118 protein-coding genes, 1 tRNA gene, 1 riboswitch and 1 other annotated feature (1 of these 121 only partly in view) are annotated in these 115,343 nt (G+C 37.4%); of the genes, 43 read left to right on the top strand and 76 right to left on the bottom strand.

The window, feature by feature from the left end:
- The 24 genes from BME96_RS05015 to BME96_RS04900 all read right to left on the bottom strand — a co-directional run.
- On the bottom strand, nt 1-981 hold the 5' portion of the coding sequence (locus tag BME96_RS05015) for a DUF6792 domain-containing protein (RefSeq protein ID WP_071648476.1). Its footprint begins 867 nt before the window's first position; the window shows 981 of its 1,848 coding nt (coding positions 1-981); the start codon lies at nt 979-981; its stop codon lies beyond the left edge, outside the window.
- Nucleotides 978-1,643 (bottom strand): hypothetical protein, encoded by a 666-nt coding sequence (locus tag BME96_RS05010; RefSeq protein WP_060680041.1) that lies wholly within the window; start codon nt 1,641-1,643, stop codon nt 978-980. The genes BME96_RS05015 and BME96_RS05010 overlap by 4 nt, the downstream gene beginning before the upstream one ends.
- Nucleotides 1,644-1,862: 219 nt before the next feature.
- Nucleotides 1,863-2,501, bottom strand: coding sequence for a hypothetical protein (locus BME96_RS05005; protein ID WP_071648475.1), 639 nt, complete (start codon nt 2,499-2,501; stop codon nt 1,863-1,865).
- A gap of 35 nt (nt 2,502-2,536) precedes the next feature.
- Nucleotides 2,537-3,181 carry a hypothetical protein gene (locus BME96_RS05000; protein WP_071648474.1) on the bottom strand — a complete coding sequence of 215 codons (645 nt, stop codon included), beginning with the start codon at nt 3,179-3,181 and terminating at the stop codon, nt 2,537-2,539.
- 170 nt (nt 3,182-3,351) lie between these two features.
- Entirely contained in the window at nt 3,352-3,606 is a 255-nt protein-coding gene (locus BME96_RS04995; protein ID WP_019376545.1) for a hypothetical protein, read from the bottom strand.
- Nucleotides 3,607-3,691: 85 nt separating this feature from the next.
- A complete protein-coding gene (locus BME96_RS04990; RefSeq protein WP_019376544.1) occupies nt 3,692-4,525 on the bottom strand; it encodes a nucleotidyltransferase domain-containing protein in 834 nt (277 codons plus the stop codon).
- A gap of 163 nt (nt 4,526-4,688) precedes the next feature.
- Nucleotides 4,689-6,503 (bottom strand): glycerophosphodiester phosphodiesterase, encoded by a 1,815-nt coding sequence (locus BME96_RS04985; protein WP_083547416.1) that lies wholly within the window; start codon nt 6,501-6,503, stop codon nt 4,689-4,691.
- Nucleotides 6,504-7,166: 663 nt separating this feature from the next.
- The gene (locus tag BME96_RS04980) at nt 7,167-7,424 is read right to left on the bottom strand and encodes a hypothetical protein (RefSeq protein WP_071648473.1); all 258 of its coding nucleotides are present in this window, start codon (nt 7,422-7,424) and stop codon (nt 7,167-7,169) included.
- 84 nt (nt 7,425-7,508) lie between these two features.
- The gene (locus BME96_RS04975; protein ID WP_071648472.1) at nt 7,509-9,191 is read right to left on the bottom strand and encodes a DUF2207 domain-containing protein; all 1,683 of its coding nucleotides are present in this window, start codon (nt 9,189-9,191) and stop codon (nt 7,509-7,511) included.
- A 70-nt stretch (nt 9,192-9,261) separates the two neighbouring features.
- On the bottom strand, nt 9,262-10,488 hold the full coding sequence (locus BME96_RS04970) for a TolB family protein (RefSeq protein ID WP_071648471.1): 1,227 nt from the start codon (nt 10,486-10,488) through the stop codon (nt 9,262-9,264).
- Nucleotides 10,489-10,822: 334 nt separating this feature from the next.
- Nucleotides 10,823-11,953, bottom strand: coding sequence for a TcaA second domain-containing protein (locus BME96_RS19345; RefSeq protein ID WP_083547415.1), 1,131 nt, complete (start codon nt 11,951-11,953; stop codon nt 10,823-10,825).
- 2 nt (nt 11,954-11,955) lie between these two features.
- Entirely contained in the window at nt 11,956-12,996 is a 1,041-nt protein-coding gene (locus tag BME96_RS04960) for a DUF5105 domain-containing protein (RefSeq protein WP_071648470.1), read from the bottom strand.
- Nucleotides 12,997-13,344: 348 nt separating this feature from the next.
- Nucleotides 13,345-14,166: a MetQ/NlpA family ABC transporter substrate-binding protein gene (locus BME96_RS04955; RefSeq protein WP_071648469.1), complete on the bottom strand. Its 822-nt coding sequence runs from the start codon at nt 14,164-14,166 to the stop codon at nt 13,345-13,347.
- A 58-nt stretch (nt 14,167-14,224) separates the two neighbouring features.
- Complete coding sequence (locus tag BME96_RS04950; protein WP_071648468.1) at nt 14,225-14,887, bottom strand: methionine ABC transporter permease; 663 nt, start codon at nt 14,885-14,887, stop codon at nt 14,225-14,227.
- Nucleotides 14,877-15,890, bottom strand: coding sequence for a methionine ABC transporter ATP-binding protein (locus tag BME96_RS04945; RefSeq protein ID WP_071648467.1), 1,014 nt, complete (start codon nt 15,888-15,890; stop codon nt 14,877-14,879). The genes BME96_RS04950 and BME96_RS04945 overlap by 11 nt, the downstream gene beginning before the upstream one ends.
- Nucleotides 15,891-15,998: 108 nt before the next feature.
- Nucleotides 15,999-16,103: riboswitch (SAM riboswitch) on the bottom strand.
- A 55-nt stretch (nt 16,104-16,158) separates the two neighbouring features.
- On the bottom strand, nt 16,159-17,343 hold the full coding sequence (locus BME96_RS04940) for a pyridoxal phosphate-dependent aminotransferase (RefSeq protein WP_071649955.1): 1,185 nt from the start codon (nt 17,341-17,343) through the stop codon (nt 16,159-16,161).
- A gap of 255 nt (nt 17,344-17,598) precedes the next feature.
- On the bottom strand, nt 17,599-18,627 hold the full coding sequence (locus BME96_RS04935) for a DUF2332 domain-containing protein (protein ID WP_071648466.1): 1,029 nt from the start codon (nt 18,625-18,627) through the stop codon (nt 17,599-17,601).
- 1 nt (nt 18,628) lies between these two features.
- Nucleotides 18,629-19,387 carry an aminoglycoside adenylyltransferase domain-containing protein gene (locus tag BME96_RS04930; RefSeq protein ID WP_071648465.1) on the bottom strand — a complete coding sequence of 253 codons (759 nt, stop codon included), beginning with the start codon at nt 19,385-19,387 and terminating at the stop codon, nt 18,629-18,631.
- Nucleotides 19,388-19,395: 8 nt separating this feature from the next.
- Complete coding sequence (locus BME96_RS04925; protein WP_019378885.1) at nt 19,396-19,866, bottom strand: GNAT family N-acetyltransferase; 471 nt, start codon at nt 19,864-19,866, stop codon at nt 19,396-19,398.
- A gap of 56 nt (nt 19,867-19,922) precedes the next feature.
- Nucleotides 19,923-20,663 (bottom strand): GNAT family N-acetyltransferase, encoded by a 741-nt coding sequence (locus tag BME96_RS04920; protein WP_071648464.1) that lies wholly within the window; start codon nt 20,661-20,663, stop codon nt 19,923-19,925.
- A 57-nt stretch (nt 20,664-20,720) separates the two neighbouring features.
- Nucleotides 20,721-21,077 carry a PH domain-containing protein gene (locus BME96_RS04915; protein WP_071648463.1) on the bottom strand — a complete coding sequence of 119 codons (357 nt, stop codon included), beginning with the start codon at nt 21,075-21,077 and terminating at the stop codon, nt 20,721-20,723.
- Nucleotides 21,078-21,197: 120 nt separating this feature from the next.
- On the bottom strand, nt 21,198-21,818 hold the full coding sequence (locus BME96_RS04910; RefSeq protein ID WP_071648462.1) for a hypothetical protein: 621 nt from the start codon (nt 21,816-21,818) through the stop codon (nt 21,198-21,200).
- A 385-nt stretch (nt 21,819-22,203) separates the two neighbouring features.
- On the bottom strand, nt 22,204-24,264 hold the full coding sequence (locus BME96_RS04905; protein WP_071648461.1) for a catalase: 2,061 nt from the start codon (nt 24,262-24,264) through the stop codon (nt 22,204-22,206).
- A gap of 213 nt (nt 24,265-24,477) precedes the next feature.
- Nucleotides 24,478-24,550, bottom strand: a tRNA-Val gene (locus tag BME96_RS04900).
- Between the two features lie 483 nt (nt 24,551-25,033).
- Between BME96_RS04900 and BME96_RS04895 the strand changes: the two genes are divergently transcribed.
- The 6 genes from BME96_RS04895 (at nt 25,034) to BME96_RS04870 (ending at nt 31,454) form a co-directional block, all read left to right on the top strand.
- Nucleotides 25,034-26,764 carry an ABC transporter ATP-binding protein gene (locus BME96_RS04895; protein ID WP_060680009.1) on the top strand — a complete coding sequence of 577 codons (1,731 nt, stop codon included), beginning with the start codon at nt 25,034-25,036 and terminating at the stop codon, nt 26,762-26,764.
- Nucleotides 26,754-28,574: an ABC transporter ATP-binding protein gene (locus BME96_RS04890; protein ID WP_071648460.1), complete on the top strand. Its 1,821-nt coding sequence runs from the start codon at nt 26,754-26,756 to the stop codon at nt 28,572-28,574. Before BME96_RS04895 ends, BME96_RS04890 begins: the two co-directional genes overlap by 11 nt.
- A gap of 66 nt (nt 28,575-28,640) precedes the next feature.
- A complete protein-coding gene (locus BME96_RS04885; RefSeq protein ID WP_019378874.1) occupies nt 28,641-29,369 on the top strand; it encodes an alpha/beta hydrolase in 729 nt (242 codons plus the stop codon).
- 157 nt (nt 29,370-29,526) lie between these two features.
- Nucleotides 29,527-30,045, top strand: a complete 519-nt coding sequence (locus BME96_RS04880) for a YjcG family protein (protein WP_060680005.1) — start codon at nt 29,527-29,529, stop codon at nt 30,043-30,045.
- The gene (locus BME96_RS04875) at nt 30,042-30,464 is read left to right on the top strand and encodes a GNAT family N-acetyltransferase (protein ID WP_071648459.1); all 423 of its coding nucleotides are present in this window, start codon (nt 30,042-30,044) and stop codon (nt 30,462-30,464) included. Before BME96_RS04880 ends, BME96_RS04875 begins: the two co-directional genes overlap by 4 nt.
- Nucleotides 30,465-30,746: 282 nt before the next feature.
- The gene (locus BME96_RS04870) at nt 30,747-31,454 is read left to right on the top strand and encodes a DUF421 domain-containing protein (protein WP_019378871.1); all 708 of its coding nucleotides are present in this window, start codon (nt 30,747-30,749) and stop codon (nt 31,452-31,454) included.
- A gap of 45 nt (nt 31,455-31,499) precedes the next feature.
- On the opposite strand, the gene BME96_RS04865 is transcribed toward BME96_RS04870, so the two are convergent.
- The 3 genes from BME96_RS04865 to BME96_RS04855 all read right to left on the bottom strand — a co-directional run bounded on the left by BME96_RS04865 (nt 31,500) and on the right by BME96_RS04855 (nt 32,354).
- Nucleotides 31,500-31,748, bottom strand: a complete 249-nt coding sequence (locus tag BME96_RS04865) for a hypothetical protein (RefSeq protein WP_060680000.1) — start codon at nt 31,746-31,748, stop codon at nt 31,500-31,502.
- A gap of 99 nt (nt 31,749-31,847) precedes the next feature.
- On the bottom strand, nt 31,848-32,072 hold the full coding sequence (locus BME96_RS04860) for a hypothetical protein (protein ID WP_060679998.1): 225 nt from the start codon (nt 32,070-32,072) through the stop codon (nt 31,848-31,850).
- Between the two features lie 45 nt (nt 32,073-32,117).
- Nucleotides 32,118-32,354 carry a hypothetical protein gene (locus BME96_RS04855; protein WP_019378868.1) on the bottom strand — a complete coding sequence of 79 codons (237 nt, stop codon included), beginning with the start codon at nt 32,352-32,354 and terminating at the stop codon, nt 32,118-32,120.
- Between the two features lie 203 nt (nt 32,355-32,557).
- On the opposite strand from BME96_RS04855, the gene BME96_RS04850 reads away from it, so the two are divergent.
- Nucleotides 32,558-33,013, top strand: a complete 456-nt coding sequence (locus tag BME96_RS04850) for a CotY/CotZ family spore coat protein (protein ID WP_019378867.1) — start codon at nt 32,558-32,560, stop codon at nt 33,011-33,013.
- Nucleotides 33,014-33,070: 57 nt separating this feature from the next.
- Here BME96_RS04850 and BME96_RS04845 read toward each other — a convergent pair whose 3' ends face one another.
- Together BME96_RS04845 and mgtE are read right to left on the bottom strand one after the other, a co-directional pair.
- Entirely contained in the window at nt 33,071-33,628 is a 558-nt protein-coding gene (locus BME96_RS04845) for a CotO family spore coat protein (protein WP_083547414.1), read from the bottom strand.
- A 787-nt stretch (nt 33,629-34,415) separates the two neighbouring features.
- Nucleotides 34,416-35,798, bottom strand: coding sequence for a magnesium transporter (mgtE, locus tag BME96_RS04840; protein ID WP_019378865.1), 1,383 nt, complete (start codon nt 35,796-35,798; stop codon nt 34,416-34,418).
- A gap of 179 nt (nt 35,799-35,977) precedes the next feature.
- Between mgtE and prpE the strand changes: the two genes are divergently transcribed.
- The gene (prpE, locus tag BME96_RS04835; protein WP_071648457.1) at nt 35,978-36,718 is read left to right on the top strand and encodes a bis(5'-nucleosyl)-tetraphosphatase PrpE; all 741 of its coding nucleotides are present in this window, start codon (nt 35,978-35,980) and stop codon (nt 36,716-36,718) included.
- Here prpE and BME96_RS04830 read toward each other — a convergent pair.
- From BME96_RS04830 to BME96_RS04820, 3 genes are read right to left on the bottom strand one after another with little or no spacing between them, the layout of a single operon-like run.
- The gene (locus BME96_RS04830; RefSeq protein WP_071648456.1) at nt 36,702-37,595 is read right to left on the bottom strand and encodes an RluA family pseudouridine synthase; all 894 of its coding nucleotides are present in this window, start codon (nt 37,593-37,595) and stop codon (nt 36,702-36,704) included. The genes prpE and BME96_RS04830 overlap by 17 nt on opposite strands.
- 22 nt (nt 37,596-37,617) lie before the next feature.
- Complete coding sequence (locus tag BME96_RS04825) at nt 37,618-38,421, bottom strand: NAD kinase (protein WP_019378862.1); 804 nt, start codon at nt 38,419-38,421, stop codon at nt 37,618-37,620.
- A 35-nt stretch (nt 38,422-38,456) separates the two neighbouring features.
- Nucleotides 38,457-39,065 (bottom strand): GTP diphosphokinase, encoded by a 609-nt coding sequence (locus BME96_RS04820; protein ID WP_019378861.1) that lies wholly within the window; start codon nt 39,063-39,065, stop codon nt 38,457-38,459.
- Nucleotides 39,066-39,377: 312 nt separating this feature from the next.
- Between BME96_RS04820 and BME96_RS04815 the strand changes: the two genes are divergently transcribed.
- The 3 genes from BME96_RS04815 (at nt 39,378) to BME96_RS04805 (ending at nt 41,384) form a co-directional block, all read left to right on the top strand.
- The gene (locus BME96_RS04815; protein ID WP_071648455.1) at nt 39,378-39,944 is read left to right on the top strand and encodes a CYTH domain-containing protein; all 567 of its coding nucleotides are present in this window, start codon (nt 39,378-39,380) and stop codon (nt 39,942-39,944) included.
- A 148-nt stretch (nt 39,945-40,092) separates the two neighbouring features.
- A complete protein-coding gene (locus BME96_RS04810; RefSeq protein ID WP_019378859.1) occupies nt 40,093-40,473 on the top strand; it encodes a globin domain-containing protein in 381 nt (126 codons plus the stop codon).
- Nucleotides 40,474-40,490: 17 nt separating this feature from the next.
- Nucleotides 40,491-41,384, top strand: a complete 894-nt coding sequence (locus tag BME96_RS04805) for a ClpXP adapter SpxH family protein (RefSeq protein ID WP_019378858.1) — start codon at nt 40,491-40,493, stop codon at nt 41,382-41,384.
- A 1,149-nt stretch (nt 41,385-42,533) separates the two neighbouring features.
- Here BME96_RS04805 and pepF (BME96_RS04795) read toward each other — a convergent pair.
- From pepF (BME96_RS04795) to spxA, 4 genes are all read right to left on the bottom strand, one after another.
- Nucleotides 42,534-44,348 (bottom strand): oligoendopeptidase F, encoded by a 1,815-nt coding sequence (pepF, locus tag BME96_RS04795; RefSeq protein WP_071648453.1) that lies wholly within the window; start codon nt 44,346-44,348, stop codon nt 42,534-42,536.
- A 105-nt stretch (nt 44,349-44,453) separates the two neighbouring features.
- Entirely contained in the window at nt 44,454-45,644 is a 1,191-nt protein-coding gene (locus BME96_RS04790) for a competence protein CoiA (RefSeq protein ID WP_071648452.1), read from the bottom strand.
- A gap of 666 nt (nt 45,645-46,310) precedes the next feature.
- A complete protein-coding gene (gene mecA, locus BME96_RS04785) occupies nt 46,311-47,006 on the bottom strand; it encodes an adaptor protein MecA (protein WP_026041500.1) in 696 nt (231 codons plus the stop codon).
- Between the two features lie 439 nt (nt 47,007-47,445).
- Complete coding sequence (spxA, locus tag BME96_RS04780; protein ID WP_019378978.1) at nt 47,446-47,841, bottom strand: transcriptional regulator SpxA; 396 nt, start codon at nt 47,839-47,841, stop codon at nt 47,446-47,448.
- Between the two features lie 367 nt (nt 47,842-48,208).
- Here spxA and BME96_RS04775 point away from each other — a divergent pair, with 367 nt between their 5' ends.
- Nucleotides 48,209-49,138 (top strand): c-type cytochrome, encoded by a 930-nt coding sequence (locus tag BME96_RS04775; RefSeq protein WP_071648451.1) that lies wholly within the window; start codon nt 48,209-48,211, stop codon nt 49,136-49,138.
- Nucleotides 49,139-49,187: 49 nt separating this feature from the next.
- On the opposite strand, the gene BME96_RS04770 is transcribed toward BME96_RS04775, so the two are convergent.
- The gene (locus BME96_RS04770) at nt 49,188-49,781 is read right to left on the bottom strand and encodes a GNAT family N-acetyltransferase (protein ID WP_019378976.1); all 594 of its coding nucleotides are present in this window, start codon (nt 49,779-49,781) and stop codon (nt 49,188-49,190) included.
- Between the two features lie 262 nt (nt 49,782-50,043).
- On the bottom strand, nt 50,044-51,252 hold the full coding sequence (locus BME96_RS04765; RefSeq protein ID WP_071648450.1) for a putative glycoside hydrolase: 1,209 nt from the start codon (nt 51,250-51,252) through the stop codon (nt 50,044-50,046).
- 219 nt (nt 51,253-51,471) lie between these two features.
- Here BME96_RS04765 and BME96_RS04760 point away from each other — a divergent pair, with 219 nt between their 5' ends.
- Complete coding sequence (locus tag BME96_RS04760) at nt 51,472-52,071, top strand: YdhK family protein (RefSeq protein ID WP_071648449.1); 600 nt, start codon at nt 51,472-51,474, stop codon at nt 52,069-52,071.
- Between the two features lie 253 nt (nt 52,072-52,324).
- Here BME96_RS04760 and BME96_RS04755 read toward each other — a convergent pair whose 3' ends face one another.
- Nucleotides 52,325-52,861, bottom strand: a complete 537-nt coding sequence (locus BME96_RS04755; RefSeq protein WP_071648448.1) for a DUF6944 family repetitive protein — start codon at nt 52,859-52,861, stop codon at nt 52,325-52,327.
- Nucleotides 52,862-53,077: 216 nt separating this feature from the next.
- Here BME96_RS04755 and BME96_RS04750 point away from each other — a divergent pair, with 216 nt between their 5' ends.
- Both BME96_RS04750 and trpS read left to right on the top strand, forming a co-directional pair.
- Nucleotides 53,078-53,401 (top strand): hypothetical protein, encoded by a 324-nt coding sequence (locus BME96_RS04750; RefSeq protein ID WP_071648447.1) that lies wholly within the window; start codon nt 53,078-53,080, stop codon nt 53,399-53,401.
- 173 nt (nt 53,402-53,574) lie between these two features.
- Nucleotides 53,575-53,753, top strand: a binding site (T-box leader).
- A gap of 55 nt (nt 53,754-53,808) precedes the next feature.
- Nucleotides 53,809-54,804: a tryptophan--tRNA ligase gene (trpS, locus tag BME96_RS04745; RefSeq protein ID WP_060681946.1), complete on the top strand. Its 996-nt coding sequence runs from the start codon at nt 53,809-53,811 to the stop codon at nt 54,802-54,804.
- A 40-nt stretch (nt 54,805-54,844) separates the two neighbouring features.
- Here the strand turns inward: trpS and BME96_RS04740 are convergent, their stop codons facing one another.
- The 6 genes from BME96_RS04740 to BME96_RS04715 form a co-directional block, all read right to left on the bottom strand.
- Nucleotides 54,845-55,606: a YjbA family protein gene (locus BME96_RS04740; RefSeq protein WP_071648446.1), complete on the bottom strand. Its 762-nt coding sequence runs from the start codon at nt 55,604-55,606 to the stop codon at nt 54,845-54,847.
- 80 nt (nt 55,607-55,686) lie between these two features.
- Nucleotides 55,687-55,893, bottom strand: coding sequence for a YuzI family membrane protein (locus BME96_RS04735; RefSeq protein ID WP_019378966.1), 207 nt, complete (start codon nt 55,891-55,893; stop codon nt 55,687-55,689).
- 527 nt (nt 55,894-56,420) lie between these two features.
- Nucleotides 56,421-57,659 carry a beta-ketoacyl-ACP synthase II gene (gene fabF / locus BME96_RS04730; protein WP_060680607.1) on the bottom strand — a complete coding sequence of 413 codons (1,239 nt, stop codon included), beginning with the start codon at nt 57,657-57,659 and terminating at the stop codon, nt 56,421-56,423.
- Nucleotides 57,660-57,695: 36 nt separating this feature from the next.
- A complete protein-coding gene (locus BME96_RS04725) occupies nt 57,696-58,634 on the bottom strand; it encodes a beta-ketoacyl-ACP synthase III (protein WP_071648445.1) in 939 nt (312 codons plus the stop codon).
- Nucleotides 58,635-58,785: 151 nt separating this feature from the next.
- Nucleotides 58,786-59,742 carry a BMP family ABC transporter substrate-binding protein gene (locus BME96_RS04720; protein WP_071648444.1) on the bottom strand — a complete coding sequence of 319 codons (957 nt, stop codon included), beginning with the start codon at nt 59,740-59,742 and terminating at the stop codon, nt 58,786-58,788.
- Nucleotides 59,743-59,765: 23 nt separating this feature from the next.
- Complete coding sequence (locus BME96_RS04715) at nt 59,766-60,380, bottom strand: hypothetical protein (protein WP_071648443.1); 615 nt, start codon at nt 60,378-60,380, stop codon at nt 59,766-59,768.
- Nucleotides 60,381-60,491: 111 nt separating this feature from the next.
- Here BME96_RS04715 and BME96_RS04710 point away from each other — a divergent pair, with 111 nt between their 5' ends.
- Nucleotides 60,492-60,671 carry a DUF2929 family protein gene (locus BME96_RS04710; protein WP_019376243.1) on the top strand — a complete coding sequence of 60 codons (180 nt, stop codon included), beginning with the start codon at nt 60,492-60,494 and terminating at the stop codon, nt 60,669-60,671.
- 71 nt (nt 60,672-60,742) lie between these two features.
- On the opposite strand, the gene BME96_RS04705 is transcribed toward BME96_RS04710, so the two are convergent.
- On the bottom strand, nt 60,743-61,087 hold the full coding sequence (locus tag BME96_RS04705; protein WP_071648442.1) for a hypothetical protein: 345 nt from the start codon (nt 61,085-61,087) through the stop codon (nt 60,743-60,745).
- A gap of 163 nt (nt 61,088-61,250) precedes the next feature.
- Between BME96_RS04705 and BME96_RS04700 the strand changes: the two genes are divergently transcribed.
- Together BME96_RS04700 and BME96_RS04695 are read left to right on the top strand one after the other, a co-directional pair.
- Nucleotides 61,251-62,063: an undecaprenyl-diphosphate phosphatase gene (locus BME96_RS04700; protein ID WP_408068410.1), complete on the top strand. Its 813-nt coding sequence runs from the start codon at nt 61,251-61,253 to the stop codon at nt 62,061-62,063.
- 77 nt (nt 62,064-62,140) lie between these two features.
- Nucleotides 62,141-62,842, top strand: a complete 702-nt coding sequence (locus BME96_RS04695) for a Crp/Fnr family transcriptional regulator (protein ID WP_060680595.1) — start codon at nt 62,141-62,143, stop codon at nt 62,840-62,842.
- Between the two features lie 465 nt (nt 62,843-63,307).
- Here BME96_RS04695 and BME96_RS04690 read toward each other — a convergent pair whose 3' ends face one another.
- Together BME96_RS04690 and BME96_RS04685 are read right to left on the bottom strand one after the other, a co-directional pair.
- Nucleotides 63,308-64,438 carry a TIGR04053 family radical SAM/SPASM domain-containing protein gene (locus BME96_RS04690; RefSeq protein ID WP_019376239.1) on the bottom strand — a complete coding sequence of 377 codons (1,131 nt, stop codon included), beginning with the start codon at nt 64,436-64,438 and terminating at the stop codon, nt 63,308-63,310.
- Nucleotides 64,439-64,653: 215 nt separating this feature from the next.
- On the bottom strand, nt 64,654-64,893 hold the full coding sequence (locus tag BME96_RS04685; protein WP_019376238.1) for a DUF2249 domain-containing protein: 240 nt from the start codon (nt 64,891-64,893) through the stop codon (nt 64,654-64,656).
- A gap of 196 nt (nt 64,894-65,089) precedes the next feature.
- On the opposite strand from BME96_RS04685, the gene BME96_RS04680 reads away from it, so the two are divergent.
- The 5 genes from BME96_RS04680 (at nt 65,090) to BME96_RS04660 (ending at nt 68,019) form a co-directional block, all read left to right on the top strand.
- Nucleotides 65,090-65,782: a Crp/Fnr family transcriptional regulator gene (locus tag BME96_RS04680; protein WP_019376237.1), complete on the top strand. Its 693-nt coding sequence runs from the start codon at nt 65,090-65,092 to the stop codon at nt 65,780-65,782.
- A 164-nt stretch (nt 65,783-65,946) separates the two neighbouring features.
- A complete protein-coding gene (locus tag BME96_RS04675; RefSeq protein ID WP_060680593.1) occupies nt 65,947-66,192 on the top strand; it encodes a DUF2249 domain-containing protein in 246 nt (81 codons plus the stop codon).
- Complete coding sequence (locus BME96_RS04670) at nt 66,189-66,404, top strand: DUF2249 domain-containing protein (RefSeq protein WP_019376235.1); 216 nt, start codon at nt 66,189-66,191, stop codon at nt 66,402-66,404. Before BME96_RS04675 ends, BME96_RS04670 begins: the two co-directional genes overlap by 4 nt.
- A gap of 1 nt (nt 66,405) precedes the next feature.
- Nucleotides 66,406-67,650: a hypothetical protein gene (locus BME96_RS04665; RefSeq protein ID WP_071648440.1), complete on the top strand. Its 1,245-nt coding sequence runs from the start codon at nt 66,406-66,408 to the stop codon at nt 67,648-67,650.
- 69 nt (nt 67,651-67,719) lie between these two features.
- On the top strand, nt 67,720-68,019 hold the full coding sequence (locus BME96_RS04660; protein WP_019376233.1) for a metal-sulfur cluster assembly factor: 300 nt from the start codon (nt 67,720-67,722) through the stop codon (nt 68,017-68,019).
- A gap of 199 nt (nt 68,020-68,218) precedes the next feature.
- On the opposite strand, the gene moaD is transcribed toward BME96_RS04660, so the two are convergent.
- The 5 genes from moaD to BME96_RS04635 form a co-directional block, all read right to left on the bottom strand.
- Entirely contained in the window at nt 68,219-68,452 is a 234-nt protein-coding gene (moaD, locus tag BME96_RS04655) for a molybdopterin converting factor subunit 1 (protein WP_071648439.1), read from the bottom strand.
- Nucleotides 68,445-68,915 carry a molybdenum cofactor biosynthesis protein MoaE gene (locus BME96_RS04650; protein ID WP_071648438.1) on the bottom strand — a complete coding sequence of 157 codons (471 nt, stop codon included), beginning with the start codon at nt 68,913-68,915 and terminating at the stop codon, nt 68,445-68,447. The genes moaD and BME96_RS04650 overlap by 8 nt, the downstream gene beginning before the upstream one ends.
- A gap of 32 nt (nt 68,916-68,947) precedes the next feature.
- Nucleotides 68,948-69,478, bottom strand: coding sequence for a molybdopterin-guanine dinucleotide biosynthesis protein B (gene mobB, locus BME96_RS04645; protein WP_071648437.1), 531 nt, complete (start codon nt 69,476-69,478; stop codon nt 68,948-68,950).
- Nucleotides 69,479-69,694: 216 nt separating this feature from the next.
- The gene (locus BME96_RS04640; protein WP_019376229.1) at nt 69,695-70,006 is read right to left on the bottom strand and encodes a metal-sulfur cluster assembly factor; all 312 of its coding nucleotides are present in this window, start codon (nt 70,004-70,006) and stop codon (nt 69,695-69,697) included.
- Between the two features lie 83 nt (nt 70,007-70,089).
- Nucleotides 70,090-70,851 (bottom strand): prolyl oligopeptidase family serine peptidase, encoded by a 762-nt coding sequence (locus tag BME96_RS04635; RefSeq protein ID WP_019376228.1) that lies wholly within the window; start codon nt 70,849-70,851, stop codon nt 70,090-70,092.
- A 161-nt stretch (nt 70,852-71,012) separates the two neighbouring features.
- Between BME96_RS04635 and BME96_RS04630 the strand changes: the two genes are divergently transcribed.
- The 4 genes from BME96_RS04630 to BME96_RS04620 all read left to right on the top strand — a co-directional run bounded on the left by BME96_RS04630 (nt 71,013) and on the right by BME96_RS04620 (nt 72,795).
- Entirely contained in the window at nt 71,013-71,846 is an 834-nt protein-coding gene (locus tag BME96_RS04630) for a Cof-type HAD-IIB family hydrolase (RefSeq protein WP_019376227.1), read from the top strand.
- 154 nt (nt 71,847-72,000) lie between these two features.
- A complete protein-coding gene (locus BME96_RS19755) occupies nt 72,001-72,150 on the top strand; it encodes a hypothetical protein (protein WP_019376226.1) in 150 nt (49 codons plus the stop codon).
- Entirely contained in the window at nt 72,151-72,348 is a 198-nt protein-coding gene (locus BME96_RS04625; RefSeq protein WP_040954638.1) for a DUF3813 family protein, read from the top strand.
- A 183-nt stretch (nt 72,349-72,531) separates the two neighbouring features.
- Nucleotides 72,532-72,795: a NifU N-terminal domain-containing protein gene (locus BME96_RS04620; protein WP_019376224.1), complete on the top strand. Its 264-nt coding sequence runs from the start codon at nt 72,532-72,534 to the stop codon at nt 72,793-72,795.
- 74 nt (nt 72,796-72,869) lie between these two features.
- Here BME96_RS04620 and BME96_RS04615 read toward each other — a convergent pair whose 3' ends face one another.
- A complete protein-coding gene (locus BME96_RS04615; RefSeq protein ID WP_071648436.1) occupies nt 72,870-73,265 on the bottom strand; it encodes a hypothetical protein in 396 nt (131 codons plus the stop codon).
- Nucleotides 73,266-73,291: 26 nt separating this feature from the next.
- On the bottom strand, nt 73,292-74,134 hold the full coding sequence (locus BME96_RS04610; protein WP_019376222.1) for a YitT family protein: 843 nt from the start codon (nt 74,132-74,134) through the stop codon (nt 73,292-73,294).
- Nucleotides 74,135-74,259: 125 nt separating this feature from the next.
- On the opposite strand from BME96_RS04610, the gene BME96_RS04605 reads away from it, so the two are divergent.
- From BME96_RS04605 to BME96_RS04595, 3 genes are all read left to right on the top strand, one after another.
- Nucleotides 74,260-75,120 carry a DegV family protein gene (locus tag BME96_RS04605; protein ID WP_071648435.1) on the top strand — a complete coding sequence of 287 codons (861 nt, stop codon included), beginning with the start codon at nt 74,260-74,262 and terminating at the stop codon, nt 75,118-75,120.
- Nucleotides 75,121-75,291: 171 nt separating this feature from the next.
- Nucleotides 75,292-75,480: a YppF family protein gene (yppF, locus tag BME96_RS04600; RefSeq protein WP_019376220.1), complete on the top strand. Its 189-nt coding sequence runs from the start codon at nt 75,292-75,294 to the stop codon at nt 75,478-75,480.
- Nucleotides 75,481-75,585: 105 nt separating this feature from the next.
- The gene (locus BME96_RS04595) at nt 75,586-76,458 is read left to right on the top strand and encodes an SDR family oxidoreductase (protein WP_083547413.1); all 873 of its coding nucleotides are present in this window, start codon (nt 75,586-75,588) and stop codon (nt 76,456-76,458) included.
- 245 nt (nt 76,459-76,703) lie between these two features.
- Here BME96_RS04595 and BME96_RS04590 read toward each other — a convergent pair whose 3' ends face one another.
- Nucleotides 76,704-78,212: an alpha-amylase family glycosyl hydrolase gene (locus tag BME96_RS04590; RefSeq protein ID WP_071648434.1), complete on the bottom strand. Its 1,509-nt coding sequence runs from the start codon at nt 78,210-78,212 to the stop codon at nt 76,704-76,706.
- Between the two features lie 770 nt (nt 78,213-78,982).
- Nucleotides 78,983-79,336: a YisL family protein gene (locus tag BME96_RS04585; RefSeq protein WP_060680572.1), complete on the bottom strand. Its 354-nt coding sequence runs from the start codon at nt 79,334-79,336 to the stop codon at nt 78,983-78,985.
- Nucleotides 79,337-79,491: 155 nt separating this feature from the next.
- On the opposite strand from BME96_RS04585, the gene BME96_RS04580 reads away from it, so the two are divergent.
- Entirely contained in the window at nt 79,492-80,688 is a 1,197-nt protein-coding gene (locus tag BME96_RS04580) for an ornithine--oxo-acid transaminase (protein WP_071648433.1), read from the top strand.
- Nucleotides 80,689-80,751: 63 nt separating this feature from the next.
- Here BME96_RS04580 and BME96_RS04575 read toward each other — a convergent pair whose 3' ends face one another.
- Nucleotides 80,752-81,939: a DUF418 domain-containing protein gene (locus BME96_RS04575; protein WP_071648432.1), complete on the bottom strand. Its 1,188-nt coding sequence runs from the start codon at nt 81,937-81,939 to the stop codon at nt 80,752-80,754.
- Nucleotides 81,940-82,068: 129 nt separating this feature from the next.
- On the opposite strand from BME96_RS04575, the gene BME96_RS04570 reads away from it, so the two are divergent.
- The 6 genes from BME96_RS04570 (at nt 82,069) to BME96_RS04545 (ending at nt 83,991) form a co-directional block, all read left to right on the top strand.
- Nucleotides 82,069-82,281, top strand: a complete 213-nt coding sequence (locus BME96_RS04570; protein ID WP_019376214.1) for a spore germination protein — start codon at nt 82,069-82,071, stop codon at nt 82,279-82,281.
- A 14-nt stretch (nt 82,282-82,295) separates the two neighbouring features.
- A complete protein-coding gene (locus tag BME96_RS04565) occupies nt 82,296-82,496 on the top strand; it encodes a spore germination protein GerPB (RefSeq protein WP_019376213.1) in 201 nt (66 codons plus the stop codon).
- Nucleotides 82,497-82,574: 78 nt separating this feature from the next.
- Entirely contained in the window at nt 82,575-83,141 is a 567-nt protein-coding gene (gerPC, locus tag BME96_RS04560; protein WP_019376212.1) for a spore germination protein GerPC, read from the top strand.
- A 15-nt stretch (nt 83,142-83,156) separates the two neighbouring features.
- Nucleotides 83,157-83,327, top strand: a complete 171-nt coding sequence (locus BME96_RS04555; protein WP_019376211.1) for a hypothetical protein — start codon at nt 83,157-83,159, stop codon at nt 83,325-83,327.
- 15 nt (nt 83,328-83,342) lie between these two features.
- A complete protein-coding gene (locus tag BME96_RS04550) occupies nt 83,343-83,711 on the top strand; it encodes a spore germination protein GerPE (RefSeq protein ID WP_019376210.1) in 369 nt (122 codons plus the stop codon).
- A gap of 61 nt (nt 83,712-83,772) precedes the next feature.
- Nucleotides 83,773-83,991, top strand: a complete 219-nt coding sequence (locus BME96_RS04545; protein WP_019376209.1) for a spore germination protein — start codon at nt 83,773-83,775, stop codon at nt 83,989-83,991.
- Between the two features lie 36 nt (nt 83,992-84,027).
- On the opposite strand, the gene BME96_RS04540 is transcribed toward BME96_RS04545, so the two are convergent.
- From BME96_RS04540 to BME96_RS04505, 9 genes are all read right to left on the bottom strand, one after another.
- Complete coding sequence (locus tag BME96_RS04540; RefSeq protein ID WP_071648431.1) at nt 84,028-84,585, bottom strand: hypothetical protein; 558 nt, start codon at nt 84,583-84,585, stop codon at nt 84,028-84,030.
- 3 nt (nt 84,586-84,588) lie between these two features.
- Nucleotides 84,589-85,221, bottom strand: coding sequence for an SCO family protein (locus tag BME96_RS04535; protein ID WP_071648430.1), 633 nt, complete (start codon nt 85,219-85,221; stop codon nt 84,589-84,591).
- A gap of 93 nt (nt 85,222-85,314) precedes the next feature.
- Nucleotides 85,315-86,994, bottom strand: coding sequence for a cbb3-type cytochrome c oxidase subunit I (locus BME96_RS04530; RefSeq protein ID WP_071648429.1), 1,680 nt, complete (start codon nt 86,992-86,994; stop codon nt 85,315-85,317).
- Between the two features lie 18 nt (nt 86,995-87,012).
- On the bottom strand, nt 87,013-87,480 hold the full coding sequence (locus tag BME96_RS04525; RefSeq protein ID WP_071648428.1) for a cytochrome c oxidase subunit II: 468 nt from the start codon (nt 87,478-87,480) through the stop codon (nt 87,013-87,015).
- A gap of 13 nt (nt 87,481-87,493) precedes the next feature.
- Nucleotides 87,494-87,655, bottom strand: coding sequence for a hypothetical protein (locus BME96_RS19510; protein ID WP_019376204.1), 162 nt, complete (start codon nt 87,653-87,655; stop codon nt 87,494-87,496).
- A gap of 866 nt (nt 87,656-88,521) precedes the next feature.
- Nucleotides 88,522-92,247: a helicase-exonuclease AddAB subunit AddA gene (gene addA / locus BME96_RS04520; protein WP_071648427.1), complete on the bottom strand. Its 3,726-nt coding sequence runs from the start codon at nt 92,245-92,247 to the stop codon at nt 88,522-88,524.
- Nucleotides 92,248-95,742 (bottom strand): helicase-exonuclease AddAB subunit AddB, encoded by a 3,495-nt coding sequence (gene addB, locus BME96_RS04515; RefSeq protein ID WP_071648426.1) that lies wholly within the window; start codon nt 95,740-95,742, stop codon nt 92,248-92,250.
- A 252-nt stretch (nt 95,743-95,994) separates the two neighbouring features.
- Entirely contained in the window at nt 95,995-96,546 is a 552-nt protein-coding gene (lepB, locus tag BME96_RS04510; protein ID WP_071648425.1) for a signal peptidase I, read from the bottom strand.
- Between the two features lie 54 nt (nt 96,547-96,600).
- Nucleotides 96,601-97,245 (bottom strand): TVP38/TMEM64 family protein, encoded by a 645-nt coding sequence (locus BME96_RS04505; RefSeq protein WP_071648424.1) that lies wholly within the window; start codon nt 97,243-97,245, stop codon nt 96,601-96,603.
- Nucleotides 97,246-97,463: 218 nt separating this feature from the next.
- Between BME96_RS04505 and BME96_RS04500 the strand changes: the two genes are divergently transcribed.
- Nucleotides 97,464-97,907 carry a YhjD family protein gene (locus BME96_RS04500; RefSeq protein WP_019376198.1) on the top strand — a complete coding sequence of 148 codons (444 nt, stop codon included), beginning with the start codon at nt 97,464-97,466 and terminating at the stop codon, nt 97,905-97,907.
- On the opposite strand, the gene BME96_RS04495 is transcribed toward BME96_RS04500, so the two are convergent.
- The 4 genes from BME96_RS04495 to BME96_RS04480 form a co-directional block, all read right to left on the bottom strand.
- Nucleotides 97,801-98,283: a competence protein ComK gene (locus tag BME96_RS04495; protein ID WP_231478707.1), complete on the bottom strand. Its 483-nt coding sequence runs from the start codon at nt 98,281-98,283 to the stop codon at nt 97,801-97,803. The genes BME96_RS04500 and BME96_RS04495 overlap by 107 nt on opposite strands.
- Nucleotides 98,284-98,489: 206 nt before the next feature.
- Nucleotides 98,490-100,028 (bottom strand): fatty acid--CoA ligase family protein, encoded by a 1,539-nt coding sequence (locus BME96_RS04490; RefSeq protein ID WP_071648422.1) that lies wholly within the window; start codon nt 100,026-100,028, stop codon nt 98,490-98,492.
- Between the two features lie 291 nt (nt 100,029-100,319).
- Nucleotides 100,320-101,315 (bottom strand): lipoate--protein ligase, encoded by a 996-nt coding sequence (locus BME96_RS04485; RefSeq protein ID WP_019376196.1) that lies wholly within the window; start codon nt 101,313-101,315, stop codon nt 100,320-100,322.
- Between the two features lie 71 nt (nt 101,316-101,386).
- Entirely contained in the window at nt 101,387-102,121 is a 735-nt protein-coding gene (locus tag BME96_RS04480; protein WP_071648421.1) for an MBL fold metallo-hydrolase, read from the bottom strand.
- A 140-nt stretch (nt 102,122-102,261) separates the two neighbouring features.
- Here BME96_RS04480 and yhfH point away from each other — a divergent pair, with 140 nt between their 5' ends.
- A complete protein-coding gene (gene yhfH / locus BME96_RS04475; protein ID WP_071648420.1) occupies nt 102,262-102,390 on the top strand; it encodes a protein YhfH in 129 nt (42 codons plus the stop codon).
- 329 nt (nt 102,391-102,719) lie between these two features.
- Here the strand turns inward: yhfH and BME96_RS04470 are convergent, their stop codons facing one another.
- Entirely contained in the window at nt 102,720-104,066 is a 1,347-nt protein-coding gene (locus BME96_RS04470; protein ID WP_071647988.1) for an IS4 family transposase, read from the bottom strand.
- 806 nt (nt 104,067-104,872) lie between these two features.
- On the opposite strand from BME96_RS04470, the gene pepF (BME96_RS04460) reads away from it, so the two are divergent.
- Nucleotides 104,873-106,684: an oligoendopeptidase F gene (pepF, locus tag BME96_RS04460; protein WP_071648418.1), complete on the top strand. Its 1,812-nt coding sequence runs from the start codon at nt 104,873-104,875 to the stop codon at nt 106,682-106,684.
- Between the two features lie 114 nt (nt 106,685-106,798).
- Here the strand turns inward: pepF (BME96_RS04460) and hemY are convergent, their stop codons facing one another.
- From hemY to BME96_RS04440, 4 genes are all read right to left on the bottom strand, one after another.
- Complete coding sequence (hemY, locus tag BME96_RS04455; protein ID WP_071648417.1) at nt 106,799-108,202, bottom strand: protoporphyrinogen oxidase; 1,404 nt, start codon at nt 108,200-108,202, stop codon at nt 106,799-106,801.
- On the bottom strand, nt 108,199-109,137 hold the full coding sequence (gene hemH / locus BME96_RS04450) for a ferrochelatase (protein WP_071648416.1): 939 nt from the start codon (nt 109,135-109,137) through the stop codon (nt 108,199-108,201). Before hemH ends, hemY begins: the two co-directional genes overlap by 4 nt.
- A gap of 34 nt (nt 109,138-109,171) precedes the next feature.
- Nucleotides 109,172-110,206 (bottom strand): uroporphyrinogen decarboxylase, encoded by a 1,035-nt coding sequence (gene hemE / locus BME96_RS04445; protein WP_060680530.1) that lies wholly within the window; start codon nt 110,204-110,206, stop codon nt 109,172-109,174.
- A gap of 234 nt (nt 110,207-110,440) precedes the next feature.
- Nucleotides 110,441-112,612 carry a transglycosylase domain-containing protein gene (locus BME96_RS04440; protein ID WP_071648415.1) on the bottom strand — a complete coding sequence of 724 codons (2,172 nt, stop codon included), beginning with the start codon at nt 112,610-112,612 and terminating at the stop codon, nt 110,441-110,443.
- Between the two features lie 167 nt (nt 112,613-112,779).
- Between BME96_RS04440 and BME96_RS04435 the strand changes: the two genes are divergently transcribed.
- The 3 genes from BME96_RS04435 to BME96_RS19340 all read left to right on the top strand — a co-directional run bounded on the left by BME96_RS04435 (nt 112,780) and on the right by BME96_RS19340 (nt 115,176).
- Nucleotides 112,780-113,274, top strand: a complete 495-nt coding sequence (locus BME96_RS04435; RefSeq protein WP_040954607.1) for an antibiotic biosynthesis monooxygenase family protein — start codon at nt 112,780-112,782, stop codon at nt 113,272-113,274.
- Between the two features lie 48 nt (nt 113,275-113,322).
- A complete protein-coding gene (locus BME96_RS04430) occupies nt 113,323-113,646 on the top strand; it encodes a hypothetical protein (RefSeq protein ID WP_071648414.1) in 324 nt (107 codons plus the stop codon).
- 178 nt (nt 113,647-113,824) lie between these two features.
- A protein-coding gene (locus BME96_RS19340) for an IS3 family transposase (RefSeq protein WP_156035944.1) occupies nt 113,825-115,176 on the top strand; the annotation gives its coding sequence in 2 pieces (ribosomal slippage) (nt 113,825-114,290 and nt 114,290-115,176; 1,353 coding nt in all).
- Nucleotides 115,177-115,343 lie beyond the last annotated feature (167 nt).

The following is a 115,343-nucleotide window of genomic DNA, read 5'->3' as shown; positions in this document are numbered from 1 at the left end:
AACCATGGCATCGATCTCACCTTGTTTAGTAAAATATACTTTGACTGCACTGCCAATATCATCAATTTCGTTAACCAAGTCCATATTTACGCCTAATATCTCTTGGATCGCAGCATTAGTGCCGCCTTTTTTGGATGCTACCGTATAGTCAATAGCTAATTCCTGAAAGTCTTTAATAACTTCATCCGGAATTTCATCCATAAGATTTCTTAACCCTGGCAAATCAGGGTTTGTATCCACATATTTCACATCACCAATCGTAAAAAAACCTCTTGCTCCGCTCACTGCATAAAGAGGATCGTCTTTGGAAATAAGTTGATGCACATTCGTTGCCTTGTCTTTGTAGTATTCCTTTGCGAAGGTTTCCAGTTGTTTGGGGTCTAAGTTGTAGATGGCGTCTGGGTTTGTTCTGGAAAGATTAAAATTATTCATTATTTCTCTTCTAAAGTCTCTATCAGCATTAAATAACTGATAGTAGTTTGTCTGGGCTCCATTCACACTGTAAATTTCATCGAATGTATCATAAATTAAGTGTGCAGTAGTGTTGTTATTGTGAGCCAAAGAGTGAGAAAGTCCAGTCACAGTTAATTCTCCATTATTATCGATCTCTTTAATAACTTCCTCTGTGAATTTATTTGCCGATTTCGCTTGTGTGAAATCTTTACCAGCAAACATGGCTTTTAAATTATACTCCCAATCAGCTCCATCTTGGGTACCTTGCGATATAATATATAATTCATTTATATCTTTTTCCTTGGAATGAAAGTATACTGCCGTACCGTTATAATCAGAAGAGGTAACTTCAGAATTCTTGGAGTCTCTTGAATGAATAATCTCTATATTAGCTGGTAATATTTCTCCATATTCTTCTAAATAAATCTGCTTAATTTCTTTTTCAAAATCTTTTTTATTCAGATCTTTATATTCTAAGTTAATAAGTCGTAATCTAATTTCGTCCGTGCTTAGAATTGATTCACTCATTGTTCTTCATCACTTTCATCATTTTTAACAAATTTAATAGAATTGACCCATTGTTTTATTTTATTCTGCATCTCTATTTTCTCTGTCTTACAATCCTCAACAGAACGTATACACTCACTTTCATATATTATTGACAATCCTTCTTGTGTGCTTTTATGCTCTAGTAACCCAACAGCTCCGATAGTCTTCTCGTCATCCTCAAATTTAGCCAGGGAAATAGTGATATTATTTTCATCATACGATTCAAAGTCAAGCTTTTGATTAAACTGACTTGAGAGCATTTCCAACTCTGTAGAAGTCTGACCTATTTTAGAATAGTAATCAATTTTTATAGATGATTCGAAGCCATTTCCTTCATCTATACCTACTAGATATGATTCAAATTCTTTTTGCTTTTTAGAATATCCTTTTTCCCCAACAATACCACCGGCAGGAAAATCCATCTTATAAGCCCCGGTTCCAGACAAAAAAGGATAATATCCTTCCTTTGTTTCCTTTGTCGATTGAAGGAATTCTCTTGTGAAATCATCTTGAAACGCTCTCACATCCGGTAAATCCTCCACACTCATCTCTGCTGGCTTCGTACTTTTTTCTTGATCCATTTGACAACCTCCTAACAAAACAATAAAAATTGCTAACAACGCTGTAAGCCAATATCTCATAGACCATTCCTCCCATGCTGCCCAACTATTTCTGTATTCCGATTTTTATCTAACTTCAGTATATAGAGAGTAAAATAAGAAAGGTAGTCTTTCTTGGAAAAATTTATAAAACCCTACTTTTTTCACATGAGTTATGTAGGTCAAAAGTTCCAAAAACAAGATTATCAAATTCAATACCCCTGCTGGTAAATTACTAATGGAACTTTTTGTTAAGCTGCTTCATTCTTTTTTCATATTATTATTAAATTTAAATGATTTCATCCATTTAATTATTTTTTCTTTTTGTTTTCCCTGATCACTTTTGCTAATCAAATTAGATTCATAAGTTACTAATACTCCCCCACCATCCGACTTTTTATTAAGAATTACTCCAGCCATGCCATAGCCTTTTTGAAATGTAAAAGTAGCTGCATAGATTTCCAAGTCATTACTATCATATTTATTGAATTTTAGATCTTCATCTAACTGCTTTTTTAATATATCTTGCATTGACTCTATATTTACATACATAGAATTATAATTAACGCTAATCAATGCTTCACTTTCGAGTTGGTTTACACCTATAAAAAAACTTTCAAATCCATCTTTTTTTATGGAGTATGATTTCTCGCTAACAATTCCACTAGCGGGAAAATCCATCTTATATGCCCCAGCCCCTGACAAAAAAGAATAATATCCTTCCCTTGTTTCCTCTGTTGATTGGAGGAATTCTCTTGTAAATTCATCCTCGAATGCTCTCACATCTGGTAAATCCTCCACATGCATTTCAGATGGTTTAACACGTTGTTTTTTATCTTCCTGACAACCTCCTAGCAACACGACTAAAAATAGTAAAAACATTGCAAACCAATATTTCACGTGTCTTCCCTCCACAAATACTTTCTATACTTGATTTACTCTTTTACAAATTTTATTGATTTTAACCAATTTAGCATTTTTTTATTATTAATTTCATTTACCTCTTCACAGGGTTGCGGACTCTCCGTGCATTCAGAAGTATATATGGCCGATACTCCTCCTGTTGATAATTTGTTTTGTATATATCCTACCATGCCATATGAACCACTCTCATTCTCAAATCGAGCAAGATACATATCTCTGTCTTTTAAAGAAAACTCTTCAAATTGAAGGCTTTTATTCATTGAAGTCTTCAGCATGTCTAAGTTTACTTCAACGTTATTTCTTTTTTCATTTTTATATTTAAAGTTTATTGAAGAGGCGATTTGTTTTTCTTTAACACCAATTCTAAAACTTTCAAATCTCTCCCCTTCAATCGCGTACCCTTTTTCCCCAACAATCCCGCCAGCTGGAAAATCCATCTTATACGCCCCAGTCCCTGACAAAAAAGGATAATATCCTTCCCTTGTTTCCTCTGTTGATTGAAGGAATTCTCTTGTAAATTCATCCTGAAATGCTCTCACATCTGGTAAATTCTCCACATTTATCTCAGAGGGTTTCACATGTTGTTTTTTATCTTCCTGACAACCTCCTAGCAACACGGCTAAAAACAGTACAAGCATTGCAGGCCAATATTTCACAGTCCTCTAACCCCTACATATTTCTCTTCTTTATCTAATTTATATTTAGCTACAGTATATAGAAAGAAAATGAAGGGGGCTAGAAACTCTGGGGGACTACTTGAAAATCGTATTTTTATTTGAATCCTTTTATAAGCCTCAACCATCGACCTCACTTCTTCAAGAATGCTTTAAAACAACGATTGGCCTACAAACCAAAATGAAAACAACGATGTCGCTATAAGAATCACGATGACAATAAAGGTAAGAGTACGCCAGATCCCTTTCCCTATCAATGCGAGTATAAAAGCTATTGCTGTCAATATTACTACAATTATTATTCCTTCCCTTGATGGGATATGGAATAAATCATAACCAAAAAAATTTATAAAAACGGTTAGCATAATAACGATAAATGAGGCAATTGCCCATTTTTTTCTATCCATATTCAAACCTCTCCTTTTCAATTACTTTATTATATGTATATATTTTTTCTGCCTAATAAAAAACCAGAAGGATGCTCCTTCTGGTTTAAACTGCTGCTAACTCCTCTGTGGAAGAAAGAAGATCATGCAGTGCTTGCATACCTTTTGCACGGCTCTTCCTCGTAGTGACTAGTGACTGTAGGATATCATTTACTTTCTCACCGTAGTTGTCAGGTCTAGTTGAATATACGTCTATAGACTGTACAGCATTGTATTTATGAATACAACATGCCCGATTTATGGTAAACAGTAATTGATTCATACATCTAATTGTTCGCAAAACATGACTAGCCACAAAACAATCATCATCTGTATCAATTCGATGAGAAATGATCATAAAGGAATAAGAGGCCTCAAATGTATAATACTCGATGAGTGCCTGATGTAATTGTTCAGGATAATGAGTGATTTTTTGTTTTAATTGATAAATATATTGATAAGGATCATACAGGATTTCACAGATTGCTAGTTCACCTAAATAAAGGACATCTAAATAAACGTAGGATGGTTTTGCATTTCTATCCTCATTTTTCTCACCCTGTAAATTAGCTGTAATACCATCTACAACTTTGTGAATATCCCGAAAAATTATCGCAGTATGAACTCCATGAATGGTAAGGTTCGCTCCTCCATTCATTAAGGCACCCCACTCATTTAATGAAGTACACTCCGCACTTTGGTTATCATCTAAGCTGCTAACCAAATTGTTTACATCCTCTACGTTAAATCCTTTTGTTTTATCATAATATATTGCTATATCCATATCTGTAGACAAGTGATTAGCCCCATTTGCTCTTGAACCGCTCATGGTAATAGCTGACACACCAGTTAGTTTAGCTATTTCTTCTGACATCTCCTCCATCGCTTTTTTTATATTCATTTAAACACAAGTCTCCTTCTTTATCGATGTGTTAATTTCTTAATAATTTTTACCATAATTATGCCACTTCTCGTAACATACTATCTTTATTGCCTCTTTCAATAAAAGTAAAACGACTTTTTTAACCTTTATGTGTTTTCCATACAAAAAGGACAGTACGCCTTCAGTTACGTCGCTGTCCTTCCAGTCCAATTTCCAATACACGTTGTGCTCTTTCCGGGTAATCTGTAATAATTCCATCGATATCGTACTTCAATACTTCTTTCATGTTTCTTTTTATGTTAACGGTCCACACCCATACCTCTCGATTTTGCTTTTTAGCACGCTCGATAAATCGTTCTGTTAGCATACTTTCTCTTATTGTGTAAAAATCCACATCCAACTTAGATAAGTTTCCTGCAGATAAAAAGAGAATTTGGCCAATCTTTATTGTTTCATTTCGTTTACGGATATCCTGTAATAATTCATAACTGAAGGATTGAACATACGCCAAATGATCCGAATCATTCTTCTCTACAAGCTCCACAATTTTTTCAGCGAAGCCTCTTCCAGGTTCAGCTGATTTCAAGTCAATAATTAGTTTTGTATCATTTTCTTGCATCACTTTCAGAACTTCATCCAAGGTAGGAATTCGTTCTCCGATAAATTCCTCACCATAAAGTCTGCCAATGTCTATTTGCTTTATTTCTTCATACGTAAGATTACTGATTTTATCCGATACGCCAGCTACCCGCTTTAGATCGAGATCATGACTTAGAACGATTACTCCGTCTTTTGTCATGGCAACATCTACCTCAACAGCATCCACACCTTTACGAATGGCGGAACGAATACTACTCATCGAATTTTCAGGCGCATGTTTCAGATCTCCACGGTGACTTGCAATTTCCACATCCCATTTCAAATAGACAAGCGAGTCATTCACCACATAATTAATAGCAAATAAAAGACTGAGTACAACAACGGTTGCAGATATAAAGAAAGATTTACGTCTTGATAAGAACCGCCCAACCTTTTTTTCTACCTGAAGTAAATAACTACTTCTTCCTAATTTCAAGGAATCTTTAATTTGTACTCCTTTTCTCTCTTGGAACTCATAAAACAATCTTGTAAGAACAAGCAAGTTCACAGGAATGAAAACTAACGACATCAGCATAGTAAAATAACTGGCAAAGGTTAGTAAGTAATTCCCAATAAAGTCTCCGATCACCTTAGAGTCTATGATTGTAGTAAGTTCAGATACCGCGTTCATAAGAACAAATCCTGCTAAAAAGATCAATATATTAACAAATAAAACATACCATACCACTCTAATTTTATTTTTCTTGGTGCAATTCCAGCTGCTCCGTAATGCCTGCCAAATCGTCTTATTCTCAATAAAAATATAATGAAGTGCAAAAATCCAGCGTACGAATAGATAACCCATTCCTAAAAACAAGGAAAAATAAACAACCTTGGCAATAAGCGATTCATACAGCAGGTCTGTAAGAAAGATAGTAATATTTACATCAAACAACGGAGGTAATGTAGATGCATCAATAAATGGTATAAATAAAAGCAGTAAAAAAACCAATGGAATAAACCCAAAACCAAGCAGCCTTGGTAGTTTTTTAACTGCGGTTAGAAATGCTTCCGATATATAGACCGGCTCATTAAAATAGCTTTTTTCTGCAAGGATGATTAGTACACCAAACTCTACAAATAAAAAAGCTACAGCAAAAAAACTTACAAACAAGGTTCCCATAATTCCACTTATACTTAATCCAAGCGAAAATACTTCGCTGTTTAGTAATGAACCATCATCAATTACTGTTAGCATGCGGTTAAAAATATAAGATAGAAAAGGAGCAAACAAGATGCTGGCAAATAACGAATAAATAAATTCAAACAATATATATTGCAGATAAGACTCCTTAAAGTCCGACCAACTGTTCTTCAGAAGCGTTAGCATATAATCAGCCTTTCCATATTTGAGCACATTCCTTTTCCCTTAAAATACATTTACCAAACTCTAGATTAATTGACAACCAACATAACGTAAAGAAGTATGATTTATAAATAGAACATTATTTGAATTAGATACAGGGAAATACTGATAGATAAATGTTTTATTGCAAATGATGGGTACTATGTTTATTCATAGTTTAAGGGAAATGCGAATTAGTGTAAGAACAATTAATAGCAGAGTGGAGGTGAAACTTATCAGCAGCAGAGCGAGGTAATCCGCCGGAGAGTAATTTAATCAGCTGCTGACCAGGGTAATCCGCCGGAGGATAATTTAATCGGCTGCTGACCAAGATAATCCGCCGGAGGATAATTTAATCGGCTGCTGACCAAGATAATCCGCCGGAGAACAATTTAATCGGCTGCTGACCAAGATAATCCGCCAGAGAATAATTTAATCAGCTGCTGACCAAGATAATCCGCCAGAGAACAATTTAATCAGCTGCTGACCAAGATAATTCGCCGAGACATTCCCAAGTAAGCTATAATTTGTTCACTATACATTTTGTCCCGAAACGACTGTTTACAGTAATACCAAGTTAATTCGCAATTTATCCATTTTGCGAATCATTGAATAAACCCATATATATTAGAACCTAGAAAAAGTCGCTTATGTAAAAATAAGCGACTTTCCTTACTAATTATGGTTGGTTAGTTGAATACCATACTCTTCTTCCAGCTTACGGTAGGTTTCTTTTAATTTTGGTTTTTTAGCAATAATGCTTCTTGCTTGATAGGCAAGGTTTATCAGGTCACTATTCTGTTCTTCAGTTTTTTGCCCTTTTTCATATTGATATACATCAAGTAATGTGCGATCAAGCAGTTGTAAAATGGAATACTGTGTCTTAATCGCTTGTATAAGCATTTCTTCTTTTGTCTCTTCTTTCTCTGCCATGGAAACGCTCCTTTTACCGTTCATTACTATCAGCATATCGAAGTAGGTAGCTGTTTACAACACATAAACTTGAAGAGATATATGCTAGAATGCACCTGAACCTCCTCCGCCTCCACCAACTCCAGCTCCTCCCCCCGGGCTACCTCCAGAGGAAGTGCTTGCTGCGGATACCGTATGCGAATCCTCGAACTGATTCTGAACAAGGCTGGCGATTAATAAGAAGGAAAGAATATCTGCATTATATCTATCATTCTGCGGTAACACTTCTTTTATCTGTTCATTCTTTTTATCCAGTTGTTTATCATTTAATCCAATACTGTAGATAAAGGCTCGTTTTTGATCATCATTGTGTAAATCCTGCCAGTCTTTATCATTCATAGCCGGATATTTCTCCTGGAATTCCTTCCACTGCTTGTATAGAATAGCACCCTTTACAGTTTTATTACGAAACAGAGCAGCGAAAATCAGTAATGCTCCAAATAACAAAATAGCCAAAAACATAGACAGGAATAATTCATGGACTCCAAACAAAACCGCAAAGGGAACTACAATAATACTAGATAAGCCTATAATGGTACGAAGCTTGGTTCTTTTATCTACTAATTTATGCGTTTTCACTTCTTCTTTTACAGCTTGCTTCCAGGCTTCGAAGTCCTTCCAATATGTTTCGTGGTTGGATTCGTCATCAGTATAATCTTTTAAATTTTTCAGATGAAAAGTCCCGTTATCACCAATTTTATAGAATAGCCAATCCAATAAGATGTTTTCATGCTGATAATCTGTTTGCATATGAATAATGAAAAACGTATCTTCTTTTTCTTTCTTCACATAACCTTTTCTTACTAAATCAAGAAGTGAAGCAGTTAACACGTTCGCATCAAATAAACCGGATTTCATAAAAGAAAGAGTCGCAGGAAGACTCATCTTCAGATCCGGAACAAAATGAGCAGAAACATATTGATGTTCTACTTCCAATTGAACAGCACGTCGCTGTTTTACTGCATAAACTAACAATGCTAACAAATAAAAAACAAAAACACCAATAACGAAAGGCGCCATGCCGGACAATAAATCCTGACGGTGTTCAAATGCAGCTTGTTCTTTTTCCAAATTTTCTTTGTCTGCTAGAATGTCCTGTTTCATTGCCTGATCTTTCGCTATTGGGGCGTTTGGAAATAATGAAGCATCATAGGCAACTCGAATATCACCGTTTGCCCCGCTATCCACCTGCCCCATGGAAAAATGAACTCTACCATCACGTTGGGTATCTGCTGAATTTGCTGCTGCATCCTTCCCATATGCAATCACATTTCCCGTCTTTTCAGGCGGATGTACAAATATGTTCATGTTACCATAATCAGATTCATTGCTTTCATCAAAGAAAGGCCAATAAAATTGGGCTACGTCTGAGAATACCTCCACTCCATTTTCAATTGTATAAAAAATTTCAATGGTAATGGTTTCATTTTCCCCTTTACGATGAATCTTGTATAGATTGTCCTCTTGCTCAATATCAAGTTTACTCCCTTTCTCTTCTGCAGTTACGTCAATTATCTTTGTATTTTCCTTCGGGATTAGTGTTCGGGTAATTCCATTAAACTCTCCCTCAAATTGATATGTATGCTTTTCTGTAACCATTACATTTCCATCAGGCTGTAAATATGCATCAATCCGGGAGTTATCAATAGAATAATCGACTGCCAAGGATTCAATTGGAAAAACAAGTATACTAAAGATGATAATAACAAGTCCGAATATTTTTTTCATCACGGGGCCTCCTTGTACTATACTATATAAGACGAAAGAGACCGCTAAAAAGTTTCACTTCTCTACATTTTTATAAGAAAGGCTTTTCATAATAGAAGACTGGTGCTTGATCCACATTCCTTAACCACCGATATGATTTCCCCACTCCATTTTTTACCCATATTTCTCCTTGTTCTTTATTTGAGGTAGATCTGTAGCATGTAATATAAGAACCAACAACCTGAGGATCAGTATCCAGTTCGTTCTTTTTTGGGAAAGAGATTTGCTTCTGTTTGCCTGAATCAATATTTATTTCATAAAGCCTTGTAAACATTGTTGGGACTGGCCCTTCTTCCCACTCTTTGTTTTCTTCGGCCCTTGCGACGAGGACCTTCTTCTTTGTTAACCAAGCTAAATCCAAATCGACAAATCCTGGTGGAGTATAGTTCGATTCGTTCCGCCATACAGGTATGTCCAAAATGGTTGTATGTTTATTTTTAACGAAAAATCTACCTTCTCCAGAAATGAATGCTATTGTGTTTTCAAACGGAGACCATTGGATCCAATCTTTATACCATAGCATTTTTCCGATTTCTTGAAATTTCTGTCCGGTAGAAGATAGTACACAAAGTGTATTACTGTCCATTGCCCATGATGCAGTTGGAGTTGCCAAAAAACTCATCCATCTTCCATCTTGACTCCACTTGAAGTATGTTGCGTCAATAGCAAATAAATCATTTATGTTCGTCTTTATTGTGTAGAATGGCTTTACTTTATTTGTATCTAGCTCTGTATCCACAGGCACTTTAAATAAATGCACCGGCCCCCACCCCGTCGGAAGCAGGTTTGCTGGTGATGAAACAATAAACGCCTTTCCATCCGGGAACCAATTAAAATTACTTACACCCAAACTTACATTTTTAAAGCCTTCCGGTCGTCCGTTCCTTATTTTAGTTACATTTAATAAACCACCAGATAAATAAGCCAATTGATTCGACACAGGCGACCAATGAAACTCTTCCGTTTCAATCGTTGGATAGGCTTGATAAATTTCCTCTTCCTTTAAATCATAAATATATAATTGGGCCTTATCGCCAGATAGATCTCTATCCAAAAAGGCAATAAATCGGCCATCCCTGGACCATTTTGGTGAGTCAACATGCCTATCTTCGGTGAGTTGAGTTTCTTTATCGTCTTGTATTAGCCATAACTGATTATCACGGATAAAAGCAGCTTTCAAAAGCGTTTTTTCAGCAGCAGAATGAATGGGAAAACATATACAAATGAACACCATGACTAAAAAGAACCTATATCTCATTTCAACATTCCTCCCAAAATTATGTTGCCCTATTTGAATGGGAAGAATGCGAACTATAACTATGCATGTAACCTTTATGAAATGGCATCCGCCTAAATGAGATAGAAAGCCCCTTTACTGAGACTCCTCGATACCTGTCTGAGACTATCACCTAATTTTGCAAGACAAGTATGCTCTCATCCTAGACAAAAGGATCCCCTACTGAGACAAATACCAATTCAACCGCTACAGACCAGCGTTCTATCGGGACTATGGTGGTCTACCTTTCACATAATTTGACTGACTTATATACAATAGAAAAAAGGAAGCACATGTTGCGTGCTTCCTTTTACATTTAAATGGATGTACTTTTTGCATTCCACGTATTGACAGGTGGATTACTTACTTTCAGTTCCTTCTTTTTATCCCAATAATCAGGTTCTGTACCATCAGCCATGATGTCTTCAATCGATTGAATTAACCATTTTTTCTTATCTTTATTATATTCAAGCGAATATTTTCTCAGTGCTTGGTAGGACGCATCCTCAAACTTCTTGGTCCCTTTAATTTTCACTTTTTCATTATAATCTACAACAGCTTCTACCTCTGCTGTCCATTGCCCATCAAAATAGTTAATATCCATTGCACTCTCATTAACAACAGCGCTTAAATACTGTGACTGAATTTCGTCTATACCCGTCTTAACCAATTCGAAATAATCCTCGGAACCAGCAAAATCCTTTTTGAATTGCTCTGTACTATGTGTAAAACTTTTTGCGTTTAACCCAGATGTCATAAATACAGAAAGATTTTCATTAAACTTAACGGTTGTATTCATGATGTCTTCATTAATTTTTTTATTTTCCTGCACAAGTTTCTCTGGTTCTACTAAAACAGTAACCTGCTTATTCCCCCATACATCTGCTTTTTCTTTATGTTTAAACATACCAAGCTGATTTTTAACAGATGCTTCTAGCTCGTATTGCCCAGGCAATAAAGGTCCATATTTTTCTTCTTTTTCATCCGTCTTACTAAGAGATTTTTTTAACCCATTAACCTCAAGTGCAATATCATCGTCTTCATTCTGACCACTTACTTTAATATTTACCGTTTTTGCTTCAAGCTTATAGACTGGAAAAATCCCCATATCTTTTCCTGTTTCAATTAAACTAATCTGTTCATTGGACGTACCAAAGCTTTTGTCTTTAATTTGCTTATCCAGGCCATCTTTAATTACTTCGAAACTATTATGATTTTCATTTAGATAAGTATTTAATGCAGTTAACGTACCCTTCTCAACTGCCGCTTTCTTATTATCCGGAACTATCAGTTCTTTTAGCGTTTCCGTATCTTTTTGCTTTACAGCATCTTCAAATTGTTGAACTACCTTATCAGGCTTATGATTCTGTTGAAGAATAAAAAAACTAATCAAGAGGACTACAACTAATCCGGCTAAACCGGAAATCATCATTGTTTTCTTACTCATTCTTAGTAAACCTTTCCAGCAGCAAATGTGTCTACAATGTCTTCACTATTGTAATCTGAAGTATCAATTGTCCATTTACCGTCCTCTTGCAGCATTTTTATTTTCATATCATTTCCAGACTTAATTTCTAATTTATTTACCATTGCATCAAATTTTGATAAAGCATATTCATTTGCCTTCTCACGGTCGTATTCTTTATTATCCAAATATTCCTGTTGATACTCACGCACCATCTCAGATAAGTCATTTAAAGGAAGAGCTGAATATTCTATACTAACAACCGCCTTACCATTCACATTTTCAAGTGTTGATGTTTGCATTTCAGCTTTTTCAGCAAGTGCAGACTTAAACCCGTTATAGAATTTATCAAGATGCTTATCAGGTACGCCTTCATAGAAGACTGTATTAATATTTTCTTTAAAACCTTTCTTTCCTTCATCCTGCAACGCTGCTTTGTCTGCTGATACTAACTTCTCATAATCTGCGTTGTCTACATCAAGATAAATTGTTTCAATATACGCTGTTAATGCTTTTGCAGGGTCTTCCAGCGTTTCAAAGCTTTCATTATATTTTGAAGTGTCCAGCTCAAGCTTGGCTTCTTCATCTTCTCCTCCCATTGAAGTAGGACGAATAGCTAACTCATATTTTTTATCCTTTTCAACTGTAAAAGCTACTTTTAGATCTTTTGACTTATTTGCTCCAATTTCTCCGTCAGCAGATTCCAATTCGTATGTCGCATCAGAGTCGGCATCTAGCTCTTGATCTTCATCATATAATTTAATACTACGACTTGGGCTTACATTAACCTCTGAATCTGTTACATTTTTAACCTTTATATCAATAGCTAACGTTCCAGTCTCTCCTTCAGAAGTACCATTATCATTATTTACTAACATATAAGTAGCGTTTTCAATAGAAGCTTCTATTGTCTTACTCTTCCCTGCTGAACTAGTTGATGCAGATTCTGTTTCCCCTTTGTTACTGCATCCTGCAGCTATAATTGCAAAAAACACTAAAACTACGAAAATAACTTTTTTCGACATATTCACTTTCTCCTTTACAATAAATTTAAAATAGTATGACGAATAATAAGAAAGAGGTACCTCCTTTTACAAAAACTAACACTTTTTTACAATTTAATGTCTAAAATGTTACAACCAACATTTAGTATAGATATGCCCTTTAGGAGAGTCAACAATAATAATGGTAATTACTTTGAAATAAGTCTAAATAACCATATGTATCCAATATAAGAAAATTAATCTAGTACTTTAGACCTTTACATATTTATGACACTATTCTATGTATCCAGTAAATATCTTGTTATAGTATGATTCATAAAAAAACCCCTACTCACTTTTGAAAAAAAGTAAATAAGGGAGGGGAAAATACTATTTCTTCATCCATTTTGGTTTGCCGAATCCTTGGAACTTTTCATCGATTATTTTCTCAAAGTCCTCTGATTCGATAACTTCTTTTATATCCTTGGCAAACTGTTTATCTACATCCTTTGTATTTATGACCACTCTATTTCGGTAATCATCAGGCATATCTTCGAGTGCTAATGCATCCAGTAAGTCCATTTCTGCGGCAAGTGCATAATTACCTGGAACAGCAGAAAGATCTTCACTTTCTACCAAACGTGGAAGTTGAGCAGCTTCTACTTCTACAAATTTCAAGTTCTTCGGATTTCCGATAATATCTTTGACAGATGCAGTTAATGCATCTACCTTATCACTAATTGTAATCAACCCTTCATCCTCAAGCATACCAAGTGTCCTTGCAAGATTGGTAGGATCATTAGCAATAGCAATTTGACTTCCTTCTTCTATTTCATCAATACTGCTATATTTTTCTGAGTATAAACCCATTGGTGCAGTGGGAACAATTATTACTTCAGAGAGTTCCATATTGTTTTCTTTTGCAAAAGCTTCCATATAGATTTTGTGCTGAAACAGGTTAGCGTCCAGGTCTCCGTTATGTAGTGCTTTATTTGGTTGTACGTAATCGGTGAATTCCTGATTGGCTACCTCGTATCCCTTTTCTTCTAAAAGGGGAGCAATTGCTTTGGTTACCATATCGCTGTAAGGACCAACTGTTGCTCCAAATTGAATTTTCTTCGTTTCTTCATTACTTCCTGCTGCATCTTTTCCGCAACCAGCTACTACTAAAATTAAAAGTAATGCTGTGCATACCCATACGATTTTTTTCATTTTATTTCCCTCCAGTTTAATTTCATTACATTTTTTAAAACGGAAAGTTGGACCACGACTATCTCTTATTCACTGTCTTCGCGATAAAATCACCGAGATATTGAATGAATTGCACAAGAACAATAAGTACAATTACGGTAGTGAACATGACCGTATCGTCATAACGGTAGTATCCGTAACGAATAGCTAAATCGCCAATTCCACCGCCACCAATTGTTCCAGCCATTGCGGAGTAGCCAATCAGGCTAATTGCTGTGATGGTTATTCCACTAATTAATCCCGGCTTCGTCTCAGGGAGGATAATATCCTTAATGATTAACCACGGAGAAGCGCCAACTGCAATGGCAGCTTCAATGACTCCCTTATCAATTTCCCTGGCAGCAGATTCAACGATTCGCGCATAGAATGGAATTGCCGCAACGGAAAGCGAAACAGATGCTGCGATGGCTCCTGTTGTTGTTCCAACAAGAAAGTCGGTAAATGGGAGTAGGAACACAAGTAAAATAATAAACGGTATAGAGCGGATCAGATTTACAATAACGCCTAGTATTGTCTTCGCCACACGATTTTGCCAGAATAATCCCCGCTCCGTTACAAACAAAAGAATACCAACAGGTAAACCTATTATAAGAGCAACGAGTAATCCAATACCTACCATAATCAATGTTTCATAGAAAGCCACATTAAGTTCTGGTAAAATTTCTATGATTCTATCGAGCATGCTGAATCACCTCCACCTGCTGTAATCGCTCTTCCACATATCTTCTTGCTCTTTCCATTTCATCCAAGTCACCTAATAGCTCCATAATAAAAATCCCCAGTGGCTTTTCCTTAATGTACTCTACTTTTCCGTGAAGAATATTCGCACTAACTTTATGTGCTTGTAGCATATCGGAAACAATTGGATCACTTGCAAGATCACCTCTAAACTGAAGCTGGAGAATCATCCCTTTACATTGCTCCAAAAGTTGTTTAGGCAGATCAAAATTTAATACCGTGTCGATGAATTGCTTGGTAAGTTCTTCTTTAGGGTTAGAGAATATTTCATAAGTAGCTCCCTGTTCAATGATCTTGCCGTCCTGCATAACGGCACATCTGTCACAGATTTCCTTCACGACCTCCATCTCATGCGTAATTAACACAATAGTAATTCCAAGCTCATGATTAATCTTTTTCAATAAAGCTAATATAGATTTAGTCGTGCTCGGGTCAAGCGCGGAGGTTGCCTCATCACAAAGTAAAACCTTTGGGTTGTTAGCAAGGGCTCGAGCAATACTAACCCGTTGCTTTTGACCACCACTTAATTGTGCAGGATATTGCTCTGCTTTATCGGCTAATCCAACAAGCTTGAGTAACTCAAGCACACGTTTTTTTCGTTTTTCAGTTGGGATGCCAGCTGCTTTTAAAGCAAAAGCGACATTATCAAATACTGTCTTTGCTGAAGCTAAATAAAATCCCTGAAAAATCATTCCAATCGACTGCCTTGCCTTACGCAGCCCCTTTGGAGATAACCTTAGTAAATCGACTCCATCAACAATTACCTTACCGGAGGTTGGCCTTTCAAGTATGTTCATACAGCGAATTAAAGAGCTCTTTCCGGCTCCACTATACCCAACAATACCGTAAATCTCTCCCTTATGTACTTCTAAATTAACCTTATCTACTCCGACAACATGGCCTGTTTTTGCTTTGTAAATTTTAGATAAATCCTTAATTACAATCATAGACTCGTACCTTCCCATCCTGCATTTTACTAATAAGCCACCTATTTATAATCCATACAAAAACCCCCTTTCATTATGAAAGAGGGTGAATGATAAACGATTTATCAACACTTATCTCTCAGAATGAAAACATTCTGCAGGAAGTAGCACCACTCCAATTGGAAGGTTGCTGTGACATCTCAGGGCCTTTCCCTCCGTCACTCTCGATAAGAAAAATTCTTACTATTCAATTAGGTAGCTTTTATCATAATCCGACAAAAGTCTTTTGTCAATGCTTTTTTTGGAATATCTCCATTTTTCCGATTCTTTCTGCAGCTTCTATTAATCGCTCTTCACTTGCCAGCAGGCCTACACGTACATAACCTTCCCCATTTTTACCGAACCCATTTCCTGGAGCCACTACCACATGCGCTTCGTTCAGCAGAAGATCTGAAAATGTTTCGGAGGTATAACCATCTGGTACAGGTAGCCAAGTGAAGAAGGTGCCTTTGGATTTCGGTACATTCCAGCCAATCTCTTGAAGTTTCTCCACAAATACATTACGTCTTTTTTCATATGTATTTACTAATTTTTCAACAGCAGACTGATCGCCAAGCAATGCTTTTTCAGCAGCCTGCTGCACCGCTCCAAAAAGACTTACATATAGATGATCCTGGATTAAATTTAAGCTTTTAATAACAGAAGGATTTCCCACCGCAAAACCAACTCGCCATCCAGCCATATTATATGTTTTTGATAAAGTATACATTTCTACCCCAACGTCTTTAGCCCCTTCCGACTGTAAAAAGCTTTGAGGTTTTTCCCCATCAAAACCGATTGCACCATAAGCAAAGTCATGTACAACACAAATGCTATATTTATTGGCTAAAGCAATTGTTTCATCAAATAATTTCTTATTTGCGGTTGCCGCAGTAGGGTTATTGGGATAATTCAAGAACAATAGCTTTGCATCTTCCAATGTTTTCTCATCTAACTCGCCATAATCCGGCAAAAAGTCATTCTTCTCCAGCAAAGGCATATAGGCTGGTATCGCATTCGACAGAGCAATACCCGACATATAATCTGGATAACCTGGGTCTGGCACTAATGCTAAATCACCTGGATTTAACAGACACTGACTGATTTCCACTAACCCCGTTTTAGCACCAAATAAAATAGCAACCTCTGTATTTGGATCAATATCCACTCCATATTCCCGCTTATAAAAAGAGGCAATGGCCTGTTTCAAAAAAGGTTGCCCAGTGAACGGAGAGTATTTATGATATGTTGGGTTATCAGCAGCAGCTTTTAATTCATCCACGATATGCTGTGGTGTAGGTAGATCAGGATTTCCCTGTCCAAGATTTATAACGTCATGCCCAGCATCCGTCAGCTTTTTTGCTTTCATAACAAGACTGGCAAAAAACTGTTCCGGGAGTCTTTTTAATGTATCAGAAAACTCAAAGGTCTGCACCATTCTCACACTCCTGAAGTAATAAAATTCTAACTATTTATACTATAGGAGAAATAATTATTTGTAAAGCAGATTTTTCTGAACTAAATGAGAGAGAAATTATAAATTTGAGACACTCGCCTGGCTATATGAGCCACAAGCTCAATAGTTTGAGAGACGCCTAAACGCAAATGAGAAAAAACGACCAGGTATGAGAGACTTCTCAGAAATTTGAGAGAGAGATCGTCTGATTTAAGAGACAGGAACACAACTGCATTATTTACCAGATAGATTCCAAGTAAACCACCTGCCATGTCCCTCCGTTTCTCCAACAATATGGGAGACCTTTCCGCCTTGCAAATAATAGTCCAAATGTAAATAACGATCATACATGTTGTTATACAGGTGGAAAATGTCCCTCTTACTGCCAATGGAATGAATTTGTTGGAGGAGTTCTTCCTTCAACAAATTCGAAAACTGATTAGCAACATGGGTGTGGAAGACTACGACGGCCATTTCACTCGATATCTCGTTAACAAGCTCTGGCAGCATCGCTACCCCATCTCCTTCTATTAATTGGAGGTTTGCAGCCTGTACCTGACTTGCCACCTTATCAAATAAATCTCTTCGATCTACGTGTTCAGGCCAGATAAGTGCTTTTAGCCAAAGTCGATCTTCTGAATTTTTAACATTATTTATATGTAAATCAAGACCAATTCGCTTGCTAACAGGGGGAGGACTCTGCATAAAATCTGGAAGCTTTCCTTCTCTCACTTCTGCTTCCAGCACGATGTCTGCTTGCGTATTACCATATATTTCAGCTGATCCATAAGAATAAGCATATGTATCCCATAGCAACTGAAAGCCTGCACTTGTGCCAATTTCAATAAGGGCTAATGGTTTCTTTATTTTTTCATATACATAGCAAAAAGCCGGATAGAGATACGCACAGCGACGCACTTCATTTGTTTGAACGAGTTTGCTTTTTAATAGATCACTAATTTCGCTTCTATAATTGAAACAGAAATCTTTAAAATAAGGAAAGGCCTCTGTTGCTGGTCTCGGTTTTTCTACCATACTTCTATAAAATCTCTTTAATTCATGGTCTGCAATTTTCAGCAGCATGTATTGCACAGCACCAAATAACATATTCGGAACTGGCTGCCCAATTCGAGTATCAGCCGTAATAGAGAGCAACTCCTCATCTTTCGCAATTTCATTAGATAACACTTCATACAACCTGCTTGAACCTTTACACTCTTCAGCAAAGGTTTGGAAGCGCACAGAAAGCTTTGTTATATTCATTTTAAATTCCCCCATTATCTATTTGCTTCAGCATATATACAGCAAAATTGGTTGCTTCAATTTCATCTATCTCCATTTCTTGTTGTTGTCCGTTATAAACAGTTAAACATGTACCCACCAAATTAAGATACTTACCAGGCAGTATATTCAGCGCCCATTCCCCGCCTTCCTGCTTTGATGCTATGATTCCCTCTCTTAAGAAATACAGCATTCGGCACAAATTTAATGAATAATAAACAGGCTTCTCTCTAATCTTCCAACGCGAATCATTCACATCTAGCAGGCAGGCGGCTATGTAATATTCCTGCTTAATTGGAGAAAAAACCTGATGTATTTCTTTTCCGTAAAGCATCTTTCCCCGATAATAGGTAATCATCATATGTGCTACCAAATCAGAATCAAATCCATCTGAACAGCTATAATTGGGGTATTCCACATACTTTGTTTTATGCTCTTTTGAATAATGTAAATCAAAAGGCGTAGGATAATGAGGTTGTTTTGCTTGTTCCTCTAAAATCACACTCATCTCTAAATGACAGGAATAATATTTCTCTTCCAATAAGAGTATTTCTTCTATAAGTTTCTTTCTTGTATCAGCTGTAAGACGTTTTTTTACAACTACAAGTAAATCTATATCGCTAGTTTGAGGATTGTAACATCCCATCGCCAACGAGCCATGCAGATATACACCAATTAAATTTTGTTGCAAATGGCGCTCACAAGAAAAAACAAATTCATTTATGAAAAGCTGTTCTTCCATTTAACATTTCACCCACTTACTTGTCCTCTCATACGAATCACTTTTCCATCCAATTCCTCACCAATTACAGTTAACCCTAATTTTCGGTAAAAAGATAAAGCTGATGTATTCGTCGGGGAAACGCGTAAATGATACTCGCTCACCCCATGACGTTTGAAAAAATTCTCCGCATATGTATTTAACTCCGAACCTAATCCTTTCCCTCTTTTATCGGGGATCAAATAATACAGATGAACATAACCTATATATTTTTCATCATATTGCCGAATAGATAGCTCCAATTGTCCAATATAAGCCTCTTCTTCTAACACGAGTACAAAGTTTGTTGAATTCTCATTTTGTTTTTCTTTCAACCATTCAAGATATTCCTCTTCGTGAAAATCGTTCCCATTTCCAAAGCTTACTACAAACGAATCTCTTCGAAATGTAAGCACAAGCTCTCTATCCCTATCTACATTTATCGTTCTAAATTTTAGCATTTAAGAAAACTCCTTTGGTTATATAGCTTAGCTTCACACCTTCCCAGATAAAACTACTAACCCTTCCTTCGTTTATATACTTTATTCTTTTCTATTCGTTTACAGCCGTTATGTACAAAGGTCTGGATCATTGGCACATTCTTTAAGCTGGTAGAACCAATATAGTAGGAAGCATTAAATTGGTATCGCAGTAATTGTAAAGCTTGCTGATGGAGAAGAACGCTTTTCCCTTTTCCACGCTCATCTGGTACGAGACCAAAATAAAATAACCTTCCCTCATCCTTAGTTCCCGGTTCTAGATGCGGCATAATAACGCCAAGTGGCTTGGTATTTTCATAGGCTACTATACATGAATCCGTATATGTCGGTCCGAGTTCAATTTCTGCACTATGGAGCTGTTCTTCTACACTTAAGGAGGAAGGCGAATTAAAAGAATGTTTCATTACTTCTGTCCACACCCTTATAAAAAAATTACGATCCATCTCACGTAATGTTTTTATAGAATAAAGGTTGTCTGTTTCTGGTAGGTCCTTTAAATCTTTATATACAGTTACAATCTCATCATATAGTTGAAAGCCTTGCTTGTTCAGGTAATCCTCAACAGCTTCCGAGAATTCACCATCTACAAGAATGTTAACATTTGCGGCATTTCTTATATTAGGTAATAAATCTAGATGTTGAATAAAATAAACTAATTCATCTTTTGACACATTCTTCGTATCTTCAATTGTTACAAAATTTGCTCCCTCTACAAATTTTAATTTGTCTGCAATTTTATGATATAGTGCTGTGGTCATAAAGAAACCCTCCTTTACTCTAAGCAACAACTTCTTCTATATCAAACAGTTTTGAAATTACCCTTCGTTTTTTACCATCATTTCTTTCACCACTTTAACCAATAGGTCATCATTATCTGCTAAGAACTGTGAAAATTTCACGATATCTGTTTTATACCTTAAGACAATCCGGGAGTTAAGTAATCCTCGTTTTTTACGTATGTCATTTATATCCCTATATTCAAATACCTCTATTAGTTCATTGCCTTTAGTAGAATCAGCTACAAAAACTAATCGCCGTTCTGTGGCAACAAGCATCCCAGGCCTATACACCTGTCTATAAATAAAAGTCTTCATCGCACAGCGTAAACTCACTTGTATTGATTCTCGATCAGTTAACACGTATGCTTTCATATATGCAGCATCTGCACGCATTCACATCACCCCTGATTATATTACGAGCGGCATCGCTCTCCAGTTTCAATATATTCAGAAATTTACCCGCGAGTAAAATCTTCTTCTTAAAGCTATTGTTGGTCTATTAGTAGCAGCTAGTTATTGACTTTTTGTTTTATTAAATTTTGCCTTTAAAAGATACACTGCATCATATTTCTTTATTGTTTCGAGATTTCCTTCAACATCACGGTAAAAGTCCTCTGATAGGCTATGCATGGAACCATCTCCACTTTTATAGCAAATGGAAGACAGTATTATTTCTTCCTTTACCTGTTCGGAAAGAAATGGATTTGTAGCCCACACACTAGACATATTTTTCAATCCTTTTTCCCCGATTCGCTCTGCATTAGTTAAATCGCTTGTTCCTCCATTGCTAAACACCCCTACATTAAAGACAGACATTTCCTGTTCTCCTGCATCCTTCGAAATGGCAAACATTAAATAGCCCTTCTCCTTAATGTCAGAAATAAGATGATTGACTTTCTCTGTTTTTTTACCAAATTCATATTTATCCAACCATAGCTCCACTTCTTTGTAAGACGGATCTGCTTTAAAATCAAAAATAAATGACTGCTCGGCAGTGGATAAAAGGATCGCTTCCTCTCGTTCTGATAAATCAGACTCATTTACTTTGATGGAGGTTGATGTTTGTTCATTTGAGCAACCAGCCAAATAACTAAGTACTAAAAATATAGCAAAGATCCATATGAACTTTTTCATCTCGTTTCCCCTTTTCGGCATCCAAGTATGTACTCACACATGGCCGTTCTTTTAAAAGCTGGACTCTACTGCATTAAAAAGACTAGAGAGCATCTCGTAAACCTTTACACTAAGCAATTTTAATTTTCCTTTATCATACCATAATTTACCTATCAGAACGCTCTTTACAATTTAAATTTTTAACGGAGAGATTTTAAAACTAAACGCGGCTTATTTCGAAATTCGGCACTTTTACATTAATAGTAAAAAAAGAGAGCTTAATTAGCTCCCTCCCCTTACTGTAATGCCTTCACTAATGTTTCCAGATTTTGTTGCATAAGTGTAAATATGCCATCTGTTGTATTTTTTACATGGCGCTCAATACACAGTCAATCTTATACAATTTCTATGTTCTATTCCAAAAACGTTGTTGGGCAATAGCTGCCACAAAATCTTTATTAAAGTCTGGATTGTTAGCAGCAAAAACGACTCCAGCTAAATTATTACTTTTTGATGTGTGAATATAAGACTGCCCGCTTGTCGCAACCCCAATAGGTTTATAATGTTTATACGCATGATGGACGTAATCCAGTACTTCTTGCATAAATTTATCCTGTTGCTTCACATTCCCGCCTACAACATAAAGAGAGTCAACAAGATACGGGCTTGAAGTAAGAAACGTGTCTTCCACCTTCAGCCTAGTTCCATCATTTCCAGTAACTGTTCCAAGGTTGTCACTGATTATTTTAATGAAAACACCTTTTTGCTGTAAGTAATGAAGCACATTTGCTACTTCAGGGCCATTAAACCCGTCACCAATCAGCACACCTACCTTTTGCGTATAAGCATAAAAAGGAGAACTTTTTGCTTGGCTAAGAGAAGGGTAGCTTGTGGAAACAGGAACCTGTGATTTGGTTGGACGTTCTACACCGATATTTTCGGCGACAATGCTGGCCAGATCATTATCTACATTTGCTAACAGATCGACATTTTGTTGACGGACAGATTTACTTTCTACTTTCCCCAACTGATAACTGAAACCTTGGATCGTGTGCTGCTTTTCAACAGGTGTTAAGCTATTCCAAAAGATGCGTGGTTGTGTAAAGAAATCATTGAATGATTCACTCCGCCCACGAACTACATGCCCTTCCACTTTCTTTGGATAGTGTTCATATCCGCCTTCTTCCGGGGGCGTAGTGTAAGGCGTGTTATTTGCTAGTGAATTTTCGTGATAGTTTACCTGATCCACATCAATTCGATACCTCATAGGCCCCCGACGCTGATTATTATGAAATGGACAAATTGGTTTGTTTATTGGTAAGTCTTGAAAGTTAGGACCCATTCGGTGCACTTGAGCCATATGATAGGCAATTAATCTGCCCTGCAATACGGGATCATTGGAAAAACCTATTCCAGGAACCACATTTGCAGGATTAAAAGCAACTTGTTCAGATTCCGTATGATAGTTATCAATATTTATATTTAAGGTCATTTTTCCGATAAGTTGCACAGGAATGAGCTCTTCCGGCCAGAACTTCGCTGGATCTAGAATATCAAAATCATATTTAAACTCATCCTCTAATGGAATTAATTGTACTCCCAATTCATACTCTGGATATGCTCCCTTTTCAATCGCTTCTCGTAAATCTCTGCGGTGAAAGTCCGGATCAATGCCACCGATTTTTATAGCCTCATCCTGAAGTAGCGAATGCGTGCCAAGAACAGGTTTCCAGACAAATCGAACAAAGGTTGCTACACCTTTATCATTCACAAATAAATACGTATTGATGGACCAGGATTCCATCATACGGTAACTTCTCACGATTCCCCTATCTGACATAATCCATTGCACCATATGAAGTGCTTCCGGATTGCTAGCTACATAATCCCAGAAGTAATCATGTGCACCTGAAGCTGTTGGTATATCATCATCTGGCTTTGATTGGTATGCATGCATCACATCAGGAAACTTCATTGGGTCTTGGTTAATTAATACAGGCATCGCAATTGTTGTCAAATCGTAATTTCCTTCTTCTGTATAAAACTTTACACCCTTACAACGTAAATCCCTCGCTGTATCATATGAGCCTCTAGGTCCTTGAACCGTAGAATATCGCACTGTCAACGAAGTTTTCTTCCCAGGTTCCTGTAAAAAACCTGCTTTTGTTACATGTCTCATCGATTGATAGCACTCAAACTCCCCATGCGCACTATATCCTCTTGCATGCACAACTCTTTCCGGTTGTTCTTCCTGCACAAAATGAGACATCTTCTCAAAAAAATGCCAGTCTTCATGTAAGGAAGGGCCACGCTCTCCAGCTTTTAATGTCTCTGAATCATTTGATATTTTTCTTCCCTGATTTGTTGTCAATGGCTTCCCAGTATCTTGCACGCGATACCGATCCAACTGCTCATTTTTTAAATTATCAGCTGGATTGTGATGTCTTGATGACTTATCTTTATCCATGCAATCACCTATCCTCATTCAAGTTGTTTTACACTATTTATATTTATATGTCTATTTTTAAAAGTTAGAACATTTTTGGTGAATGGATAAAAAGTGAGTATACAGCGAAGCCTAAGGATTTTATCAGAGGATATAAGTCTACATATGCTATAACAAAGAACAACAAAAAAGCTGCCACCCTTTCCTAAGAAAAGGTGCAGCTTCTTCTAGTAGTGATTCCGATTGGGCTCGAACCAACGACCTCATGCCTGTCAAGCATGCGCTCTCCCAGCTGAGCTACGGAATCGTATGTAATAGACAGTAACATAACTATATAAAATTTACATCAACCTGTCAATATGTTTTTTCAGCACAATTAATGCATATGATCGCCTGACAAACGTATAAGCAGAGGTCTTTAGTACAAGATAATTATAGTTGTCAGTGTCTTGAAAAGCATGAATTACCTTTTTAGCCAAGGCACTATTCGAGTAAGCAAGATAACCAGGGCACTGACCGAGACAATCATTCGTCTATTTGCGACATGCCTCCTTTCACTCGAGACAGACCTTCCACCTCCCGCGACACATCAGCTCTTACCCGAGACTACCGCCTGCCCTACCGAGTCAACTCACTCCCCAGCCGAGACGCACACTCCCCTTACCGAGTCAACAACTCATCCTCCCCTTAATTCCTTCGCCTCCCGAAATGGAATGTTGGATAAAATTAAACAATACTATTATACTGTTATAATAGTTAGAAATTTTGCATTCAAATATGGAGGTTCAGCATGAGAACAGTTCTTTCCTATATTAAACCATATAAATTTGCTGCTATTTTTGCGTTTCTTTTAATGCTTATTGAACTGGCAGTTGAGTTATTGCTTCCGTTTTTCCTAGGTAAAATGATTAATGATGGAGTTGTGACGAAGGATATGTCCAATATTGTAATGTGGGGAAGCATTATGATTGGGCTCGCCTTCACTGCATTTATAGCAGGTATTATAAACTCTTTTTATGCTTCCCACGCTGCCTGGGGATTTGCCCATGATATAAGGGAAAAGCTATTTGCTAAAATTCAGGCTTTTTCCTTTGCAAGCTTAAATAAGTTTCCCACATCCGGACTGGTCACTCGGTTTACTAATGATGTTCGCCAGGTACAAAACACTATATTCATGGGATTAAGAATTATGGCCAAGGCGCCACTTATCGTAATTGGTGGAGTCATCATGGCATTTGTCGTGGATGCAAGGCTAGCATTTATTTTCCTTATTACTGTACCATTGCTTGTCGGATTTATTTTATGGGTGTTAAAAGTCGCCAGTAAGATGTTTGATCAGGTTCAGACAAAAGTCGATCAGGTAAACCGTGTTATGCAAGAGAATTTGGCTGGCATGCGATTAATTAAGGCATTCTTCCGGCGTAAACACGAAGAATCCCGTTTTACTACTTCCAACGAAGAGCTGGCGACAGAGACACGACGTACGTTTCGTTTTGTGGAAGCATCCATGCCTGTCCTGTTATTCGTTATGAATTTAAGCCTGATTTTTATTATTTGGTATGGGAATGCCCAAGCAGTTGCGGGCCAGACCTCTGTTGGTGATGTGGTGACTATTGTCAACTATGCTATGCGTGTAGCTATGTCCATTTCCATGTTCACTTTTATCATTATGGCTTTTTCCCGTATGCGTGCATCCGCCAATCGTTTGGAGGCTGTACTTGCAGAGGAAAATGCTTCTGAAACAGATAAAAGCGCCGACAAGAAAACGGTCGTAGCAGATGGAAGAATCACTTTCAATGAAGTATCATTCACATACCCTACCGCGAAGGATATGGTACTTAAAAATATTTCATTCCGAGTAAATGCAGGGGAAAAGCTTGCAATTATCGGTGCCACCGGAGCTGGAAAAACCTCACTTTTCCAATTGATTCCACGCTTGTTTGACGCAACAAAAGGAGAAGTACAGATTGACGATCAGCCTGTGGATTCTTACACATTGGATAATCTTCGGGGAAGTATTGGTTTTGTACCGCAAAGTCCACTGCTCTTTACTGGCTCCATCACAGAAAATATTGCATGGGGAAAGCAGGATGCAACAAAGGATGAGATTATCCAAGCAGCAAAGGATGCTCAAATTCATGATACGATCATGGATTTACCTAAACAGTATGATACCAAAATCGGCCAAAAAGGGGTTAACCTTTCAGGTGGACAAAAGCAACGCATATCCATTGCACGCGCATTAATTCGCCAACCCAAAATCCTTATGCTGGATGATAGTACAAGTGCACTTGACCTCGCAACAGAATCCCGCTTACTGGAAGCAGTGGATGACTATGAATGCACTATCTTAATTATTACGCAAAAGATATCCACTGCCACAAGAGCGGATCGGATTTTACTAATGGATGAAGGTAATGTGTTGGCACTTGGAACACATCAAGAACTGTTAAAACATTCAGAGCTTTATAGACGCATTGTAGAATCTCAGTTTGGAAAGGAGTATGCATATGCGGAATAATTCATTTACAAGGCCTTTTCAATATAAGCGGATTCCCTTAGAAAAACTTTCCAAGGAGAAAAAACGAAAAGCAAATGATGCAAAGGGAACCATTAAACGAATTACATCCTATTTGATGCGAGAAAAAGCGAAGCTGGCATTTGTTATTCTCATGGTTGTTCTTAGCTCAGGGCTTAGTTTACTTGGTCCATTCATGATCGGAATGGCTATTGATGATTTCATTGTTACAAAGCAGACAGCAGGCCTGGGTATGCTGCTCGTATGGCTTATTGTCATTTATCTTTTCCACTCATTATCCATCTTTTTGCAAAATTATTGGATGGTAGGGATTGCTCAAAATACGGTTTATTCATTAAGAAAGGATTTATTCTACCAGTTTCACCGCTTACCTATTTCTTATTTTGACAAAAGGCAGCACGGCGAACTGATGAGTCGAATTACTAATGATATCGATAATGTAAATAACACGTTAAACCAATCCGTGATCCAGATTTTTTCCAGTGTATTAACACTTGTTGGTACAATTGGAGTAATGTTATACCTTAGCCCCATCCTGACAGTTGTTACCATGTCCATTATTCCATTAATGTTTCTTGGCATGCGCTGGATCACCAAACGTACAGGTCCTTTATATAAATTACAGCAAAAAGACCTCGGTGAAGTAAATGGCTACGTTGAGGAAATTGTCTCAGGGCAGCTGATAGTAAAAGCTTTTTCTCAGGAAGAACGAGTAATTGGAGAATTTGAAGAACGAAATTCAAATTTAAATCGATCTGGGTTTTGGGCATTGACTATTTCCGGGTTTATTCCCAAAGTAATGAACATGTTGAACTTTCTTAGCTTTGGATTAATTGCGCTTGTAGGTGGTATTCTGGCGATCAAGGGATTCATTACTGTTGGTGTAATTGTAATTTTTACGGAGTACGCACGACAGTTTACCCGACCATTAAATGAGTTGTCCAACCAGTTCAATATCCTTTTATCAGCCATCGCAGGAGCAGAACGTGTCTTTCAAGTCATTGATGAGCCACAGGAAGAAGCAGATGAGGATAGTGCTATTGAATTAAATACAACGAATGGTCATATTATTTTTGATCATGTTTCCTTCGGTTATGAGGAAGACGCCATTTTAAAGGATATTAGCTTTGAGGCAAAACCTGGAGAAACCGTTGCTTTTGTCGGACATACGGGTGCTGGAAAAACAACAATAATCAATTTAATATCCCGTTTTTACAATTATGATGAAGGTAAAATAACACTTGACGGTAATGACTTAAAAGATATTAAACGTTCTAATCTTCGTAAACATATGGCTTTTGTACTGCAGGATTCCTTTCTTTTTCATGCTACAATAATGGAAAACATCCGCTATGGACGGCTGGAAGCAACCGATCAGGAAGTAATACAAGCTGCGAAAGATGCAAATGCACATGATTTTATTGAAAAACTTCCAGATGGCTACAATACAATTCTGGATCAAACCGGCAGTGGAATCAGCCAAGGCCAGAAACAACTGCTAACAATTGCTCGCGCTTTATTAGCAGAGCCTGCGATACTGGTTCTTGATGAAGCAACGAGTAATATTGATACAATTACTGAATTAAAAATTCATGAAGCACTAACATACCTCATGGAGGGGAGAACCAGCTTTGTTGTAGCCCACCGCTTGAATACCATTCAAGAAGCGGATAAAATTATCATGCTGGAGCACGGAAAAATTATTGAAGCTGGCAGCCATGATGAGCTACTTGCTCAAAAAGGAAACTACTATCAGCTCTACCAGGGACAATTATTGGAAAAAGCAAATTAGTACCCCTACAAGTTTAGAGAGGAAATAATTAGGGAATTTACAAGAGAAAGTTCTGAGGTGTTATACATGGGCAGAAAAGGAAAAATGATAGAAGAAACGATTGAAAGCAAATATTTAGAAGAAACTATGACATTGAAAATGTATCAGCCGGAAACATTCTCACCATTGTATAAGTACAATATCTGCATCATGCAGGATGGAAATGATTACTTCCAAATGGGGAGAATTGCTACATTAAGTGACCGTCTGCATGAAGCAGAGGAAATCACTAACACTGTCTTTATAGGCATTCATTATAAGGATAAATTTGATCGTAGAGAAAAATATCATCCAAGTGGAAAACAAAATGAAGCTTACACCAAATTTCTTGTGAATGAGGTGGTGCCATTGTTGGATGACATCCTTCCGACTTATCACATGGGGCAATCGAGGGCATTAATGGGAGATTCTCTTGCTGGTACGCTTGCATTTATGACGGCTTTAAAATACCCAAATACATTTGGAAAAGTAATTATGCAATCTCCTTATGTAGATGAAACCGTGTTGGATGCATTAGAGAATGCCAAAGATATTCACTCCATCGACATTTACCATACGATTGGTACAGACGAAACCAATGTGGACACGACGGATGGTAAACAAATGGATTTTGTTAAGCCAAACCGTACATTAAAGGAAGCATTAAAAGAGAAAGGCTCCACCTACACGTACCATGAATTGGAAGGCGGGCAACATACTTGGAAATATTGGCAAAAGGATATGAAGCGGTTGTTAACAACAATGTTTGAAGAGTAAATTTTATTTTAATAAACACAAAAAAATCTCTTATTTTTGAGTTTTTTGTTATAATAGGAAATAACTTCAATTCAAGACCACTGTAAACAGAAAAAATTAAAGCAGCGAGCACAGACTACCATGAAGTAAGTAAAACTACAATAGGAGGTTTTTCATTATGAAATATGGTATCGTTATTTTTCCTTCCAAAGCCATTCAAGATGAGGCAAATTCATACAGAAAGCGTTATGATCCGCATTATGCTTTAATTCCACCACATATTACTTTAAAAGAGGCCTTCACAGCCGATGAAGGTACTTTAGATGAATTGGTTGTTGAGTTAAAGAAAATCGCAAATGAATCAGACCCTTTTACTATTAATATTAATAAAGTAAGCACATTCTCACCAGTCACCAACACTATTTACCTGAAAGTTGAACCAAGACAAGAGTTAATTGATCTATACGAAAAAATGCATCAAGGTAAGTTCCTTAATAATCAAGAATATGCATTTGTTCCACATATTACAATTGCACAGAAATTACTTGATGACGAATATTCGGATGTTTTTGGCAGCTTAAATATGAAGAAATTTGAAATGGAAGATACAATTGATCGATTTCAATTAATGTATCAATTGGATAATGGTTCCTGGACTGTTTATGAGTCATTTGTGTTTGGGAAGGAAAGCCTGTGAAAATTAAAAAAGTAGAAAGCCAACAAGAGTTAAAGCAAGCATATCACGTCCGCATGGTCGTATTTGTAGATGAACAACAAGTTTCTCCAGAAGAAGAAATGGATGAACATGATGCACACTCCATTCATTTTGTAGGCTACGAAGGGGCTGAGCCAATTGCTGCCAGTCGCCTTCGTTTTGTAGATACATATGGGAAATTGGAACGAATCTGCATTTTGAAGGAACATCGTGGAAAATCCTTTGGAAGGCAAATGATCGAAACAATGGAAAAAGAAATTGTAGCTCAAGGCTATAAAAAAGCAAAACTTAATGGACAAATACAAGCAGAAAACTTTTATAAAAAATTAGGTTACCAAACCGTTTCGGATGAATTCATGGATGCAGGAATACCTCATGTAACCATGGTAAAGGAACTATAAAAAGGAGCACCCGGTATTAGTGGGTGCTCCTTTTTATAGCAATAATTGAATTGTCCTGCAGCTTGGCAGCTTTTCTTCGAGGGCTTATTTTTGCCTAATGCTTTTCCGTGGAGGAACTCCTCCTACTTCTTTCTCCAGTGGTTTAGTCTCAACTCCTATATCAAATAGCTAGATGATTTTATTCACCTTTTTCAGAATTTCTCTGCTAATTATTTATCCAGCGAATGAAAAGAATGGCTCCAGGTTAAGCTAAGCATAAATCGGCTTACAGGGGGATCTATAATGCAGGCATATTTTTCCATGTTTTATGAAACTTTATTTGGGTTTTTTTCCTTGTTCATTTTAGCTAAAGTATTAGGAAAAACCCAGATTTCGCAGCTTACTGCATTCGACTTCATTTCCGCATTAATCCTTGGAGAGCTTGTAGGTAATGCTCTCTTCGATGATGAAGCAGGAGTTGCCGAAATTGCATTTGTTGTTGCACTTTGGGGTATTCTACTATATATTACGGAAATTATTACCCAGAAATTCAAGAGAACCCGCCATTTACTTGAAGGAAACCCGGAAATCGTTATATATCAGGGCAAGTTAATTAGGGATACAATGAAAAAGAATAATCTGGATATTAATCAACTCCAAAATATGCTTCGATCGAAGGATACGTTTTCCATTCGAGAAGTAGAATATGCATTGTTAGAAACGGATGGGACTGTATCTGTCTTAAAGAAACCAGCATTTCAAATACCAAACAAAAAGGATATGAATGTTTCTCAACCGGAAGTTCATTTGTCCATTACTCTAATTAATGATGGAGAGATCATTTATGATAACTTAAAAGAGCACAACCTCTCTGAGGAATGGCTCTTGGAAGAAGTCAAAAAGCAAGGATACGAGAAAACAGAGGATATTTTCTATGCAGAGTATATGAAAGGTAAGGATTTACTCGTCCTTCCTTTCATCAACAGGGAACATATTAAATTTAAAGAGTAGTTACTGAAAAGAAAAAATCAAGGTTTAATTAAACCTTGATTTTTTCTATGCCATTTCGTTAAAATACATACCCTTTTCGCTTACATTTGAAAAAGCATTTTGCTGGGAGGAATAAGAAACTGGTTGATAATATCCAGGAGTCAATCGCTCGTGTTCTTTAGAGATTTCCTGATGTTCCTTTTCCAAAACTACTTTAAATGGTTTCTCAATATAAAACGGTTTTCGTTTTCTTTCCGTCATACGTACATGATAATCACTATACTGATAGTTGGTTACTGGTAAAATGTATCCCATTACTCTCCCCCCTTATAGTTACTTGAATTATTATATTATTCGTATCATTAGTTAATTATATATACCCTTTTCACAAAAAATTAACCCTTCTTCAAAATATTATTTTTCCATTTTTTTCTCTAATTCATGAATCCACTTCTCAAATGCAGAAATTTTATTCAAAAAACCTTTATTCCATTTATCCATTTCGCTTTCTAAAGTTGCTTTTTCCTTATCCCATTCTGCCATCTTTTTCTCAAGGGCTTGGAAGTACTTTTCGTTTTTATCCAAATGCTTTTCAATTGCTTTAAAATGCTTCATCCATGGAATTGACGGCTTTCTCATATAACATAACTCCTTAAAAAAGCAACCAACGTGTGGTTGCTTTTTTTAAAACCAAAATGGCCTTCTACGTTCTTCCTCATGTTCAGAATGTTCTCCGCTTTCTCCGTAGTGCTCTCTCTCCTCGGATGATTCCTTTTCTTTCTCATCTCGTTCGTCCCATCTCGGCCTACCGAAGAATGGATAAACGTCCCGTGGTCTTCTTTGATTGGTAGGTTCTACATATACATTGTCTGCCTTAATAACCAAATCCTTAACATGGATAACTTGTTTTTTCTCTGACATTTATGTTCCTCCTTACAAATTTATGGTCGATATTAGTCTATGTAGACATTAAGAATTGGTATAGTCATTCGCCCTAATCCAAATGAAATCAACAAGATATATGTCTTCGGTAAACTCCCTTCAATCGCCCACACACTATAGATGTAAACACATATTCTATTAAAGACAACTGAGTCAATAAATATTGAAAGGAGTTTTAATTTATGGGTTGTGGAAAAGATTTTTCAACAGGAAACTGTGTCTGTGATATCCTAAAGGATATTGTTGAGGCGCAACAAGATGTAGTAGAAAATTGCTGTGTAACAAGCTGCGAAAGGTCCATTAGTGATTTGTTAGGTGAATCAGATAATGGGAATGGTTTAGATACAGTACCTGTCATTTTGTACTGTAAAGAAGGATGTAAACCATTCAAAGGGTTTGGTGCTGATCCAGACGATATCGGCGACATGATGGCAAGCTTCTTCTTCCGCGTTAAAAAGGTAGACGACGATTGCTGTGCTGTACTTGAATTGCTAAGAGATCCACATGATAATAATCCAAATCCGGATAATCCAGTAGAACAAGATACAAAGCCACTTCGTGCAACTGGCATTTGTATTACTGTAGATTTGAATTGCTTCTGCCATGTCACTTGCCTACCAGCTATTAGTGCATTCTAATTCAAAGTTTACGCATTATAAAACACCATGGGGCTTTCCCATGGTGTTTTTTTCTTATTAAAAACCTATCATTCGAATAGCGAGAATATCATTTATCGGAATTTCTGTGTCATTCGTGCGCTTACCTACACGCATGATAACTACTTCATCCTTGCTATCTTTAATTACCCCACGATAGTTGCGTTTTTCTGTTTTAACTTCACAGCGTAGGTCAGGGGCATGGACGGGGGAGTTTACTAGATATTGAATTTTATCTTCTATGCTCATATCTTTAAACTTTGTTTTCTCTTTTACAGGCGGCTGGTCTGTTTCTCTCCTCTCGGTTTGTTCCTTTTCAGAGATTGCTTCATCTTTTTGAATTTCTTTAGATTGTACAGCCTCTTCTTTAGCAACCTCGTTTCTATCCTGCTTAGATTCCTCTTTAAAAAAGTTTCTTTTCTTTCTTACTGAATTAGAACTATTTTTGCTCGTTTCAGCTAACTCATCTACAGAGGTTGGCTCTTTGGCTTTCTTAGGTGAAATATATTGATGTTGCATCGGTGCTTGAGGTCTTTCTACCTGTGGTTGATGAATATATAACATTGGGTCTTTCGCGAATTTCTTTCTTGCCATCATGTATCTCTCCCTTACATATCATTCCTCAGCATATTATATGAATTGCCTAATTGAAATGTGTTTTGGCCTATAGCTAGGGTTGGCGTGGTCATTTTATAGTACAAACGTTATCGCTTACGCCCCCACTTCCTATGCAGTTGAAGGATTCTAATCTCGCTACGGGAAAATATTACGCTTTCCGCGGGCGGCCTGCGAGCCTCCTCGAACTCCACTAACGTTTCGTTCTGTGGGGTCTCGCTAGTCTCGCTTTTCCCGCTGGAGTCTTCATATTTTCCCTTCGCTAGGATGCGTTAGGAATATCGAAGTGATAATATATTTGTAACAAAAAATAATTGAGCAAACTCTATACTTAGATAAAAGTCTATACCAATTGATTGGAATGGAAGATGGCGACTCCTGCCGGAATAGCATGAGCTGAAGACCCTGCACGGAGCGTAGCGGAGGAAGCGGCTGAAGCCATGCCGGTGGAAAGCGTCCATCTGTAATGGAAATCAATGGCGATAGGTGATCTTCTAAGCGTATTGAGATAACTTTTTAGTAGTTATAATCCTATTACAAGAGGTATACTTCCTCACCTCCGAGCACAAGAGCGAAGTGTATTTTCCGAAACGATCATTTACAAACAACTAAGTTAGTTCGCATTTTATTCATTTTGCGAATCAATGGGTAACCCTAAACGTATATATTAAAAAACCATATTTCCGAACGACTAAAAAAACCGAGCTCATGAGAAATATATCTAAACATTCCTCAGAACTCGGTTTTTTCTTCTATCCTGAAAGCTTTTTTAAACAAGAAAACCCATAAATGCAGTGGCCATTCCAAAATAAATCAATACAGAGATAATATCATTAATTGTAGTGATAAATGGCCCTGATGCTACCGCAGGGTCAATATTCATTTTATCCATCAAAACAGGTACAAGAGAGCCTGCGATAGTTGCCACTACAAGAGAAGCAGTGATCGAGAATCCAACTAGTAATCCTAAGTAAATATCCCCTTTCCATAGGTAGACAATACCTGTGATTACTATTCCGCAGACCGTACCAGTAATTACTCCCGTGCCAGCCTCTCGAATAATCAGTTTAATCTTCCCTTGCTTGCCATAATCCCCTGTTGCCAGGCCACGTACAGCAACAGCAAGAGCTTGTGTGCCTGTATTACCCGCCATTCCTGCGATAAGCGGTATAAAAATTGCCAAAACAGCGACTTGATCAAGTGTATCTTCAAACCTGCCAATTAAGCTTGCTGTAAGCATGCCTAAAAATGATAATATAATTAACCAAGGCAGTCTTTTTTTTGCTGAAAGAAAGGCACTATCGTCGGGGCGATCGATCTCAGATACCCCCGCAAGCTTGGAATAATCATCACTTGCTTCTTCATCCATAACATCTAAAATATCATCGACAGTGATAATTCCTAATAAATGCTCCTGAAAGTCAACAACTGGTAATGCTAAAAAGTCGTAGTCTCTGATCATCTGAGCAACATCTTCTTGATCTTTACCTACGGATACAGCTACAATCTTCTCACTCATAATTTCTTCAATTCTAGTTTCCTCATCCGCGATAATTAAATCTCTTAAAGAAAGTACACCAACCAACCGCTTCTCATCATCAAGTACATATAAATAATAAATGGTTTCCGCATCAGGGGCCTCTTCCTTGAGATGCTGCATCGCTTGTCTGGCAGTATTTGTTTTAAATATAGCTACAAACTCCGTAGTCATAATACTTCCTGCAGTTTTTTCCTCATAATGCAGGAGCTGTTTTATTTCATCGGCAGCATCTTTATCCATGATGGTAAGGAAGCTTGCTACCTGATCCTTTTCCAATTCGTTTAATATATCTACTGCGTTATCTGCCGCCATCTTTTCTAATACCATAGAGGCGAAGCGAGGATCCATTTCTGTAATATAGGAGGTTGTATCCTCCAACTCGATACTTTCCATAATTTCAGCTATCTCATCAGGTGATAAATAGGAATAAATTTGCAGGCGAATGTTTTTCTCTTGTTCCATAAAAAACATTGCTTGGTCATATGGGTGCATGTCCATAAATTCAGTTCGGAATTCTTCCAGATTTTCATTCGCTAATTCCTGTTGTAATTTCTCCCAATGAACTTCATATTGTGATTCATAGTTCTCGTCATATCGGTTTGTAGATTCCATTTTTATACACCCTTTCATCAAACAGAAAGCCTACGTAATTATTTTCCCTAATAAATTATTACTAAAACAGCCAATACTATTTACATGACTGTACGTTCGCCTCGATAATAATAATTCAATTTTATTATGAAATCAACTATAATTACAGAAAAATACACGCTATAAAGGTGGTCAGGATAATGAAGATCGATGTGATAGGTGACGTTCATGGTTGCCTGGAAGAATTAAAAGAATTACTTCAAAAGCTAGGATATGGTAAAAATGACACAACATACACGCATCCCGAAGGAAGAATACCTGTCTTTCTTGGTGACATTACAGATCGCGGGCCTGCCTCCATGAAAGTCATACAGCTTGTTTACGAAATGGTAGTTGCAACGAAAAAAGCTTATTATGTTCCAGGAAATCATTGCAACAAGCTATACCGCTATTTCCTTGGGAATAAGGTGAAACAAAATAACGGGTTAGAAACCACTGTAGCGGAATACAAATCACTTTCAGATGATCAACAAAAGAAAATAAAAAACCAGTTCATGGAATTGTATGAAGCATCTGAGCTCTATCTGCAGCTTCCGGAAGTTCATGCTGTTATCGCACATGCAGGAATTAAGACTTCCTATATAGGACGAACAGATAAAAAAGTAAAGACCTTCGTCTTATATGGAGATATTACTGGTGAAAAGCATGAGGATGGCCGACCTGTAAGACGAGATTGGGCCCAACATTATCATGCTTCTGACTGGATTGTATATGGTCATACACCAGTCAAGAAACCACGAATTGTTAATAAAACAATTAATATTGACACTGGTTGTGTTTTTGGGAATGCGTTAACTGCTTTTCGTTTGCCAGAAGAAACAACCATTGCAATTCCCTCAAAACAACCTTATGTTGAAGAGAAATTCAGCTTTTTTGACTAGTGCTGTGCACCATTGCCTGCATATCTGGCGGTAGTGGTGCACAGAACTGCATTTGCTCTTTCGTAAAAGGGTGTATAAAAGAAAGCTCATCACAATGAAGAGCTTGCCTGTTCATCCATTGTCTGGATCCACCATAAAGATCGTCCCCTGCCAGCGGACAACCCATATAAGAAAAATGTACCCTAATTTGGTGTGTCCTTCCTGTTTCAAGCTGAACATCAGCAAGAGAATGCTCTAGCAATTCCTTAGTAATTTGATAATGAGTGATTGCATGTTTTCCGTTTTCTTCAACCGTTCTTTCAATGATAGAGCCTTCTTTTCTCCCGATAGGAGCTACTATAATTCCACTTTTCTCAGGTAAGCTACCTTCTAAAATTGCTTTATATTTTCTTTTCACTGTTCCTGTTTTTTGTTGAAGTGACAATAAAGAATGACTGTAACGATGCTTTGCAACGAGCATCAAGCCGGAAGTGTCCCGATCCAGCCTGGTTACAATATGAATAGTATAGGGAATGTTCTTCTTTTCATAATAACCAAGCAGTCCATTGGCAACCGTTCCAGAAGTATGTTGATATGAAGGACTAACCGGCATACCGGCAGATTTATTTAACACCAGAAGCTCTTCATCTTCATACACAACATTCAACGGGATATTTTCCGCCTTCATATAGCTACCCTTTTTCTCAGGAGGAAATAAAATCGACAACGTATCTCCCGTTGATAATTTAAATGTAACTGTTTCCGGATTCCCGTTAACGAGTATTTCTCCCCCTTCATACTTCAAAGCCTTCATAATTCGTTTCGAGAACCCTTGCACTTCTTGTAAATATTCTCGAATTTGTTTACCTTCATCAATGGGTTTAATCTTCCATTCCATGTATCTTCATTCGCTTTCCCTATTAATCATCTTCTTCTGCCACAAAGGAATCGCGCACACGATTCCAAAATGGAAATGGCCGAAATCTTGCAAAACGAATTCTTTCTTCCGCAACTCGGCACTGAATGGATTTCACATTTACATAATTAGTTGTAAAATGATCAATTGCAATTAAAAAGCTGCGGTCAACCATTGGCTTTAAAAGCGCGGTATGGTGCTTCGGTAAAATTAGTGGGGATCCTATCGTACGGAATACCCGATTATTAATTGATGCCATTTCTGTTAGTTGGATAGCATCTAAGGAAGGATGGATAATCCCTCCACCTAATGCTTTGTTATAAGCTGTACTTCCTGAGGGTGTAGAAATACATAAACCGTCTCCACGGAAGGTCTCGAAATGTTCTCCCTTAATTTCCACATCAAAAACAACTGAACCGTCAGCCGTTTTAATTGTAGCCTCGTTTAAAGCCAGGAAACGGTCTTCTGTTCCTCCGGTTTTAGAACGAATAGTTACCTCCAGCAGTGGATATTCCACTACTTGAAAAGGTGTTTTGGCAATTTCAATGATTAGCTTTTCAACTTCATCAGGAACCCAGTCTGCATAAAAGCCTAAGTGCCCTGTATGTACCCCAATAAATGCAGTGGAATCAAGTCTGTGAACATATCGATGGAAAGCCTCCAAGAGCGTGCCATCTCCACCAACCGAAATAACAAGATCCGGCTCCTTCCGATCATACTCCAAATCAAATTCGATTAGATATTGCTTCATTGTTGCTTTAATCCTGTTCGAGCGTTCATCGCCTTTTGATACAATTTTAAACTTCATTTTAATCATCCCCCTTTTTTAGACGTTTGCCGTTATTATTTTCTATGAAAAATACGTTGTGCCTCTTGAACTTCATGTTTGATTGCAGACATTTCCTCATCTAATTTAAATGCTGCTTCTGCAGCCCTTTGTAATCTTTCCTTAATTTCTGTTGGAATTCTTCCTTTATACTTATAATTCAAGGAATGTTCATTTGTAGCCCAGAAATTCATTGCTAACGTGCGAATTTGTATTTCTGCAATAATCTTTTTCATTCCATCAATTGTTTCCACAGGATAGTCAATTATAATATGATAAGAACGATAACCGCTTTCTTTCTTCTCAGATATATAATCCTTTTCTTCGATAATATTAAAATCCTGTCGGGAACGAATCATTTTAACAACTGTATAAATATCGTCAACAAATTGACATACGACTCGTACACCAGCTATATCCTGCATATCCCGGTCAATATTCTCAAGCGAAATTCCTCTAGCTTCCGCTTTTTCCAAAATGCTTGGAATGGGTTTCACTCTTCCAGTTATAAACTCAATCGGAGAGTGTCTTGATTCATATTCAAATTGTTTACGAATACCTTTTAATTTTATTTTCAGTTCTTCAACCACCTGTGCATAAGGTGCTAATTTTGCTCCCCAATTCATTATCTATACACCACCTGTTTTTCAGGTCCTCAGTTGTAAGAAAAGCATATGTGTCTTCATCGACTCTAATAAATTTAGATACAAGCGAATAAAGTGACGCCTTAAGCTATGTAAGGTCAGCCTTCATTTTTGATAGGATCGACGCTGACAATGAACTTAACAGCATTATTCTTACGTTGAAAAGTTTAACTAAACACCTGTCTGTTTCATCCCCATTATTGTATCATAATCTTACACAATGGCTAATCATTGCATATTTATTTTAAATTAGCCATAATCAATAGTAACCTTTTTAAGTTAGGGGGAATACTAGTGGCACAAGAAATTGAAATCGAATATAAAAATTTACTTACAGAAGAAGAATATAATCATCTGTTAACTCATTTACCTTTTACAAATTCTATTCAAACACAGACTAATCATTATTTTGAAACAAAGGATTTTTCGTTAAAGAAAAACGGATGCGCATTACGAATTAGAGAGAAAAACGGTCAGTATAAGCTTACATTAAAAGAGCCACATTCAACAGGCTTGCTGGAAACACATGATCATTTAATTCATGAGGAAGCAAATCAATGGATGAATGATTCACCAATCCCCAAACCCCACACAATGGCCCAATTAATGAAAAAAGGAATAGCTGTAGAGGAACTCCATTATTTTGGAAGTCTTATAACTGAGCGAAACGAAATAGAATACCAAGACATTGTACTTGTCCTTGACTACAGCACATACAATGGAGTAACTGACTATGAATTGGAACTGGAAGCCAGTTCAGAAGCGTTGGGTGAGATGAGGTTTAATCAAATCCTCAAGGAGTTTCAAATACCTAGAAGAACGACTCCAAATAAAATTCAGCGTTTTTTCAAAACCCTCTAAGACTTATTAAAGTAACTATAAATCAGATTAGTTGCCCAGGTTCATTTACGTTGCTACAATATATACAATTAAGGCTTGTTGGCCTATGTAGAATTAAATGCTTGATTATTTTTAACTACATTTATAATTTTTACTAGGAGTAATGTTGATGAATAGACCTGGTTCCATTTATGAAGCCATTGGTGGTGCGGATGCCATTCACCGGATTGTGCAAGCATTTTATAAACGAGTGGGAGTACATCCCAAGCTTATACCTATATTCCCAGAGGACTTAACTGAGACTGCAAGAAAACAAACTTTATTTCTCACTCAGTTCTTTGGTGGTCCTCCTCTTTTTTCAGAAGAACGTGGCCATCCAATGATGCGAAGAAGACACCTGCCATTTGAAATAACTCCGACACGCCGGGATGCTTGGCTTGAATGTATGAAGGAAGCGCTCGAAGAAGCTGAAATTGAAGATCCGTACCGTACAGCTATATTTGAAAAATTGACCCTAACAGCAAATCACATGATGAACACACCAGAATAGAAGAAAGGAGAATCGATGTGAGTGGGAATTCAAGTGAGCTTCATGGCTCAACCTGTACAAACACATCGCCGAAATATAGCTATATCGATTTAGTCCAGAAGCCAATTGAAATGTATGTTTTTGTTGACCCTCTATGCCCGGAATGCTGGTCGCTCGAACCCTATATTAAGAAGCTGACTATTGAATATGGTCGATTTTTTACCATACAGCCAATTGTCAGTGGTCATTTAAACCATTTAAATAAAGACCAATTTGATAAACCTATAAAACTCCGTGATATCTGGGAAAAAACAGCAAAGCGAACCGGAATGAGTTGTGACGGCGATATTTGGATTGATAATCCTATTTCATCTCCTTGGATTGCCTCATTGGCTGTAAAAGCAGCTGAGCTCCAAGGTAAAAAAGCAGGAAAGGTATTTTTGCGCAGAATTCAAGAGAATGCCTTTTTAAACAAACTAAATATCTCAGAAAAAGATGTTCTGCTACAATGTGCAGAGGAAGCTAATCTGGATGTAAATGAATTTGAAAACGACCTATATTCTGCATCTGCAAAAAAAGCCTTCCAATGTGACTTGAAATTAACACAAGAGATGGAAGTCGATTATATTCCTACAATCGTATTTTTTAATCAAATGAGTGACGATCAAGGGATTAAGATATCCGGCTTATATCCATATGATATATACGTAAGGGTGCTAAAAGAGATACTGCAAAAATCACCTATTCCATCCGAGAAGCCACCTTTAGAGGATTTTGTAGCCATGTATGGCAGTATTGCAACAAAAGAAGTAGCAGTTGTTTATGATTGGACGGTAGCAAAAGCTGAAAAAGAAATGAAGAAGCTGCAGTTAAAAAGAAAGGTAAGTAAGCTACCAGCAAAATACGGGAATTTTTGGAACTATTTATTGTAAAGTGAGCCGATGTAAGGCTCATTTTTTATTTATAATAAAACGTGGGGATTTACTACTTTTGGCGCAGTCTGGAATTACGTCCCGCCATGTTTTTTTAAATCAAATGTAGATGAATTAAAATTGGATAAGATAATCGATACTTGAGTAGTGTTCAGATGAAATTAAGGGGTATGTTTTTAAGATATATTTATTCGTTCAAGAAATCACAAACTTATGGAAATAAAATAAGGATATACGGGGCAGCGTATATCCTTATTATCTCTCTTTGTATTTATACAAAGGGGGATGGGAGAAAGTTTCATGATTCAAACAAAGGGGTTTTGTTTGTCATCTTACAAGTAATACTATAACAGCAAATTATCTTTCTATCAATAAGTATGTTCATGATTTCACAAAAGTGTCACTTCTAATTATTTTTAGCTCATCATATTATTATATATAAGGATTAAATAGTTGACAGGAGTGATGGTTCATGCAAAATATTCTCCCATTTTTGTTTATATTATTAACTTTGTTTGCCTTTTTCATTAATATTCTTGGGTTAATGTCAATCATTCCCCTCTATATTACATTGCCCTTATTATTTATTTCTATCTACCTTACAGTATATTCATTTACGAACAGAACAACCAGACGCGTTTATCGCGGAATGCGGTAATCCCTAGTTGCTATGTAAAATCGATTTCTACTGTAAATGTTGGGGTACTATGTTTATTCATAGTAGGAGGAAACTGTGAACTAGTGTGGGGCCAATCAGCAGCGGAGCGGAGATTTTCCGCTGGAGAGTGAATTAATCAGCAGGAGAGTGAGATAATCCGCCGGAGAATCAATTAATCGGCTGCAGAGCGAAATTATCCGCCGGAGAATCAATTAATCAGCTGCAGAGCGAGATAATCCGCCGGAGAGTGAATTAATCAGCTGCAGAGCGAGATTTTCCGCTGGAGAACAAACTAATCAACCGGAGAGCAAGATTATCCGCCGGAGAAATTCACAAACTTTCACCATAAGTTATTTTCCGGAACGACCGTTTGCAGTACTATTAAGTTACTTCACAATTTATCCATTTTCCATATCATTGAATACCCCAACATTTATATTAAAACCTAAAAAAGCAGGGTGCGACCAAGTTAGGTCCATCCTGCTTTTTTCTTATTTCAATAAAAGTTTTTCCATCTCATTTAGTTTTTCTTCGAATAGATCCAGTGCATCAAGAATAGGTTGTTTTGATGTCATATCCACACCTGCTTTTTGAAGTACCTCGATTGGATAGTCACTACTTCCCGCCTTCAGAAAATCAAGGTAACGAGTTACAGCTCCTTCTTTACCATGTAAAATATTATTTGATAGGGCCATTGCAGCAGAATAACCTGTGGCATATTGATACACATAGTAATTGTAATAAAAATGTGGAATTCTCGCCCATTCTAAGCCGATTTCCTCATCTGAAACGACTGCATCACCGAAGTATTTTTTGTTAAGATCATAATAAAGTTCGGTTAACTTATCAGCAGTTAAAGCTTCGCCATTTTGTGCTCTTACATGAATATCATGTTCAAATTCTGCAAACATCGTCTGACGGAATACAGTACCACGGAATCCTTCTAAAAAGTGATTTAACAAATAGAGTTTTTGTTTTTCATCCTCTACATTGTTCAACATATAATCATTTAACAAAGCTTCATTCGTTGTGGATGCAACCTCTGCCACAAAAATAGAATAGTTTCCATAACGGAATGGCTGAAATTTACGTGTATAGTAACTATGAACCGAATGCCCGAGCTCGTGAGCTAGTGTAAACATATCATTTACGTTATCCTGCCAATTTAATAATATATATGGGTTGGTACCATATGCTCCTGAAGAATAAGCACCACTTCGTTTTCCTTTATTTTCCTCCACATCAATCCAACGATTCTCATAACCTTCTTTAAGAATATCTACATATTCTTCTCCAAGTGGAGCGAGTGCTTCTAAAACATTTTTCTGTGCTTCTTCATATGGAATCTTCATATCTATATCCTGGACAAGTGGTGTAAATAGATCGTACATATGCAATTCATCGAGTTTTAATACTTTCTTTCTTAGTTCCGCATAGCGATGAAGTAATGGAAGTTTTTCATTAACAGCTTCAACTAAATTATCGTACACTTTTTCAGGTATATTATTATCATCTAAAGCAGACTGCCTTGCAGATTCATAATTACGTACCTTAGCATAAAAGTTATCTTTCTTAATATTACCACCTAGTGTAGAAGAAAAAGTATTCTTAAATTTCCCATAGGTATCATACATTCCTTTAAAAGCTGCTTCCCTTACGCTTCGGTCCTTTGATTCAAGAAAACCAATATATCTGCCATGCGTTAAGTCAACTTCTTCCCCGTCTTCATTTTTAATTGTTGGGAACGTTAAATCCGCATTATTCAACATACCGAATGTTTGAGAAGCACTTGACATAGGATCAGATGCTTCAGCAAGTAACGCCTCTTCTTTTTCGCTCAAGATATGTGGCCGCTGCCGATTAATTTCGTCTAATGTTTTTTGATATGCCTGTAGCTCTTTGTTCTCTTCTAAAAAGTTCTTTAGCTTCGTTTCCTCCATCGTTAAAATTTCCGGAACGATAAAACTCATTGCACTTGAAGCGATGGTCAGTACATTTTCAGCCTGCGCATTTAGTCCTTGATACCATGAATTGGTCGTATCCTGGTCATAGCGCATATGCGCATATGTATACAGCTTTCCTAATCGCTCAGATAATTCATCTTGCAGCTTTAGTACACCAAGCAACTGATCGGATGACTCAGCCAGTTTCCCTTGATACGCTTCTATTTTGGGAATATCAGTTTGTAGTTGTTTTAATTCTTTTTCCCATATTTCATCTGTAGCGAAAATATCCTCTAATTTCCATGTGCGTTCTACTGGTAGTTCTTCACGCTTTGGTAGTGCTTTTGTTTTTGATTTTGCCATAAAAGCTCCTCCTTCTATTCCAAAAAAATCTTTCCTTATATAGTAATTCGTGAACACAAAAGAAAAATCCTGCAAAAAGGAATCCTTAAAACTTAGTATAACGAATTAACGGGGAATCATGCTTGGATTTTGATTGAATAGCTTTTCCAAAACAACTTTGTCAGCATAGAGCGCTTTTTCTAATGAAGCTGGCTGTTTGATTTCTTTACGTTTCACATATCGTTCATTTAACTTATTGAGAATTTTTAGCGTTACTAAATGTTCCAGATATTCTTGGATAGGATTAGCTGGTGAATGCAATAGGTGGAATTGCTGAGACAGTTGATGATGGAACCGGAGAAAGATGTGGCAGGAGGAGAGAGTAAAGCTTGCTCCTAAAGGGAGAGGAGAAATATAATCCAACAGCAGACGACTTTGCCATTCATATAGGGGGGTTTTCATTCTCATTTGAAAAGAGACAGGCAAATGTATAAGTGTTGGTAGTATTTCACGATGCAGTCCTTTTAAATAAAGCCATTGATACCATTTTCTCTCTCTTCCGAAAAGTCGATTTGGTTGATGGACTCTAAATCGCTGCTTTTCTTTTATCCACACGTTATATAGTTCTTTTGGTTTTAAATTCTTGGCCATAAAAAGCTCAAGGAATCCAATAATAGGAAGAGATTGAATATGAAACTTCCCTGTAGCTACGCCTTTTCGGAGAATATAAATATCATGTATGGTTAAAAATTGAAATGTTTCCGGACAGAAAAAGTAAATGCATAGTGGATAGTCAGAGGAAAATTGGTGGAAAAATTGGATGAGGAAGTCGTTTATTTTAAAATGATTAGCGGTCTTCCGCTGAAATAGATTCATGCCTAGAATCCAAATTGGTATAATACCCGCACGCATATAGCCTTTATTTCTTTTTTGAATAACTGTGGTGGGAATTCTTACACATTGAAATTCAATTGCTATTTTTCTTCCATTCCAGTTTACAAGGATATCGGGGCGTTGCTGTATTTGTGAAAGATATTCTTCCATTTGTGTATTTATTTGCTGTCCTTTTAACCAATCATATAGCGCCAGCTTTCCTTTTTCATGATACGCTCCCTCTCCTCCTTCCTTTGCAATACACTCTCCTTCTTGATAATGTGCAAAATGTGCAATATTCTTTGTTCCTGCCTTCATCATCACCCTTTCCTTACAAGCTGGGCAATAAAATTCCGTTTGTGATTTCTTCCATTCCGCTATTTCATTTCTTGTAGCATGCGGAAGAGTGACTAACACACCTTTTTCATTCATTGCTTGCAGCATAAATAGATCACCTCCATTGTTTATAATTCAACAGAGACTATAAAAACCCTTCTTAATACTTTACAGGATTGAAAAATAACAGCAGGAATAGTAATAATTAAATAAGAAGCAGCAGTTCTTATCTCTTACACTGTTTACATATATTTATTTTTATAATACAAATGTTGAAATAAAGACTTACCTCATACAATTCATAATTCGCAGTAGGAGGAAACTGCGAACTAAAGTATATTTTATTTTAAGGAAGCGGATGGACCCATTGATTTACGCTGCAGGGGGACGCTTTCCACCGGCATGGCTTCAGCCGCTTCCTTCGCTACGCTACGTCCAGGGTCTTCAGCTCATGCTATTCCGGTAGGAGTCGCGGGCCAACAGGACGTTGGTTATGCAATCGTTGCCACAAATGTTTTCGGTGGGACGAGGAAACGCAGTCCCAGGACGTGGCGTTCTTAGATTGCCCCCTTCCGCTCCAATCAATTTGTATCTGCTTTGTACCATAAATAACGGGTTATTATCTAACCACTTTACCAGCGAAGTGTATTTTCCGAAACGGTCATTTACAAACAACCAAGTTACGTCGCAGTATATATAAATTATGAATTAGTTTACCACCCTCACATATATTAAATTGCACAAAAAAAAGACACCCTCCTTTAATGAGTGTGTCTAGATATTTGCAGGGAAATGTTCTCTGATTTCCTCAAACGTATTTTCCTCGAGAACTTTCTTACCATACTCTTCTAACATGTGAATCGTAATATCCGCATCATTTGCAAATTCAAATACCTGGCTAATCAAGTCTTCTTGAATATTATCATCCAGTACGTCTTGAGAGAATTCCAGATATAAATAATATTTATTTTTATAGAAATACAAGATTTCCTCTGTAATGCCAGTCATATCCTGGAAGTAATGACTTAACTGAATGACATCTTCAAAGTCATCAAAATTAACGATAATCCAGAGGTTATCCTCCATGTGGTCATCTTCCATTTCTTCTGTATCTTCTTCCTGCTTGGCACCAAATTTATCTTCCAGCATGTTCTCGATTTTTTTATCAACAGGCAGATCTACCGTATGGCCATCTTCGGTATGAAGCTCAATGTTCTCGCCATTCTTAGAAACCTGTGCTTTAGTTACGATTATTTCAAGTCCCTTTTCCAAGGCTTGAACTTGAATCCACAATGGTCCTTCTACATTAAATTCTTCTTTGTAATTAACTTCGTCCATCATTTGCCAGAATAATTGTTCACTACGCTCTCTGTTATACCAAATTTCTTCTCGCTCAAAACCGCGATCTTCTATATCGATATATGAAATATAAAATTTAACCGTGTTCTCATTTATTCTTTCTATTTCCATCATCTATTCTCTCCCTTCTGATAATAGTTAGGTGGAAGAGACAACTTCACCTTTGATGAAACAGATTACAGTATGCTATACCCTAAATTACAAAGCGTTAACCATAATGATCGGTTCATTGTCCCCTCAATTAACCATTTATTCATTAAAAGCTATATATATAACTATATGACTTGAGTATATAGTTTCTTCTTAGACCTATTGTATGATAACTTCCACCATATTGGAAATTAAAAAGCCCATAATTCATAGAATAGTTAATAATATATTTTAGACCATTTACACCATTTTGTCACCATGAAATTAATTTAAACAAGAGGACATGCTCATGGCCAAAACCAAACTGATAATACGGTCGGCTTTTTGTAGTGGCTATTTAAAATTAAAAACGCAGATCATCACCAACTGATCTGCGTTTTAATTTATTTAATGAATCTGATTAGTTAACCATACGTTGCGCTTCACGTAATTGAAACGTACGAACCGTTCTAGGTAAAAATCGACGAATCTCATCTTCGTTATAGCCCACTTGCAGACGTTTTTCATCTAGTATGATTGGTCTGCGTAACAGACCAGGATTTTTTTGGATCAAATTAAATAGATCCTTCATTGGCAATTGCTCAATGTTAACATCCAATTTTTGAAAAACCTTTGAGCGTGTAGATATAATCTCATCTGTACCATCTTCTGTCATTCGCAATATTTCTTTGATCTCATCCAATGATAATGGTTCAGAGAATATATTACGTTCAGTGAACGGTATATCATGCTCTTCTAACCATGCTTTTGCTTTTCTGCAAGATGTACAACTTGGTGAGGTATAAAGTGTTACCATTAAAACTTCACTCCTCATTCTGATATGGGTTTTTTCATTTCGAAAACACGGATTAACTTATTCGATTATTAAATTAAAATAAGTTTAATTAACCCCTATGTAAAGTATACTACATTTGTCTAATGAAAGGTAGAGGATATTCAAGAAATTTAGGGTTTTTTTATGTTTGTTGAAATGTATTTCTGTCATTAATGTTAAGTTACCCCTAATCATTTTTAATTAAACCCTCTAATTGAAAATAATTGATAATTTTTTTAATAAAAATGAACAGCAGCCATTATTGACATTAAAACTGTGATAAATGTCATAGTTTTATTACTGAAAAACAGATAGCTTAGAGATAGAAGATAAAAGGAGGGAAAAAGATATGCTTAGAAGCAAATCAATTTATTTTTTAATATTAATTTTTCTAATACTAACCGTAGCTTGTTCTGATAATGAAAACGCGGAAAAACAATCCAATACGAGCCAAAAAGAAGCTGCGAATGAAGAGCTTGCTTATAATCCTCCATCAATGGATGACTTGAATCCAGATGATCCTCTTACAGAATATATAACCTATGGGCAAGAAGTGTTCAACGAAACAAATACCATCTTGCCCGATAATGTAGGAAATGAACTATCATGTATGAGCTGTCATGCAGATGGCGGTCTTTCTAAGGCTTCTTCCATGGTAGGTGTTACAACACAGTTTCCACAATACCGTCCCCGTGAAGGAGTGGTATTTACTATTGAAGACCGCATTAATGGCTGTATGGTACGAAGTATGAATGGGGAAAAACTTGATCCGGAAAGTAAGGAAATGCGAGCAATGGTCTCTTATCTAACATATATATCTGAGGGAATTGAAGTCGGAGAAGAAATTCCTTGGCGCATGCAAAACACCATGAAGGAAATTCCAGAACCTAGTGTATCCAGCGGGGAAGCATTATATGAAGAAAAAAACTGTTTATCTTGTCACGCCACCGATGGTTCAGGAACAGGAACAAATACAGGACCTGCTCTTTGGGGGGAGAATTCATTTAATGATGGTGCTGGTATGTCAAGAATGTCTAAGATTGCAGGATATATTCAAAATAATATGCCGCCAGGAGCAGCTGAGCCTTTAACAGATCAAGAGGCTGCTGATATTGCAGCTTTTATTCTATCTCATGAAAGACCGGAATGGAAAGGACATGACACAGATTGGCCTAACGGAGGCAGACCAACAGATATAATTACCAAAGACAGACGGGAAAAGATCAGAGAGGGCACATTCGATTGGTCTGAAATAGACAATATTATACCAGCAAAATAGCTTTAAATAGAGAAACCCATCCTTATACCGGATGGGTTTCTCGTTCAATTTATACTTTTTCTTTTGGGGTTAAACTTTGCAAAATATCCGCTGTATCCCGATCCTCATCATAAACAAGTACCTCATCTACGGATTGATATGCCTTTCCATACAACTCTTTATCCTTATAAGTATGAATATCTTCATACATTCTCTTCATTTGCTTATAGATAACCTCTTCTGAATCGTCATTTGGTGACCAATATAGTATCTCCATAGGAGTTTCTTCATTTGTCGCCAATGAGCGTCGGTTATAACCAATTGACTGGGCATGGGTAAAGCCTTCTCTGCTATAAAAATGCAATCTCTTTTCTGTATCTGAATCCTCGTAATCCACAGGCTCCACTTCCAAGATAATTGGCTTATTCTTTTCTTTAAGCTTTTCAATTAGCTTATGACCTGTTCCTTTGCCACGAGCTTTTGAAGATACCCATACATAATCTATAAAAATAAACGTTTCAAACTCGGCATACATCATTACGTGCAGGGGACTTTCGTCTTTGTAATATACATCCCCCTTTTCCTCTAGGAGCATCTCCATATGCTCTTTTGATTTCATTTCTTCCACTGGAAAGTACTCGTTCAATTTCTCATACCAATTCATTGATCTACTCCTTATTGTTTTAGTAGTCCGTTTTATTATAACGAATCAAAATCAATTTGTTAAATTCATCTCACAGGGTAGGATATCCAAATAGAGCAATTTACATTAGCTTTTCTTAAGAACAACCCATTTTATTCCAAATTACTCGTTCTTATAGCGGATTTTAATTAATTAGGTGTAGATTAGAGAGAGCTTGTTACACTTAGATTATGCAACATGAAAACAGACCACTATTTTAAATAATGGTCTGTTCCGTTTAAATTTATTTTGACAATCCAACTTTATAGTCTACATTTTCGGTGTACGAGTTTCCTGCGTTCCATAATAAAAACTCGTGTATGTCATTTTCATATAATGCCTTGATCTGAGCCTCAACCTCTGCTTTTCCATATTGTTTTGTAGGCCCACTATATAACCAAGGTGCTTCGAAGTCTTGAATCCATGGGCGAGAAACAGGTGGGTCTTCCAATTTACCAAGAACTTCATTTTCCACCTTTGCATATTCAGAAACTAATTTATATGGCTCCGTGTCTGGTTTCTCTATACCAAAATAGGAGGTCCAATGACTTGGATAAATCATAGAAGAAATAACATCTACATTTTTAGATATGCGTGAAAAGTTTTGCCCAATTCCAGGTGTTTCTTCTAATGTTGCTGCATATCCAAAAATATCTACTGCTACATCCACATCATAATAAGAGAGCTCTTCCCTTGCATATGCTACGAAGTCAGTAACTGCTTCTACTCGTTTCTTTATGTTGTTCATATCTGCATCTTTATAGTCACCAAGAGAATAGTTTAACTCTTCGTCTCTGTGCTCAAAGCCTTCCGGGAAGCGAACATAATCAAATTGGATTTCTTGAAAACCCATTTCCGCTGCTTTCTTGGCAATTTCTACGTTATATTCCCAAACTTCTTTTTGGAACGGACTAACAAAGGCATCACCGTTTCCGTTTGTCCATACCTTTCCATTCTTGGTAAAAGATAAATCAGATCTTTTCTTAGCCAACACTGTATCCTTAAATACAACAATTCGGGCGATTGGATAAATTCCTTTTTCTTCTAACGTTTTCATAAGTTTCTTTGGATCATCAATATAATTTTTCCCAATATCTTCATAAGGAGAGCCTTCTTCCGGCTTGAAAGTAAGGTTTCCATGATCTTCTTTAATATCAATAACCATTGAATTCAAGTCAGTTGTTTCTATTAAATCAACAAGCTTATCAAACCTGCTGCCCCCGGCTGAGTTTCCTGTTACATATATACCTCTGACTGCATCTGGATACTCAAATTCATACCCTGAATCATATGTAAATCGCTTCATCTTTTTATCTACATCAATCGGCTTAATGCTCGTTTGTCTTTCCTTATGTAAGTTTGCTATTTCTGCCTCATCTGCGCTAATAACTATTGGTATCATCAGGCATACGAAGATAGCGCTGACAAAGGTTAGGTATTTTCCTAATCGCATAAACTATCAATCTCCCATTCTGTTATATTACCAGTATAAAGGAAAACAATAATTTTTTGAATGAAAATTAATAGATTTTGTCATTTTTTGTTATTGTCTAAGGACTGTTCGTTTAACTTCCCCTACAAAACATTTTTCAAAAATGTAAACAAGTCTGCATATAATCTGCATTTTTTATGGGTATAGTAGGAAAGAATTGTTATCTAGGAGGTAAATACAATGAGATTAAAAAAAGTTTTAATGAGTCTGTTGTTACCATTTTTCCTTATAGCGCTCACTGCTTGCGGACAAGGTAATGATGAATCCCCCTCAAAAGAATCATCAAATACTGAGATGAATTCAGAGACCACGGAAGAAAATAATTCTGAATCACATGGGGAAATGAATCACTCAAGTTCTGGTGAAGTTCCTGAAGATCTGAATAGTACCAAAAATCCAACCTATGAAGTTGGAAGTAAAGCGAAAATTACTACAGACCATATGCCAGGAATGGAAGGCGCAGAAGCAACGGTTTCTGGAGCATATACAACAACGGTTTACACAATTTCCTACACCCCAACAACAGGTGGTGAGAGAGTAGAAGACCACAAATGGGTCATACATGAGGAAATTAAAAATGCAGGTGATGAACCGTTAGAACCCGAAGCTGAGGTTACTATTAATGCCTCTCATATGAAGGGGATGGATGGTGCTACAGCTAAAATTGATTCTGCTCAAGAGACTACTGTATACATGGTAGATTATGTCCCAACAACAGGTGGCAAAAAGGTAACAAACCACAAATGGGTAACTGAAAGTGAATTAGCACCAATTCAATAAAGATCTTTTAATTGAGCTCCAAAACAGCTGTGATGCGGGAAGGGTTATTTCAAAGGTATGGGTGAAAAATAGCTGAAATGCAGTATGAAATATAAAGAAACATATGCTTACATCAATTAATTTTGATGTCGATCTACAACTATATCATGAAACAGTTGATAACCAACTACCAACTCATACGAGCCATTTTACAATTAATGTTATTAGTAATATAAAATAAAGGTGTATTAGGATGGGTGTTTTCCTTCCCACCCTAATACACTAAATTATAAGCTTCGTAATAATAATTTTTGTGCGTTTCATTTTCTATTGTTAGGTGAATGGCTGAAATGATAGCCCCTCCCGCTTGAATCCATGCTCCAGTATAATCTAGTAAACTAGCATCAACCTTTTCTTCCTTCTCTATTATTCCAGATATGGACTGAAGACTGTTTCCGATAATCTGCAATAAGTCCCCAATAGCTTCAACCAGCTTATTTTCCCTCACCGCATGTGTAAACCCTACTCCGGCTCCCACCGCTTGGATAAGGTTACCTTGAATTTCAAGAGTGATGTTTTTTTGATATAGACCAACCACGACAACCAGATTTCCAGTTGATTGAACTTCGTTAGCAATTTTATTTACTATTATCGAGGAATTTTCAGAAATAATGGCATTGCCGATAGCTTGTAGCATATTTCCTGCTTTTGCAAATACCTTGCTATTTGTCTCACTAAAAGCAGGCTCTATTGCATTTATTACTGTGCCGGATGCTTGAATCCACCCACCCATTACTGCTATGTGATTCAATTAGCTCATCCTTCCGAAAACATTTTCAACTAGCTTCATTGTGATGATATTATATGAAAAAATAAATAATTTTTGCTGTTTTTTCATAATAAATCATTAATTATGTGATTGCCTATGCAATTTCTTATTATATAACATAGGTTAATATAACTGTGCGGATATATTATTCTGTATAGAAAAGAGTGAAGACTGTATACAAAAAATGGAGGTTTTAGAATGAATGACAACACGAATAATTTTCAGTTAGCTCAAAATGATGAGAGGATTTTCGGGCGCCCGTTCGGCAGACCATTTGGTTTTGGCCGTCCTTATGGTTTTGGATTCGGCAGACCATTCGGTTTTGGCCGTCCATATGGATTTGGATTTGGCAGACCATTTGGTTACGGGTATCCTTATGGTGGATTTGGGTTTGGCGGGCCATTTTTAGGTGGCGTAGTTGGTGGTTTATTAGGAAGCGCATTACTTTCTCCATACGGTTATGGATATGGATATGGATATGGATACCCTTATTATGGTGGCTTTGGATATCCATTTTATTAGAAGTCTTACTGTGTAGGTGAGGTGATTTCCAGGATTACAATACAGGAAATCACCTATTTCCTATTTCAGATCTTATGCTTAATGTTTATTTTCAACATATGATTTTCTCAATTGATACTTGCGCCCCTATATGAACTTGCATTTTTGTATAAATATATATATAATGATAAAAAATAATAGCAATGAAAAAGGCGTAGTACAATTGCCCCCTGAATTCTAGAGAGCTTGTGGTTGGTGTAAACAAGTATCAAGGTATATTGGAATTGGACTTTGGAGCTAATTTTAACACACAAAGCGATTCTGTTGTATGACAGAATAATAAGGGTGGCACCGCGGTTCATTCGTCCCTGTTTATGGGGATTAATGAGCTTTTTTTAATGGAAAAAAATAAAATTGGAGTGAACAAGATGAAAACAATATTTTCAGGTATTCAGCCAAGTGGTACATTAACCATTGGTAATTATTTAGGGGCGATACAACAGTTTGTCCAGTTACAAGAGGAGCATGATTGTTATTTTTGTATTGTAGATGAACATGCGATTACCGTACCACAGGATCGTTTGAAGTTGCGACAAAATATTCGTTCACTTGCAGCAATTTATCTGGCTTCAGGTATTAATCCTGATTCCTCTACACTATTTATTCAGTCTGAAGTTAGCGCACATACACAGCTTGGATGGATGCTACAATCGATCAGTTATATGGGTGAGTTGGAAAGAATGACACAATTTAAAGATAAATCGGAAGGTAAAGAGGCTGTTTCTTCTGCTCTATTCACCTATCCATCTTTAATGGCTTCCGATATTTTACTTTACAATACAGATATCGTTCCAGTTGGAGAAGATCAAAAACAGCATTTGGAGCTTACACGTAATTTGGCTCAACGTTTTAACAATCGTTTTAATGATATTTTCACTGTTCCAGAAGTTAAAATTCCTAAGGTTGGCGCACGCATTATGTCTCTACAGGAACCAACGAAGAAAATGAGCAAATCGGATACCAACGAAAAAGGCTTTATCTCTATGCTCGACGAACCTAAGAAAATTGAAAAGAAAATTAAAAGTGCGGTTACTGATTCAGATGGTATAGTGAAATTTGATAAAGAGAATAAACCTGGGGTATCCAATCTATTAACAATTGAATCCAGTTGTACTGGAAAATCAATCGAAGCACTTGAAGCAAAATACGAAGGCAAAGGTTATGGGGACTTTAAGCAAGGCGTAGCAAATGCTGTTATAGATGTACTGCAACCAATTCAGGAAAAATACTACGCTCTTCTCGATTCAGAAGAATTAGATACCATATTAGACCATGGAGCAGAAAAAGCTGCCTTGACAGCTAATAAAAATTTAGCTAAAGCTAAAAAGGCAATGGGCCTTGGCAGAGTTAAAAAGAAGAAATAAATACGAAGTGGGGAACGTATCATACGTTCCCCCTTCTTGTTTATTGTAGCTTTGAAGCGTTTTCTTCTTTTCCGTTTTCCATTTCATATAGTTTCTCAAGAAATGGCTGTCCTTTGATTAGCTTTGCACACAAATCCTCATGAGAGCTTGTCCATCCTTTTTTCACACCATTATACAAAGCTTGCCAAACTTGATCTTCATTCATATCGCGAATGTAGGGATAGTTTTTCGGGTCCCATTCCGTAAGCCAATAGCGTAATTCTCCAAGATTGTTTGCTGTACGCAGCTGATCAAGACCCATCATTAATAACTGTTTCAATTGACGTTCTTTTCTGGTTAAACCGAAAACGAGCTCAGGCTCTAGTGAAAGCATATGATACTCTTTTTTGTAATGTCTATCATCAAATTTGAATGATTGTGCCTTCGTATTTTGGATCATATCATATACTAGTTGTTCTTGCCTTGGAATTAATCTGCTTTTCCTAACAGGGATCTGATAGCCTATCGTGTCAATTACCATAATATCATTTCCATCTGTAATAATAGCAGCATATTCCATAACGTTTCTCTCTTGCCCTTTACGAGAGTATGCCCGTTTATAAATTACGTCCAACATCGGTTTAGGTAGCTCGTGCATGTCATTTTCAATATAGTTGTATAGATTTTCCGTTATGTACAAGAGGGGAACCTGATCTAACAACTCAATTTTATCCTCTTTTCGCCATTCATGAAAATAACATACGTTATACCCATTCTCTTCTCCTTCAAACCAATTTACCCATACATCATGCAGATATAACATACAACAACCCTCACTTTAAAATGTGAATTTACCATTCATTATGACCATCCTCCTAGAAAAATATTCTAAATCTGTTAAGATTATGGACTATGTGGAAATCGGTAAATTACAAATGCGATTAAAATCAATCCAGCCGGAAGAAAATAGCATTCTGGCCTTGTTGAAATAAAGCTGAAGTATTCCAACCAGGTTACCCCTGCAGGAAGAAAATTTGTATATGCTATAATTGTGACCCCACCTGTTACAGCAAGTCCAAAGCCAATTAAAAATAAAAATATATACCCCATACCATCCCCACCCCATGCTTGTACACCGTAATTAATTCCATTTTATGCAGCTAATCAGGAAAAAATGAGGGATGTCTGAGCTTTCATTCATTGTCCGCTTCATGATAGACATTCACACGTGTTTTCACGACCGCATTGTCCGTCATACCTTTTATGATAGACATTCACACGCATTTCCACGGCCGCATTATCCGTCATACACTCGATGATAGACATTCACACGCGTTTCCAGGGCCGCATTGTCCGTCATACACTCGATGATAGACATTCACACGCATTTCCACGACCGCATTGTCCGTCATACACTCGATGATAGACATTCACACGCATTTCCACGGCCGCATTGTCCGTCATACACTCCATAACAGACAAGGTAAGTCATATTTAAGAAACCTAGAAAACCTTAAAATCTTTGCCACCAAAGCTAATAAGCTCTTTGCCCGCCAAGAGCAATAATGGATACAGAGCCATAAAAAAAGGCCGATCAGCAACTTTTGCTGATCAGCCTTTCTTAATAGTTTCTTATATTATTGATATTTTTTAAATACTAATGCTACGTTGTGTCCACCAAATCCTAGAGAATTGCTGACTACTACGTTGACGTTCTGCTTCCTGGCTTCATTTGGAACATAATCCAGATCACAGTCCTCATCTGGTGTTTCATAGTTTATTGTAGCAGGTATAATGCTATCCTCAATTGTTTTTAGAGAAATAACTGACTCTATACCACCTGCCGCTCCAAGTAGATGACCAGTCATAGATTTTGTCGAGGAAACAGCAACCTTATATGCATATTCACCAAATACTGTTTTTATTGCTTCTGTTTCAAATTTATCATTTAGTGCAGTACTTGTCCCATGCGCATTAATGTAATCGACATCTTCCGGCTGCAAGCCTGCATCTTCAATAGCTTTTTGCATTGCTCGAGCAGCACCCTCACCATGCTCAGCTGGGGCTGTGATGTGGTAAGCATCTCCGGTTGCACCATAGCCAACAATTTCCCCGTAAATATGTGCACCACGTTCTAATGCAGTCTCCAATGTTTCCATGATCAAAATACCTGAACCTTCACCCATAACAAAACCATCGCGGTTTTTATCAAATGGACGGCTTGCTTTAGAAGGATCTTCATTCAATGACAGTGCTTTAGCTGATGAAAAACCAGCAAAGGCCATATTAGATATTGGGGCTTCTGTACCTCCAGCTATAATATAATCAACATCTCCACGCTGCACCGCTTTAAAAGCATCGCCAATTGAGTTTGCACCAGAAGCACATGCAGTCACACTACAAGAATTAATTCCTTTTGCACCTAGCTGAATAGACACCTGACCAGCCGCCATGTCTGGAATCATCATAGGAACAAAAAATGGACTAACACGCTTCGGTCCCTTTTCCAAAAATTTTGTATGCTGGTCTTCCCATGTTTGCATACCACCGATGCCTGAGCCGATCCACACCCCAACACGATGTGCATTGGAATCATCAATTGTCAACTTTGCATCTTCCACCGCCATTTTGGCTGCTGCGACTGCATATTGAGTAAATGGGTCCATTTTTCTTGCATCTTTTTTGTCCATATATGCAGTAGGGTCAAATTCCTTTACTTCTGCTGCTACTTTTGCAGGGAAATCATCTTTGTTTACTCTCGTTACAAAATCAATTCCGGATTTGCCTGCAAGAACATTTTCCCACATGGTGTCTACATTGTTTCCTAAAGGAGTTATTGCTCCAAGCCCTGTAATAACTACTCTTTTATTATCCATAAGGTAACCTCCTATAATATTTCGTTCTATTTTTGTCTATTTTCCCCAGCGTAAAGCGACGGCTCCCCAAGTCAAACCGCCTCCAAAGCCAACCATTACTACTAAATCATTATCTTTTATTTTACCATCTTTAACTGCTTCTGATAACGCCATTGGAATTGATGCTGAAGAGTTATTTCCGTATTTCTTTATCGTTTTTGCCATTTTGTCTTCTGAAATGCCTAAGCGCTCACGTGCTGCATCCATGATTCGGATATTTGCCTGGTGTGGAATTAAATAGTCCACATCTTCTTTGTTTAGACCAATTTCTTCAATGACATTTACAGTAGACTCCGGCATTTGACGAACTGCAAACTTATATACTTCACGACCATTCATTACTAAATGGTTATCTTCATTTTGATATAATTCCTTGCCTCCTGCACCATTTGCACCAAGTTCAAAGGATAGAATACCCTTCCCTTCTGAAACTTCACCTATAACAGCGGCCCCTGCTCCATCACCAAGCAAGACACATGTTCCACGGTCCTCCCAATTGGTAATTTTAGATAGCTTATCTACACCAACAACGAGAATATGCTTATATGCTTTTGTTTCAATAAATTGCTTAGCCGTAATCATACCATACATAAACCCTGAACATGCTGCACTTATATCCATAGCCGCAGCATTCTTCGCACCTAATTTATCTTGTATCATACAGGCTACAGATGGAAATGGCGTGTCAGGAGTTACTGTTGCAACAAGAATCATATCGATGTCTTCTGCTGCGATACCAGATTCCTCTATAGCCCCTTTTGCGGCATGGTATGCCATGTCAGATGAATCTACGTTATCTTCTGCAAGTCTACGTTCTTCAATTCCTGTACGCGTCCGGATCCACTCATCATTTGTATCGACAATCTTTTCCATGTCCTTGTTTGTCACAACTCTTGTTGGAAGGTAATGACCTGTACCTAATACACCAACGTTCATATTTCCATCTCCTTATATATTAAAAGTTTATTATCAATTATTATGACTTGGTACTAATTTTAATGTATTAATGTGCAACTTGCAAGAGTAAAAGCTGCTAATCAACCTCCCAGCACGCTTTAAAAAACCAGTGTATAAGGGGTTCCCTATATTAGCGGGCATTTGGCAGCTTCCCTGTTTCTATGTATTCCTGAATGGATTCTTTGATTTCTTGTTGAAAGCTTTCAGGAACAAGTGGACTGAAATCTCCGAGAGATATAACGCCATCACCAAAATCAAATGTAAGAACCCCACCATCGAGATTTCCCTTATCAAATCTCTCTGCTGCAATTTCATAAAGCTTGTCCACATGTTGTACAGTGCTTGTTAAAACAGTGTTCTTCCCTAACTTCAATTGATCATCTACATACCCTATTGTATGGACATCATTCCTCTTCGACCTTTCAATAATTTCATTACTAAACGAATCTCCTGTTGGATAAAATACATCAATGTCATTTCCAAGCATCTTCTTATAAATATCTATAGCTAAGTCTCTATTGACCCATGTGTTTAATATTTTTATATAAATATCTACAGCAGGATTTTGATATTTTGCGCCCTCATAGAATCCCTCAATTTCGGGTTGCCATTCATATGCACCTATAATTCCCAGTTGATTTGTCTGTGTCATTTTACTTGCCACCATTCCACCAAAAAAACCCATAGCTTCTCCATTAAATTTTAAGCTTGTTAAATTGTCGGAATGAATATTGCCATTAAAATAGACAAAGTGGACATCGGGGTAATCATTTGCAATTTCTTTAAAATATTTACCAAAACTATTACTATGACCAAAAATTAGATTTACCCCATTTTCCACAAATTCATTTACCGCTAGTGCAACATCGTTTTCTGTATATATATTTTCTTTATAGTAAACATCCACATTCTCTGTTTCCTGAATTGCCATTAAGCCTTTATAACCTTTCTTCCCCCAGGCTTGCTCCTCCATTGGACTATCAAAGAGCATTCCAACAGCCTGCAGTTCGCCTCTACTATATAAATTGCATCCACCAAGTAACACTAATAAAATTCCACTTATACAGATGAAAAGTACTCGTTTCATTTCGGCACTCCATTCTACTTCAATTAATCCATATTATACATTGCTCCATATTGTTCATAATGTTTTATAACTTGCTCTATCCGTTTCTCCTTAGGTATATTGTCACGAATATAAATGGAATTTTCAAGCTTTTCTTTTTCTCTCTTTTTCATTTCCTTTGTTTTTACATACAAGGTAGATGAAGTTTTCTTGCCTTTTATCCATTGGATAAGTAATTTAGTGAACTCTTTTATATATATAGCATCTTGATCAAACCGCGTTGAATCAAATGGAATGATCTCTTTACCGTGAAGAATACCTTGTTTATTCATTGGCATCCATTCCCCATAAAGCAAAGGTGCGAAAATAAAAATTTCATTCGGACTTCGTGATCTATTTTCATCGGGGTTAATAACCAGAATGTGTTCTGCGTTCATTTCATTCGGCTTTCTATTACTATTAGTAAGAATGGCATGTTCATAAGATTTCTTTGTCTCTAAGTTCACCATTTGAAAAGAACTATTTCTACCAAAAAACATTGTTAACATATCATCCTTAGTTGTATCCTCTATTCCATTTACTTTATATCCATGCTCAAGTAAATCATTAATTATATGAAACCCAATCCAATCATTGCAAAATGCTACTAATTCCGTCATCATACTGCCTCCCTATTGAAATAATACTTTTATTTTATGTAAGGATTTGATAAACTAGGAAAGGAAGTTTGAAATCATTTAGACAGTTAAAGAAAAAATGAGGTGTTCACGTTGCGTTACATATGGACAATAATTTGGGCATTATTAATAAGCTCCGTTCTTTCCTATGTATTATCAAGCATGGGTGGCGAGTCATTCAGTTTCCTTAGCACGATAGTATTTGCCGGCATTCTTGTAGTGGCAATTGCTATATTAGGGGATGGCGCGTTGAAAGAGGATCATAGTAATTAATTGAAAAAGTTAGAGAGAACCCTTGCCTTTAAGCAATAGTTGGGCAAGGGTTTTCCTATTACATTATTTTCTTAATACCATGGCAAGATACTTAGTGCTGTAAGAGCTGCAAGTGGAAGTACCAGTCTGCGAAATCTTCTCGGTCTGTAAAACCCTGGATAGCCACCGAATCCGTACCCGGGAAAGCCGTAACCTGGATAACCAAAACCATAGCCAAACTGCCTTTGGTCATCTGGAGATGACATGTTTTGATGCTCCTCTGCACCAATTGGCACTGCAAAATAGACGTATTCATCATCTAATCCAGTAATAATTCCATCAACTTGGGAGCCATCTGTTGTTTCAGCAAGGACATAAGAATGCATATGTTTTTTACATAAATCGTATATATGGTTATAATCATTATTCATTTTCATCTTAACCGCCTCCTCACCATCTAGACTATTCAACTAGTAATTACTTGGTGACTTGTCAGCACATTAAAATAAATGATCATTGTTTTAGTGAGTCAATAAAGTTACTATCTTATCGAATATGTTTAAAAGAACGATTGAAAAAAGGAGATATCTCATGGAGACATTGACAGAACTAGGCACATTAATAAAATATTTAATTTTAGGGTTATTTCAAGGATTTACAGAACCAATCCCCATTTCTTCAAGTGGGCACCTCGTAATTTTACGAGAGCTTTTTTCTATTAATATAAAGGGATTATCATTTGAAATATTAGTTAATTTCGGATCCCTCATTGCTGTATTACTTGTGTTTCGAAAAGATATTATTCGACTAATCCAAAACACACTTCACTATGTTACAAAAAAAGAAGAAGCAGCCAAAGGTGATTTTCAATTTGTAGTTTTCCTTATCGTTGCTACAATTCCAACGGGAGTTCTTGGACTTCTTTTGGAAGATTATATTGAAGACAAACTAAGTGGAGTTGCTGTTGTTGGTTTTACGTTACTTATAACAGGCGCAGCTTTGTGGATTATTCGTAATATGCGAGGGAACAAAAATGATGGAGACTTAAAAGTGAAGGATGCATTGATCGTAGGTTTCGCCCAAGCTGTTGCCTTGATTCCAGGAATCAGCCGTTCTGGAGCCACCATTGTAGCTGCAATGCTTGTAGGTATGAAGCAGGAAACCGCATTGCGATTTTCCTTCTTGTTATATATTCCGGTCAGTCTTGGTATTACTGTCCTTTCATTTACAGATATTATTAGTGATCCTAATTTTGATGCCTTAATGATCCCATATCTAATTGCATTTATGGCATCTATTGTAGCATCTTTCTATGCACTTAAATGGTTTATTAATATTATGGCAAAAGGAAATTTAAAGTACTTCGCTTTCTATTGCTTTATTGTTGGTATCCTTGTTATCCTATTCTTATAGATATTAAGCAAGCATACAAAGTGTATGTTCCAGATAGAGTATGCTGTTCCAGTGTTTTATAAAGGTGGTTGCTCCGTATGAAAAGTAAAGTAAAGACATCTGAAGTTTCCACTGATCTTCAGAAGCTCCTTCATAAGGAAGGAAACCCTTTATCAATTAAGAAAGATACGTTTCTATTTAATGAAGGTGAGCCTGCTTCCAGATTATTTATGGTAACATCAGGAAAAGTACAAATTGGTAAGCTTTCCCCTGATGGAAAAGAACTGGCTTTAAGAATTTGTCATGCTGGTGATATTATTGGGGAAGTTAATTTATATTCCGAAGAAGTAAAATATATTCTTCATGCAAAAGTACTGGAAGATGGAGAAGTGATTGTACTCGATAAAGCAAAGCTAGAAGAAAGCTTACTGCAGGAAAAAGAACTTACTATTGAATTTATGAAGCTAATGAATAATTCCTATCGAAGGGACCAAACCAGATTTCGTGATCTTGTACTTTTCGGTAAAAAAGGCGCACTATATTCTACGTTAATCCGCCTTTCAAATAGCTATGGAGTAAAAACAAATCAAGATATTTACCTAGATATATCACTGACGAATCAGCAATTGGCTAATTTTTGTGGTACAACAAGAGAAAGTGTCAATCGCTTGTTAAACGAGTTGAAACGAAATTCAGTTATTTCCATGGATAAAGGCCATATTACCATTCATGATTTGAACTTTTTAAAGTCAGAAATAAATTGTGAAGACTGCCCTATTGTCCTATGCACCATACATTAAAACATATGAGGAGTCGGCTAGCATAAGCTGACTCCTTTTTTCTCTCTAAAAAATGGGGCTTTTGCAAATGTTGGGGTACAAAAGCTACTTCTCACTAGTTCGTAGTAGGAGTAAATGCGAACTAGTGTGGGACAATCGGCTGCAGAGCAAGATAATCCGCCAGAGAACAATTTAATCAGCTGCAGAGCAAAATAATCCGCCGGAGAACAATTTAATCGGCTGCAGAGCAAGATAATCTGCCGGAGAGCAATTTAATCGGCTGCAGAGCGAGATAATCCGCCGGAGAGCAATTTAATCGGCTGCAGAGCAAAACTATCCCCGGAGGCATTCGCAAACAAGCTATAGTTTGTTCACTATACTTTATTTTCCGAAGCGGCCATTTCAAACAACCAAGTTACTTCACAATATATCCATTTCACGAATCATTAGACCCAATAATATTAGTAAGTGCTTGCGATTCTGTTGTTATACTTTCGAAGACTTCTTTTTACGCATTGCTCTTGGAATATACACACAATATGGTTCACTTTCCATGTAATCACCTGTCACATTATAGGCACGGGATCTGGATCCTCCACAAACATGTCGGAACTCACAAACACCACATTTCCCTTTATATTTATCAGGATTACGCAAGTTCTTAAAAACTTCGGATTCGCGATAAATTTCCGCAAGCGGTGTTCTTCGGACATTACCAGCTTTTACAGGAAGCAATCCACTTGGATATACATCTCCTGTATGAGAAATAAAAACGAAGCCATTCCCATCATTCACACCTTTTGGAGCGCGTCCTAAGCCGTCAATTTGGCCGGTCTTACCGTTCATCAGTGCATCCTCATAAAAAATATGCTCCTTATCACTCATTCCTTTTTGTTCTCTAATTTTATTTTGGATTACCACTCGTCTATAATGCTGACCAGCTGTGGTTTTAATATCAAAGGGAACACGTTTGGATAAGTCATAGAGCCATCGAAACACCTTCTCATGTTCTGCTGGTGTAATCATATCGGATTCCTTTCCTCTTCCTGTAGGAACAAGGAAAAATACACTCCACAACACACAACCAAGTTCTTCCACCATCTTAGCCATTTCATCCAAATATCGATAATTATATCTTGATATAACTGTGTTAATTTGCAAAGGCATGTTTAATTCATGAAGGTACTTTATTGCATTCATTGTTAAATCAAAGGATCCTTCTGTTCCCCGAAAATGATCATGTACCTCAGCACAATGCCCATCAATACTAAAAGCCCACCTTGCTAAGCCCACATCCTTTGCTTTTTGCATGGCTTCTTTTGTAACATTTGGTGTTGCAGATGGTGTCATGGATACCCGGACACCTTTTTTAACAGCATATTCTGCTATATCAAAAACATCTGGTCTTTCAAGTGGGTCTCCACCTGTAAACACAAGCATTGGGTTATCCATTTCATATATATCATCTATTAGCTTCTTACCTTCTTCAAAATCAAGCTCCAATGGGTTTCTATGATATTGAGCTTCTGCCCGGCAATGAAGGCATTTTAGCTGACAAGCTCTGGTCAACTCCCATATAACAATAAAAGGATTTTTATTATAATCTCGTGAAAACATAGTACCCCTCCTCAAACTATCTACATAAATTGTAAATTACTATTTTAAAAGTGGGTGTGATGTTTTTCACTTTTTTAACAGAATTCATCATATCGTCACAATCATGGAATACTAATATTAATGATCTATATGAACTTGTATTAAAATTACTCTTTCACAAAACCCTAGCAGCAATTAAAAATAGACCCGGAAAACTGGGTCTATTTATTCTAAATTTATCTTTTTCCAATCGCCACTCTCCAAAGCATTGGCCCTTCTTCTATATACTCCCATTCAAAGGAATCTTTCCTTTCCATCATAAATTGATACTGTAGCGGTTTTGGATCATGATCATTTGTTAGTTCCATAACCTCTCCTGCTTTTAATTCATCAAAAACTTCAAATATCCGCGGATGTCTTATTCTTGGCTCAATATCTGGTGCATGCACTTTTGCTGCATACTTTATCTCACTCATGTAATCACGCCTCCCAATCATTTGTTTACATGTATATCATAAACTGTATAGAGTGGATATGATGTGAGATAAAACACCCCTAGGATATGATATTTATCACATTATTACAAAGCAGTTATTTTTTCCATAGGTCGCAGTTCATTCTCATGGTAAACTGATAAATAGAATAAAGACAGAAATTGAAAGGAGTTTTTTGGTGAACACGCAATCGATTCAGGAACTTTTACAACGATTTCCTATGTTTAAAGATTTAACTGATTTTGAAATGGAGCCTATTATTAACCTTGCAAAAAACCGGATATACCGTTCAGGAACCCATATTTTTATGCAAGGTGATCCTCTAACTAATGTGTACTTCATCCATAAGGGACTAGTTAAAATATATAAAACAGACATCCATGGTAAAGAACAGATCGTCAATATGCTTCAGCCTGGTGACATGTTTCCACACCAAGGATTCTTTAGGCAGGATGATTATCCGGCACATGCAGAGGTAACTGAGGATGCTGTACTTATTTATATACCAATACATTCCTTTGAAAACTTCCTTATCACTCATCCCGAAATATGTATTAAACTTTTCAGGGTACTTGGAGATAAAATTGTGGATTTGCAAAATCGGCTGCAAGAAAAGATTCTTCATAATACGTATGAACAAATAATCCTGTTATTATTACGATTGGCTAAAAACCATGGAAGAGAAGTTTCCGACACACATACGGTTATTGACACACAATTTACAAATAGAGAAATGGCCAATATGATTGGCTCCAGTCGAGAAACCGTCAGTCGAACATTAACCCAATTAAAAAAGAAAGACTTCATACAAACGGATAAAACAGGGCTTTTACAAATTAATACAGAAGCATTAGAAGATGAATTATTCTAATCACAGAGCAGGTTCTTATCAAAGATACCTGCTTTTTTAATTTATATAAACGTTTCCACTTAACAGGATTTCTTCACTTAAATTGATGTGATACAAGTCACTTCACTCCTAATTGAAAGTGATTATCATAAAAGGGAAATAATCAAAGGTAGGGAGATGCTATTATGGAATTAAAAGAAGCTGTCGTACTTGATGTTCGAGAAGATCTTCGATTAAAAAAAGAACCTTTTGATAAGATTATGGCTGCAGTAAAAAGTATTGAAGTAGGGCAGGAGCTTATTTTGCATGCACCGTTTAATCCACTTCCACTGCATAAAGTGCTACACCGAAAGGGATTTGCACATCAAGTTGAAAAAGTAGATAAAAGGCATTGGATTGTAACCTACGTAAAAAAGGGGGCTACGAAATGATTATCGATAATCGAGGTTTAGAACCTCCCCAACCAATGATCCGTACATTGAAGGCGTTGGATGGCATGAATATTGGAGAGCACCTTTCTATTATAAATGATCGGAGACCAATGTTTTTATATGAAGAGTTGGATGAGCGTGGTTATTCCCATGCAACAGAGCCACTGGAAGATGGCAGCTTTAAAATAATCATTACAAAGTCTGGTGATTAATATGATTTCAAATACAATGAAGTCTGAAACAAATGTCAAGCTTCCCCTTGCTTTTATTCTATATGGTCTTATAGCACTGATTATTGCACAAATCATTTTGTTCATTAATTCAGATCTATTAACCAATAGTAGTTTTCGTCTTCCCGACATTTGGATGGGGGCTCATTTTCTTCTTCTTGGATATGCAGTTATGATTGCAATGGGAGCCATGTACCAGCTTGTACCTGTAGCTTTTTTAACACCCATTTGGAGTCACAAACTTGGCTATATTCAGTTTGTCATTACAGCATTAGGGTTCTCTATTTTTTCCGTATTGCTTGGTCTAAAGCCGGAGAAAGCAATCTTTGGGGGAATTTTAGCTATTGTTGGGGTTCTTCTATTTCTTATTCAAATGGCCAGAACAATTCTTTCCCAAAAGAAAAAAAATAAAATGACATATTTTGTTTTAGGAGCTTTATCAAGTTTCTTTTTGACCATTTCAGCTGGGTTTTTATTAGCCTGGAATCTATCCTACGGAGAAATTATAAGCCATCAAACAATCCTTGGTTCACATATTGTATTAGGTGTTGGTGGCTGGTTTAGTTTATTGATATTTGGATTTTCCTATAAGCTTGTTCCTATGTTTAGCTTATCACATGGCTATTCAATGAAATGGGCGAAAAGCTCTTTTGTTGTTTATATAACTGGTTTACTATTATTGATTTTATCCTTTTGGACTAATTTTATTTATTTTGAAACACTTGGTTGGATACTTTTATTTCTCGGATTTTTATTTTTCACCTTAGACATAAAAGAAATTTTAGCAAAAAGAATGAAAAAGAAGCTGGATAAACCTTTCATTTTCTCTCTTGTAGCCATTGGAAACGGGTTAGTTATACATTTTATTGCCCTTCTGTTTCATATGGCTGGATATCAAAATCCAATCAGCTGGAGCTGGATTATATTTCTCTATATCATGTGCTGGATTGTCTTCAGTATTCTTGGCTATTTATATAAAATTGTTCCTTTCCTTTGGTGGACCTATAAATATTCTAACAAAATTGGCAAAGAAAAGGTGCCTACATTAAAGGATATGATTCACGAAAGCTGGAGTGTGGTTTTATTCATCTGTTTCATAACTAGTGTGCTTGGATTAACTGTTGGTGGGTTGGGGCAATGGAGTCATCTCGTCATTACTTTTCAAGGCTTATTAACACTCACCTCCATCTTATATACCTGCTCTATTTTCCGTGTATTGTTAAAGTAAATGTTATCTATGTTTGTATCGAAATGGATGGTCAGGCAAATTATCAAAAAAGAAAGGAGATTTTTAAAAATGAATTTAGAAAAGCAAGTAGCCGCTACCTTGTTTGAAGTTATTGATCCGGAGCTTGGAGTTAATATAATGGACTTGGGTCTTATCTATAGTATTATGGTGAATGAGAATAAGGATGTTACGATCCGTATGACTCTAACAACACCAGGATGCCCCATGCATGATAGCATTACCAATGGCGTAAAACACCGTGTCAGTCAGCTTGATAGTGTGAATGTTGTAAAAGTAGATCTTGTATGGGAGCCCTCCTGGAACCCAAGCAAAATGAGCGAAAGAGCGATGGAAATGTTAGGTATGTAAAATTCTGCCGCGTAAAGTGGAATATTTCCCCATAGCAATGATTAACGCAGTATCTATATTCTTAATTAGGAATTTATCTATTCTCAAAATCATTGTATATTCCAATATATATCGAAAGCCAAATTGATGGTATCAGTATCCTAAGCACCTAAAAAAGAGACTGTTCCGCACACGAGCGAAACAGTCTCTTCTTCTCTAACTAGCCACCACTGACCGGTGGAATAAATGCAACCACATCATCATCAGCAAGAATAGTATTCTCCGTCGTGTACTCTTCATTTACTGCAATCATCACATTGTCAAGTGTCTTAAGCTCATACTTTGCAACAAGCATCTCCTTTAATTCTTTCACAGATTTTCCTGCTGCATCCATGGGAATTTTTCCACTGTCTACCTTTTCCCGAAGCTCAGCGAAAAATAATACCTCAATCATCTTGCATCTCCTCCTTAGCGGGTAAATTACCCTCGTAAGAAACCTGCTCCTTTTGATCACCAATCCAGAGTTCCCCATTTTCCCAATGCTCTTTTTTCCAGATCGGGACAATTTCTTTAATACGTTCAATCGCATAGCGGCTCGCTTCAAAAGCATCCTTACGATGTGGTGTGGAAACTGCTATAACTACCGCAATATCGGAAATGTCCAAACGCCCAACACGATGAGCAATCGCTGTTTGCGTATTTTCCCACCGTTCATCTATTTCTTTTCCTATTTCCTCGAGTTTTTTTTCTGCCATGGCAGCATAAGCCTGGTATTCAAGGTATAAAGTCCGCTTGCCTTTAGTAAGTTCGCGAACTGTGCCAATAAATGTGTTAATTGCTCCTGCTTCTGCTCGTGTTACTTTGTTAACGACATCGTTAATTTCTATTGCTTCTTCCGTAATCCAAAAATTCTTCATAATATCCCTTTCCACATAAAATACTGACAGTTTTAACATTTAAAGTCAAGATGAGTTGTAATTACAGATGCCAATTGCGATAAAGACTGTTCGATCTTATGCATCGAAAAAATTGGGCATGTTGTATATGTTGACATCTCATTATTCCATATCACAACAGCTATTATATTTGAAAGACTTAATAGTTCTAAATCCTTCTCATCCTTCAAAATAATAATTTTTGGATAAGCTTCTTTTTTATACCCTTCCATGAACAGTATATCCAGGTTCAATAAACGGTAAAAATCCAATACGTTTTCCAGACTGCCTTCTTCCCTTATTGTTAATTGCACTTGGCTTTCTCCCTGGACCCCACTTATAGCAGCACCTGCTTCATAATGCCTTTGACTGTCCGTGCCAGGCTGATAATCAGGCTCACCACCATGCCCATGATGCTTTATTGCTCCTACCTTCCATTTCCGGGAAGTAAAATGAACAATAAGCTTCTCCATTAAGCTCGTTTTTCCGGTATCTTTATAACCAATGATCTGACAGATTGGCAACGCACTTTTTGGATAGTCCATCTTGTAAACGATTCCCTTCTTCAATCCTCTATACTAAAATTGTACACGGTAGAAGAGACGATCAGTAAAGCCAAATCGTCCCACACATATTACCTTACTGGCCGAAAGCCGGCACCAGATTTTTCACAAGAACATCTGCACCAGCACATGAAATCGAATTTTTCTACTTTAAACAAAAAGGTTAATTCATGTATATGAATCAACCTTTCCTTTTTCTCAATCTGGAATTCCTAATGCAATTTTAGCATACCGTGACATTCTTTCCTTACCCCATGGTGGGCTCCATACAATATCAACCTTTATCTCTTTCACTTCAGGAATATCAGACAATGCACGCTTAACATCTTGTTCAATGTGCCCTGCCAATGGACAGCCCATTGCTGTAAGTGTCATTGTAACAGTACAAAGACCTTCTTCATCCAAATCTACATCATATATTAGACCAAGGTTAACAATATCTATACCCAGCTCAGGATCAATAACATTTTCCAGAGCTCCCATTAAATTCTCTTTTAAAGCTTCATCCATACTTCATACCTCCTATTCATCCTACTTATATTTAAACATATTTCCCCTTTTTTTAAAATGATATGAATCACTTCGGTCACTATTTATAAATGTTTTTCAAACCATTTTACTGTCTCAAGAATAGCATATCTGCTCACTTTGTGACCACGGTTAGATTCCTTCAAAAACTTAATATCCTCTGGATTTTTGTAAAGTTTTTTTGCTTCTTCATAAAAAGTATACGAATGATCAAATGGAACAACAGGATCATTTTCTCCATGCCATAATAGCAATGCTCGTTGATTTAGCTTTTCAGGCTGCTTAGATAAATCATATTGCTCCAGCTGCTCAAATAAATAAGTAATCATCTCATCTGTTACAGGAAGATCACCCATTTTTCTAAAACTATCCACTAATGTCTTGGCATAAGTTGTAATTTTAGGTGAGCCCATTAAAATAGCTGCGGTGTGAATCCAAGAATAGCAAGCTAATGCTGCAGAAGTCGTAATACCGCCCATACTCGTACCTGCAATTCCAAACCTACCATTAAGAATCAACCCTCTTTTTTCAAAATCCTCTTTAATGGTATTTAGCTCTTTTACATTTTTCATTACAATATCCCAGAATGAAACTTGGACCTTTATAGAAGAAACCTCTTGTGCACGCTCTCCATGATATTCACTATCCGGGAGTATAACTCTATATCCTTTTTCAGCAAGTAAATATGCTAAAGGCAAATTATGTTCCTTTGCACTTGTGAAACCATGGAAATATAATACCGTAGGCAATGCGTCATTTTTCTTTGATACATCTCCAACAACTAAACAAGGTATCTCATCTATTGCTTGTTTTTCTATACCTATCATAAACAACGTCTCCTCATGAATGCTATGTCTGTTAATTCTATTTTAATAGTTGTAATATGTTTATTGCAAATTATGTAAAGGAAAATTTACGCTAGTATGTTTATTAATGCTTTAGAAGCGCTGGAATTAATGGTAAACTATTGTCAGATGAGGTGAATGATATGGAAAATAAACGACATTTGATTGCATTGGATCTTGATGGAACACTCTTAACCGATAAAAAAGTAATCAGTACTAAAACAAAGCAAACTGTACTACAAGCAATCGAAGAAGGCCATGTAGTAGTCATTGCAACAGGAAGACCACACAGAGCCAGCATTGATTATTATCATGAGCTAAGACTTGATACACCAATGGTAAATTTTAATGGGGCGCTGATTCATCACCCCCGAGACAATAAATGGGATGCACTGCATAATCCGATGCCGATTCGCACTGCACATAAAATTATAGATACGTGCTATGACTTGAATGTAAACAATATTCTTGCTGAAGTAATGGATGAGGTTTATTTAGACCAATTTGACCAGGATATTATTGATATCTTCCATGCAACACAAAACGATCCCCCTTTCTCAGTAGGTAATTTAAAAAGCAAATTAACTACAGATCCCACTTCCTTGCTTATTCATCCGAAAGAAGATCATATTAAGCAATTACGTGGACATCTGGACGATTATCATGCTGAACTGATTGAGCATCGAAAATGGGGAGCACCATGGAATATTATTGAAATCGTTAAAAAGGGAATGAATAAGGCAGTGGGATTACAAAAAATTGCTCATTACTTTGATATTCCAAAAGACAGAATTATCGCCTTTGGTGATGAAGATAATGATTTGGAAATGATAGACTATGCAGGAGTCGGCGTGGCTATGGGTAATGCAATAGATGATTTGAAATCTGTTGCAAAGCATATCACTGTTACAAATGAAGAAGACGGAGTTGGGAGCTTTTTGGAAAATTACTTAAAACTCCAAACATCGCACAGCTAAATATATCTCAATAATTTCCTTTAATAAAATAATATCGTATAAACCATACTAGAAGTGAACGTATCTTGCGTTCACTTTTTTGCTGAATTTCCAGAGCGGTTGGAGAAGCTACTAGTTAAGAACCACTTTAAATATCTTCTATGGAGGGATTTATGTGGGAAAAGGTAGTAAGTCAAGACGTTTTAGTCAACAAAGCGCTGATTCAGTTAAAAAGCATGCGGAACGGTTTCCTTACAGGTCGACGTTTACAGAAGCGGAGCGAAAGGCCGAGGAAACAGATAACCACACACTAGGAGGGTTTTAATTGGAAAACAATTTATTTCAACAAGCTAAAAATGCTGTAAATAACTTTATGACTAACCAAAACAATGCAGCAAATGCAACTGACAAACAGGCTGCACAAAATGCGATACAGGCTGCATATAATGAAGCAACTCCAGAAGAAAAGCAGCAATTACAGCAGTTGGAAAATCAATTGAGGCAAAATGACCAATTACAATAACCTAAACCTCTGCACGTGATGGTAATTTCCACTTCATTGGTAGGATGATACGGAATTACTTTAAGCGAACAAACCACCTTTTCGATAAAGGTGGTTTGTTTTTGGTCTTTTTCTTTCTTCCTTGACCTATTTCTGCTAAAATTATACGTAAGTATGACTTAGTAAAAGTAGGAGGTAATCGTAATGGGAGTGCGTGTTGAAACTACACCTAATCCGAATGCATTAAAATTTACTACTGACAAATTGATTTTTGAAGGTACGAATAGTATTTCTGTTATGCCGGGCGACGAAAGTGAACATGAAATTATGAATGACCTGATGAAAGTTGCAGGCGTTGATAACGTTTTTGGCTATCAGAATTTTATTACGGTAAATAAACAATTTGATGTCGAATGGGATAACTTAACCCCTAAAGTACAGGAAATTTTTGAAAAACACGGCTATTAATAAGTTACATACAAAAGGTCAGCCCGAAAGCTGACCTTTTTTGTTTAATTATTTTTGTGTAAAGTGATCCGTTCCTAGCTATCTAAATCCAATGGGAAGTAATTTGGATTAATGACTTCCCCAGCTTCATTTTTTCCATATAAAAGTAAAAACGGCGGCTCTCCATCCTGAGCAATATTATCAGGCAGTTTAAACTCGATCGTAAACTTTTGCCATTCCATGTTCACATATTTTTTATTTTTTTCATTAACAAGCGTTTTTTCATTCTGTTTCAGCTTGTAGTAGAAGGTGCTCGTATCGCTATTTACTTCCCCTGTCATACGAACATTTCCACCTTCTACTTTGACATCAATATTTCGAAAACTTACCGCATTTCCCTCAGTTTCTTCATCCTCTTTCACCTGTGAACCTTTTTCACTGCAACCAGCCAACAGCGATATTACAATAATTAACATAATGCATTTTTTCATTCTTTTGCGTTCTCCTTATGACTTATCTAGTCTCTTCGGAAAAATCCAAATATACCAGTCGTTTGTACAATATTTGTGAAAGCATTTGGATCTATTTCATTAATAATCCGTTCTAAATCATATAATTCATAGCGAGTTACAACAAGGTAAAGCATATTTTTATCAGATTTTGTATATGCACCTTTTGCTGGAAGAATAGTAATCCCCCGAACCATTGTCTTGTGAATTTCCTGCTGCAATTCATCCGCTTTATGTGTAATGATCATAGCCGTAACTTTCTCATGACGTGTATGAATAGCATCAATAACACGTGTTGTCACATACAATGTTAGCAATGTATATAAAGCGTTCTCTGGCTCATAAAGAATACCAGCCATAGCAATAATTATTGCATTTAATGTTAAAAAATACGTACCAATCGGTCTATCCTTCATGCGGGAAAGGACCATCGCAACGATGTCCATCCCTCCTGTAGACGCACCGACCTTTAATGTCATCCCAACACCAGTACCTGCTATGACACCACCAAAGACGGCATTTAAAATAATATCCTCTGACATGGCTGTTACAGGTAAAACAGCAAGGAAAACAGATGTGAAAATAACGGAAAGAATACTATAAAATGTAAAACCTTTTCCTACTTTATACCAACCAAGCAATGCTACCGGTATATTGAATAAGAGTAACAGAATTCCAGTACTAACTCCGATCCCAATAAAATCTTTGAAAACACTGGAAACTAACTGAGCAGCACCTGTGAATCCACTGGCATATACATTCGCCTTAATTAAGAAGAAATTCAGAGATGCAGCATTTAAAAATGCACCAACAATCACTGTAATAATTCGTTTTGCCTCAAAGATAAACAATATCCAACCTCCTCTTCTTTCTTTTTATTTTTTAACTTTTAAAAATAGTAATAAAATATACTTTGACTATCTGGTAGAGTAGCATTAAACTAAAAGTAATAATACATAAGAATGTAGGTGAAAAAGTGAACGTTAAAATACTCGCTGATTCCGCTTGCGATTTATCAGAATCATATTATAACGAATATAACATTGAAATGGTACCATTAACCGTTCATTTAGACGAAAAGGAATATGCAGATGGGATAGAGATACAACCAAAAACTGTGTATGAGGCCATGAGAAATGGCAAAGGTCCAAAAACATCTCAAGTAACTCCACAAGCATTTAAAACTATTTTTACATCATACGCTGAGTCAAATCAAGCAATAATATATCTTGCCTTTTCTTCTGAGTTGTCTGGTACCTATCAAACAGCCAAAATGATGGAACAGGAAGTAAAAGAGACCTATCCTAATGCACCTATTCATGTTATTGATACGAAATGTGCTTCCATTGGCTATGGATTAGTCGTATTAAATGCTGCTAAAAAAGCAAAAAACGGTGCTACTATAGAGGATATTATCAACTCTGCTGCATATGATTCAACCCATATGGAGCATATCTTTACCGTAGATGATCTTGAATATTTATATCGTGGTGGCCGTGTTAGTAAAACAGCTGCTTTTGTAGGCTCATTATTAAAGATTAAACCAATTCTTCATGTTGACAACGGTAAACTCGTACCGTTAGAAAAGATCCGCGGCTCGAAACGCCTCTTTCAACGTATGTTGGAAATAATGGAGGAAAGAGGTACTGGTTTCACAAACCAAACAATCGGCATCAGTCACGGCGATGACCTGGAAAGGGCAGAACAGCTTGCTGAAATGATCAAAGAAAAGTTTGGCGTTGAAGACATCTTGATTGAAATGGTTGGTGCTGTGATCGGAGCTCATGCTGGTCCCGGAACAATTGCCTTATTCTTTTTAGATAAACCTGCCGATTAGCTTGTTAACGATTCAGGGCTTGTCCCTGAATCGCACCACCTCTCTATCCTATTACCTTAGATACTCACGAATCAAACTACTTCCCTGTCTAATAATATAGTAGAATATTTCCCCTATCCAAGTCATATTATCTAACTAAGGTTGTCCAAATTTATTAATAGGAGGAATCGCATGTTAATCAATGAACTAATTACTGCTTATAAAGAAGAAAAAGACCGACTTCCTACATCGATGAACGACTTGCTGGATTATTATCAACAGAAATACATTACAGGCGAAATTGATATTGCTTATTATCGGGAAACCTATTACTTTTTATTTAAGAAAGGCGCTGTATCAGCCTATGAATATACATACTAAAAGTCCATAATGGGCTTTATTTTTTTGCAAACTTTCTACATCAATGATTGGAAAGTTCCTTTTTGGGGAAGATGAGAACTAAATCATTTTTCAGGAGGGAAACAGATGTCCATGGAAGAAAAGAATGGCAAGCAAACACCTCCGGCACAACAACAGAATCAACAGCCGGGGATTGAATCAAAAATGCAACCAGAACCTGAATATATTCGGGATAATTATCAAGGAAGTGAAAAATTAAAAGACAAAGTTGCTTTAATAACTGGAGGCGACAGCGGGATCGGACGTGCTGTTAGTGTACACTTTGCTAAAGAAGGTGCAGATGTTGCTGTCGTATATCTTAATGAACATAAAGATGCAGAAGAAACGAAGCGACTGGTCGAATTGGAAGGCCGTCAGTGTTTATTAATTAGTGGTGACATCGGTGATCAATCCTTTTGTGAATCAGCTGTTACAGAAACATTGGATAAATACAAAAAAATTGACATTCTTATAAATAATGCTGCTGAACAACACCCTCAAGGCAAGTTTTTAGATATTACCAGCGAGCAACTGGAAAAAACATTCCGCACAAATGTATTCAGCATGTTTTATATAACTAAAGCAGTATTGCCTAACTTGAAAGAAGGTAGCTCCATTATTAATACTTCCTCTATTACAGCATATCAGGGAAGTAAAGATCTAATTGATTATTCTGCTACTAAAGGTGCAATTACTTCATTTACCAGATCTTTATCAGAAGAACTGGCAGAAAAGGGAATCAGGGTAAATGGTGTTGCCCCCGGACCAATTTGGACACCACTTATTCCATCCACTTTCAGTAAAGAGAAAGTAGGATCATTTGGCGGAAACACACCAATGAAACGACCAGGACAACCTAAGGAATTAGCTCCTGCTTATGTCTACCTTGCTAGTGACGATTCAAGCTATGTAAGTGGACAAATGATTCATGTAAATGGTGGAATTATCGTCGCAAGATAATCAAGAGGAAATCGCTTGATGTAGAGATCAATTCGAATTGGTAGACTGTAGTTTCAAACCCGTTGCCTAAGCAAGTCCATTCGTGAAAAAATAATAACAAAAACTTTACTTTTAAACAAAACCCCTAGCAAATGATGCTAGGGGTTTTGTTTTTGGGTTGTAATATAGTATTCAATTATCCGCTGGTTAATCTCTTCTTCGGCGAACTACTTCTCCCTGCTGGCGATTGGTTTTGTATAAATGCTCTATCGCTTATTTTCCGCCATTTCTCTTTTCTTCTGTTTTCGGCTTAAAATAAATATAGCTACTGCAAATAATACGAATACACCGATAACAAAGCCAATAAACAACCAATTATACCCTGTATCTGGTTGCACACCGTATACTTCTACACTTTCCCGCGCAAGACCTACTTTGTATTCGCCGTTGTCATTAGCGCGAATCGTATCATCATTTAGATACCCGCGCAGTTGAAGACCTTCTCCTACATCTGCAATAGAAATTGCCCTTGTTTGATCGTCATTATTAATAGCAATATACATGCTGGTTCCTTCGTAGGTTCGCTTAAACACACTCATAGCACCATCTGAACCAACCATTTCAAAATCACCATGAGATAAGACAGGAAACTGCGCTTTTAATGCAGATATACGGTCAATAAATTCATTTAGATCCGGATCTCCACTATTGAATTGCACAATCCGTTTTGCTTCTTCCCCATTTCCACCATACATAGGTATGTCTGATCCTTGGAAAACAGATGGAATTCCAGGGGTCGTATATAAATACGTTAATGCTAATTTCCACGTGGTTAAAGCACTTCTGCCATTTTCAGAAAGTTGCTGTGTAAATCTTTTTGTGGATTCATCATCTACAAAAATCAAACCAGTTTCTTCTTTATTTTTCTCCCATGTGTCGTATATGTCTGATACAGGTTTTCCAAGATTAGAAAAAACCTCATTTACCTTTTTAGATAATTGATGATTATCTACTGCTTGGATGCTGGTTCTATTCATAATTTCATCTGTGTTCGCGGATGGATCCATGATATCTCCAAGTAAATAAAATGCCTCATTCTTATTTTTGATTTGTTCTGTAAAATACTGTAAAAATTCCAGAGAAGACTTATCTGCAGCATGTAATTTAAAGCCATCGATATCTGTCTCATCCATCCAGTAGGAAGCCACATCAAATAGAAAATCTCTTACTTTCGGGTTATCTTGATTTAATACGTTGACATGATTAGCCCAATCTGCTTTGATATTTTTTTCTTTGGAAATCCAGTCTTTCTTGGAAGGGTCCTTTACGATAGGATGATCTTTCGAAACAAAATTTGTAACGAGCTCCAATACAACTTTGATCTCTCTATCATGTGCTTCCTTTATCAATTCATTCAAGTCTTTCATTGTGCCAAATTGTTCCTCAACTTTATAGAAATCCTCAATCCAGTAGCCGTGATATCCATCAGCTGAATTCTCCATAATGGGAGACAGCACAATAGTGGAATAACCATTTTCTTTAAGATAATCAAGTTTCTGGGTAATCCCCTTTAAGTCTCCACCTTGGTAAGCAGTAGGATCATCCGTGTCTACCTGCTCATCACGATCAAAATCTAAATTATGGTATCGATCAACTAGAATATTATAAACAATCTCTTCTTCAAGCTGGGAATTTCCTTGTTCTGCAGCATAAGACGGAACTGAAATGCTTGCCATTATAAGTATAGTCAGTAGTACCGTCGCTATTTTTTTCATAATAAAAGCTCCTCCAATATGTATACTCATTCCTTTCTATTATTAATGTTTCAGCTGAATAGTCAATGAAATCGCTGTGATTGTTGAAAAACCTTCATAAATAACAAGCGCTATGGTAGTGAATATATTTAAAAAGAAGCGTTCACTTTAAAATTTCAATTTCTAATTCCCTATTGTTAGAGTGCTGAAAAAGAATCTTATCAGTTTTGCCTTTTGCATAGTTGGAGGAAACTGCGACGTAACTTTATTGATGAAAAGCTCAGTCAAATATTTGAGGAGAAGTGCCCCATTGATTTTCGTTGCATGCGGACGCTTTCCGCCGGCATGGCCTCAGCCGCTTCCTCCGCTACGCTCCGTCCAGGGTCTTCGCCTCATGCTATTCTGGCAGGAGTCGCCGCCCTCCACTCCAATCAATTTGTACACAGCACATTCTGGGTGTATGCGAACGCAATTTTTTTCGTAGATATAATAGGAAATAGTAGCGAAGGGGAAATATGGAGACTCCTGCGGGAGGAGAGGCCTCGATGAGATCCCCGAACACGTAGTGTGAGGAAGCTCATCAGCCGCCCGCGGAAAGCGGAATATTTCCCCGTAGCGGTGATTTACGCAGCCTCTATATTCTTAGTTACGTCGCAGTATATCCATACTACGTATTATTGCACCTCTCTTTTTGATGTCTGTTTCCCCTCCCATAATAAAGCAGAAAAAAATTAGAGGTACAAATCAACGTGCAATTTGTACCTCTAATTAACTATTCCTCATATAAAAATTTACATTGGCAAGCGCCAGAAACCAAGTACTAATGTGATAATTAAAGCAATTACCAATTGAATCCAAAAACTTTTAGCAGGCTTGTTTTTTGATGTTTTTATAAGGATCATTTCCAATGCTGCAATCACCCAAATACCGGCCACGCCCTTAACAATTGCTTCCGGCAATAGGTTTCCTCCACCGAAATAATGTCCAAGCAAGCTACCACCTGTATACAAAATAAACAAATAGTCCAATCTCAATATCATATGAACAATCTTACCAGGCTTACCTTTACCCTGATTGTACATAACGTACGCAACTATAAATAAAATTAAGGCAAGCACCCATGCTGTAATATGCATATGTGTCATTTATTTTTCCTCCTACTACCAAGTATTTACTAAAATTATCATATCATGGACAGAATAAAAAATCATATGATTACAATTCTCTCTCCACGGGAAGTAAATAACCATAATACCTGTTATACTAAGATGGAGCCTTATTTTTCTAACGGAGGGATAGTATGGTAAGAGATAGCCAGGAAATAATTGACCAAACACAGGAGTATGGAGCAAAGAACTATCATCCGCTTCCTGTAGTAGTTGCTAAAGCTGAAGGTGTATGGGTAGAAGACCCCGAAGGTAATCGTTATATGGATATGCTGAGCGCATACTCTGCAGTGAACCAGGGGCACCGTCATCCTAGAATTATTGATGCGTTAAAAAATCAAGCCGATGCTGTTACTCTAACTTCACGCGCGTTTCATAATGATCAGCTCGGCCCTTGGTATGAAAAAATTTGTAAGTTAACAAATAAAGAAAATGCGCTGCCAATGAATACTGGTGCAGAAGCTGTGGAAACTGCTGTAAAAGCGGCAAGACGCTGGGCATATGACGTTAAAGGTGTAGAAGAAAATAAAGCTGAAATCATCGCTTGTGAAGGTAATTTCCATGGAAGAACCATGACTGCTGTCTCCCTTTCATCGGAAGCAGAATATAAACGTGGATTTGGTCCAATGCTCCCTGGAATAAAAATTATACCTTATGGCGACATTGATGCATTGAAAGAAGCAATTAATGAAAATACTGCCGGATTTCTTTTTGAACCCATACAAGGTGAGGCAGGTATAGTTATGCCCCCTGAAGGATTTTTGAAGGAAGCCTACGATGTATGTAAAGATAATAATGTGCTATATATCGCAGATGAAATTCAAGCAGGACTTGCGCGTACTGGAAAAATGTTTGCCTGTGACTGGGAAAATGTAACACCAGATATTTTAATTTTAGGGAAAGCATTAGGTGGAGGCGTATTCCCAATATCATGTATTGTAGCTAATAAAGATATTCTTGGTGTGTTTAATCCAGGATCCCACGGCTCTACATTCGGAGGAAATCCCTTAGCATGTGCTGTCTCGATAGCTTCACTTGATGTACTAGAGGAAGAAAAATTAGCAGAAAAGTCCTTAGAGTTAGGTAATCATATGATGGGTGAACTGAAAAAGTTAAATAACCCGGTAATAAAAGAGGTTCGTGGTAAAGGGTTGTTTATTGGAATGGAACTCACAGAACCTGCTCGTTCTTACTGTGAAGCATTAAAAGAAAAAGGTTTATTATGCAAAGAGACACATGAGAATGTCATCCGTTTTGCTCCACCACTAATCATTAGTAAAGACGATTTAAATTGGGCAATCGACCAAATAAAAGACGTTATGAGTCAATAAGAAGAATAAAAATAAAACAAGATGAACCCCGGGCTCGTCTTGTTTTATTTTTATATAATATGTTTAGCTTTGCTGCTGACTTCGTCGTAGGGGTTGGACTTTTTTATAAGTAAGACTGCGCCAAACCCATTCCAAAGGCCCAAAATTATATTTATTTAACCACCATTTACTGCCTAATATTTGTAATGTAAATAGACAAAGCACTATTCCTATATGGAGAACCGGACCTGTCTTACTATAAAGTCCGAAGCCAATTCCATAAAACAAGATAAAGCTAACTATTGATTGTAAGATATAGTTGGTTAACGCCATTCTTCCGACATATACGAATGGTTGAATTACTCTTGACCCCATTGAAAAACCTGCAAGCAATGTAATGGAGGTCGCATAGAATACCGCAGAAGCTGCTCCTCCAATATTGTCCTGGGCATAGGAAAACCACAAAGGGTTTCCAAATAAATATGGACCAAGCTTCAGACCTGCAAAGAGAAATAACGAAATCCACCACACACGTAGGAGAATGCTTCTATATTTTTCTGGTTGATGAAATACAACTGTTCTTGCACCATACATTCCAATCAAAAATAGTGGCAAAAACACAAACAGTAACGAAAAGATAATACCAATTCCCCCGTTTGAATACATCCAGTCCTGATAGTTTTGTCCCAGTATAATGCCATAATCATTACTCTGATAATTAATGATAGCCTGATCGATTGCCGCTGTATTGATCCACCCTAAATAATCCTTCATGTTAAACAAGGAGAGCGTGATGAATATCGTTCCCAGAAACAGTAACGATAACCCCCACACCAACAGAGTCCTTCTTTTCACACGTAGAAACAGTAATAAAATAAATCCGGTCAAACTATAGCTTAATAAAATATCCCCATGCCAAATAAGAAAAGCATGAATACATCCAAATAAAAACAGAATAGCCATTCTCCTAAATAAAAAAGGACGGATCTCCACTTGTTTCATTGTTAAACGATCTTTCATAAGCTGGAAGCCAAAACCGAATAGCATGGAGAATAAAGTATAAAAACTGGCCTGAAAAAAGATATCGATAATCGTCATTATAGTTTGATTTACATTGGAACTCCATACTCCCCCTTCCCCTCCATATAAAAAATAGGGTGCACCGAATGCTCCAATGTTAACTATAAAAATGCCAAATATAGCAAAACCTCTTGCTGCGTCAATCCAAATTAAACGATTACTTCCCTTTATTGGGGAAGGTATATTTCCCATAGCAAAATTCCTTTCTATTTATCTACTTATCTAATTCTCTATAACCTTGGATTCCTCCTGCATTTTATTCCTCATTTTCATAACAAAAACAACTACTTCGCATAAAATAGGAAGAAGGAGGGGTTATTTATGCCGGCAAAAGTAGGGGCTGTAAAAGTAATTACAGTACTCTCGTCAAGTATATTTAATATTGGAGACGTATATAACATGAGTCCGGAAAGCTCCGCAAAAACATTTGCAGGTGGAGGCTCTTTTAATACAGGAGCAGGTATCCGGATTAATCTTGGAAATTCAACCACATATGTAAATGACCCAGATAAAATTGATCAGCCAGTGAGGTGATTGGGAGGGTTACTATGCATTTTACCGTTCATCAATCCATTAACATCTATATGATTAAAATTGGTGCAATTACCAACTCATCTGTCATGCAAATTGGCAGTAGCGGTAGTATCCAAGCTCAATCCGACGTTTATAATACAGGAGGATATACGGAGCCTGCCGAGGAAGCGGCAGCGACAGGTGAAATAGCCCCTATCGTTCCCCTAGGGCCTTAGATGTGTTCACACATTTTATAAATATGTGCATACAATTATAATAGGTGAATGCCCATATTTTATGAAAGGGGGATTTTTATGCATGGGGATTGGACTACGTATCTAAATGAATTGCACCAATATATGAAAAAACAGGAAAGAATGATCATTGACTTAGAAAAAAGGTTATTTGACTTGGAATCAGCCACTCAAAAAGCAAACTCCACTACGATTGAAAAAATAGAATATAATTTTGATCAATTGAAAATCGAACGCCTTGATGGCACATTGCACATTGGTCTTTCACCAAGTGACTTAGCAAATATAGAAGACTTGGGGCTGCCAAAGAATCCTGCCTCATCCTCATCCCAGCCCCCCCTTTCTCATCAAAAATTGCAAACTGAATTAAGCCAGTACCTTCAACAAAACGGTGCTGAATTCATACGCAATATGGCAAACCACCATAACCGTGCCATTGACCGGGAATATGAGTCTGTTTTAATACAGGATATCACCAAGCAATTGCCTGAACGAATTGTTTATTATGAACAAAAGGCTCTTCAAGAAAACAAAAATATAGCTGATGAACAGCTACATCATTATATCGCTACTCAAATTAAACACGAAATACAGCAATCACTTGCTAAATACATGGAAAATGAGTAGAAAGGAGAAAACAACATGAATTTTGAAGTTCATAATTGGGGATTAGAAGTTGGAAATGTCAGCATTGAGGTCGTTTCTTCCTCTTCAGTTTTTCTAATCGGGGATAATGACGAAATTAATCTCTCTTCTTTTTTTGACACACCGCCTGAAGCCTTTACTATTGGCAACATTGTACCGCTTGCCTAATAAGGAGATCATGAGATGAAAAAACGAACTACAGTCATTGATTTAATAAATGTAACGTCGATTTCTAATAGTGCCATTTTTAATATCGGTGACACACAGCAAACAAATCAAAAATTTCGTGGTATAGCCATTCAGGAAGAATCAGCTTATTCCACCCCACCAAAGGAGGAAGATTTTGCTGATTATCCTATTTTTCAACGTGAAGCAAATTTTATGATGAATGAAGTATCTGTAAATAAGGAGCATAGTCACCACGCACCAACCATTCGAGTCGGGCAAATTTCTGTTATCGGTGTCAGTAGTTCATCTATTATGCAGGCAGGTAATTTAAATAGCATAAATGCAGAAGCACGATTAAAACATTTCCGTAAACTAAAAGGATAACCCTCACAAAAATCAAATTCTGTCATAACCTATTTTATAAACCAATATAGAGGGTGTTCATATGCCATCGATTGTAGGACCTATTAAAATAAATAGTGTTGGCGGGGGCGTAGTAAATTTTGGTGATTCTTTTTACTTGTCGCCAAAAAGCACCTCAAAAACAAATACAGGTTCGGGAGCACTTAATACGGGAGATTTTATCTGTACTAATAATGGAATTAGTTCAACAAATCCATTTGACCCCGATGCAAATGATCAAAATGTGACTGCAAATGCGTAGAGATAGCCATAACTAGGCTATCTCTATTTGTCTTTCTTATTCATACTGTGATTTGTCTACAAAAAATTGCTGAACGAAATAGATAATAATGCTTAAACCCAAAAAGAGAAATGCCCATCCTAAGGTAATTTGTTCTACTTTTAAATAGTTATTACATAATTGTGTAGGAGAAAAAATATAAAGCCATGCCATTAAAGCGGAAATAATACTGAAGCTCACTAGAATCACATTCTGGCCAATGCTACCAAGCTTATTCCAACTGTCCCGTAACGGAACACCTGCTAAAAACGGTAAGCTAATAAATTTAAAAATTTCTACCGATTGATAGGCCAATGCTTCATCCATGGCCCTTGGAAGCATCCAATAAACCATTATAATAAAAAACAATAGAATTCCTGGCACACCATTATGATTCCATTTGGAAAAGAAGTCAGGAAACCGCTGTTTTAGATATGGAGCCATCAGCATTCCTGCGATCACAAATAAAGGCATTTGCATATGCATATGAACTGTCATAATTGATTCTGCCAATGACGCAACTGGCGGGAGCATTAAAAAGATATATAATACCAGCCCGTAGATTGCTTGTTTCATAGCCTAACCCTCCACTTCGTTATCCAGAATGTCTGTCACCTTTTTAGCAGCTTCCTCTGTTTTTTTATAATCCATAACCTCAAGGAGTTTTCCATCAGGACCTGCAAGATAAAATGCCGAGTTATGTGTAAAGTTCCCATTACCATCTGGGATTACAATGACACCAAGCTCTTCTAAAACGGTGTCTAACTCTTTTTGGTTTGGAATTCTGGCCATGCGCCATGTCTCTCCATCACTTTTAAAATAACTTCTATATTTGTCTAATTGGTCCGGTGTATCTGTGGCAGGATCAAAACTAATACTTAAAAATACAATATCTTCTCCAATATATTTTTGCGGTATACTGTTATACACTTCTGCCGCATTCACTTCCAGTTGGAGACATACATCTGTACAGGAAGTGTAAATAAATGTCATCAATACATACTTTCCTTCAAATTCTGAGAAAGAATAGGTACGTTTATTACTATCTTCCAGAGTCACTAGTGGTAATTTCGGCTTTTCCTCCATCAGTTTATTGGTTCTGGCAGTTTCTGCTGTATATGCTTTAAAACCATCCGTACCAACATAAAATAAACTAATACCAAATAATATCACAAGGAAAATCGCTATTAAATTTTGTTTATTTTTAATCATAACGATCACTTCCTACATTTAAATGAATGGAAAGGGAGTAGCCCGATTCGAGGACTATTCCCTTCAAAGCTTACAACTTGTAGATGTGTTGTCTTACCACGTACGGAATGGTGGAGAGCCCGGAGGTGCATTTACAATCATGTCAACTACAGGAATGACATAACCCATGGAAATAATAGCAAATGCTACTACAATCCATAATCCCCAGCGTTCTGTCCATTGTGGTGTAGGTGCTGCGTCGTCTTCTGGCTCTGCAATTGGAAATTCTGTATTACCTTTTGGTGCTTTAAACATTAAGTGGAATGCAATATAAACCATAAGCACCACAGCTAAAAATAACAAGGTTCCACCAATTGCAAGTGAGAATAAATACGGACTCCAACCAAGTGCAGTAGCATGGTCACCATATGTGCTAAAGGATGTTCTTCTTGGAGAACCTAGCAACCCTACCCAGTGCATTGCTCCTGCCATTAAATACATGCCAACTGTCCACATTACAGTTTGAATAACACCTAACTTATTTAATTTCGGAGTCAACTCCCGCTTGGACAAATATGGGATTAACCAATAAGTAATTCCAAAGAAGGTTAAGGCTACAGTAACTCCGACAGTTAAATGGAAATGGCCGACAATCCATAGTGAGTTATGAACAACTTGATTTAGCTGGTTATTTGTTTGCGCAATTCCACCAGCACCTGCTGGAATAAAGGTAATCATTGCAATCATTGGAGCAAGGAAGCGTACGTCGCCCCAAGGCAGTTTTTTAATCCAACCTAATAATCCTTTTGCGCCTTTCTTTCTTCCTGCCCGTTCAAATATAGCGAACATCGCAAACGCAGTTAGTAACGAAGGCAGGGATATGGATAGACTCATAAACACATGCATGAATTTGATTCCTTCACCGATTGCAGGGTCAATAATTTGGTGGTGAAAGCCTCCAGGAACGTTCAAAATGACAGATAATATAACGACAACACGAGCGAGTGTATCACTAAATGTTCTTCCGCCAATGATCTTCGGTACAGCTACATACCATGCTGAAACGGCTACCAAATACCAAACGTTAACAGCTGTGTGCCCAAAAGCCCAAAATAATGTCCGACTAAGCATGACGTTGACTGTTTCTGTCCAACCAAAAGCCCATGGAATAAGCATAAGTACTTCTGCTGTGACCCCTAAGCTTCCTAGGAATAGAAGCAAGAAACCACCTACTGCAAAGAATGAAAACATTGGTAAATGTTGACCGCGATTTCTCTTTTTCCAATTTGCTGCACTGATAAATACTCCTAAAGCAGCTAGCCAAACACCTAATACGACAAAGACCAAACCAATATAAAACCACGGGGATGCTTGCATCGGTGGATAGAATGTGTACATGACAGATGCTTCTCCCATAAATACAGTTGCAGCAACTAATGCGACACCGAAAAGCATCGATACTAAAGCTGTCCAAGCAATTTTTCTAACTTTAGGTAATAGTCCCCCCAGTGTATGAGATACTCCTGAGTAGAAGTAACCAACCATAAACAGAGTAGTAAATACAACAACAAGTAATATACCGTGAGCTGTTAACACTTGATAATAGTTAAGCCATGATGGTAATTCCAATAGTCCTGCACGGTTAAGACCCTGAAGTAAGCCTAGCGTTCCCCCAAGAAATAAAATAATAAATGCTAGAGATAGATATGTTAATGTAAGCTTCGCATCTTCAGAATTAACCCCTAAAGCTTTGTTTGTTTTTTCACTAAATGTCTCTTTTAAAGCTAACGCCATGATCGTTTCCTCCTTTCTTTATTTCACCGTTATCGTCGTGCTCATCATTTGATGTCCTGCTCCACAATATTCATTACATAAAATTAAATACACCCCTGGTTCCTCAAATGTCTGTGTTATCTTTTGAATATGCCCTGGCATCACCATTGCGTTAACGTTTGTCCCTGCAATTTGAAAACCATGCACAACGTCCTTTGATGTCATTGTGAATGTTACTTCAGAGCCTGCCGGTACTTCAATTTTATTTGGAGTAAAACTAAAGATTTGCAATGTCATAACAACTTCATATTTACCTTCTTCTGTTTGGAAAACCCCTGGATTATCAAATGGCGCTGTTTGATCTACTTTTTGGGGATCAATTGTTTCCTTATGACTTGGTGGAGCCATATCCATTGCAAATGCCTGATATCCAGTAACCACCATCGAAAGTATGAGTACGCCAACACTTATAACTAGCCAAATCTCTTCCGCACGATGCATTTTCATCGCTTTTCCCTCCCTATATTCCTACTCTCGTCATATAAATCACGAAAAGTAATACAATAAATGAGACTATACCGCCTCCAACAAATACCAGTGATGAGAACAATGCTCCTTTTAAGGATTGGTCATCATGGTGAACTACTTTTTCTTCTGGAGTGCTAACTTTTCCAGTTGCCATAGAAAATCTCCTCCTTGTTAATAACTTACTTTTATTTTAAATTTGTTTGTGCTCTGCTAAAGTGAACTAAATCACATGGCCGTGTGATTCGAATCACCATTTACTTCCTTCATGACAATTTGGTGAACAATACGATTAAATCGGAATACAGCTTTCTTAGAAAAGCTCCCCCATGTTGCCAAGCATTATTTCATTTACATACCATAGTAACGGAAACAATTTTACAAGTTTCTGTTGCAGAATTTGGATTACAAACGTTATCTCGTACAATTCTAATTTCTGCGTAGTAGGAGGAAACTTCGAACTAACTTTGATTTGATGAAAAGCTCAGTGAAATATTTGAGAAGAAGTGCCCCATTGATTTGCGTTTCAGGCGGACGCTTTCACACCTCCGGGTACAAGTCGCCGCATTCCACGCCAATCAATTCGTGCATAGCATATTCTGGATCTATGTGAACGCAATTTTTCTTCGCAAATATAAATGTGTATAGTAGCGAAGGGGAAATATGGAGACTCCTCGAAAATGAAAATACACATTTTCTTCGTGCGATGCATTGCTTACGAAGCTTTCCTTGTCCTGCGGGAGGAGAGGCCTAGATGAGACCCCGGAACGCGTATAGGGGCTGGAAGGCTAAAGTCGCGACGTCCTGTCGCAACGCCTTCATGACCAACATCATGTTGGCCCGAGGCTCATCAGCCCCGCGGAAAGCGGAATATTTCCCCGTAGCGGTGATTTACGCATCCTCTATATTCTTAGTTACGTCGCAGTTTATCCATTTTGCGAATTATTGGGGCACTCCAACATATATTTAGAGCCACTAAAAAAGCCAGCTTCCTATTAATAAGGAGCTGGCTTTTTACTAGTGTTATTCTTTTTTAATTGGTACATCCACCAATAGTTGCTTTGAAAAGAAATAAAGATATGTTTTCTTTACTGGTTGTTTCCAAATTGACTCTACTGCTTCTTTGTAGAGATGCATTTGAGTTTCATACCGTTTCCTCAACTTATCTTCATCTGTATCTGCATCCGTCAGTGCATCTGTTTTATAATCGAGGATGATCCAGCCGTCTGCATGAGGGATCAGACAATCGATAACCCCTTGAATCAACACTTTTTCATCTGTATCATCTTGCCATGCGGCATAAACCTCATTTGCAGGTAGAGCTAAACTGAAGGGGACTTCCCGATACAAATCGACAGTTTCCATCATATAGCTTGCAATGTCTGAACGTAGGAATTCCTCAATCGCCTGAAAATCAATAATATCAGCTTCTTCCCTTGTGAGAATTTCTCTCTCCACAAGCTCATCGGTGAATACCTCTATTTCTTCACTGGTCAACTGTTTTTGAAGCGGAATATGTTGCATGACCGTGTGTATGGCAGTTCCCCTTTCCGCTGCAGTTACTTTCTTCTCTTTCTGAATAAAATTAGGCCGCTTCACAATTGGTGCTTTATATTCTGTAACCAACTGATCTGCACTGTATTCATCCTTTATTTCACGTTGACGTTTAATCTCTGTAACTGTCTGCTTCGCTCTGGATGCAGCTGCTTTAGCATGAGGGTATTGATAGGATAAACGGGACTCCACTATATCCTTCCACTCATCATCCGGTACGTCTACCGGTTTCCATTCCGCCATATTTTCTTTTAGATGCAATGACTTTTCAACAATTGATTCCTCTAAATTCGCCAGTTGACTACCATGCAGTATCGTAACATCCCATTTTGATGGATCAATTTTTATTTCTTCCAACACCGCATCATGAATCTCATCCGTTCTTAAAATTGCACTCTCTTCATGTCTTATGAGGGCAGGACCTACCCAATCAAGATAGGTCTTCGCGTCCATGCGGAAGTGTGCAGGCAACACCCATTCAGAGTGATCAACCATCCGCTGCCACTTCTCTTGTTTTTTCTCAAAGGAGGCTACATTTCCAATCATCACAAGCTTTTCCTTGGCACGTGTAAGTGCTACGTACAAGACACGCATTTCCTCAGCTAATAATTCGCGGCGTTTTTCTTTACTTAACGCGTGAAAATACAAAGTAGGATACGTAATACGTTTAATTGGATCGATATATTTAGTTGCAAATCCCAAATCTTTATGAAGTAAATATTTCTGGTTTAAATCCATCATATTGAATTGCTTATCCATCGCTCCAACAATTACAACCGGGAATTCCAATCCTTTACTTTTATGGATCGTCATAATTCGTACAACATCTTCTTGCTCACTTAGTGCCCGTGCAGAACCCAGATCATCTCCACGCTCTTCCATTCGTTCAATAAATCTAAGAAAACGGAACAATCCCCGGAATGAGGTCGTTTCGTATGTACGTGCACGATCATACAATGCGCGTAAATTTGCTTGACGTTGCCGACCGCCTGGAATACCACCAACAAAATCATAATAACCGGTTTCCCTATAAATCTGCCAAATCAACTCAGATAATGCCCCTTGTCTTGATGCAACCCGAAAGTGATCCAGTTGATCGAGGAATCTAGCAGTTTTATCTGCTGTAGTTCCTTTTTCCTGCTTACTATATTTCTTTAAAGCCTCAAAAAAGGTTCCATTTTTTCCAGCTAATCGAATAGATGCAAGGTCATCTTCATTTAATCCTACAATCGGTGATCTTAGCACAGAGGCCAATGGAATATCCTGTCTTGGATTATCTATGATTTTTAAGAAGCTGATCATAATTTTTACTTCTATAGCTTCAAAATAACCAGAGGATAATTCCGCATACACAGGGATACCTTGTTTTTTTAATTCATCGACAATCGTTGGAGCCCATGTCATGGAGCGCATCAAAATAACAACATCACGGTATTGCAGATCTCTTTGTGTTTGTGTAGCTTTATCCACTACCTGCAGAGGAGCGGCCTCTTTGCTGCCAATCCATTCCTTTATTTTATTGGCATATGCTCTAGCTTCCAGTTGTGCTTTCTCCAGATCGCGGTAATCTTCCTCACCGTTTTCTTCGTCCTTATCTTCTTCTCCTTCTCTGTCAATAATCAGCAGTTCAGGGTTTGGAGTGGGATAAGGAAGTTCTTCATACATCTTATTCCCATAAATCAATTCCGCATTTTCATCATAATTAATTTCTCCAACTTGCTCATCAAGAATTTGTCTAAATATATAGTTTGCTCCTGCTAACACATGTTCTCTGCTTCGAAAGTTACTGGCGAGGTCAATACGTTGTGCCGGATGCTCCTCTTTCGCAAACCGCTTGTATTTATCAATAAATAACGACGGCTCCGCATGACGAAAACGATATATACTTTGTTTTACGTCTCCAACCATAAACATGTTTCCAGGACCATCCTGATCGCTGATTAATGTAAGCAACGTTTCCTGTACCATGTTCGTGTCCTGATATTCATCTACCAATAGCTCACTAAACTGTTTTTTAAAATGAATGGCAACATCAGATGGAATTGGCTGATCGCTCGTTGAGGTTTCATCTAATAATAATTGCAAACAATAGTGCTCCAGATCAGAAAAATCAACAATCGCCTTTTCCTGTTTCTGAACTGTGAAACGTTTTTTAAATTCCTTCACTAATTCTGTCAGCTGTTTAACAACAGGAGCCAGCTCCCGCATATCTTCTACATGGTTTTGCAGCTTTCTGCTGAACCAGCTCTTTTGCATTTTTGTCCAACGATCTTTATAACTATTGCGTAGTGTCTTCACCTTTTCCTTTTTGTCTTCATTACAATCTGATTTTTTTCTAGAAAGGGTAGCAAATTTACTAGTAGACATAAATGTTTGCAAAGCATCCCACGTATCCAAATGGACAAAGGCCTCTTGAACATTCACCAAATCTTTTTCAATCGTATCCGCATACTGGTAAGGACCATCATTTTCCCTTGTAATATCCAGGGCAAGTTCCATTTCCTGCTGGATTGCTGTAAGTTGATCCTTTACTTCTCGTTTAATAACCCCTAACCATTCCAAATCAGTCTCCTGCCAATTTTCTGGCACATGATAGGTATACGCTAATTCATCAAGCCATTGATCGGGCCACGGATTTTGTACGGCAAATGTATAAAGATCTAATATTAACTCCTCTACTTCTACATCACTTCGATCACTGGAGAAACGATCAACAACCTGGAAAAAGGCTTCCTGCTCCTCTCCTTCCGCTCCATACCAATCCTCAAACAAATCTTCCATTACTTCCTGTTTGATTAAGTCTGCTTCCATGTCATTGGCTATTCGAAATCCTGGATCTATATCAAGCAAATAGGCATATTGCTTCACCACATCCAAACAAAAAGAGTGTAAAGTGGAAATAGAAGCACGCTGTAAAAGAGAGAGTTGTTTCTTCAGATGAATAGAAGATGGGTCCTCTGCCAGCGCTTTTTCAAGAGCTTCCCCCACCCGATTCCGCATTTCTTGGGCAGCTGCATTTGTAAATGTAACAACTAACAATCTGTCAATATCCACCGGGTTTTCCTTGTTTAATAGTTTCTGAATAATCCTCTCAACTAATACAGCTGTTTTACCAGAGCCAGCTGCAGCTGCGACAAGTACATCCTTACCAGATGTGTAAATTGCATCCTCTTGTTCTTTTGTCCAATTGACCACTTATTTCACCTCTCCCTCGTCTACGCGGATCTTTTCCAGGATTGTTTCTTCTTTCATTTCTGTCAGTTTTCGGTAATTATTATCCTCAAGCATCGGATCAAACTGACATACTGCATGAAATGGGCAGTAAGTACACGCTATTTGTTGCTTGTGCTGATATGGATTTAAGTGAACGCCACCTGCTGTCATATCAATTCCTGCCTGCATCATCAGTTGATGAATATGTGTTTGCAGACTAGTAAATGTATCTTCATCTGCTATTTTAGAGGAGCTGTAAAATCCTCCGTTCTTTTTCACACCAGCTGGAACAATTGTGCTCGTGCCCGATTCCAGGCTGTTATCCATCATTTTAACGATATCTTCATCTGACAATAAAAGACCTTGCATTTTATACTTCTTAAAAATCTCTTCTTCTATTTTATCTTCAGGTAATTTTTGATCACCGGAAATCATCGGATTATGAACATGGAAATAGAGTACACCAGCTGGAGTAGCCTTTACTCCAAGCCATGTCTCAGAATGTGTCAATACCACATCCAAATATGTTAGCATCTGTAATGCCAGTCCATAATAAACTTCGAGTAAATTCAAACCCTTGGAGCTTGATTTATAATCAATAATCCTCAAAAATAAAGATTCATTATTTATCGCCTGATCAATACGGTCAATTCGCCCTCTAAGCATCAATTCATACCCGTTGGGAAGCGGGAGAGTTAAAGGAGGTAGTTTTTGATCCGTACCAAAGCCAAGTTCCAGTCCAACAGGCGAAAAGTTACTCTGTCTTGCTTGCTCACTAAGAATGTAGGCAGCTCTTGCAATAACTTCCTGCAATTTTTGCTGAATATACTTGTATCTGTTGGAACTATGCAAAATCTGGTGCTGTAATATAGGTGCTAAATTTGTTACAGCTTTACGGGCATAGCCTTCCGTATCGTTTTTGGTTAGTTGAGCAAAGTTTCTTCCTTCCTTTTGCACCCATTCCGTTATTGTTTTTAATGCTTCATGAAACAACTGACCAATATCCGGCGCATCCAGTTTATACGTCTTTCTTTCATCCAATCCCAGGCTATATTTAGCAAAATGCTGATAAGAACAACGATAGTAGGTTTCCAGTCTCGATACACTTGCCTTTACCTGCTTTGGATATAATTTCCCCACTGTCTCCGTATCCAGGTTGATTGGTTTATTTTCATAAAATAAGCTTTGCAATACATTATAAGTTGTACTATAACGCTCATGATGGGTAATATACCAATTTAATACATGCCACCAAATCGGCTTTACTGGGTAACCTTTTCTATTACGAGCTAATTGAGCGGTCAACGCGGATCTGGTTTTCGTCGGAGTAGTTATAAATCGATCAGCTTCAACTAATTCATCCGGATCCTGCAGTAATAAATGTTCACAACAAATCGGGAAAAGATCCTCCACCCGCTTAATCAGTTGAGAGGGCATTTTTGACTTTCCTTCCTCATCACTTAACGGATAACTTACCCAAAGCTTGTCCTTTGCTGAAGTAAATGCGATATACATATAAAACCAATCATCAAGCAATTGGCGCTTACTGGTTTCAGCTAAACGTAGTCCATGACCGGCCAATAATTCTCTTTCCTGCTCATTAATCATCCCATCACCCGATGGTTTCATAGGCCAAACGCCTTCGTTAACCCCAAGGAGGAAGGAGCATTTGATTCCGCTTATACGGGAACGATCAATCGTACCAACAATGACATGATCGATGCTTGGTGGAACGTGAGCAAATTTCAATGTTTCGAAACCGGCATCCAATGTTGCACGAAATGTTGTCAGTGTCATGGTTTCCTCTCCAGCCATTTCCACCATTTCATCAAATAGTTGAATAACCGCGTTCCACACCTGCTCTTGCTCTCTTCCTTTTTCTATCTCACTTCGCTCATCAAACAATTCACGCATTTGCTCAAGCCGATTTGGTACACCTAACTCCTCCAAAAGTAAGTATGTGCGTTCACATAGCTCCCGGATCGTACTCACTCTTCGCATATCTTCATCAAATGGGGCTAATGCACTTACTACTTGCTTACGGTACCTATTAATTCTTTTTTGAATCTCTTTTTCTGTATCCGTTTGTGTTGCTTGATCAAAACCCCTGAAGCGTTGAAATACCCACTCTTCATCACCTAACCAACGATTTCTCGAGCGTATACCATATTCCAGGACATAATTTTCTAACTCATCAATTGCATCAGCTGTTAGCGGATATTCCTTGTCTGTTACTGGGATGAATCCTGTTTTCAACACACGGAAAATGGCATCATATCGCCAATTTCCTTCTACAATATCCAGTACTGATCTAATAAATTCTATCAAAGAATGATTAAGCATCGTTCTTTTTTCATCTATAAACACAGGTATATCATAGTCTTCAAATATCGTTGCAATCAGATCGTGGTATGTATCTGTTTGCCTGATAAAAACAGCAAGGTCCCGAAAGCGGTAATTCTCTTCTCGAACAAGACGGATTACCTCCTGTGCTACACCTTCTACCTCTGCCCGAGGATGTACGGCTTCCGCAATGCGAATTGGTGTCTCTCCATCAAACTGAGGTGCAGGCCTTACGTCAAAATATTGCTCTAAATGGGCAAAGTAAGGACGATTACTAAATCTGCCATTAGCCGGATCTAACTGTACTGTTTCTTCCAGCGGGATCTGATTTTCTATAGCAATTTGTTGTATTTGATGGTACGTCTTCACCGTCTGATAAAATAAATCCAGTTCTGAAGCCTCTTTTTCTAATCCATCTACTGTAAGAGCAATGGTGACGGATTTGCATTTTTTTAATAAGGCTTCTACCACTACTAACTCGTTTGGGGTAAAACGATGAAAGCCGTCCAAATAAACCTCCGCATCCTCAAGCAAGCTGGATTCACTTATTTTATCCGCTAATAATTGTAATTGATCTTCACTATCAATATATTTATCTTGTAAAGCAACCATTAATTTTTCGTAAATATATGCTAGATCATCAAGCTTACTAATTAATGCTTCTTCTCCTGATTCTTTGTGGACATAGCCCTCTATTTCTTTCATTTGACTTTGAAGTGCTTCCGGACTAATGTTATATCGTTTAAATTCCGTTATCATTTTTTCCAGTTGAGTAAGAAATCCTTGTTTTTCCATTGCTTTTTGAAAAACACGCCAGTCATCCGTTTTTTCCTCAATAATTTTTCGTAGCATCATTTGTACGCCAACAGAGCTAATAAACTGTTTCGTTCCCCCACCTGTTTCTTGAAGGATTCTCCATGCCAACCTGGAGAAGCTTACTACCTGTGCGCGAATACTACCTACAATATCCTTATCGTGGAAAAGGGCGGATTCCTGCTGAAATGTCATTTGATCTGGAACAATATAGAAAATAGAGGTGCCATTTGGCTGATCCAATAACTTCTCTTTAATCTCATCCATTGTTCTGCCGCTTTTTCCTGTCCCGGCGCGCCCCAGTAAAAATCGAAGTCCCATATACCTTCCCCCATTCTCTCCCTTTATTAAATATAATCAGTAGCAACTATTCTTTATAAATGAACTTGTATCGGTACAATTTTCAATAAGCTGCACATTAAACAAACTTTTATTAACCAAGAAGTTACTTTGTAGTTTATCTATTTTACAAATCATTGGATAATCCAACATATATATTAAAATCATAAAAAAGCTTTCATCCTTTATTTTACCAAAGATGAAAGCTTTCGAGAACAAAAGCGCAGGTGATCTTTATTTACCAAGTGTTAAGCTAGCTTCCGTGAGGGGCCAGTACTTTACGTCTACTTTTCCTACTAATTGCTTTTGGGATATAAATCCAAACGATCTACTGTCAAGACTATCTTCCCTGTTATCTCCCATGACAAATAATTTGCCCTCAGGTACTTCTGCATTTCCAGTTATCTCTTCCAAAGTAAAGTCTTCCGTAAATAGTTCATTGCTGTTCACATTCCTATACGGTTCCAAAAATTTCTCTTCTATATATTTTCCATTAATGTATAATTTATCATCCTTATACTCAATCTTATCACCTGGCAAACCGATTACACGTTTCACATAATCATCCTGTTGATTGGCATGAAACACAATAACGTCAAATCGATCTACATCTTCCAGGTTATATACTACTTTATTTACCATTAACAGATTTCCGTCAAAAAGTGTTGGCTCCATCGACTCACCATCGACAACATAACTCGCAAACAGAACCGTGCGAAAGATAATTGCGATAGCTATTGCAAATATAACTACCGGGAGAAACTTACGGTAATGTATTTTCTTCATTTTTATCACTCCAGAGTTATTATCTATCATTATAATACCCTGGTTTAATGAAGTTTAACCGTTTCTCCCTTTCAATTGGGCTTTCTTCTCTAAATGTTTTTCGATTAACTTACCTATTCCCCAGAACAATACAATACCTATTCCAACAATTATGGTTTTCATTGGATTTTTTGCAAATTCCAAAATACTTGACCCAATATAAGCCAAAGAAAATATCATTACCGACTTTCCTAATATTACAGCGAGAATAAACTGCTGCATGCTTATTTTTGAGAGTCCTGCTACCACATTGATCACGGCGGAGGGAGAAAAAGGAAAACACATTAATAAAAACAGTGGACCAAACCCATGCCTTTCAAGCCATGCAGTGACCTTTTGTACCTGTCTGTTCTTTCGTATTGATCTAAATACCTTCTTATCTCCAAGACGGCGTATGATAAAAAAGACAAGAATAGCCCCAAGACTTGATCCTGCCCAGGAAAGAAGAAAGCCCTCAAGCAATCCGTAGGCTGCTGCATTTGCAAAAACAAAGACTACTAAAGGCAAAAAGGGAAGAAATGCTTCGATAAAAGGTAATAAAATACCTGGGATAGGCCCCAGATTTTCATAATTATTTAAGAGCTGCATGATATATTCATCTAATTGGTCGTTCTCCAACATCATTCGCCAATTAGATAGCTGGATATCCATTAAGTACATGTGCCTGAATCCCCTCTGTATGTAAAATCTATTACATGTTTAATTCCCTTATTTACTCCTAGTCTAACTAGTTTTAGTTTAATGTAAACCCTGCTTTCTGAAAAGTAAAATCTATCGCCACTTTCTTTTCATTTCCAGAAATTTATATTGTATTTTATGTGATTTATGACATATACTAAAAGTATAGGAACAAACGTTCTGTAATTGGAGGAGTGTTTATGCGTTATCTTAATGATGAAGAGTTGCAAATTAGTTCCCGCTTCCTTTTTCTATCAATGGCCCTCGTAGTTATTCAACAGGATATTCAGCTTTTTAAAAAAGGCCCTTTTAAAATTAAAGAACTGTACCTTCATCCGTTGGAGAAAATGGAAACAGCTGGTATTAATGAACGGAAGGAACTGAAAAAAATAATGCAGAAGAAACAATTAAAAGTTTTCACACTTACTAAAAATGATTCCTTTTCATCATTTTTATTTGTTTGCAGAGGAAAGGAAGAAAAACGAAACTATTTTAATCCTGCTATTCGAAAAAAAGTCGAGGTTATTTTACAGGAGCTTATGAAAAAGGCGATTCAGCAACACGATCTGCATGATGTTTCTGCAAAAACTGCAGCCGCTTATCAAGTAAGTAACGGTATTGAGCAGTCCTTTGAATCTGATTAAGGACAATTCCATAGGAGGTAGTAATAAAGATCTTTTTACCGTTTTTGAAGATAATTTCTGTACCGGAAGTTTGGGCTTGGTTTACTTGATCGATATGGGAATGAGCAATCCAGCAACAATTTGAGTTTGAGGGGGAATTAGTTGGAAAGAAATACATCCCACTCGAGGGGTTAATTGTGATTGGGGCCTTGTAGGTAATTCCACAAATTTCCCGAGTCCCTTCCTGGCGGCCTTTAAGGCTGCTTCCAAAGTACTTGCAAGATTGGTCTATAAGTCTACTTGTATGGGCTTGTACAAGATATTCCGTGTCTTCCTCAACCACCTGAGTAGTACGGTTTTCTTTTCTATCCCGCGAAGCAATCAGCGCTAATGTCATTGGGGTGATTTCAGGTAATGGGGTATATAAATCGTTTAACATAATGTTCATCCTTTCGTCCAAAACGAAAAGAAAGCGGCTTCCATACTAATTTACCAAAACATAAGAAAAAAAGATACTAAAATAACTAAATTTTATAATAATTTATAAAAAACTCCCTCCCAACTCATTTTTAATAGTTGAGAGGAAGCCGCCTCCTCCACAATTTATTTAGATACTTTTTCCCGTAAACTTTTTCTAAGTATTTTACCAGTCGTGTTTTTCGGAAGCTCTTCCAAAAATTCAATTTTAGTTGGAACTTTATACTTTGCCAATTGTTCTGAGCAATATGCTACTAAGTCTCTTTCCGTTAACGCAGCGTTATCCGTTACAACAAAGCTTCTAACAGACTCACCAGTCTCTGGATCCGGAGCACCGATTACCGCTACTTCAGATATATCCGGATGAGAATATAGAACTTCCTCTACTTCCCTTGGATAAACATTATAACCCCCAACAAGAATAAGATCCTTCTTTCTATCTACAATGTAGAAATAGCCCTCGTCATCCATTCTGGCCATATCCCCTGTATATAACCAATCGTCTTTTAATGTGACTGCTGTTTCTTCGGGCATTTTGTAATATCCTTTCATTACATTGGGGCCACGGACAACTAATTCTCCTACTTCTCCTACAGGCACTTCCTCACCGAACTCATCAACAACCTTATTTTCCACATTCACTATGGTAGTACCAATAGAGCCTGGTTTTCGAGGACGGTCCAATGGATTAAAGCAAGTAACTGGAGACGCCTCGGAAAGGCCATATCCTTCAGAAATTTGGACATGAAACGTTTTTTCAAATTCCTTCAGCAAGGCAACAGGCATTGAAGCGCCTCCTGAAATACACAGGCGAATACCTGAAAAGTCTTCTACATGTCCTTTGGCAGTTTGCAATAAGTAGTTATACATTGTCGGCACACCAGCAAAAATGGTTGCCTCATGCTCTTTTGTAACCCTGAAAACATCCTGTGGTGAAAATTTTGGCAGAACTAAAATTGTTCCGCCGTTCATTAAAGGAGCGTTCAACGATACAGTTAAACAAAACACATGGAACATCGGCAATGCTGCAACAACCCGATCCTTTCCGCTTATTGTTAAATAGTCAGCTACATCTCTTGCATTTGAATACAGATTCTTATGTGTAAGCATCGCACCCTTAGGCGTCCCAGTGGTACCGGACGTATATAAAATAATCGCAATATCATCTTCATCCAACTCCGGACCAATATATTCGGCATCACAACTATGGAGCAAGTTTGTAAACGATTGCAATTTAGTTGATAAAGGATGTTCCTGTAAGTTGATTTTTTCACCTGTTTCACAAGATATGTAATGACTTACTTTAGGTAATTGATCAGCAATAGCTGTAAATTTTTCAAGTAGGACATCCATCGTGATAACTGCTTTAATGTCTCCATTTTTAAGAATATAGGTCAATTCGTATGGTGTATATAATGGATTAATTGGAATCACTGTAAGCCCCATTCTCAGAGCCCCATACAATCCGATTACAAAGTAAGGACTGTTTCCCACCACAAGGGCAATATGGTCACCCTTCTTATAACCAAGCTGCTCCAATTGAGAAGCAAATTTCCGGACCGCCCCCTCCAATTCCATATAACTTGTCTTTTGACTTTCAAAAATAAATGCTACCTTGTGTGGATTGTTCTCTGCTGTAATGGATAATTGTTTACTTAAATTCACCATGAAACCCCCTTATATTATGAATGAATAATCATTCATTTTATTGCCATACTTTAAACCTTATGAATTTTAATACAATTTAAAGTATAAAATAGAAGTAGTCATTTTTCAAGTGGAAGCGGTAACATTTATTGTCAAAAATGTTGTAGAGAGTGCGTTGCTTTGATCTTTTTTATTTATCACAAGGAAAGATTTATCCGCAATAAAAAGTAGAACAATTTAATTCCCAAAAAGAAAAAATGTAAATATAAGAAAAGCGTACAAATCTCCAGATTTATACGCTTCTCTTAATTAATAGATAAGGTTAATGAAGTCTTCTTTAGATATTCTGCCTAGATAGTGAGGCACATCAACATCTGCTAATGCTTCTTCAATTGCTTGGCGATTGTGGCGCACACCGGAAAGTCTCTCCTCAATTACGCTAACCTCTCCAACACCAAAGAAATCTCCAAAAATCTTACAATTCTCAATGATGCCTTTTTTAACATCTAAGCGAACATCAACTAGGCCAGCATCAAATTTATGAGATTCTTGTATGTTAAAAGTAGGGGACTTTCCATAATTCCAATCCCAGTTTTGATAACGTTCTTTAGAAATCTGCTTTACGTTTTCCCAGTCTTTTTCAGTTAGTTCATAACGTGGTACCTCATTAACGTCCTCTACTTCAAAGATGTAACGCAATATAATTTCTTTAAAGTCTTCCATGGAAACCTTCTCATCAAGAAATTCGGAAATATTTGCAACTCTACTGCGTATAGATTTTATTCCCTTAGATTGAATTTTTTCTTTCTTAACTTTTAATGCAGAAACTACGTTTTCAATTTCAGAATCTAGCATTAATGTTCCGTGGCTAAACATACGGCCTTTTGTGGAAAACATCGCATTACCGGAAATCTTCCGCCCATTTACAATAAGATCGTTCCGACCCTTTAACTCTGCAGGAACACCCAGCTTATTAAGTGCCTCCACCACTGGTTGAGTAAATTTAGCAAAGTTTTGGAAGCTGTTACCATCGTCTTTTGTGATAAAACTGAAATTCAAATTTCCTTCATCATGATATACTGCTCCGCCACCTGACAGCCTGCGAACAACCTTAATATCATGCTTGTCCACATAATCCGTATTTATTTCTTCAATCGTATTCTGATTACGGCCAATAATAATGGAAGGTTGATTCACATAAAAAAGTAAATATGTATCGTTTTCTCCGAAATTTTGTAAGACATATTCTTCTAATGCTAAATTAATACTTGGATCTGTAATCCCTTTATTATCAATGAATTTCATAAGTCTTCCTCCCTTAGTTTCCATTCCTCTTTCTAGTTTAATGGAATCGTTCTTCTTAAGCAAAACTAATGCTATTTACTTTGCCAGATAACCCCCTCTGCCGCCAGATTCACAGAGCCTTGATAATAGTGTTTTGCTTCCGTAACTAACTGAGTACGCTCTCTATATTGTGGTAAATGGCTCAACAGCAGTTGCTTTACTTTCGCTTGCTCTGCAATCGTACCACACTCCTCACTAGTCATATGTCCTGCATTTGAACCGTCCTGATCTGCATAAAAGTTACAATCAGCAATTAATAGGTCGGCATTACGTGCAAATGGAACCCACCTATCTGTATATGAGGTATCAGCAGTATAAACAACCGTTGATTTGCCATCTGTTATTCGCATTCCATAACATGGTACAGGGTGTTTCGTTTTTAAAAAAGTAATAAGAAATGGCCCTATCTCTAATTGCTTCTCTGGATTGTATTCTACCCCTTTCGTATATTCATGGGTTAAACTCACAAATTTTTCTTGATCTTCTGCATGCCCATAAATAGGTAATACATTTTGTTTCCCTGTTATATAATAAGATACAAGCCTTGCATATTGTAGTACACCAATATCTGCAACATGATCATGATGGTAATGAGACAGGATTACAGCATTTAGCTCATTTGGTGATATGTATTTTTGTAATTTTGACAAAGAGCCACTTCCTGCATCTATAAGAAGGGTAAACCCGTCTTTTTCTAACAGATATGCGGATGTAGCACCATCTGGAGCAGGATAACCACCCCAACATCCAATAACAGTTACCTTCATAATTATCCCAACCTTTCCTTCTAATTGTAGATTCATTATATCTAATAAAAAGAAATTTTAAAATATGTTGTAACACAGGGTTGACTTTTAACATACTGTTATATTACAATGAAATTAATTCAAATACGAGGAGGATCCACATGTTAAATGTTCTTGAATTCTTTAGAAACCTACCTAAAAAGAAGTGTAGCCAATGCGGTCATGATATGCATGAAAAAGCAGACTGTTATGGGAATTTATGTGACGAATGTGATCATCCAGCAAGATAACTATATAACAAATGAAGCAATCTGATTTCCGCCTACTGTAATACAACACAATCTTTCCAACTGACAGCTATAACCATAGCTGTTATTTTTTTGTCTTTATACACCTTTACAACTTAGCTCCAAACAATAATTCGCAAAATGGATAAACTGCGACGTAACTTAGTTGTGTGTAAATGACCGTTTCGGAAAATACACTTCGCTTTCCGTGGGCAACGCTCATAGCCGTCAAGCTAAGAAAAAAGTTGTATGGTGCAATGAAAATACAAACATATTTTTCCAGTTTAATCCATATTCTTTTATGGCCATTTGTTTTCGTTTTTACACTTTTACTACGCGGCACGGAAATGTACTTTATACGCAATGTTTAAGACATCAAAAGGACTTTTATGCCGACAACGGTGATCTTTCCTTCCATGCCGGTATATGTTCTGGTAAATATTATCGATGAGCGCTTTCAAAGAAGAAAGGTGATAGAGTGAATACCCCCTCGTCTCTATTATTGCGTTTCTCGCATGGTTGATACATTTGTACTCACTCCCTTCTAGTTGATACCTTTCGTAAAGGCAGTAACGGCACTGAAAAGCAATCATCGAAGAAAGAAGAATATGAATTAAAGTCCCATATAAATGACAGTAAAAGCGGGCGGTATTCATTTCCTGCACATCATTAATTTCAAATAACGATTTCCATGTCTTAAAGAGAATCTCCACTTGCCAACGCAAGGAATAGATAGGATACAAGGTTTGCTCATCCATTTCTTCTTGTGTTATATTGGTGGCAAGAATTTGGATATGATTCTTCTTGTTGGCGGATTGGGTATGCCCCCCTTTCCGTCTTCTTTCTTTTAAATAGGTATCTCTTTGTTTTTGTTGCTCCTCGGTTAACCGTTGTACGACTACACGGGCATGGAATGTATTTTTTCCCTTAACACCTAATTGAATGAACCCATAATCCTGTATCTCTCCTGGAGCTAGATGCATGGCATCCTCTTCGGGCTTTATTTGGATTCGTCGTTGCTTGTCATCCAAAGTCCAATAGGTCATATTGGCAGGAACGCGAGTAATATAATAGGCTCCTGCTCGATCTATTTTTTTAAAGTGATCTCCTGAGAAATAGCCGAGGTCACGCAAGATAAGATCCCCTTCTTCTATTGTATCTGCCAATTCTTCAGCCGCATCGTGATCACTGTCTCTTGGACCATAGAACAACGTATGCAAAAATTTCCCTTGATACACTTCATACTCTAATTGGATTTTCACTCCATCATAATAACTCGGGGTTTTCTTCTTTACTTGAAAGGAGGTGCCATCTAAGATGCGGATCCGAGAAAAAGGATAATCGGATGGAGAAGGTAACGACAACATTTGTTGTTTCTCCACTAACTGCATAAAAACCTGCTTTAAAAAGGCTACTCCTTTCTCATCTAATCGTTGATGTAAGGCTTGTTTTGATATGGATATTTCTGATTCACGAGAAAGGGAAGCACATAGCTGTCCTAACCCCTCCGTACCAACTTTTTCATGTAAGAAGGCACATATACTTAAGAAATCTTCCGGCATTATCTTCTTCAATCGTTGTACAAAACCTGATTCTCGAGCAATATTGCGAAGTTCAGAAATAGATAAAATATCGAGCACACTTTTTACAAACGAGTCAAAATAATATTGCTTAGCCATACGTAATCCCTCCAAATTATTCCATTTATAATGTCAGAATAACGAATAACTTTTTGGGTTTTAAAATATTCTGCTTAACTTGACGGCTATGGGGCAACGCTTCAGCTTCCTCGGAAGAAAACCACTTCCTTGAAAAAGAAACCCACTTTTTCTGCGTGCGATGTTTCTCATAGAAGCTTTTCTGGTCCTGTAGGATCTTCAGCTGGGGCTGGGACTGCGTTACCTCGTCCCACCGAAGACCTTTTGCGATTACTCGCCCCATCAAAAAGCCCTGTTGCTTTTCCCACAGGACAAGGAAAACTTCAGCGAATTGTGCATCGCACGAAGGAAAGATGTTTTTTTCTTTCCGAGGAGTCTTCGTGTTTTTCCTTCACTGGTAAAGTGGTTAGATAATAACTAGTTATTTATAGTTTAAAGCAGTTACGAATTGATTGGAGTGGAGGGCGGCGACTCCTGCCGGAATAGCATGAGGCGAAGACCCTGGACGTAGCGTAGCGGAGGAAGCGGCTGAGGCCATGCCGGCGGAAAGCGTCCGCCTGAAACGGAAATCAATGGGGCACTTCTCCTCAAATATTTTACTGAGCTTTTCATCAATAAAGTTACGTCGCAGTTTCCTCCAACTATGCAGTAAAGTTGTAGGATATTATGGCTCACCCCAGCCTTTGCAATACGCTTGTTTCCATCTTTAATACAATACAATATTCGCAAGCATTATTAGTATTATTTTGAAAAGTCATATCCTTCTGCCATATTTTGTATTATACTTAATTAGAGTGGCGAAATAAATTTGTGGAAGGAGTTTTCTTATGAAAACAGGAGTAAAAAGTTTAGATCGTTCTGAAGTGACTATGGATGAAACATGGGATTTAACTGATTTATTTATTAACCATGCTGCCTGGGAAAAAGAGTTAGATGCAATACAAAAAGAGATCACCTCTGTTACACAATATAAAGGAAAAGTTAGCGAAAGTGCTTCGACTTTGCTTAGCTGTATTACTGACTTTGAAAAATACCAAAATAGACTTGTACTTGTAGCAACATATGCCAATTTAAAAGCAAGTGCTGATGGAACAGACCCATCAAACCAACGGGATAGTGCAAAAGTATCCGCGGCACTTTCTGCTATCAGTACCAAGATTTCCTTCGTTCAGTCCGAATTATTAGAGCTGGAACCAACTACAGTAGAAAATTATTTACGTGAGTTACCTGCACTACTGCCATATAAAAAAATGCTTGAGGATATATTAGAGAAGAAAAAACATATTCTCTCACCAGAAGTAGAAGAAACGTTGGCTGCTCTAGGGGAAGTACATGATGCTCCTTATATGATATACCAACGCAGCAAATCTGCAGACATGCATTTCCCTCCAATCACCTTGGAGGATGGTAGTGAATTACCTATGTCAGCTGCTTTGTATGAGGACAAATATGAATTATCAGCAGATCCATCCGTCCGTCGCAAAGCGTACCAATCTTTTATTCATACCTTGGAACAGTATAAAAACACATATGCAGCTACATATGCTACTGAGGTTTCAAAACAGGTGACGATGTCTCGCCTACGTTCCTATGATTCTGTCACAGATATGCTATTACACTCGCAGCAAGTAACAAAAGAAATGTATCATCAACAGCTAGATGTAATACAAGACAAGCTTGCACCTCATATGCAACGATATGCCAAGCTAAAAAAGGAAAAATTAGGACTGGACAAATTACATTATTATGATTTAAAAGCCCCATTAGATCCTGCTTTTAATCCTGAAACAAACTACGAAGAAGCAAAAGAAACTATTTTAGAAGCTTTGCAGATAATGGGACCAGAATATAGTAAGATTATGGAGGATGCTTTAACTAATCGGTGGGTAGACCGCGCTAATAATAACGGTAAAGCGAGTGGAGCTTTCTGCTCTAGTCCGTACGGTGTTCATCCTTATATTTTAGTTACCTGGACGGATATGATGAGAGGTGCTTTTATCCTTGCACATGAACTAGGACATGCCGGGCATTTCTATCTTGCTGGTAAAAACCAAGCATTTATCAACACACGTCCTTCAACCTATTTTGTAGAAGCGCCCTCTACATTAAATGAATTGCTATTGGCAGAGCACTTGCTTTCCAAAACAAAAGATTCGCGTATGAGAAGCTGGATAATAACACAACTTCTAGGAACCTATTATCACAACTTTGTTACCCATCTTTTGGAAGGAGAATTTCAACGAAAGGTATACCAATTGGCTGAAGAAGGTACCCCTTTAACAGCTAACGTTCTTTCAGAGCAAAAAATCCTAACACTGAAAAATTTCTGGGGGAATGCTGTCGAGTTTGACGAAGGTGCTGGCTTGACATGGATGCGTCAGCCACATTACTATATGGGACTTTATCCATACACATACTCTGCAGGGTTAACTGTCTCAACTGCTATAGCACAGCAAATAAAGTCAGAAGGAAAACCAGCTGTTGACCGCTGGCTGGATGTGTTAAAAGCTGGGGGCACAAAAAAGCCTCTCCATCTCATTAAACAGGCTGGTGTAGACATGTCCAAGCCTGATGCCATTAATCAAGCTGTAAATTATGTCGCTTCATTAATTGATGAATTGGAGTTAGCGCAGAATTAAAGTGGTTAACGTGTAACAAAAAACCAGATGTTTTCCAAGTAAACGTAAAAAAACCGGTTTAGACAGCTTTCGTCTATTACCGGTTTTTTTACTTCATTCTACGGGACTGCTCCTTTATTCCTTCAAAAACGCAAGAGCCTCAGCTACTGCATTTTCACCTTGATCAATACAGTCGGGCACTCCAATACCTTCAAATGAACTACCTGCAAGAAAAACACCTGGCAAAAGATGATGCATTTCATTACGTACTTTTGCTACTCTTTCTTTATGCCCAACCGTATATTGCGGCATGGCATTTTTCCATCTGCTAATGACACTGAATTCAGGCTTTGCAGTAATATTCATCGTCTTGTTTAAATCTTTTAGAACAATCTCGGTAATCTCCTCATCCGAAAGATCGACAACCTCCTGATCTCCCGGTTTGCCCACATAGCAACGCACCAAAGCTTTACCCTCAGGTGTAGTCATCGGCCATTTCTTATGTGTCCACGTACACGCAGTAATTCGGTAATCACTGTTTCGAGATACGACGAAACCTGTTCCGTCAATATCTTTTTTGATCGCTGATTGGTCAAAAGCCAATGCAACATTTGCTACAGAAGTTGATGGCATTTGATTAAAATCATTAAACAAATCATATTGGCTGAATACTTTAGGCAACGTATAATGGGGTGAAGCCATAATAACTGCATCAGCTTTAACAGCCTCTCCATTGCTTAAAAGTAAGTGATAGCCATGCTCTTTTTTCTCAATATGATCCACAGCTGTATTTAAAGAAACCACATCTTGGTCTAACTTTTGTTCAATAGCTTTAACAAAGGTCTCAAGTCCATTCTTGAAAGAGAAGAACATTCCGGGCTTTTTACCAGTAGACTTTTTAGGCTTTGGCATTGTCTTCTGAAGTCCCTTAATTAAACTGCGATGCTTTTGCTGGGTTTCGTAAAAATTAGGGAATGTTGCCATGAGACTCATTTTATCGATGTCACCCGCATAGATACCTGATAACAACGGTTCAATTAGATTCTCGACAAGTTCATCTCCGAACCGATGACGAAAAAAGCCGCCAAGTGATTGATCACTTATCTTTTTACCTGTAGGCAAGACTAAATCCATTCCTGCACGAAGCTTCCCTTGCACTGAAAACATTCCGGAAAACAGGAATGGTTTCACCTGTGTAGGAATGCCCATAAAGGCACCTGAAGGCATTTTATGGAGTTTCTTTCCTACCAAAATATAGGATTGGCCAGTTCCATTTCTAACCAACTCATCAGTTAGACCCAATTCCTCCGCAAGTTTCACCGCAGGTTGCTTTCTTGAAAGAAATGAATCCGGGCCCCGTTCAATTGTAAAACCGTTTTTTTGGGTTGTTTTTATTTTACCGCCAAGTCGATCACTGGCTTCAACCAGTTTCAGCTTATATGGGAGATTTTTTTCTTTTATTTCTTTTTGTAAATAATAAGCTGCTGAGAGACCTGTGATTCCACCGCCCACGATTACGATTGTTTTTATATTGCTCATTCTATTTCACTCTTTACACTTTTTAAAACAACCTGAGCTAGTGTATGAATAAATGATGGGTGAACATTCGGCATTTCCGGACGGTAATAGTTCGCACCTATTTCATCACAAACCACTTTACATTCATAATCATTGTCATATAATACTTCCAAGTGATCAGCAATAAATCCTACTGGGGCATAAACAAAGGAAGTGTAACCTTTTTGTTCAAAAAGGTCTCGTGTTAAATCTTGGACATCCGGACCTAACCATGGATCAGGAGTATTTCCTTCACTTTGCCAACCTATCTCAACTTGTTTTATACCAGTCTGTTCAGCAATAAGTCTTGCGGTTTCTTCTAGCTGTTTAGGATATGGATCACCATTTTGCAGGATTTTTTCCGGTAAACTGTGAGCGGAAACGATCAATACAGCCTTTTCACGCTCTTCTGCTGACATCTTCTCATATTCTTTATTGATTTGTTGTGACCAATAATCAATAAAACCAGGCTCATCGTACCAGCATTCGATTGATTTAATATTAATGCCATGTTTTTCCGCTTCATCATTTGCTCGTTTATTATAGGATTTTACGCTAAAGGTAGAAAAATGTGGTGCCAATACTATGGACACAGCTTCTTTAATACCGTCCTTAGCCATTTCTTCAACTGCATCTTCTATAAATGGTTCAATATGTTTTAACCCAATATATGCTTTAAATTCATATTGATCCTGCTCTCCATTTAAAGCCTCTTCAAGTGCAGCGGCCTGCTGCTCTGTAATTTTCGCTAGTGGAGAAATCCCGCCAATTGCTTCATATCTGCTTTTCAAGTCTTCTAACGCTTCTTCTGATGGTTTTCTTCCACGACGAATATGTGTGTAATATCTTTCAATATCTTCTTCTTTATAGGGTGTTCCGTAAGCCATTACCAATAGGCCTAGCTTTTTCTTTTCCATTTTCCGCACCTCTTTTAAAAATTATTGCATTAGCTTAATTATGTGAATAACTATGAATCAACTCTGTTAGCTTCTTCAATGTTTCCGGTTTAATGTCAGGCGTTACCCCATGGCCTAAATTAAATACATGGTTGCCTTGTTCCTTTCCTTCATCCAGAATGGCTTTGGTTCGTTTTTCTATGGTTTCCCATTCTGTTAGTAGTAAGGTTGGATCCAGGTTACCTTGCAGCACCTTTGTGACCCCCATATCTCTCGCTTCTTTCATAGACGTACGCCAATCCAACCCGATCACATCCACAGGCAGATCATTCCATTCCATAAGCAAATGTCGTGCCCCTACTCCAAATATGATTAGTGGGACATCATATTGTCTTAGCTCGGAAAAGATCCTAGTCATAACGGGTTTAATGAATATACGGTAATCTGCCGCATTCAACGTGCCGACCCATGAGTCGAAAATTTGGATCGCTTTAGCGCCTGCTTCAATTTGTGCTTCAACATAAGTAATTACCATATCGGCAAGTTTATCCATTAATGCAAACCATGCAGCTGAATCGCGGTACATAAACGCCTTTGTTTTACTATAGTTTTTAGAAGGACCACCTTCAATCATATAGCTTGCTAATGTAAAAGGAGCTCCACTAAAACCAATCAAAGGAACCTCAAGTTGTTCTTCAGTAAGGATCCGGATCGTTTCCAAAACGTAAGGAACATCTGCTTTAGGATTGATTGAGCCAAGACGCTCCACATCTTGCATATTCGTTATCGGATTATTGATAACTGGTCCAATCCCCGATTTAATCTCCACCTCTACCCCTAAAGCAGGAAGAGGAGACATAATATCTTTGTATAAAATTGCTGCATCTACTCCATATTGCTCAACAGGAAGACGTGTAACATAGGCGCATAACTCCGGTTGATGTGTAATCTCAAATAGAGAATATTTTTTCTTTAACTCACGATACTCTGGCTGTGACCTTCCAGCCTGTCGCATAAACCATGCAGGAGTATAATCTGTTTTTTCACCTTTATAAGCTCTAATAATCGTATCATTTATCTTTTTTGCCATCTGTACCATTCCTTTTTACGTACTTGTACTAACCCATAATCAACTATATCCATTAATAATCTGTCTGTATAGCAAAGCACCTTGATTGTCATGAATTTGTCTTAATTTAAGATATTTGTGTACCTGTCAGAGTGCAAATCCGTGGCTAACCATCCATATACATGTTCCAGTATCCTTTTTTCAATAAAGCAACTACAACGTAATAGTGAGTTAACGAACGGTAAGTGGTTCTTGTTACCATTCTAATTTTACTGTATTCGACCTTTCTCCTTCCCTTTTTGTGAGCGGATCAAAAGGAACTACATAATAGCGATTCCCACCAAATAACGCATTCTTTATTGTATAACTTGTTGTTCCTTCGGTCTCGCCTATTCTTTCATCAATACCTTCTTTTTCTCTATATACACGGTATATTACCCGGTCATCTGAAGAGCCCTTCCAGGATAATTCTCCTTCCACGAACGAAAAGCTGCCAAAACGATAGCTTGCCTGTAAATTTTCTATTTGCGGCAGAGTAACTGGTTTGGGTAAAGCTGTTACTTTCTCTGGCTTTGAAAAATGTTCTTCGAGTTCTTCGTGCTTATCCAACTCAGACAAAATTGCCTTTGTTAATTTCGTTGGATATTCACTACCTCCATTTAAATAATGCTCCTTATCCGATTGATCATAACCCATCCAGGTTGTCATTACATATTTTGGAGTGTACCCGGCAAACCAAGCATCCTTTACTTTACCTTCTACAAACGGGTGCTGGGTCGTCCCTGTTTTACCTGCTAATGCTTTTGTATATTCACCAGCTGTTGCTGTTCCGGATTTTACTGTTTCCTGCAAAATCTCTGTCATATTCCACGCAACCTGCGCATCATATACTTGCTTTGAATTAGTTTCTGCTTCAAAAGCTAATTTATTTTCCTGGTCATATATACGTTCAATCGTATGGGATTTTTTCATTTTTCCCATTCCAGCAAAAGAACTGTAGCTCTCCATAACCTGAATTGGAGTAATTCCTTTAGATAAACCACCTAAAGCGATTGCTAAACCATCATCTTCAATCATAATCCCTTGTTTTTCCAAGGACTTTTTTGCATAAGGTACTCCAATCTGGTCAAGCAGCCAAACCGCAGAAGAATTCTTGGAATACCTAATTGCATCATAAATGGAAACAGCACCCTCGTATTGATGGTCCGCATTTTCCACACTATAATTATTATCATAATCATATTTCATATCAGGAATAAGTGTATAAGGTGTATATGCTTCTTTTTTCATCATAGCAGGCCCATAAACCGCGATGGGCTTTATTGTCGAGCCAGGTTGCCTGGAAACAGTGGTACGATTCAGATTTCCAAGTTGATATTCTCTACCCCCTATTGCCGCTACAGTTCTCCCAGCACTCTGTTCCATGATAACGAATGCTCCCTGGGTTCCCTTCGTATTACCCGGGAAATAATTGTCGTTTTTGAAATGATTATAGGCAATTTGCTGAATTGTGTCGTTCATGTTGACTACAATTCGATAGCCCCCTCGCTTTAACTCCTCTATGGACATATCATGCATTTCTGCAGCTTCTTTAATTACAAGGTCTACATAACTATCCACCCATGGCTTACTATTATCCTTCTCCAACTCAAGACCCAAAGATTTATTAGACTCTTTTAATCTTTCCTCTGCATTGATCGCTCCATTGGCCTCCATTGACTTTAACACGACATTACGTCTCTCTAGCGCTTTCTCTGGATGGTCAATTGGTGAATACCCATTGGGCCCTTTTGCTAGCCCAGCAAGTAAGGCAGCTTCCGAAACAGTTAAGTCACTTGCCTTCTTGGAGAAAAAGTAATTAGAAGCTCTCTCTATTCCATAAACCCCACGACCAAAGTAAATTTCATTCATATATAATTCCAATATTTCATCCTTTGTCAGGTTACGTTCCAAGTAGACAGCAGCCATTACTTCTTTTGTTTTTCGCATCCAGGTTTTATCATTATGCAGGAATAGATTTTTAGCCAGTTGCTGGGTTATGGTGCTAGCACCTTCCACTTTATCCATTGCTATAATATCTTTGATTATCGCTCTCATAATCGATCTAAAGTCAACACCTGAATGTTCATAAAACCTTCTGTCTTCAATTGCAACAAACGCCTGCTGTACATGTTCAGGTATTTTTTCAATTGTGACAGGGATACGGTCTTCCTTATATATACTACTTAGTCTCTCACCATCTTTTGTTTCAATTACTGTTGTTGCATCAAGTACCATATCAGCTTCATCGGCTACTAATTTTCCACCAATTAAAATGGCGGCATAGCCAAGTAGACCTAAAATAATAATTGTTGTTATACTATAGAAGATAACCCGTATTTTCTTTGGTATCCTAAAGCGCCTTTTCTCATGATCTTTTTCTTTCATCCATTCACCCCTATGTACGCACCACTTACATTATACGACAAAATTCCTCCTAGCGAAACCGATAATACTTATTATCTTTTAATATTAATTATAAAATGTAAAGTTGGACTATTTATTTCACTGTAAGGGTAATATACTGTATAGATACTACAGAAAGGGGAATTCGAATGAAGGCATTTATGACAAATGGCACAGTAGACTTTTTAGAGAAGTTGGAGAAGAAGCACCCGAATATTCATCTGTACTTCATGACAAGTAACACAGGCGGCCTCGCATATTATGAAGCGGAAAAGAATATTTTTTCAGCAGGTAGAGAATATGAGATTTTAATTCAAAAAGGAAATATCCAGGATGAAGGGTATGTGGTAATGAATAACATCCCTGTAACAGAAGAAGGACAACCAGTGTTTGAGGATCGGTTTAAACAACGCCAAAATGAAGTTGAAATGATGCCTGGATTTCAAGCTTTCCGCTTATTAAAACCGAAAAAAGGGCGTACCTATGTTGTGTTTACCCAATGGCGCTCAGAGCAAGACTTTGAGAACTGGAAAAATTCAAAGGAATTTAAGCAGACACATCAAGGACAAACAAAACCACCAGCTTATTTTGCTGACCGCCCTTTTCTTACAAACTACCATATGATAGATAAGAATGATGACTAATCATACCATTTGAAGAAGCGATGCTGATATATATGTGAGGGTTATTCATTGATTCGGAAAATGGATATATTGCGACGTAACTGTAAGTATTGTAAATTACTGTTTCTAAAAGGTACACTACTAAAATATATTTTAATACGTTTTGATGGTCATCTATCGCCATTGATTTCCATTACAGATGAACGCTTTCCGCCGGCATGGCTTCAGCCGCTTCCTCCGCTACGCTCCGTGCAGGGTTTTCAGGCTCATGCTATTCCGGCAGGAGTCGTGGGCCAACAGGACGTTGGTCATGCAATCGTTGCAACAGGACGTGGCGTTCTTAGATTGCCATCCTTCATTCCAATCAATTGGTATGTGCTATTGAGTGATTAAAGATACTTAATAATTGAAGAAGTATCTAAAACCTTTAATAGCTTGGAAAATAGACTTTAGCGAAGGAAAAATACGGAGACTCCTGGGGGAGATGAGGCATCGGTGAGACCCCGGAATGCATAGCTGGGCTGCACCCCAAAAGTTGGACACCATATCCAACACGAGGAGGAGCCTGGAAATGTCCAAGTTTACCGAAGCTATTAAACTACAAGTAGTTAAAGAATATGCGAGTGGAAAGTTCAGTTACCGTGAGCTGGCAAAATATTATGAGGTGGATGAATCTGTTATCCGCTATTGGGAGTTGTTATACCGGCATCATGGGGAGAATGCGTTTAATTTCACCTATACAAACTATCCAGCAGCCTTTAAACTAGAAGTAATTAAATTCATTAACGAAAAAAATTACTCCATTCGAGAGGCATCCGCCATTTTCCATATACCTGATCCTTCTATGGTGCGCAGGTGGAGAAAAAAGTGGGAGGAAGCTGGAGAAGATGCCCTTGAATCGCGAAAGGGGCCTTCTATTATGGGATCGAATCAAAAGAAAAGTTCTTCCAAAGAAGCTGAAAATCAATCAAAGGAAGCTTTAGAAAATGAGCTGGAGTACCTTCGAATGGAGAATGCTTATTTAAAAAAGCTAAGAGCCTTAGTTCAGGAAAAGAACTCACCAATAAACTCAAAGCACAAGTAGTGTTTGAACTAAGGCATGAATTCCCCGTAGCCAAACTGGTTAAAGTAGCTGGTATAAAAAGAAGCACGTATTATTACCAGGTAAAACGAATGCAAGAGCCCGATCCCGACCGCAAGTGGAAGCGCAGAATTAACTTTATCTTTCACAAGCACAAGGGGCGTCTTGGATATCGTCGTATTACCGATGTCCTGCAAGAAAAGGGACATATTATTAACGCTAAAAAAGTACTTCGAATTATGCAGGAGTTAGGAATTAAATGTGTGGTCAGAATGAAAAAATATAAGTCCTATAAAGGAGCGTATGGTAAAGCAGCACCTAACGTTCTTGACCGTAAATTTAGGGCTGAAACCCCCAACCAAAAATGGGTTACAGACGTAACAGAGTTCAGGTTATTTGGGGAAAAGTTTTATTTTTCTCCCGTATTGGACCTGTTTAATGGGGAAATCCTTACGTTCACGCTTCAATCGAGACCGACATTTGATTTAGTAGAAAAGATGCTGAACCAAGCGCTGGAACATAAAAAGGAAAATGACAACCTCTTGATTCATTCTGACCAAGGCTGGCATTATCGTATGCCCCAGTATCGAGAAATACTTGAACAAAACAAGATCACACAGAGTATGTCCCGAAAAGGCAATTGTTTTGATAATGCCGTTATAGAGAACTTTTTTGGGATACTGAAATATGAATTCCTGTTTTTAGAGGAATTTGAAAGCATTGAGCACTTTAAAAAGGAATTAGAAGCGTACATTTATTACTATAATCATTTGCGAATTAAATCAAGGTTAAATCGAAAAAGCCCCGTGGCATATCGAAAAGCCTTTGAGTTAACTGTATAAAATAGACTGTCCAATTTTATGGGTCCAGTGCATAGCATGAGGAGGCTCATCAGCCGCCCCCGGAAAGCGCAGTATTTTTCCGTAGCGGTGTTATTTAGCTATTTTATATTAACTAAGAAATAAGTATTCTCTACTGCGGATTTTCCTCCAACTACGAATGAATAAAA

The sequence above is a fragment of the Virgibacillus halodenitrificans genome (genome assembly GCF_001878675.1).
GTDB classification, from domain to species: domain Bacteria; phylum Bacillota; class Bacilli; order Bacillales; family Amphibacillaceae; genus Virgibacillus_Q; species Virgibacillus_Q halodenitrificans.
Note: the sequence above shows the minus strand (reverse complement) of the source record. Positions and strands in the feature narration are given on the sequence as shown.

What these genes read in the sequence shown, in the direction of transcription:
- BME96_RS04530 (WP_071648429.1), bottom strand. Translation starts at nt 86,994, where the DNA reads ATGGCGTTAGCTTTAAAAGAGACATTTAGTGAAAAAACAAACAAAGCT.
- BME96_RS19510 (WP_019376204.1), bottom strand. Translation starts at nt 87,655, where the DNA reads ATGGCAACTGGAAAAGTTAGCACTCCAGAAGAAAAAGTAGTTCACCAT.
- BME96_RS04720 (WP_071648444.1), bottom strand. Translation starts at nt 59,742, where the DNA reads ATGAAACGAGTACTTTTCATCTGTATAAGTGGAATTTTATTAGTGTTA.
- BME96_RS04885 (WP_019378874.1), top strand. Translation starts at nt 28,641, where the DNA reads ATGGGCAGAAAAGGAAAAATGATAGAAGAAACGATTGAAAGCAAATAT.
- BME96_RS04995 (WP_019376545.1), bottom strand. Translation starts at nt 3,606, where the DNA reads ATGGATAGAAAAAAATGGGCAATTGCCTCATTTATCGTTATTATGCTA.
- BME96_RS04505 (WP_071648424.1), bottom strand. Translation starts at nt 97,245, where the DNA reads ATGTACTTAATGGATATCCAGCTATCTAATTGGCGAATGATGTTGGAG.
- BME96_RS04575 (WP_071648432.1), bottom strand. Translation starts at nt 81,939, where the DNA reads ATGGGAAATATACCTTCCCCAATAAAGGGAAGTAATCGTTTAATTTGG.
- trpS (WP_060681946.1), top strand. Translation starts at nt 53,809, where the DNA reads ATGAAAACAATATTTTCAGGTATTCAGCCAAGTGGTACATTAACCATT.
- BME96_RS04980 (WP_071648473.1), bottom strand. Translation starts at nt 7,424, where the DNA reads ATGGCAGAGAAAGAAGAGACAAAAGAAGAAATGCTTATACAAGCGATT.
- BME96_RS04635 (WP_019376228.1), bottom strand. Translation starts at nt 70,851, where the DNA reads ATGATAGGTATAGAAAAACAAGCAATAGATGAGATACCTTGTTTAGTT.
- mgtE (WP_019378865.1), bottom strand. Translation starts at nt 35,798, where the DNA reads ATGGAATCTACAAACCGATATGACGAGAACTATGAATCACAATATGAA.
- BME96_RS04825 (WP_019378862.1), bottom strand. Translation starts at nt 38,421, where the DNA reads ATGAAGTTTAAAATTGTATCAAAAGGCGATGAACGCTCGAACAGGATT.
- BME96_RS04470 (WP_071647988.1), bottom strand. Translation starts at nt 104,066, where the DNA reads ATGGCTAAGCAATATTATTTTGACTCGTTTGTAAAAAGTGTGCTCGAT.
- BME96_RS04845 (WP_083547414.1), bottom strand. Translation starts at nt 33,628, where the DNA reads ATGATGGCAAGAAAGAAATTCGCGAAAGACCCAATGTTATATATTCAT.
- BME96_RS04775 (WP_071648451.1), top strand. Translation starts at nt 48,209, where the DNA reads ATGCTTAGAAGCAAATCAATTTATTTTTTAATATTAATTTTTCTAATA.
- BME96_RS04935 (WP_071648466.1), bottom strand. Translation starts at nt 18,627, where the DNA reads ATGAATATAACAAAGCTTTCTGTGCGCTTCCAAACCTTTGCTGAAGAG.
- BME96_RS04440 (WP_071648415.1), bottom strand. Translation starts at nt 112,612, where the DNA reads ATGAAAGAAAAAGATCATGAGAAAAGGCGCTTTAGGATACCAAAGAAA.
- lepB (WP_071648425.1), bottom strand. Translation starts at nt 96,546, where the DNA reads ATGAAGAAAATACATTACCGTAAGTTTCTCCCGGTAGTTATATTTGCA.
- BME96_RS04485 (WP_019376196.1), bottom strand. Translation starts at nt 101,315, where the DNA reads ATGAAATTCATTGATAATAAAGGGATTACAGATCCAAGTATTAATTTA.
- BME96_RS04670 (WP_019376235.1), top strand. Translation starts at nt 66,189, where the DNA reads ATGATTATCGATAATCGAGGTTTAGAACCTCCCCAACCAATGATCCGT.
- BME96_RS04555 (WP_019376211.1), top strand. Translation starts at nt 83,157, where the DNA reads ATGAATTTTGAAGTTCATAATTGGGGATTAGAAGTTGGAAATGTCAGC.
- BME96_RS05010 (WP_060680041.1), bottom strand. Translation starts at nt 1,643, where the DNA reads ATGAGATATTGGCTTACAGCGTTGTTAGCAATTTTTATTGTTTTGTTA.
- pepF (WP_071648418.1), top strand. Translation starts at nt 104,873, where the DNA reads ATGAAAACAGGAGTAAAAAGTTTAGATCGTTCTGAAGTGACTATGGAT.
- BME96_RS04960 (WP_071648470.1), bottom strand. Translation starts at nt 12,996, where the DNA reads ATGTCGAAAAAAGTTATTTTCGTAGTTTTAGTGTTTTTTGCAATTATA.
- BME96_RS04760 (WP_071648449.1), top strand. Translation starts at nt 51,472, where the DNA reads ATGAGATTAAAAAAAGTTTTAATGAGTCTGTTGTTACCATTTTTCCTT.
- hemE (WP_060680530.1), bottom strand. Translation starts at nt 110,206, where the DNA reads ATGGCAAAAAAGATAAATGATACGATTATTAGAGCTTATAAAGGTGAA.
- BME96_RS04890 (WP_071648460.1), top strand. Translation starts at nt 26,754, where the DNA reads ATGCGGAATAATTCATTTACAAGGCCTTTTCAATATAAGCGGATTCCC.
- BME96_RS04685 (WP_019376238.1), bottom strand. Translation starts at nt 64,893, where the DNA reads ATGAGTGAGATAAAGTATGCAGCAAAAGTGCATGCACCAGATATTGAG.
- BME96_RS04990 (WP_019376544.1), bottom strand. Translation starts at nt 4,525, where the DNA reads ATGAATATAAAAAAAGCGATGGAGGAGATGTCAGAAGAAATAGCTAAA.
- BME96_RS04790 (WP_071648452.1), bottom strand. Translation starts at nt 45,644, where the DNA reads ATGCTGCAAGCAATGAATGAAAAAGGTGTGTTAGTCACTCTTCCGCAT.
- BME96_RS04650 (WP_071648438.1), bottom strand. Translation starts at nt 68,915, where the DNA reads ATGAAGAATTTTTGGATTACGGAAGAAGCAATAGAAATTAACGATGTC.
- BME96_RS04865 (WP_060680000.1), bottom strand. Translation starts at nt 31,748, where the DNA reads ATGGGATACATTTTACCAGTAACCAACTATCAGTATAGTGATTATCAT.
- BME96_RS04765 (WP_071648450.1), bottom strand. Translation starts at nt 51,252, where the DNA reads ATGCGATTAGGAAAATACCTAACCTTTGTCAGCGCTATCTTCGTATGC.
- fabF (WP_060680607.1), bottom strand. Translation starts at nt 57,659, where the DNA reads ATGGATAATAAAAGAGTAGTTATTACAGGGCTTGGAGCAATAACTCCT.
- mobB (WP_071648437.1), bottom strand. Translation starts at nt 69,478, where the DNA reads ATGGACTATCCAAAAAGTGCGTTGCCAATCTGTCAGATCATTGGTTAT.
- gerPC (WP_019376212.1), top strand. Translation starts at nt 82,575, where the DNA reads ATGCATGGGGATTGGACTACGTATCTAAATGAATTGCACCAATATATG.
- BME96_RS04725 (WP_071648445.1), bottom strand. Translation starts at nt 58,634, where the DNA reads ATGAACGTTGGTGTATTAGGTACAGGTCATTACCTTCCAACAAGAGTT.
- BME96_RS04615 (WP_071648436.1), bottom strand. Translation starts at nt 73,265, where the DNA reads ATGAAAAAATGCATTATGTTAATTATTGTAATATCGCTGTTGGCTGGT.
- BME96_RS04905 (WP_071648461.1), bottom strand. Translation starts at nt 24,264, where the DNA reads ATGGATAAAGATAAGTCATCAAGACATCACAATCCAGCTGATAATTTA.
- spxA (WP_019378978.1), bottom strand. Translation starts at nt 47,841, where the DNA reads ATGGTAACACTTTATACCTCACCAAGTTGTACATCTTGCAGAAAAGCA.
- BME96_RS04830 (WP_071648456.1), bottom strand. Translation starts at nt 37,595, where the DNA reads ATGGAATGGAAGATTAAACCCATTGATGAAGGTAAACAAATTCGAGAA.
- hemH (WP_071648416.1), bottom strand. Translation starts at nt 109,137, where the DNA reads ATGGAAAAGAAAAAGCTAGGCCTATTGGTAATGGCTTACGGAACACCC.
- BME96_RS04500 (WP_019376198.1), top strand. Translation starts at nt 97,464, where the DNA reads ATGCGTTATCTTAATGATGAAGAGTTGCAAATTAGTTCCCGCTTCCTT.
- BME96_RS04665 (WP_071648440.1), top strand. Translation starts at nt 66,406, where the DNA reads ATGATTTCAAATACAATGAAGTCTGAAACAAATGTCAAGCTTCCCCTT.
- BME96_RS04570 (WP_019376214.1), top strand. Translation starts at nt 82,069, where the DNA reads ATGCCGGCAAAAGTAGGGGCTGTAAAAGTAATTACAGTACTCTCGTCA.
- BME96_RS04535 (WP_071648430.1), bottom strand. Translation starts at nt 85,221, where the DNA reads ATGATTAAAAATAAACAAAATTTAATAGCGATTTTCCTTGTGATATTA.
- BME96_RS04810 (WP_019378859.1), top strand. Translation starts at nt 40,093, where the DNA reads ATGAATAGACCTGGTTCCATTTATGAAGCCATTGGTGGTGCGGATGCC.
- BME96_RS04750 (WP_071648447.1), top strand. Translation starts at nt 53,078, where the DNA reads ATGAATGACAACACGAATAATTTTCAGTTAGCTCAAAATGATGAGAGG.
- BME96_RS04705 (WP_071648442.1), bottom strand. Translation starts at nt 61,087, where the DNA reads ATGAAAATGAATAATGATTATAACCATATATACGATTTATGTAAAAAA.
- BME96_RS04550 (WP_019376210.1), top strand. Translation starts at nt 83,343, where the DNA reads ATGAAAAAACGAACTACAGTCATTGATTTAATAAATGTAACGTCGATT.
- BME96_RS04630 (WP_019376227.1), top strand. Translation starts at nt 71,013, where the DNA reads ATGGAAAATAAACGACATTTGATTGCATTGGATCTTGATGGAACACTC.
- BME96_RS04540 (WP_071648431.1), bottom strand. Translation starts at nt 84,585, where the DNA reads ATGAAACAAGCAATCTACGGGCTGGTATTATATATCTTTTTAATGCTC.
- BME96_RS04495 (WP_231478707.1), bottom strand. Translation starts at nt 98,283, where the DNA reads ATGACATTAGCGCTGATTGCTTCGCGGGATAGAAAAGAAAACCGTACT.
- pepF (WP_071648453.1), bottom strand. Translation starts at nt 44,348, where the DNA reads ATGGCAAAATCAAAAACAAAAGCACTACCAAAGCGTGAAGAACTACCA.
- BME96_RS04735 (WP_019378966.1), bottom strand. Translation starts at nt 55,893, where the DNA reads ATGGGGTATATATTTTTATTTTTAATTGGCTTTGGACTTGCTGTAACA.
- BME96_RS04690 (WP_019376239.1), bottom strand. Translation starts at nt 64,438, where the DNA reads ATGTTTTCACGAGATTATAATAAAAATCCTTTTATTGTTATATGGGAG.
- BME96_RS04620 (WP_019376224.1), top strand. Translation starts at nt 72,532, where the DNA reads ATGGGAGTGCGTGTTGAAACTACACCTAATCCGAATGCATTAAAATTT.
- mecA (WP_026041500.1), bottom strand. Translation starts at nt 47,006, where the DNA reads ATGGAAATAGAAAGAATAAATGAGAACACGGTTAAATTTTATATTTCA.
- BME96_RS04850 (WP_019378867.1), top strand. Translation starts at nt 32,558, where the DNA reads ATGGGTTGTGGAAAAGATTTTTCAACAGGAAACTGTGTCTGTGATATC.
- BME96_RS04930 (WP_071648465.1), bottom strand. Translation starts at nt 19,387, where the DNA reads ATGGAAGAACAGCTTTTCATAAATGAATTTGTTTTTTCTTGTGAGCGC.
- BME96_RS04950 (WP_071648468.1), bottom strand. Translation starts at nt 14,887, where the DNA reads ATGCTCGATAGAATCATAGAAATTTTACCAGAACTTAATGTGGCTTTC.
- BME96_RS04870 (WP_019378871.1), top strand. Translation starts at nt 30,747, where the DNA reads ATGCAGGCATATTTTTCCATGTTTTATGAAACTTTATTTGGGTTTTTT.
- BME96_RS04925 (WP_019378885.1), bottom strand. Translation starts at nt 19,866, where the DNA reads ATGCTAAAATTTAGAACGATAAATGTAGATAGGGATAGAGAGCTTGTG.
- yppF (WP_019376220.1), top strand. Translation starts at nt 75,292, where the DNA reads ATGTTAATCAATGAACTAATTACTGCTTATAAAGAAGAAAAAGACCGA.
- BME96_RS04920 (WP_071648464.1), bottom strand. Translation starts at nt 20,663, where the DNA reads ATGACCACAGCACTATATCATAAAATTGCAGACAAATTAAAATTTGTA.
- BME96_RS04880 (WP_060680005.1), top strand. Translation starts at nt 29,527, where the DNA reads ATGAAATATGGTATCGTTATTTTTCCTTCCAAAGCCATTCAAGATGAG.
- BME96_RS04660 (WP_019376233.1), top strand. Translation starts at nt 67,720, where the DNA reads ATGAATTTAGAAAAGCAAGTAGCCGCTACCTTGTTTGAAGTTATTGAT.
- moaD (WP_071648439.1), bottom strand. Translation starts at nt 68,452, where the DNA reads ATGATTGAGGTATTATTTTTCGCTGAGCTTCGGGAAAAGGTAGACAGT.
- BME96_RS04895 (WP_060680009.1), top strand. Translation starts at nt 25,034, where the DNA reads ATGAGAACAGTTCTTTCCTATATTAAACCATATAAATTTGCTGCTATT.
- BME96_RS04820 (WP_019378861.1), bottom strand. Translation starts at nt 39,065, where the DNA reads ATGAATTGGGGAGCAAAATTAGCACCTTATGCACAGGTGGTTGAAGAA.
- BME96_RS04740 (WP_071648446.1), bottom strand. Translation starts at nt 55,606, where the DNA reads ATGTTATATCTGCATGATGTATGGGTAAATTGGTTTGAAGGAGAAGAG.
- BME96_RS04975 (WP_071648472.1), bottom strand. Translation starts at nt 9,191, where the DNA reads ATGAAAAAAATATTCGGACTTGTTATTATCATCTTTAGTATACTTGTT.
- BME96_RS04970 (WP_071648471.1), bottom strand. Translation starts at nt 10,488, where the DNA reads ATGAGATATAGGTTCTTTTTAGTCATGGTGTTCATTTGTATATGTTTT.
- BME96_RS04915 (WP_071648463.1), bottom strand. Translation starts at nt 21,077, where the DNA reads ATGCGTGCAGATGCTGCATATATGAAAGCATACGTGTTAACTGATCGA.
- BME96_RS04545 (WP_019376209.1), top strand. Translation starts at nt 83,773, where the DNA reads ATGCCATCGATTGTAGGACCTATTAAAATAAATAGTGTTGGCGGGGGC.
- BME96_RS04565 (WP_019376213.1), top strand. Translation starts at nt 82,296, where the DNA reads ATGCATTTTACCGTTCATCAATCCATTAACATCTATATGATTAAAATT.
- BME96_RS04910 (WP_071648462.1), bottom strand. Translation starts at nt 21,818, where the DNA reads ATGAAAAAGTTCATATGGATCTTTGCTATATTTTTAGTACTTAGTTAT.
- BME96_RS04525 (WP_071648428.1), bottom strand. Translation starts at nt 87,480, where the DNA reads ATGAAAATGCATCGTGCGGAAGAGATTTGGCTAGTTATAAGTGTTGGC.
- BME96_RS04860 (WP_060679998.1), bottom strand. Translation starts at nt 32,072, where the DNA reads ATGAGAAAGCCGTCAATTCCATGGATGAAGCATTTTAAAGCAATTGAA.
- BME96_RS04770 (WP_019378976.1), bottom strand. Translation starts at nt 49,781, where the DNA reads ATGAATTGGTATGAGAAATTGAACGAGTACTTTCCAGTGGAAGAAATG.
- BME96_RS19345 (WP_083547415.1), bottom strand. Translation starts at nt 11,953, where the DNA reads ATGAGTAAGAAAACAATGATGATTTCCGGTTTAGCCGGATTAGTTGTA.
- yhfH (WP_071648420.1), top strand. Translation starts at nt 102,262, where the DNA reads ATGTTAAATGTTCTTGAATTCTTTAGAAACCTACCTAAAAAGAAGTGT.
- BME96_RS04715 (WP_071648443.1), bottom strand. Translation starts at nt 60,380, where the DNA reads ATGACGGAATTAGTAGCATTTTGCAATGATTGGATTGGGTTTCATATA.
- BME96_RS04590 (WP_071648434.1), bottom strand. Translation starts at nt 78,212, where the DNA reads ATGAAAAAAATAGCGACGGTACTACTGACTATACTTATAATGGCAAGC.
- BME96_RS04435 (WP_040954607.1), top strand. Translation starts at nt 112,780, where the DNA reads ATGAAGGCATTTATGACAAATGGCACAGTAGACTTTTTAGAGAAGTTG.
- prpE (WP_071648457.1), top strand. Translation starts at nt 35,978, where the DNA reads ATGAAGATCGATGTGATAGGTGACGTTCATGGTTGCCTGGAAGAATTA.
- BME96_RS04675 (WP_060680593.1), top strand. Translation starts at nt 65,947, where the DNA reads ATGGAATTAAAAGAAGCTGTCGTACTTGATGTTCGAGAAGATCTTCGA.
- BME96_RS04695 (WP_060680595.1), top strand. Translation starts at nt 62,141, where the DNA reads ATGAAAAGTAAAGTAAAGACATCTGAAGTTTCCACTGATCTTCAGAAG.
- BME96_RS04580 (WP_071648433.1), top strand. Translation starts at nt 79,492, where the DNA reads ATGGTAAGAGATAGCCAGGAAATAATTGACCAAACACAGGAGTATGGA.
- BME96_RS04855 (WP_019378868.1), bottom strand. Translation starts at nt 32,354, where the DNA reads ATGTCAGAGAAAAAACAAGTTATCCATGTTAAGGATTTGGTTATTAAG.
- BME96_RS04955 (WP_071648469.1), bottom strand. Translation starts at nt 14,166, where the DNA reads ATGAAAAAAATCGTATGGGTATGCACAGCATTACTTTTAATTTTAGTA.
- addB (WP_071648426.1), bottom strand. Translation starts at nt 95,742, where the DNA reads ATGGGACTTCGATTTTTACTGGGGCGCGCCGGGACAGGAAAAAGCGGC.
- hemY (WP_071648417.1), bottom strand. Translation starts at nt 108,202, where the DNA reads ATGAGCAATATAAAAACAATCGTAATCGTGGGCGGTGGAATCACAGGT.
- BME96_RS04595 (WP_083547413.1), top strand. Translation starts at nt 75,586, where the DNA reads ATGTCCATGGAAGAAAAGAATGGCAAGCAAACACCTCCGGCACAACAA.
- BME96_RS04480 (WP_071648421.1), bottom strand. Translation starts at nt 102,121, where the DNA reads ATGAAGGTAACTGTTATTGGATGTTGGGGTGGTTATCCTGCTCCAGAT.
- BME96_RS04640 (WP_019376229.1), bottom strand. Translation starts at nt 70,006, where the DNA reads ATGGATGAAGCTTTAAAAGAGAATTTAATGGGAGCTCTGGAAAATGTT.
- BME96_RS04585 (WP_060680572.1), bottom strand. Translation starts at nt 79,336, where the DNA reads ATGACACATATGCATATTACAGCATGGGTGCTTGCCTTAATTTTATTT.
- BME96_RS04945 (WP_071648467.1), bottom strand. Translation starts at nt 15,890, where the DNA reads ATGATTGTAATTAAGGATTTATCTAAAATTTACAAAGCAAAAACAGGC.